Here is a 115,343-nt window from a genome sequence, read left to right as displayed (position 1 = left end):
AGGGCGAGCAGGGCGAAAAGGCCCAGCAGGGCCATGGTGGCGAGGGCTATGCATATGACGATGGCGCGGCGTATGGGAATCTGCCTGTGGTCCCGCTCGGCGCTCGACGTCCGACGGTCCGGCGCGATGGTGCGCTTGGACGGCGTCGGGCGGGCGCCCTGCGGGTGCGGCCGTCGCGGGCTCGTGCGCCGGCGCAGGTCGCCCAGGGTGAACCTCCCCTCGCGCCCCGTCGGGCGTCGGGTGCCTCTCTGCCTTGCCATGCCGATCAGGTCCCGAAGCCCAGGAACTTGACGTCAGGCGCAAGGTCAAGCCCAAAGCGGTCGAGGACGGCGTCGTGCATGCGTCCCATGAGCGTGATGACGTCCTGCGCAGTGGCGCCTCCCCTGTTGACGATCACGTTTCCCTGCGTCGCGCTCACCTGGGCGCCGCCCGCCGTGGCGCCCCTCAGCCCGCAGCGCCCGATGAGGCGCGCCGCCGACTCGTCAGGCGGGTCCCTGAAGACGGCGCCCCCCGAGGGGGCGCCCAGGGGCAGCGCACGGCGACGCTGCGCGACATACCGGTTCATCTCGGCGGCGATGGCGGCCTTGTCGCCAGCAACGAGCCTCAGGTCTGCCTCCAGGATGATGGTGCCGGACCCGACGTCAGCATAGCGGCGTCCCCACTCGATGTCCGACGCGGCCAGGCGCGCGAGACGCCCGTCACGGTCGGTCACGACGACGCTCTCCACGAGCTGCCCTATCTGACGCTCGCGCGTGCCGGCGTTGAGCGCGACGGCGCCGCCCAGGGTGCCGGGAATGCCCATGCAGAACTCCAGGCCGCCCAGGCAGTGCGTGAGCGTCTCGCGCAGGAGCTTGGGCAGGGGGACGCCGGCGCCGGCCGTGACGAGGCCGTCATCGCGGATGACGACGCGCGACAGCTCGCACCCCAGCTCGATCACGCAGCCCCGGTAGCCCTCGTCCGACACGAGGACGTTGGAGCCCTTGCCAAGGATCACCCATGCCATGCCCTCGCGGCCGAGCACCTCGAGCGTGCGCGTGAGCGCGCGCAGGCTGTGGGCGCGCACGAAGAGGTCGGCGGGTCCCCCGATGCGCCAGGAGGTGCGATGCGCGAGCCGCTCGTCGCGCAGCACCTCGCCGTCAATCGCGCCCGAGAGCGACATGTAGGCGTTGAACAGGCTCACCTAGGAGAGTCCCGCCTCGTCGCGCTCTCCCATGGCCTCGATGAAGGCCGGCCCTATGGCGGTCACGTCGCCCGCGCCCTGCGTGATCACGAGGTCGCCCTCGCGGCACAGGGAGACGAGCCTCGATACAACCTTCTTCGCCGTGGGCTCAAAGCGAACCTCGCCGACGCCGCCCGCAGCGCGGATGTTGCCGGCGAGCACCTTGCCGGAGACGCCGGGGATGGGGGTCTCACCCGCCGAGAAGACCTCGCACACGACGAGGACGTCCGCGTCGTCGAAGGCATGGGCGAACTCGTCGGCGAGCGCCTGCGTCCTGCTATAGCGATGGGGCTGAAACACGCAGACCACGCGACGGTACCCCAAGGCCTTGGCGGCGCCCAACGTGGCCCTGATCTCGGTGGGATGGTGGCCGTAGTCGTCAACGACGGTGATGCCGTCGATGTCGCCCACATGCGTGAAGCGACGGTGGGCCCCCTGGAACGCGGAGAGCGCACGAGCCGCGGCCGCCACGTCCAGGCCGCAGACGTCGGCGGAGGCGATCGCAGCGGTGGCGTTGGCCATGTTGTGCCGGCCCGGGTTGGCCTTGATGGTGACCTCGACCTCGCCGTGCTCGGGCGTGCGGACGCAGAGCGTGCTGACGAGGCTGTGGGGGCTGCTCTTCGCCGTGCAGACGTAGTCGCAGGACGCGTCGAAGCCGTAGGAGACGAAGCGTCTGCCCACGGAACGAGCCAGCTCCACCAGGTGGGGGTCATCCCCGTTGACCACGACGCAGCCGTCCTTTCCCACCAGGTCCATGAACTGGCAGAAGGCCCGCTCGACGTTCTCCAGGGTGCCGTAATGGTCCAGGTGGTCGGCCTCGACGTTGGTCACGATGACGACGTCGGGATCAAGGAAAAGGAAGGAGCCGTCCGACTCGTCCGCCTCGCACACAAAGTAGGGACCCTCCCCGTTCCTGCCGTTGGTGCCATACTCCTCGACGACGCCGCCGATGAGGAACGACGGGTCCTGGCCCAGATGGTCGAGCATGGTGGCGACCATGGACGACGTGGTCGTCTTGCCGTGGGTGCCGGCAACGGCGATGGTCCTCTGGCCCCGCGAGAGCACCGAGAGCATCTTGGCGCGGGGCCAGACGGGAAGGTTGAGCTCGCGCGCCCTGATGACCTCGGGGTTCGTCTCGGGGACGGCCGAGGAGGTCACGACCACGTCGGGGCGGGCCTCGTCAATCGTCGCGGCCCTGTGGCCTATGTAGGCGACGATGCCCACCTCCTCGAGGTCGCGGACGTAGCTTGACTCCTTGAGGTCGGAGCCCGTCACGCGGACGCCCCGCTCATGAAGGACGCGGGCGATGCCGCTCATGCCTGCACCGCCGATGCCGACGAAGTGAACGCTCGAGAACTCCGGAATGATGTCCGTCATGGATGGATGGTCCTCTCAGACAAGGAGGGTGACAGATGACGAGGCGGGCGAGCTCGCCTCCCCTGCCTACTCTAGCGCATGGGCGGCGCTAGGCGTGACGGGCGAGGGGCGTCTGCAGGCTCTCCACTTGGTCGGCGAGGGCGACGGCCGCGCGGTCCTGCCTGAGCGCGCGGGCGGCCGCGCGCATCGCGGCGCGGCGGGCGGGGTCGTCCAGGAGTCCCAGGAGCTCCTGGGAGAAGACGGGATCGTCAATGCGCTCATCCGCAAGGACCACGGCCGCGCCGGCGTCAACCAGATACCGGGCGTTGGTGGTCTGGTGGTCCGCCGTCGCAAAGGGATACGGCACGAGCATGCTGGGCACGGCGAGGGCCGCGATCTCTGCGATGGAGGAGGCGCCGGCCCTGCTGAGGATGAGGTCGGCCGCCGCGAGGGCCTCCCCCATGGCGTCAATGTAGGGAACGATCCTCCAACGCGCCGCCTCGTCGTCGCTCAGCGCCAGACGTCGCACGACGTCGTCATAGTCCTTCGCCCCCGTCGAGTGCAGGATGTGCAGGCCGGGCCGGGCGAGCAGCTCGTCCTTGAGCGCGCAGACCCCCGCGTTGAGATGACGGGCGCCCAGGGAGCCGCCGAAGACGAGCAGGAGCACGTCCGCGTCGGTGACGCCTGCGTGGGCGCGGCCCTCCTCGCGGCTGGCGTCGACGACGCTGCGACGCACGGGGTTGCCCGTGACCACGATCTGCGTGCTCGCGCCAACATGCCCCCGGAACGCGTCGATGGCGACGGGCAGCGAGACGCACACGCAGGAGGCCTTGGACGCCATGGTCTTGTTTGCCAGGCCGGGGACGGAATTCTGCTCATGGAGGAGATAGGGCACGTCATGCGCGGCGCACCATCTGAGGAGCGGCAGCTCGACGTAGGCGCCAAAGCCCACGGCGACGTCCGGCGCGCCCGCCGAGGCGACATGGGCGGCGACGGCGCGCTGGGCTCGGCGCATGTTGACCAGCGCCGTGGCGAGCGTCCAGGGGCGCGCCCGATCGAAGCCCGTCACGTCCAAGGGGACGAACGGAAAGCCGGCCTGGGGCACCAGGGTCCCCTCGAGACGCGAGGGCTGACCGTAGAAGGTGACCTCGTGCCCGCGGGCCTTCAGCTCCTCCGCCAGGGCGAGCGCCGGGTTGATGTGGCCGGCGGTCCCGCCGGCGGCTATGGCTATGCGCGTCATGTCGGACACGGCTATCAGCTCCTTCTTCCGTCGTTGCGCCCGCCTCTGACGCGGGGTCCCGCGTCGTCGCGCCGGAGGCGGTCCGAGGCGCTGGGACCCAGGTCGATGCGACGGCGTCCCGGCAAGGCGCCCGGCTCGCGCGGCGTCGCGGCGCGCGGGGCCCGTCTGTCCACCAGCCTGAGCTGGGGGCCGTCAACGGCCTGTTCGCGCCTCGAGCGAGGCGTCGCCTGACCCACGTGCTCCACCGGCGCGAGGTCGTCTTCCGTCTTGCCGACGACCCTGAGCCCCTGGCGACGCTCATCATACTCCGTCAGGCTGAGCCGGGACTCCTTTGACACCGACAGCATGAGCCCCACCAGCATGGCGCTCGACATGATGGACGACCCGCCGTACGAGAGGAACGGGATGGGCTTGCCCGACAGCGGGAAGACGCCGATGACGCCGCTCACGTTGAGGAGCATCTGGATGACCAGCAGGGAGGTGCAGCCCAGGGAGATGAGCTGGCCTGCCATGTCGGGGGCGTGGCGGGCGATCCTGAGGCCGGCCCAGGCGATGGCGACGAAGCCCGCGATGACGCCCAGGGTTCCCACGAGCCCGCACTCCTCCCCCACGACGGCAAAGATGAAGTCGTTGTATGCCATGGGGAGGTAGCCGTACTTCTGACGACTCATGCCGATGCCGACGCCGGTGAGACCCCCCGAGCCAAAGGCGTAGAAGCCGCGGATGAGCTGGAAGCCCGTCGTGTCGGCGTACTTCCAGGGGTCGAGCAGGGTCAGAATGCGGGCGCGGGAGTACGACTGGACGAGCGACAGCCCGAAGAACCCGACGATGCCGAGCGCGAGCAGGCCCATGACCAGCCTGCCGGAGGCACCCGCCAGATAGGCCATGACCAGAAGCGACGTGACGATGACGAGCGACGACCCCTTGTCGGGCTGGGCGAGGATCAGCAGGACGGGCAGGCCCACGCCCGCGCCCAAGAGCTTGACGAACTCGCGCCCGTCCAGCCTCCCCGTGCCAAAGCGCTCCTCAAAGAGCTGGGCGGCCGTGAGGATGACGGTGATCTTGGCAAACTCGGAGGGTTGGAGCGTGACGGGGCCCAGCTCGACCCAGCGAGACGCCCCAAGGGCGTTCGAGCCCAGCCCCGGCACCCAGATCAGCAGCAGCAGCGCCAACGTGAGGATCCATAGGGGCTTGAGCAGCGCCCCTGAGAGGGTCCGATAGCCGACCTTGACCACGAGGGCGGCGGCGACGAAGCCCACCAGGGCGAAGAGGGCCTGGCGCTTGATGTAGTAGAGGGAGTCCCCCATGCCGGTCAGGGCCTTCACGGAGGAGCTGGAATACACCATGAGCAGGCCAAAGGCGGCAAGCGCGGCGGAGGCCGCCAGCAAGACGAGCCGCGGCCTCATGAAACGAGCGGGCACGCCCAGGATGAGGTCCCGGTCGCGCCGTCCCTGCCGCTCGGCGCGGCGGGCGCGGCGCCCCTGCGGGGTCGACGAGCCTGAGGACGCGGCGCTCATCATAGCCCCCTGCCGGCGGCGAGGGAGCGCACCAGGTCCCTGAAGGCATCCCCGCGCTCCTCCATGTTTTGAAACTCGTCAAAGGACGAGCAGGCCGGCGAGAGGAGCACGACGTCACCCTCAGTCGAGCGCGAGACGGCGGCGCGGAAGGCGTCACGAAGGTGGGAGGCGCGCACGACCTCAAGGCCGCCATGGCGCCCCCGCGCGTCGCGAGCCCCCTCCAACGCCCGGGCCATGCGCTCGCCGGCGACGCCGAAGCACACGGCGGCCTTGCAGCGCGCGACGACGGCGCGAGAGAGAGGTCCCAGGTCGAGACCCTTGTCATGGCCGCCCAGCAGCAGCACGACCCGCCCCTCGTCAAAGGCCGTCAGGGCCTTGGCGACGGCGTCGGGGTTCGTCGCCTTAGAGTCGTTGACGAAGCGCACGCCCGCCACCGTCCCGCAGGGCTCGATGCGATGCCTAAGCGAGCAGAACGAGCGCAGCACCCCGTTGATGACGGCGGCGTCAACCCCGAGCTCGAGGGCGACGCAGGAGGCGGCGAGGGCGTCCTCGACGTTGTGGACGCCCTTGATGCCCATCTCGTCAACGCGCAGCAGCTCCGTCTCGAGCGCCTCCAGGCGCACCACCAGGCGCCCGTCGCGCACGAAGGCGGCGAGGGGCGAGCCGGGGTCCGCTCGGGCGTCCAGCGTGAGCGTGCGTACGCCCCGCGCCATGAGGCGGTCGCGGGCGGCGCGACACCAGGGGTCGTCGGCGGAGACGACGGCAAGGTCGCCGCCTCCCAGGTTGGCAAAGATTTTCTCCTTGGCGGCGGCGTAAGCCTCCATGGAGCCGTGCCACTCAAGATGGTCGGGCGTCACATTAAGCAGGCAGGCGACGCGAGGGTGGAACAGGCGCGTCGTCTCGAGCTGAAAGCTCGAGAGCTCGGCGACGAACCAGGTGTCGGCCCCGCGATCGGCGACGCGCTCGATGACGGGCGTGCCGATGTTGCCCACCGCGAGGGCGCCCGCGAGACCCTCGTCGAGCATGAGCTGGGCAAGCGTCGTGGTGGTCGTCTTGCCGTTGGTGCCCGTGACGGCCACCCAGCGCGCGGGACTCTCCCGCCACGCGAGCTCGGGCTCCCCAATGACCTCGTCGGCATGGGCGAGCGCCGCGGCGAAGAACGCCGAGCGCCTTGGTATGCCCGGCGAGACGACGGCAAGGTCAAACCGACCCTCGATGTCGTCCGTTCCCAGCACGCAGCGGACGCCCGCAGACTCGAGCTCGCAGGTCGCGACCCCCGCCCGCGACTGCGCCCCGCCGTAGACCGTGACAGACCCCACGCGCGCAGCGGCCGGCCCCGTCAGGTAGCGGACGACGTCCCTGCCCGTCGCGCCGAGCCCCAGCACTAGGACGTCACCGAGCTGTTTGCGTGATGGCATGTCGTCCCCCTAGCTCAGCTGGAAGTAGAGGGCAAAGCCCAGGGCGGCGAAGGCGGCCGAGACGATCCAGAAGCGGATGACGACCTTCGTCTCGCTCCAGCCGAGCTTCTCGAAGTGATGATGGACGGGCGCCATGAGGAAGACGCGCCGGCCCGTGGACTTGAAGCTCACGACCTGGACGATGACGGAGAGCGCCTCGCAGATGAAGAGGCCGCCCATGACGAGCGAGGTGACCTCCGTCTTGGTGAGGACCGCCAGCGCGGCGAAGGCCCCGCCCAGAGCCAGCGACCCCGTGTCGCCCATGAAGATTGACGCGGGATAGCAGTTGTGCCAGAGGAAGCCCGTGCAGGCGCCCGCGATGGACGCCGCGAAGACGGCAAGGTCGCTCGACCCGAATCTAAAGGCGACCATGGCCATGGCCAGCATGGTCACGAGCACGCAGCCTCCCGCAAGGCCGTCGAGGCCGTCGGTGAGGTTGACGGCGTTGGAGAGCCCCGCCATGAGCAAGAAGACGAAGGCCACGTAGAGCCACGGCACCAGGACGACGGCGTCGCCCAGGCTCACGACGGTCGTGAGGATGCCCAGGTCAATCGTGAGACCTCCCGGAAACTCGATCGTGGGCGACGTGCCGCAGGCGTTGACGGCGTAGAGGCAGAACGCCACCGACACCGTGACGAGGCCCGCCATCTTCTGGGGCGGCGTGAGTCCGAGTGAGCGCTTGTGGGCCACCGACTCGATGTCGTCCATGAGGCCGAGGGCGCCCGTGGCGAGCATAACGACCAGGGCCAGGACGATCTCGGGCGTCAGGCGGGACTGGATGAGGCAGGTGACGACCACGCCCAGAAGGATGATGACGCCGCCCATGGTGGGGGTTCCCTGCTTCTGGAGGTGACGCTGGGGGCCGTCGGCGCGAATCTGCTGCCCCACCCCCTCGTGACGCATGAGCCGGATGAAGACGGGCATGAGGGCGCCCGTCAAGAACGCCGAGAGCGCGGCGGCGATGAACACCTGATAGGTGGGATAGCTGGGGTTGCCGAGCATCAGGCAAGCACCTCCCGGACAAACGCGTCAAGACCGGCAGAGCGCGAGGCCTTGACCAGGACAAGGTCACCCTCGACGAGGACGGGGGCGATGACGCGAGAGACCTCGTCGACGTCGCCCGCGCGCTCGAGGCGGTCGGGCGAGAACCCCATCGTCAGGGCGGCGTCCGCCATGCGCGAGGCGAGGCGTCCGCCCACGAGGACCAGCAGGTCAGGATTGGCGGCGGCGGCGTAGGCGCCCACATAGTCGTGGAGGCGGTCCGCCTCGTCGCCCAGCTCCGCCATCTCGCCCAGCACCGCGACGCGCCGCCCCGCGCAGTCCATCGAGCGGAGCACGTCAAGGGCGGCTGCCATGGAGTTGGGGCTGGCGTTGTACGAGTCGTCTATGACGCGCGCCTTGCCCGGGCGCGACCGCAGCTCAAGGCGCATGCTCGTCTGGGGCATGCTCGCGATGGCGTCGAGGGCCTCGGCGCGGTCGACCCCGAGCAGGACGACCATGGCCATGGCCATCAGGACGTCAGAGACGACGTGACGCCCCGGCACGCCCAGCGTGACCCTCTGGCGCCATCCGTCAGCGCAGACGAGGTCAAACGTGGCGCGACCCTGGTCGTCCAGGCTCAGGCGCTCCGCGTGGGTCAGGGCGTCGTCCCTGTCGCCCACGTAGGCGACGCGCACGCCGGCGGGACGAGCGTAGTCGCCCTCGATGAGAGCGGCAAAGTCGTTGTCCACGCCCAGGACGAGACGGGAGGGCGCCCGACCTGCGGCGTCGTCGGACGGACGCATCCCCACGAGGATCTCGGCCTTGGCGCGGGCGATGTTCTCGCGCGAGCCAAGCAGGCCGATGTGGCTGGTGCCCACGTTGGTCACCAGGGCGAGGTCGGGCCGGGCGCACGTGGAGAGGCGCGCGAGCTCGCCGGCATGGTTCATGCCCATCTCGCAGACGAGGACCTCGTCCTCGGGCGAGGCGGACAGGATGGTCAGCGGGAGCCCCAGCAGATTGTTGAAGTTGCCCTTGGTGGCATGGACCGCAAAGCGACGGGACAGGGCCCGCGCCAGCATGTCCTTGGTGGTCGTCTTGCCCACCGACCCCGTGACGCCGATGAGCGTCCACTGGGGGTTGCGCGCGCGCCACAGGGCGGCGAGGCGCAGCATGAGCTTTTCGGGGTCGTCTCCCTCGGCGCGCACGAGGGCGCTGCCGGCCGCGAGTGCCCGCCGCCTGAGCGCGTCGGTCGCGGGGCGCGTGAGCACGACCGCGGCGGCGCCGGCGTCGAGGGCGGCGGCGGCAAAGTCGTTGCCGTCAACGCGCTCGCCGGGAAAGCAGACGAAGAGCCCGCCCTCGACCACGGCACGAGAGTCGGTCGTGACGCCGCGCAGGGGGATGGAGGGGCTGCCGCAAAGGAGCGTCGCACCCGTCGCGCGGCACAGCTCGCTGACGGTGGTCTCAAGCATGGTCGTTGGCCTTCCTTTCCTGCCTACGCGTCGGGCGGTATGCCCAGATCGGCAAGTGACGCACCCATGATAGACGAGAAGAGCACGGCGGCGGAGCTCTGCGCGAGGTAGGGCGTGCCGTTGAGCCCCACGTAGACGAGAACCTTGGCGTCAGCGGCGGGGGCGAAGCCTATGAGGGACGAGACGTAGCTCGCCGCCGCGTAGCCGCCCGACTCGTCCGCCTGCTCGCCCGTGCCGGTCTTGCCCGCCACGTCATACCCCTTGACCTGGGCCGAAGTTGCGGTGCCCTCCTGCACGACCGTACGCATCATGTCGGTCACCTGGTCAGCCGTCTCCTTTGACACGGCGGTGCCGGGGCTGTCCCAGGCGACCTTCTCGCCCCCCTTGCTGACGAGGAAGTGAGGCGTCTCGAGCGTCCCGTCGTTGGCGAGGGCGCCGACGGCCTTGACCATCTGCATCATGGGAAAGGCGAGCGACTGGCCGAAGGACATGGCGCCCACGCTCGCCCCGTCATACTCGTCACGCGCCTTCACGATGCCCGCCGCCTCGCCCGGAAAGTCGACGCCGCTTGGCTGCCCTATGCCAAACTTCGAGATGCCGGCGGCAAAGTTGTCGGCCCCGATGGTCCCCTGCGCGATCAGGGAGGTACCCGCGTTGGACGAGCGTCGCAGCACCTCGCGGACGGTCATGTCCATCGTGTAGTCGCGGCCGTCGTCATCCCTGACGTAGTCGTCACCGACCTTGGTCCTGGCCGGCACCGAGTAGCGGGTGTCGGGGGTGATGAGCCCGTCGTCGATGCCGACGGCCATGGTGATCAGCTTGAAGATCGACCCGGGCTCGAAGGAGGACGAGACGGGCTTGAGGCTGAGCGCCCCCTCCTCGATGGTCGAGGTGTCCGTGATCGCAAGCAGGGGCGTCGAGCAGGCCGCCAGGATCTCGCCGGTCGCGGGGTCCGTCACGACCACCGAGCCGGACGCGGCCTTGTACGTGGAGACGCCGCTCCTGATGACCCGCTCGGAGACCTCCTGGATGTCGATGTCGAGCGAGATGACGATGTCGGTGCCGCGCTTGGCCTCAATGACCTGGCTGGCGCCCCCCGCGACGGGCGTGCCGTCCTGGCCCACCTCCATGGTCATCGTGCCGTCGGTGCCCGCGAGCACGTCGTTGTAATAGAGCTCCAGGCCCGAGAGGCCGTCGCCGTCCGTGCCGACGACGCCCAGGACCTGCCCGCCCACGTCGCCGTGGGGATACTGACGCTTGCTGTCGGGAAGGTAGTAGACGCCCCTCACGTTGGCCGCGGACAAGTCCTCCTTGAGCCTCTCGGCCTTGTCCTTGTCAACCTTGCGCCTCACGTAGGAGAAGCTCGCGTCGGCCGAGAGGCTCGCGACGTAGGACGACGCGTCCCCCCCCAAATCAGCCGCCAGGACGCGGGCGGCGGCGGTGACGTCCTCGATCTCGCGGGGGTTGCAGTAGACGGTGGTGCAGTCCACGCTGATGGCGAGGACGTTGCCGTTGCGATCATAGATGGTGCCACGCCTGGCCTCGATGGCCACCTCGTTGGAGCTGAGGCTCGCGGCGGCGGCCCTCAGCGCGGGGGCGTCAACGACCTGGAGCCAGATCAGCTTGGCGCAGACGATTCCGACCACGGCGGCGAGGGCGAAGGCGAGCACGGAGCGACCCGCCTCGAAGCGGGCGTCATCAATGCGGGGGGTCTCATCGTCACCATGGAGCCGAAGAGGGGCCTCGTCAAAGGAAGCCCCCCCTCCACGCGTCCCCGAAAGACCGGAATATGTGCGTCTGCGTCTCACGTGTTGAGAGTGTACGACAACGACCGTGAAAACTAGCCCTGGGAGAGAGTCTGCGCATTTCCTGCAGAGCCCCGGGCCTGCGCCGCGCTCGTCGAGGCCACCATCCCGTAGTTCTCCGTGGCGATGCTCTCGATCCGCGAGGAGGCGCGCAGCTGGGACTGGGCCATGAGAAGGCCCGTGTTGAGCGCCTGCGCGTCGGCGATGGAGCTCTGCGTCTGCGCGTTTGCCTGCATGCTCGAAACCGTCATGATCGAGACGGCCACGCGCCCGCTGCCCACGACGACCACGAAGGCCATGCAGGCGAGAAAGGCCTTGATGCGCGCGAGGAACGCCCGCGACACGCCGCGTCGCGCCTCGGCGTCCAGGCCGCCGCCGCGAAGCACCTCGAACGTGGCGCGCTCGTCATGTCGTGGCTGCGCCTCCAGGACGTCGAGGCGATATGCGGCCGATCCGAGGTAGGCCATCGTAAGCTCTCCTTGCGTCGCGTCCTTGAGAGGCGCGTGGTGGTGTGTGGGTAGTTCGTCTGAGCTGCGGTGTGATGCGGTGGTGCTGCGGTGGTGCTTTACGTCGGGCCGAAACCCGAGGTCATCCGATGCCCTACGTGCTCGTGACGTCCAGCTTGACCGCCACGCGCAGCAGGGCGCTGCGCGACCGTGGGTTGGCCGCGACCTCCTCGTCGCTCGCGACGAGAGGCCTCTTCGTCCTCACCTTGACTATCGGCACGTGACCGCAGGCGCACACGGGCAGGTCGGGAGGGCAGACGCAGCCCTGCGACAGCTCATGGAACACGTGCTTGACGATGCGGTCCTCCAGCGAGTGATACGAGATGACGGCAATCCTGCCGCCCGCGTTCGCCCACCTGACGGCGGCCCTGAGGCCCTGGTCAAGCGCCTCGAGCTCATGGTTGACCTCGATGCGCAGGGCCTGGAAGGTCTTGCGCGCCGGGTGTCCGCCATGACGCCGCCCGGCCGCGGGGATCGCGGACTTCACGATCTGGGCCAACCGTAGCGTCGTCTCGATGGGCCGCCTCTCTCGCTCCCGCACGATGAGGCGAGCGATGCGGGGAGCGAACCTCTCGTCGCCGTACATGCGCAGAATCCGGACGAGGTCTGCTTCGTTGTAGGTGTTCGTGACCTCTGCTGCGGTAAGGGTGCCATTGTCCGGATCCATGCGCATGTCCAACGGGGCATCCTCGTTATATGAGAAGCCCCTCTCCGGGATGTCGAGTTGCGGGGACGAGACGCCGAGGTCAAACAGGAAGCAATCAACCCCTATGACCTCAGCTCCGACGAGGAGCTGGTCAAGCGAGCCGAAGTTTCCCTTGAGGAGGCGCGTGCGCGCCTGGGGGAGCTCCGTCTCAAACCGTGCCGACGCCGCCGTGAGGGCCATGTCATCCTGGTCGATGCCAATGGACAGGCCATCCGGCTGCACGCGCCGCGCGAGCTCGATGGAATGTCCCGCCCCGCCCAGGGTGCAGTCACAGACGACCTCTCCCGGTCGGGGTCCCAGCTCGCGCACGACCTCGTCGATCATCACCGGTTCGTGCCGATATTCCCTTGTCAAGGCACTCCCCCCTAGTCGGTGAACATCAGGTCCTCAAGATCCTCGTCCAGCTCGTCAAGCTGCGCGTCCAAGCTCGGCGCGTCCCAGATCTCAAAGTGGTCGATGTTGCCGACGATGGCCACCTCGCGCTCGATGCCGCACTTCTCGATCGCGGCGGCGTCCACCTTGCCCAGGGCAAGCCTGCCGGCCGAGTCGACGTCGACCGTGACGGTCTTCGAGGCGAGCGCACGGCGCAGCTTGTCGTCCTTCCGGTTGCGCGGGTTGAACCCGCCGGGAAAGAAGCTGTCAATCCACGCCTGATGGCTCTCGGGGGTAAAGCCAAAGAGCGCGCCTCCCACGGGGACCAAGCAGACCTGGTCGCCGACCTGCTTGCGGAAGCTTGCGGGAAGGGTGACCCGAGACTTGGCATCCAGGTTGTGCTTGTAGGTGCCGGTCAGGTACATCCCTCTCCCCCTTCGCTCCTGTCGGGGACTCCCGTTTGAAGGCGTGACTCAACTATACGGTCAAGAGAAACACCTTGCAACACTTTCCGACACTTTGCCCCTCAGACGGTCTATATTTTGCAGACGACGGGCAATGGTGACGAATCTTCCTACCATATCTAGCGAGAACAGGTGTTTGTTGGCACAAACGCCAGGAAGCCTTGGAACAGGCAAGGCGCCTCATATGTGAAGAATGTGTGTTTTAGCAGGTAGAAGTCATAAAAACTGCCGTCAGACGTCAGCGGGGCGTCGTCTGGATGGTGGGAGGTTGTCCCATCGACCCACACGTCCCGGTAGGACGCGGACGCGCCCGGCGCGGCGGGCCTCAGACGGTCAGCTTTGCGCCCGGGGATGCGCCTCCAGGTACACCATCCTCACGTGCGTGCGGTCCACATGCGTGTACAGCTGCGTGGTCGCGACGCTGGCATGGCCCAGCAGCTCCTGCACCACGCGCAGGTCGGCCCCTCCCTCAAGGAGGTGCGTCGCGAAGCTGTGCCTCAAGGCGTGGGGATGCAGGCCCTCCACGCCCACCATGCGGCCGTAGCGCTCGACGATGCGGTGGGTCGCCTGACGCGTGATGCGAGTGCCCCTCTGGCTCAGGAACACCGCCTGGGTCGTCCTGCCGTGCGCCTGGAGCACGGCGCGCCAATCCCCCAGATAGCGGGCGAGGGCCGCCTGTGCCGTGCCCAGCAGGGGAACCAGGCGCTCCTTGGATCCCTTGCCCAGCACGCGGACGAGCTCGTCGTCCAGCGACAGGTCCCTCAGGTCGAGCCCGCACAGCTCGGACACCCGCAGGCCGCAGCCGTACAGCACCTCGAGCATGGCCTTGTCCCGATGGAAGCGGGCCACGTTGTCATAGCCGAGCGTGCCCCCCGCGCGCGGCGTGGGCGCAGGCTCCTGAGAGAATGGCTGGTCAAGCAGGGCAAAGACGCGCTCACGCGAGAGGGTCTCGGGCAGACGCTCGGGCTTCTTGGGCAGCGGGACGTCAGCTGCGGGCTGGGCGTCGGAGACCTGCTCGCTCACCATGAAGCGATGGAAGCCCTTGATGGCCGAAATCGCCCGCTGCACCGACGAGGCGGCGAGCCCGCGCTCGCCCAGTCGGGCGACGTACGCCTCGATCAGCCCCCTCGTGACGTCGTCGGGCAGGCTGACGCCCCTCTCGCCCATAAACGCCAGGTATCGGTCAAGGTCGCGCGCGTAGGCCTCCACCGTGCGCGGCGAGCTCCCCCGCTCGACGCTCAGGTAGTCAAGATACTCCAGACGCGCGGCAGCCAGGTCCAAGCCCTCACCCGGCCAAGGTCGCAGGCACGACCTCGCGGCGGGCGACGCCCTCGTGGCGGGCGATGGCGGCGCGCACGAACTCCCTGAACAGGGGCGCCGGCTTCGTCGGACGGCTCTTGAACTCGGGATGGGCCTGGCTGGCGACGAACCAGGGGTGGACGTCCTCGGGAAGCTCGACCATCTCGACGAGCCGGTCGTCGGGTGACAGGCCGCCAATGACGAGACCCGCCTCGACGAGCTGCTTGCGGTAGGCGTTGTTGACCTCAAAGCGATGCCGATGGCGCTCGTAGACGAGCTCCTTGCCGTAGGCCTCCAGCGCCAGGGGCCCCAGGACCTTGCAGGGATAGGCGCCCAGGCGCATGGTGCCGCCCTTGTCGGTGACGTCCTGCTGGTCGGGCATGAGCCCGATGACCGGATGGGGGCACGCGGGCTCGAACTCGGCGGAGTTGGCATGCGCAAGGCCGCAGACGTTGCGGGCAAACTCGGACACGGCGACCTGCAGCCCCAGGCACACGCCCAGGTACGGGATGCCCCGCGTGCGGGCGAGGCCGGCCGAGAGGATCTTGCCCTCGACGCCGCGTTTGCCAAAGCCGCCCGGCACCAGGATGCCGTCGGCGTCCGCCAGGACCTCGGCGACGTTGGTCGCGTCGAGCTCCTCGCCATCGACGAGCTCGATGTCAACGTTGCGCCCGTAATACACGCCCGAGTGATGTAGCGCCTCGATGACGGAGAGGTAGGCGTCGGGGAGCTGGACGTACTTGCCCACGACCTTGATGCTCACCCGGTCCACGACGGCGCTGGCGCCGTGCATGCGGTCCGTGAAGCTCGTCCAGTCCGCGAGGTCGCCGGGGCGCGCCTCAAGGCCGAGCTTCTCGAGCACCTTTGCGTCAAAGCCCTGGCAGGCGAGGTGGGCGGGCACGTCGTAGATGGACGGGCAGTCGGAGTTCTCAAAGACGCAGTCCTCGTCGACGTCGCAGAAGTGGGCGATCTTGGCACGGATGGCGGCGTCCACCTCGTGGTCCGAGCGACAGACGATGAGGTCGGGCTGGATGCCCATGGAGCGCAGCTCCTTGACGGAGTGCTGCGTGGGCTTGGTCTTGACCTCGTGGGCGGCGGCGATGTAGGGGACGAGGCTCACGTGGATCACGAGCGTGTTGCGCGAGCCCTTCTCCTTGCGAAACTGCCTGATGGCCTCCACGAAGGACTGCCCCTCTATGTCGCCGATCGTGCCGCCCAGCTCGGTGATCACGACGTCGGCCTGGGTCTGCTCCTCGATGCGCAGGAAGCGGTGCTTGATCTCGTCCGTGACGTGAGGAATGACCTGCACCGTGCCGCCCAGGAAGTCGCCGGCGCGCTCGCGGCTGATGAGAGACTGGTAGATGAGGCCCGTGGTGAAGTTGGACTCGCGCGTGAGGTTCTCGTCGATGAAGCGCTCGTAGTGGCCCAGGTCGAGGTCGGTCTCCTTGCCGTCCTCGGTGACGAAGACCTCGCCGTGCTGGAACGGGCTCATGGTGCCCGGATCGACGTTGAGGTAGGGGTCCGCCTTCTGCATCATGACCTTATAGCCCCGCGCCTTGAGAAGGCGGCCCAGTGAGGCCGCCGTGATGCCCTTGCCCAGGGACGAGACCACGCCGCCCGTGACGAAGATGTGCTTGGTCATAGCCGAAGCCTCCCGTAAGAGATGTCCTGACGCTTTTACGGGAGACAATGATAACCCTACGTCAGCCCGAGCAGCTGCCGGGCATGGGCAATCGACACATCGCTCTCATCTCCGGCGAGCATGCGGGCGACCTCGCGGACGCGCTGCTCGCCCTCGACGAGGCGCAGCGTGGTCTGAGGGTGCGCCCCCGCGCTCTTCTCGACCACGTAGTGACGCATCCCCACGACGGCGACCTGCGGCAGGTGCGTGACGACGATGACCTGGTGGGTCCGGGCGAGACGGGCGAGGACCTGCGCCAGGGCGACGGCCGCGGAGCCGCCGACGCCGGCGTCGATCTCGTCGAAGACGAGCGTCTCGACGCCGTCGGCGTCGCCGAGGACCGCCTTGCAGGCCAGCATCACGCGGCTGACCTCGCCTCCCGAGGCGATCTTGCGCAGCGGCCTGGCCAAGAGTCCGGCTGCGGGGCGATAGAGCAGCTCGACCTCGCTGGGACCGTCCTCGGCCCAGAGCCGGCGGGGCCGGCGACTCATGTCCATCTCGACCTGCGCCGTGCCCATCTCGAGGAAGCGCAGCTGCTCGTTGATGGCCGCCATCAGTCGGGGCGCGGCAAGGCCCCGCACGCGGTCGAGCTCGTCGGCCGCCGCGTCGAGCCGCGCCTCCGCCGCGTCGAGCGCCGAGCGCGCCCCCTTCAGGCGACGGCCTCCGTCGCGGGCCGACTCCACGAGCTCAAGGGCGGCACGCCGACGCGCAAGAACGTCGTCCATGCCGGGGCCAAAGCGACGCATGAGGCCCTGGAGCTGGGCCATGCGCTCCTGCATGCGCGCCAGGGCCTCCTCGTCCACGTCCACCCCGTCGCCGTAGCGCCTGAGCTCGCTCGCGACGTCGCCCATGTCGATGAGGGCGCTCTCAAGGGAGGAGGCGAACCCCTCGAGGCGCGCGTCGAAGCCGGCCGCGTCGCGCAGGCCCTGAATGACGTCCGAAAGGGCGTCCTCCACGCCGCCGTCGCCCACAATCGCGTCGTGGGCCCCCGTCGCGGCCCGCAAAAGCGTGTCGGCATGCTCAAAGCGCGGCAGCTCCTCCTCGATCCGCTCGAGCTCCCCCTCAAGCGGGGCGACCTCGTCGATGCGCTCGAGCGTGAAGCTGGCGTCCTCGAGCCGGGCGTCGGCGGCCTGGGTCAGCTCGCGCAGGCGCCTCAGCTCGGCGCGGGCGGCGCGGGCGGCCACAAGGGCCTGGCCGTAGGCGACGCGCGCGGGGCCGACCTCGTCTGCGGCCCAGGCGTCGAGAAGATCGACGTGCGTCTCGCGCCGCATGAGCCGCTGATGCTCGTGCTGGCCGCAGAGGTCGATGGAGGCCCCGACGCCCTCGGCGAGCTCGCGCACCGAGGCCACGCGCCCGTCGATCCGCACACGCCCGCGGCCGTCCGCCCCCACGCCCCTGCTCACCACCACGCCGTCAGGGTCCCCGCCGCGCAAAAAGAGGCGGCCCTCGACCAGCAGCCCCTGCGCGCCCTCGCGCACCGAGCCGGCGTCGGCGCGCTCACCCATGATCAGCTTGACGGCAGTGAGCAGCGCGGTCTTGCCCGTACCGGTCTCGCCGGTCAGAACCGTGAGGCCGGATGCGGGCTCGATCGTCGCCTCGCGGATGAGGGCGACGTCTCGTACGGCAAGCTCGTCAATCATGACCGGCTGTCCCCATAGAACACGCGCGAGACGCTCCGATAGAAGCTCTGGACGCTGCGGTCGAGCAGGATGACGTCACCGGGACCGCGTCTGACGGCGACGCGCTCGCCCCAAAGCCCCTCGCCGATGGGCTGGCCGTCCGCAAAGAAGAGGCGCTCCGACGCGCGCTCCCGCGTGATCTGAATCTCGACGACGTCGTCGGGCGCGGTGATGAACGCGCGCGCCCTGATGGAGTGCGGAGCCACCGGCACGCAGATCATCCCCGTGCATTCCGGCGTCACGATGGGGCCGCCCGCGGCGAGGGCATAGCCCGTCGAGCCGGTGGCGGTGGACACCACGAAGCCGTCGCCGCGAAGGCGGTCGATGTGGTGGCCCGAGACGGACACGTCAAACGCGATCATGTCGCCCTTGACGCCGTGGGTGAGCGCCAGGTCGTTGAGGGCGAAGCGCCGTTCCACGAACTCGGAGCCGTCAGGCTTGGTGAAGGTCGCCCGTATGTCGAGCGTGGCGCGATGCGACGCGTGCATCGTGCCGTCGAGCGCCGACTGCACGACCTCGACGAGCTCGTCCGGCCCGCCGCAGGTCAAGAAGCCCAGATGGCCGTACGAGAGCCCCACGATGGGAATCTCGGCGTACTCCACGATGCGCGCCGCACGCAGCAGGGTGCCGTCCCCGCCCAAGGACACCACGAGGCCGACGCCCTCTAGGTCGACGACGCGGTCGGGAAACAGCTTCTTGTCATGGGCCCAGCGCACCTCGACGCCCTCACCCTCGAGCCAGGCGGCAAGGCGGCTGGCGCCCCCGACGGCCTCGGGGCGCGAGTAGTTGGGAACGAGAAGAACCCTCATGTCGCCGCCTTTCCCTAAACTGATGGACCTGGCCATGGGCCACCTGCAGTGTAGCATCCCCATGGCATGGCTGCGGCGCGTGCGACCCGTCCGTGCGCGCTAGGCAACGACGCAGGCGCCCCGCAGCACGACCGCCTCAAGGTCAAGGTCGCCCTCGGCGTCGGCGCTCCGCCCCGCCGCCCGAGCCAGCAGCAGGAACTCCCGGTTTCCCTTGTGCCCGCGCAGGGGGCTCGGACAGGCCGCGCGGGGCGAGAGCCCCCGCTCGACGCAGGCGGCCGCCACGCTCCTGAGGGCCCCGACCTGCACGTCCGCGTCACGCACGACCCCGCCCTCGCCCACGTCGGCGCGAGCTGCCTCGAACTGGGGCTTCACCAGCGTCAGGAACGACCCGTCCGAAGCCAGCAGATGCGCCACGGCAGGCAGCACCGTCCTGACCGAGGTGAAGGAGACGTCGCAGACCGCCAGGTCGATGCTCCCCGCCCGCTCGGGCGTGGGCAGGTCAACCACGTTGGTGCGCTCAAGCAGCTCCACCCGGGCGTCGCATCGAAGCGACCAGGCAAACTGTGCATAGCCGACGTCGACGGCAAGGACGCTGCGCGCCCCATGCCTGAGCAGGCAGTCGGTGAAGCCGCCCGTCGAGCAGCCCACGTCAAGGCAGGCGAGCCCCGTGGGGTCCACCCCGAACGCCTCGAGGCCCCGCTCGAGCTTGAGGCCGCCGCGACCCACGTAGGCGCTGCCGCCGCGCACGTGGACGTCGAGGTCCTCGCGGACGCGCTCCCCCGCAAAGCTCAGGCGCCTGCCCGCGGCCGAGACGTCGCCGGCCATGATGGCCCGCAGCGCCTCGTCCGTCGTGGAAAACAACGAGCGCCTGACGAGCAGCTCGTCCAGGCGCAGCTTGGAAACCTTGTCCCGTCCGGCGGCCACGGGCGCCTCACCCCTCGGAGGCGTCCGTGACGTGGCCGGAGCGTCCCTCGGCGGGACGCGCGGCCTCGCCCGCCGCGAGGGTCGCGGCCTCGCGGGACGAGAGCTCGGTCATGTCAACCAGGTCGACGGCCTTGGATCCCAGGGCGACCGCCTCCTCGAACAGGTCGAGGGAGCGCTCGAGCGAGGCGTCCTTGTCCCGCACGGCGGCGATGATCTCGTCAAGGCGGCCCTGAATCGTCTCGATGTCGTGATAGCCGGCGGCATCCGGGCGCGTCATGCCAGGGCCTCCCCGTCGTGCGGGGCCGCAAGGGCCGTCCGGGCGCCCTCGGCCGGCGTGGCTGCTGCCGGCCTCTCGTCGGCGCCGTCGCCGTCAGACGTGCCCCCCTCGCATGCCGCCTGCTCGGCCATGGCGCGCTCCACGGCGAGGCGGGCCTGGCCGATGACGTCGTCGCCCTGCTCGATGCGGTCGGCGACCCTGCCGAGAACCCCGTTCACGAAGCGCGAGGAGTCATCGGTGCCGTATGCCTTTGCCAGCTCGACGCCCTCGTCGATGGCCACGGAGACGTCAACCGCGTCGACGGCGAGCATCTCGAAGAGGGCGAGCCTGAGCAGGTTGCGGTCAAGCGAGGGCATGCGCGAGACGCCCCAGTTGGGAGAGGTCTCGTCCAGGATGTGGTCGAGCGGGACCCTGAGCGCGTCGCAGCCGCAGGCGAGCTCCCGGGCATAGTCATCGACGATGCCCGACGCCTCGACGACCTCGTAGGAACCGCCGTGCCCGTCCGCGACGAAGCAGCCGGCCGGGCCCATGTCAAAGGCGAGGGGCTCCTCCCTGCGGGAGAGGGCGCACACGTAGCCCTCGCGGGCGTCATCCCAGACCAGCAGCTTGAAGCCGTGCGCACGCACGGCGAGCAGACCCTGGTCGCCCACGGCGCGCAGGCGCACGCGGACGAAGTCGCCGGCGGCCTCGCCGTCGGTCCGGCTTCCCGCGAACTCGCTCCACACCCAAACCTTGCCGTCGTCGGGGTCCTCGAGCACGTTGGGCCTGCCGGGGCGGACGCGGGCGATGACGTAGTCGCCGGGCACGGCGCCCGAGACCACGTACGAGCACGACAGGACGTCCCTGACGCTCCTGCGTGAGAACTCGGCCTGGTACAGCAGCTGGACGGCCTGGCTGCGGGCGAGGGTGCGCCCGCGGAAGCAAGTCTCTGACACGTCCTTACTCCTTGGGAAAGACAAGGCTGTCGATGCAGACGTCAACGGCCTTGGGCTCGACGCCCACCTGCTCGCGGATGGCCGCGGCGACGGCCTGGCGCACGTTTGAGGCGAGCGCGACGAACGGGTAGCCGTAGAAGACCGCCAGATGTACGGTCACGCGCAAATCACCGCCCTCGACGACGGATTCCACGGCCGCCTCGGGAGAGGTGCTCTTGCTGGTGAACACCGAGATGAGGCTGGAGGCGATGTCGTTTCCCCCCACGCGCACCACTCCCTCGACCCTCTCGGCGGCGAGGGTCACGATGGTGGTGAGGACGTCCCTCGACACGCCTATGCCGGCAACGAGGAGTTCGGATTCGCTCATCTTGTTCCTTTCGACGTGGGGCGCACGCGGGCGCCGTCTCGACCTTGTAGTATACCCGCACACGGGTCGATAGGGCCCCTAGGGCAGGGGACCCGCGTGCCGCCGCGGCACGCAGGTCCCGTCGTGAGTCATGGGCGAAGGACGCTAGACACGCGAGACGAACTTGCCGTCTCGGGTGTCCACCTTGATGCGCTCGCCCTGGTTGAGGTACATGGGAACCTGGATGGTGGCGCCGGTCTCGATGACGGCGGGCTTGGTGCCGCCTTGGACGGTGTCACCCTTGAAGCCCGGGTCGGTCTGCGTGATCTCCACCTCCACGAAGGTGGGGGGCTGGACGGCGTAGAGCACGTCGTTGGCGTATTGCAGCAGGCAGACGTCGTTCTCCTTGAGGAACTTCACGTTGTCGCCCACCAGGTCCTTCTCGACGGGAATCTGCTCAAAGGACTCCATGTCCATGAACCAGAAGGTGTCGCCGTCGCTGTAGAGGTACTGCATCTCGCGCGTCTGCATGTTGACGCTGTCAAACTTGGCGGACTGCTGGAAGTTCTCCTCGTTCACGCGGCCCGTGCGGATGTCACGATACTTGGTGCGCACGTAGGTGTTGCCCTTGCCCGGCTTGACGTGCTGGGCTTCGAGAATGACGCAGTCCTTGCCCTTGATGTTGACGCCGAGGCCCACCTTGAGGTCATTGATGCTGAGAGTTGCCACAAAAAGCTCGCTTTCTCGATGCGTCCAGCCCCGCGAAGGTCCAGACATCACTCAACGTTCGTCGCAAGTATACCGCCCCACCCCGCCGCTCGCACAAACGGGCGGGCGGCTCCACAGACAACGCAGGCCCCCAGGGGAGGCCTGCCCGTCATGCGGCCTGAGCGCTGGCCTGGCGAAGGGAGGCGTGGAGCTCGGCCAGGGCGAACTGCGCCCCCAGGGCGAGGCCGATCATACCTCCCGTGGAGGCGTTGAAGGCGATACTCGCCCCGATGCCCACCAGAACGGCCAACACGGCCACCAGGGGCGCGATCACCATCATGCGCCACAGGCTGTCCGTGATGAGACGCGCCGTGGCGCCCGGGGTCACGAGCAGGGCGACAGACAGGATGATGCCCACGGCCTGGAGCGAGATGACCACGGTCACGGCGAGGGCGACGAGCAGCAGCCTGCCGAGCCGGCGAGGCCGCAGGCCCAGGGCCTGGGCGTGGTCAGGATCAAATGCGAGGAGCGCCAGATCCCTCCTGCGGACCGCCACCCAGAGCAGGACGATCGCCCCCAGGACGAGCAGCTGCGCCTGATCCTGGGGCGTGACGCCCAAAAGATTCCCAAAGAGGATGTGGGTGAGGTTCACCTGGCTGGGCACCTTGGACACGAGCACGGTCCCCAGGGAGAAGAGCGTCGTGAAGACGATGCCCATGGAGGTGTCCGAGGAAAGAGCGCGCCCCTCCCCCACGCGCTCCATGAGGGCCACAGCCACCAGGGCAGCCGCCAGGGCGCCAAAAAGGTACGGCACCCCCAGCACATAGGAGAGGACCACGCCGGGGAGAACGGCGTGCGAGACGGCGTCGCCCATGAGCGACCAGCCCAGATGTATCACAAGGCAGCTGATGGTGCCACAGACGAGCGCGATGGCGATGCCCGCGACGAGGGCGCGCTGGATGAAGCCGAGGCTGAGGAGCTCCGCGATTCCCAGGGCCCCCATCTCAGGCCACCATCCCCGTGGCAAAGCGAGCGTCCACGCCGAAGGCGCGCTCGATGGCGGCGGGGCTGAGCGCCTGGCGCGCGGGCCCCTGGCAGATGACCGTCCTGTCCAGGAGCGCCGCCTCGTCGAAGGACGTTGCCGCCATCCGTAGGTCATGCACGGCGGCAAGAACGCACACGCCATCCTGCGCGAGCTCGCGCAGGAGCCCGGCGATCGTCGCCTCCGAGCGCTTGTCAACGCCGGCAAAGGGCTCGTCAAGAAGGAGGTGGCGCGCGCCCTGGGCGATGCCGCGCGCGACGAACATGCGCTTCGCCTGTCCTCCCGAGAGCTCGCCAACCTGACGTTGCCGCAGCTCCCAGAGGTCGCAACGCCTCAGGGCCTCCTCCACGGCGCGACGGTCGGCGTCTCGGGGGGTCCTCGTGAGGCCCATGAGGGCGTAGCGGCCCATCATGGCCACGTCCTCGACGCAGAGGGGAAAGCTCGCGCTTGTGGCGTCCCTCTGGGGGACGTACCCCACGAGTCCCCTCCCCAGGACGGCGTTTACGTCTCGCCCGTCGTAGCTGACCCGGCCCCTCTGGGGCGTCAGCTGGCCGACGAGCAGCTTGAAGAGGGTTGACTTTCCGGCTCCGTTTGCTCCGACGAGGGCGCAGAGGCTCCCCGGGGCAAGCTGGAGGCTCACCCCCCTGAGCGCCCACTCCCTCGATCCCGCATAGCGGTAGCTGACATCATCCACCCCTATGGCAGGGGCGCCACTCAGGACGTCGCTCATCTCGCGCCCCCTTTCGCGAGCCCCTCGATGATGACGTGGGCGTCGTGCCTCAAGAGCTCGAGATACGTGGGTACGGGGCCGTCCGCGGCGGAAAGTGAGTCCACGTAGAGCATGTGGTCGGCATCGGTCCAGAGCGTGGCGCCCGTCTCGTCCGCAACCTGTCGCATGGGCTTGGGGCTCACCGTTGACTCGCAGAAGACCGCGGGCACGGCGGCGGCTCGCACGCCGGCGACGACGGCCGCCACCTGCTGCGGCGTGCCCTCGTTCTCGGCGTTGACCGGCCAGAGGTACAGCTCCCTCAGGCCCGTGTCGCGGCAGAGATACGAGAACGCCCCCTCGCAGGTCACAAGGGTGCGCTGGCCCTCGGGAAGCTGGGAGAGGCCCTCCCTGAGCTCGTCCGACACGCCATCCAACTCGCGCTTGTACGCCTCGCCGTTTTTTCGGTACTCGTCGGCATGGGCACGATCGAGCTCGCAGAAGGCCGTGACGATGTTGTCGACGTATGTCTTCCCGTTGGCGGGAGACATCCACGCGTGGGGGTTGGCGTTGCCGGCGTACTCCCCCTCCGCGATCCTCATCGGCTCGACTCCGTCAGAGAGCGTGACGCGTCGCGCGTGTGAGTCGGTCATGAACCGCTCGAACCACCGCTCGAGGCCCAGTCCGTTGTCAAGCACGAGGTCGGCGTCCGCGGCGCGGGCGATGTCCTCGGGAGTGGGTTCGTAGTCGTGGATCTCGGCCCCCGGCCTGGTGATGGACTGGACGTCCAGGTGGTCGCCGGCTATGGTCTGCGCCATGTCCTGGATGACGGTGAACGTGGTCAGGACCTTGGGCTTGCGGTCGGCGCCCGCCGTGGGCCCCGAGGGGCAGGCGCTCAGGAGGCTGAGGGAAAGGACGACCCCCAGAAGCGCGAGAAGCGCGCCCGCGCAATGTCTTTTCAGGCGTTTGTAGGAAGGGAGGGCTTGGGTGGCTGGCAGTCGCATGACCGCTCCAATCTTGCTTGACTAAAGTTAGCCTTATTTAACTTTTAGGTGATTCTAATCCCCTCCCCTGAAAGTTTCAAGCCCTCCCGTCGCGCGCATCACGCCGTCCTGACCCCCCGGGGCCAGCACCGCGGACGACAGGCGCGGGCGCCCCGAGGGACGCCCGCGCCGCACTCATGCCAGGCCCGCCGCCCCGGACGCGGGGCGGCGCCGACCGTCTAGTGCTGCTTCTTCTCGAAACGCTTGGCGGGGTCGCAGGTGACCTCCTCCATGGAGTCGATGATGGCCTGCGCCATGTCATCGACGTCGCGCTTCTTGTCGCCGGAGAGCGAGGAGGCGATGGAGATGCGCTCGTTCATGACGGTCATGTCTTTCATCTCGTCCTCGAGGAACTCCTGCATGAGGTCGCCCGAGGTGATCGCCCACGAACCGTTCTCGATGATGGCGACGTGACGGTTCTGCATGTTGAGCATGCGCATCTCGTTGAGGAAGTTCTCCATGACGGGATAGATGTTGAGGTTGTAGGTCGGCGAGGCGAGCACCAGGTGCGAGTACTTGAAGACGTCGGCGATGAGGTAGGACACGTGCGTCTCGGAGATGTCGCAGACCTTGACGTTCGTGAAGCCCTTCTCGCAGATCGCGCTCGCGAGCGCCTGGGCGGCGGACTCGGTGTTGCCGTACATGGAGGCGTAGGCGATGAGGACGCCCTTCTCCTCCGGGGTGTAGCTCGACCAGTGGTTGAGCTTGTCGATGTAGGTCATGAGGTCGTCGTCGGCATGGTAGATGAGGCCGTGAAGCGGGCAGACGATCTTGATCTTGTCGAGGATCGTGGCGGCCTTGCCCAGAAGGAGCTGCACGTGAGGGCCGTACTTGCCGACGATGTTGCAGTGGTAGCGACGAATCTCGTCGAGGTTGTTGGCCTTCCAGTCCACGTCCGTGCTCCAGAGCTTGCCGTCGTTGGCGATGAAGCCGCCAAAGGCGTCCGCCGAGAACAGCACGCCCTCGGTGAGGTCGAAGGTGACCATGACCTCGGGCCAGTGGACCATGGGAGCCTCGACGAAGGTGACCGTGTGCTTGCCGAAGGAGAAGGTGTCACCCTCCTTGACCTGGATCTGCTCGTGCGCATCGACGTCAAAGCCAAACTGGTGCATGAGCATGAAGCACTTTTCGGAGGAGATGACCTTGACGTTGGGATACCGGCTGAGGATGAGGCCGGTCGAGGCGGCGTGGTCGGGCTCGAGGTGGTTGACGACCAGGTAGTCAAGGTCCCTGCCGTCGAGCACGTGCTCGAGGTTGGACATCATCTGACGACCCTGGCCCCACTCGATGGTGTCGAACATGGCCGTCTTCTCGTCGAGAAGGACGTAGCAGTTGTAGGAGACGCCCTGCGGGATGGGGTGAATGTTCTCGAACAGGTGCGTCCTGTGGTCATTTGCGCCGATCCAATAAATGTCATCGGTGACGTTGCGTACGCAGTACATGTCTCTCCTTTCGTCGCGGGCCCAAGCCGGTCGCCCGGGCCCGCCAGGCATTGTCGGATACGAGCGCTACAGTCCGAGATGCGTCCTATCGACGAAGTTGTCCTTGGGCTCCGCGCACTCGGGGCAGACCCAGTCGGAGGGCAGCTCGCTGAACAGCGTGCCCGGGACGATCTCGGCCTCGGCGTCGCCAAGCTCGGGCACGTACTCGTAGCCGCAGCCGGAGCAGACCATGGTGGGTCCGATGGGATCGGGCTTGGGCATGTGCGGCCGCTTGATCTTGACCATCTCGCCGGCCGGCTGCTTCTCCTCGGTGCCGAACGCCTTGGTGAGCAGCGGCAGGACCTCGTTCACGTCGCCCACGATGCCGTAGTCGCAGTTCTTGAAGATGGGCGCGCCGGCGTTCATGTTGATGGCGACGATCGTTGAGGCGTCCTTGATGCCCTTGAGGTGCTGCTTGGCGCCGGAGATGCCGCAGGCCACGTAGAGGTTGCCCTTGAACTTCTGGCCCGACATGCCCACATAGCGGTTGAGGGGGACGTACTTGAGGGTCTCGGCCACGGGACGGGAGGAGCCGATGGCGGCGCCGGCGGCCTGGGCGAGGTCCTCGATGAGCTTCATGTTCTCTTTGTCGCCAATGCCCTTGCCGGCCGAGACGACGCGCTCGGCGTCGACGATCGGAGTGTCGGCGGGGATGCCGACGCTGAAGTCATAGCCGTCGGCCTTCAGCGCCGCGACGACGGCGTCGACGTTGGCCTGCTGGTCGGCGTCGTTGAAGATCTTGAGCTTGCGCGGGCCGGTGGCGGGCATGACAGGACCAAAGAGCGCCTTGGCGGCCTTCTTGCCGGTCTCCTTCTTCTTGCCGAGACGGCCCAGCTCGTAGGAGGCAATGACGATGCGCTGTACCTCGTTGGTGCCCTCGTAGATCGTCGTGATCTTGGCGTCACGGTAGGCGCGCTCGACCTCCATGCCCTTGATGAAGCCGCTGCCGCCATGAATCTGGAGGGCGTCGTTGACGACCTCGAGGGCGATGTCAGAGGCGTAGAGCTTGGCCATGGCGGCCTCGCGCCCGTAGCGGGGCACGTGGTTCTGCTTGCACTCGGCCGCGGAATAGACGAGGAAGCGCGCGGCGCGAATCTTGGTGGCCATGTCGGCGAGCTTGAACGAGATGCCCTGGTTCGTGCCGATGGGGCTGTTGAACTGGATGCGCTCGCGGGCGTAGGCGAGAGCCTTCTCATAGGCGCCCTGGGCGATGCCGAGCGCCTGCGCGGCGATGCCGATGCGGCCGCCGTCGAGGGTCGCCATGGCGATCTTGAAGCCCTTGCCCTCCTCGCCCAGGAGGTTCTCCTTGGGGACCTTCACGTTGTTGAAGATGAGCTCGGCGGTCGAGGAGGAGCGAATGCCCATCTTGTCATAGTGCTCGCCGAAGGTGAAGCCGTCCCAGCCCTTCTCGACGATGAACGCGGAGATGCCATGGTTGCCCAGCTCGGGCGCCGTGGAGGCGAAAACGACGTAGGTGTCGGCCTTGGGGGCGTTGGTGATGAAGATCTTGGATCCGTTGAGCAGCCAGTGGTCACCCTTGTCAACGGCGGTCGTCTGGGTGCCCGAGGCGTCGGAGCCGGCGTTCTCCTCGGTGAGGCCGAAGGCGCCGATGTGCTCGCCGGTGCAGAGGGGCACGAGATACTTCCTCTTCTGCTCCTCGTTGCCGAACTCGGCGATCGGGAAGGTGCCCAGCGACGTGTGGGCGGAGAGGATGACGCCGGCACCGCCGTCGACGCGGGAGAGCTCCTCGACGGCGATGGCATAGCTCAGCACGTCAAGGCCGGCGCCGCTGTACTCCTTGGGATACGGGATGCCCATCCAGCCATGGCTCCCGTAGCCCTTGACCGCCTCGGTCGGGAACTCGTTCTGCTGGTCGAGCTGGAACGCGATGGGCGCAATCTCGCTCTCGGCAAATGCCCTGACCTCTGCACGAAGCTTTTCGTGGGCCTCCGTGGTCTGATACAACATGCCAAACTCCTCCTTCGTCTCTTTCTGACTTGCGTTCTGCACGGGCGTCGGCGCGGGCGCGGCAGGCTCCTCGACCCGCTGGGGTGCGTCCTCAGCGGCGAACGCGGCCGCCTCTGCCTTGAGGTGCGCGGGCGCCTTTGCGATGTCCTCGCCCTCGTGGGCCGCAGGCGCGGGCTCACGGTCGGGCTCGACGGGCTTCACGGGACGCGCTGCGCCCTTGTCTGAGGGAGGTGCGCTCTTCTTCTGCTTCTTGCTGGACCAAAACCCGGTCATAGGCCTCACCATCACTCTCTCTCCTGGCTGCTGGCAACGGGGCTCCCCCGCTCTCCACACACATATGTTATATTTCATGTCGCATTTGAGAGATTCAAGCTTGCGGTAAGTGAGGGCTATTGAGACGTGAGCGGCACCCGCCAGACGCCATGTCTGACGGGTGCCGCAATACCGGCGTCGGGCCCTGCCCGACGCCTCGGGACGAATAACGCCTACAGGCCCTGGGCCCGCATGACGCCGATCTGCTTGATGAGCTCGGGAACGATCTTGAACAGGTCGCCCGCGATGCCCAGGTCGGCGATCTCGAAGATGGGGGCGTCGGGGTTCGAGTTGATCGACACGATGTAGGCGGAGTCCTGCATGCCGGCGACGTGCTGGATGGCGCCGGAGATGCCGAGCGTCACGTACAGCTGCGGGCGGACGGTGCGACCCGTCTGCCCCACCTGATGCGCCGCGTCGATCCAGCCCGCGTCAACGACGGCGCGCGAGGCGCCCACGACGCCGCCGAGCGTGTCGGCGAGTTCCTTGGCGAGCTTGAGGCCGCCCTCGACGTCCCTGGAGATGCCGCGGCCCACCGAGACGACCACGTCGGCGCCCGTGAGGTCGACGAGCTCCTTGGCCGCCTTCTCCACGCTGACGACCTTCGTGTGCAGGTCGGCCTCGGAGAGCTCGAAGTCCTCGAGCTCCAGCTTGACGGCGTCTGCCTTGGCCTGGTCAAAGGCCGCCCTCTTCATGACGCCCGGGCGGACCGTCGCCATCTGGGGGCGGAAGCGCGGGCAGACGATGGTCGCCATGAGGTGTCCGCCAAAGGCGGGGCGCGTCATCTTGAGGTTCTTGTCCTCGTAGTCGAACTTCTGCCTCGAGAGGTCGATCGTGGACGACGTGCGCAGGAACTCGACGTACTTCTCGGTGTCGATGTCCAGGTGGGTCGTGTCTGCGGTGAGGCCGGTGTGCAGGCGAGCCGCGCAGCGCGGCGCGAGATCGCGACCGATGGTCGTGGCCCCGATGAGCACCACGCTGGGCTTGTACTCGTTGACCTTGTCACACAGGACCTTCGTGTAGGCGTCCGTCGTGTAGGTGGCGAGCAGCGGCCCCTCGCAGACCTTCACGACGTCGGCGCCGTAGCCGCCAAGCTCCTTGGCGACCTTGCTGACGCCCGTGCCGCCCAGGAGCAGGGCGACCACGTCCTGCCCGAGGTCGTCGGCGAGCTTGCGGGCCTCGCTCACGAGCTCGAAGTTGGTGGGCATGAGCTTGCCCCCGCGCTGCTCGCAGAACACCCAGACGCCCTTGTACTCAGCATAGTCAGTCATGTCCCCCTCCTCCCTTAGATGAGGTGCTTGGCGGCAAGGCGAGCCGCAAGCTGTTCGGCGACGTCCACGCCCTCGAGCATCGTGCCCGCGCCCTTCTGGGGAGGCGTGAAGCTCTTCCAGACGTTGGTCGGGCTGCCCTTGAGGCCGATGGTGTCCAGCTCGATGAGCGGGTCGTCCTTGAGGGTCTCGAAGTTGAAGACCTCGAGCGGCTTGTCGTAGGCGCACCAGATGTCGGGAATGTTCATGTACCGAGGCTCGTTGAGCTCCTTGATGCAGGTCAGCAGGCAGGGAGTCTCAACCTCGATGACCATGAAGCCGTCCTCGAGCTGGCGCTTGAGCGTGAGCTTGTCGCCGTCCTTCTGGATGTCGGTGACATAGGAGACCTGCGGGATGCCCAGCTTCTCGGCGATCTGGGGACCAACCTGAGCCGTGTCGCCGTCGATGGCCTGGCGGCCGCAGAAGACCACGTCACCCTTCTCGACGCCAATCTTGTTGACGCCGGCGGCGATGATCTGGCTCGTCGCAAAGGTGTCCGAGCCGCCGAACTCGCGGGCGGAGATTAGCACGGCACGGTCGGCGCCGCGGGCCAGAAGCTCGCGCAGCATGCCCTCGGCCGGCGGGGGCCCCATGGAAACGACGACGACCTCGCAGCCGGTCTCGTCCTTGAGCTTGAGGGCCGCCTCGAGGGCGTTGAGGTCGTCGGGGTTGGTGATGGCCGCCATGGAGGCGCGGTCGAGCTGACCGTTCTCCTTGACGGCGACGTTGCCGGAGGTGTCCGGCACCTGCTTGACGCAAACAATCGCTTTCATCGTGTGTGTGCCCTCCTATCGAAGCAGCGCGCCGGCGATGACCATCATCTGGACCTCACTGGTGCCCTCGTAGATCTCGGTGATCTTGGCGTCGCGCATCATGCGCTCGATCGGGTAGTCGCGGGTGTAGCCATAGCCGCCGTAGAGCTGCAGGCAGCGACGGGTGACGTCGGAGGCCGTTCGAGCGGCGATGAGCTTTGCCTCCGCCGCCTCGACGCTGTAGCGGCCCTTGCCGCCGTCGAGGACCTCCTGCTTCTTGAGGGCGGCGTTGTACACCAGGAGCTTGGCGGCGTCCGTGCGCGCCTTCATCTCGGCGAGCTCAAACTGGGTGTTCTGGAAGGCGGCGATGGAGCGGCCGAACTGCTTGCGCTCCTTGACGTAGGCGACGGTCTCGTCGATGGCGCCCTCGGCGATGCCCAGGGCCTGGGCGGCGATGCCGATGCGGCCGCCGTCCAGGGTAGCCATGGCCAGCTGGAAGCCGCGGCCCTTGGCGCCCAGGAGGTTCTCCTTGGGGACGATGCAGTCCTGCATGATGAGCTCGCAGGTGGAGGAGCCGCGAATGCCCATCTTCTCCTCGGGCTTGCCGACGGAGAATCCCGGGAAGTCGCGCTCCACGATGAAGGCGGAGATCTCCTTCTGCTTGCGGCCCCGCTTGTTGGTGTACTCGCCCGTCACGGCGATGATGATGAACAGGTCGGCGTAGCCCGCGTTGGTGATGAAGATCTTGGTGCCGTTGAGGACCCAGTGGTCGCCGTCGAGGACGGCATGGGTCTGCTGGCCCTGCGCGTCGGTGCCGGCGCCGGGCTCGGTCAGGCCGAAGGCGCCGAGCCACTCGCCGCTGCAGAGCTTGGGCAGGTACTTCCGCTTCTGTTCCTCGGTGCCGCTCTCAAAGATCGGCGCGGCGCACAGGCTCGTGTGCGCGGACAGGATGACGCCCGTGGTGGCGCACTTCTTGGAGAGCTCCTCGATGGCCATGACGTAGGTGAGGACGTCAGCGCCCGCGCCGCCGTACTCCTTGGGAAAGTAGATGCCCATCATGCCGAGCTTGGCCATGAGCCTGACGTTGTCCTGCGGGAAGATCTCCTCGGCGTCGACGTCCTTGGCGAGGGGCTTGACCTTCTCCTCAGCAAGCTGCTCGAACATGCTTCGAGCCATCGCCTGCTCTTTGCTCAGAGTGAAGTCCATGGAATGTTCCTCCCCTTGTACTTAGAGCTGGTCGATGGGGGTCTTGGTGCGGTCGGCGTTGTAGGCGTAGAAGCCATGGCCGCTCTTGACGCCCAGGTTGCCGCCGCGGACCATCTTGCGCAGCAGGGGGCAGGCGCGGTACTTGGGGTCACCGGTCTCGTCATACAGCACGTCCATGATGGCGAGGCAGATGTCCAGGCCGATGAAGTCGCCCAGCTCGAGCGGGCCCATGGGATGGTTGGCGCCGAGCTTCATGGCGGTGTCGATGCCCTCGATGTCCGAGACGCCCTCCATCTTGATGAAGGCGGCCTCGTTGATCAGCGGGATGAGAATGCGGTTGACGACGAAGCCGGCGGCCTCGTTGACCTGCACCGGCGTCTTGCCGATGGCCTTGGAGAACTCGACGATCCTGTCAACGGTCTTCTGCGGGGTGTTGACGCCGGCGATGACCTCGATGAGCTTCATACGGTCGGCGGGGTTGAAGAAGTGCATGCCAATGAGGGGGCGGCTGAGGCCGTTGCCGATCTCGGTGATGGAGAGGCTGGAGGTGTTGGAGGCGAAGACGGCCTCGGGCTTGCAGATGTCGTCCAGCTGGGCGAAGGTGTCCTTCTTGACCTTCATGTCCTCGAAGGCGGCCTCGACGATGAGGTCGCAGTCGGCGCAGAGGTCCTCCTTGAGGCCGGCCGTGATGGACGCCAGGCGCTTGTCGACCTCGGCCTGGTCGAGCTTGCCCTTCTGGACGAGACGGTCATAGCCCTTGGCGATCTTGTCCTTGCCCCCGTCAGCCCACTCCTGCTTGATGTCGCAGAGCGCGACCTCCCACCCGGACTGCGCGAACGCCTTCGCTATGCCCTGGCCCATGGTGCCGGCGCCGATGATGCCAACCTTCATACGTACCCCTTTCCTAAGGTGCCCGGTCGGCATCGGTGCCGACCGGGCCACACGAATGACTGTCGCTAGTTGTTGGTGAAGACGGCCTTTGGCTTGGGCTTGTCGCGGCTCAAAAAGCACGTCATGCCCTCCCTCTGGTCGTGCGTCTCGAAGCAGTCGCCAAAGAGGCGCTCCTCGACCGCGACCGCCTCCGCGATGGGCAGGCTGATGCCGCGGTTCATGGCCTCCTTGCAGTGGCGCACCGCGATGGGGGCGTTGCGGGCGATCCTGCCTGCCAGCTTGAGGGCGGCGGCCATGAGCTCCTCCTGCGGATAGACCGCGTTCACGAGCCCGATGCGCAGCGCCTCGTCCGCCGGTATGTTGAGGGCGGAGTAGACGAGCTGCTTGGCCATGCCCATGCCCACGAGGCGCGCGAGGCGCTGCGTGCCGCCGAAGCCGGGCGTGATGCCCAGCCCCACCTCGGGCTGTCCGAAGAGGGCGTTCTCGGAGGCCAGGCGGATGTCGCAGCTCATGGCCAGCTCGTTGCCGCCGCCCAGCGCGAATCCGTTGACGGCCGCGATGGTGGGCACCGGGAAGTCCTCGATCATGAGGAAGACGTCGTTGCCCAGCTTGCCGAAGGCCTCGCCCTCGGCCTTGGTCATCGTCGACATGGCGGCGATGTCGGCGCCGGCGACGAAGCTCCTCTCGCCCGCGCCCGTCAGGACGACGCAACGCACGACGTCCTGATCGATGGCGTCGAAGGCGGCCTTGAGGTCGGCGAGGACGTCGGGGTTGAGGGCGTTGAGGGCCTTGGGGCGGTCGATCGTGACGACCGCCACGGCATCGTGCAGCTCGCAGGTGACGAAGCTCACGCGATCACCTACATCTCGACGACGGTGGCGCAGCCCATACCGCCGCCGATGCACAGCGTGGCCAGGCCCTTGTGGGCGCCGCGATGCTTCATGGCATAGAGCAGCGTGACGAGGATGCGCGCGCCAGAGGCCCCCACGGGGTGGCCGATGGCAATGGCGCCGCCGTTGACGTTGGTCTTCTCGATGTCGAGGCCGAGGTCATGGACGACGGCGAGCGACTGGGCGGCGAACGCCTCGTTGGCCTCGACGAGGTCGATGTCCTTGACCTCCAGGCCGGCCTTCGCGAGGGCCTTGCGGCTCGCGGGGATGGGGCCCGTGCCCATGATCTTGGGGTCAACGCCGGCAAGCGCGCCGGAGACGAAGGTCGCGAGCGGGGTGACGCCCAGCTCCTTGGCCTTGTCCTCGCTCATGATGACGAGCGCGGCGGCGCCGTCGTTGATGGCGGAGGAGTTGCCGGCCGTCACGATGCCGTCGGGCTTGAAGGCGGGGCGCAGCTTGCCCAGAAGCTCCATGGAGGTCTCGCGCGGACCCTCGTCCGTGTCAAAGACGACCTCCTTCTTGCGCATCTTGACGGTGACGGGGACGATCTCGTCCTTGAAGGCGCCGTCGGCGATGGCGGCGAGGGCACGCTGCTGGCTCCTGAGGGCAAACTCGTCAAGCTGCTCGCGGGTGATGCCCCACTGCTCGGCCACGTTCTCGGCCGTGATGCCCATGTGGTAGTCGTTGAACGCGTCCCACAGGGCGTCGTTGACCATGGTGTCCACGAGCTCGGACTTGCCCATGGGGTAGCCCATGCGGTAGCCGTAGCGCCCCTTCATCATCGCGAAGGGGGCCATGTCCATGTTCTCGGTGCCGCCCGCGATGACGACGTCGGCCTCGCCGGCCATGATCTTCTCGGCGGCGGCGTTGACGGCGTAGAGGCCGGAGCCGCAGACGACGTTGAGGGTCACGGCAGGGGTCTCGATGGGCAGGCCGGCGTCAAGGGAGGCCTGGCGGGCGACGTTCTGGCCCTGGCCGGCCTGGATGACGCAACCGAGGTACACATGCTCGACGTCCGTCGGCTTGATGCCCGCGCGGCTGATGGCCTCCTTGATGACCGTGGCACCGAGCGTGCGCGGGGGCACGGACGAAAGCGTGCCGCCGAACTTGCCCACGGCGGTGCGGCATGCACTTGCGATTACGACCTTCTTGCTCATGTGACTGACCTCCCTGACGTATACCTGCCTATGCTGCAAAGCGGTGGTGCACCTGCCTAGAACACTGGTCTTAGACCCGGTTGGACCTGCGCCAGATATTCATCTTCTGGGCCTGGGCGATGAGGCCGTCGCGGAAGTCGGGATGGGCGATGGAGATGAGCGCCTCGGCACGCTGCCAGCCGGAGAGCCCCTTGAGGTTGACGCAGCCGAACTCCGTCACGACGTACATGGCGTTGGCGCGCGTGTCGGTGACGATCGAGCCGGCTGCGAGCGTCGGACGAATGCGGCTCGCCACCTCGCCGGTCTTCTTGTTCACGAAGGTCGAGCTGAGGCAGATGAAGCTCTTGCCGCCCTTGGCGTGATAGGCGCCCATGACGAAGTCGAGCTGGCCGCCGGCGCCCGAGATGGCCTTGGTACCCGCGCTCTCGGCGTTGATCTGGCCAAAGAGGTCGATGTCAACCGCGTTGTTGATGGAGACGAAGTTGTCGAGCTGCGCCACGGTGCGAATGTCGTTGACGTAGTCGACCGGCGCCGCCACACACTCGGGGTTGTCGTCGATGAAGTCATAGAGCTTCTGCGTGCCCGCCGCGAAGGAGTAGACCTGCCTGCCGCGGTCGATTGCCTTGCGGTTGCCCGTGATCTTGCCGGCGAGCGAGAGGTCCACGAAGGCGTCGACGTACATCTCGGTGTGAACGCCCAGGTTGGTAAGGTCGCTCTGGGCGATGCCCGCGCCGATGGTGGTGGGCATGGTGCCGATGCCCAGCTGCAGGCAGGCGCCGTCGGGAATCATGGGCACGACGATGTCCGTCACGGCGCGGTCAACGTCCGTGGACGCGCCGCCGCCGCCCAGAAGGTCGATGCCGGGGTTGTCGCCCTCGATGATCATGTCCACGCGCGTGACGTTGATGAAGGTCTCGGGCCCCCCGAAGGCGCGGGGCATGTTCTTGTTGACCTCCACGATGATGACGTCCGCCTTGTCGAACACGGCGTTGATGTGGCTGGCGCAGAGCCCGTAGCCAAAGTTGCCGTAGGCGTCCATTGGCGCGACCTGGACGCAGACCACGTTGACGCGCTCGGCCATGTCGCGATAGTAGCGCGGGAGCTCGGAGTAGCGGATGGGCGCATAGAAGCCGAAGCCCTTGGTGCAGGCGCGACGCTCGAACCCGCCCATGTGCCAGCTGTTCCAGGTGAAGTGCTCCTCGGGGGCGTCGATCTTGAAGATGGCGGGCTCGTGGGCCAGCACGCCGCCGCGCACGTTGACGTCCGTGAGCTCGCCCATGCGCGCGGCGAGGGCCTCGTCAAACGCGACGGGCGTGATGGAGCTCCACCCATAGTCAACCCAGTCGCCGCTCTTGACGACGGCTGCCGCGTCTGCGGCCGAAACGAGCTTGGAGTTGTACATGTCTGAAAAGTCCACAATGATCACGCTCCCCGAACTCATGATACCAATACCGGTATTACCTTGACAATTGTCAAAACAACAATTAAAGCAAAAAGTTATGCCATAATTGCAACTTAACTTATATCATTTACCGGACGATGCGTTCGCGTCGCGTTCCCAGAAGGCGCCCCGCGCCGAGTGAGCGGCGGCCGTCACCTGGCCGAGCGGGGCAGGTTCCTCAGCAGGCCCCTCAGAAGGGTCCCCACGGAGCTTCGCAGGCTCGTCTCGCGCACGAGCGCGTCGTCCCCCACGTAGGGACGCATGGCCCTGAGCACCCGCTTGTTGTCGCGCGTGGAGAAGGCGAGGGAGCCGTCGCGCCTCGTGTGCACGGTGAAGCGCGGAAGATACCTGCCCTTGAGCATGACGGGCGCCGAGACGCGCGTGACCTCCCCCCAGGGAATCTGGACGTAGTCCTGCTCGTTCGCGTCGGACTGGTACTCGATGCCGTGCGACCCCAGGCTGATCGTGCCATACGACCCCAACCCAAGATAGGACTGCGCCTTGATGGTGAGGTCGACGTTCTCGTCTAGCGGGCGTGGGCGTGCGGGGCGCGCGCCTCTCGACCATGATGTCATGCGCTAAGACTCCCCTCGATGCTCCACGAGAGGCGTGGCGGCGCCTCTCGCTAGGCGGGGCACCCCGCACGTCACCGTATGACGAGACGCGGGATGCCCCCGTAGCCGTTTTACGTTTCTCGGGACAGGTTGGCTGCGACGCGGCCTACATGAACCCGAGGAGACGCCCGACGACGCCGAACGCGAAGAGCGCCAGGATGATCGTGATGGGCGAGACGTTCTTCTTGAGCAGCCAGCAGCAGAGCAGCGTCAGGCCGACGGCCGCGAGTCCGGGAATGAGCTGGTCGAGGTTCTGCTGGAGCGTGGTCACCTTGTTGGCGTCAAGGCCGTTGGCGCCCAGGGCGGCATACTGCGTGAGCGCGGCCTTGATGCCCTCGGCCCCCGCAGGCAGGCTCGCCCAGTCGATGTAGGCGCCCTCCTGCTGCGGGATCGTGGCGACGACCGGCGTGAACGAGATGGACACCCAGCGCTCGACGAGCGCACCGATGATGAACATGCCGAGGATGGAGGCTCCCTCGGTGACCTGGCCCAGCATGCCGCCGGAGAGGTCCTGCGAGATGGACGAGCCGGCGCGGTAGCCAAACTCCTGCGTGTACCACTCGAAGGCGAGGCGGATGACGTTCCAGGCGACGAAGAACAGGATGGGGCCGAGAATGGAGCCGCCGAGCGCCAAAGATGCGCCGAGCGCGCCGAGGATGGGGCGCACGGTGAACCAGAACACGGGGTCGCCCACGCCGGCCAGCGGACCCATCATGCCGATCTTGACGCCCTGGATCGTGACGTCATCGACGGGCTCGCCGTTGGCGCGCCCCTCCTCGAGGGCGAGGGTGACGCCCATGACCGGGGACGAGACGTACGGATGGGTGTTGTAGAACTCGAGGTGACGCCTCAGGGCGGCCTTCTGGTCCTCCTCGCTCGCGTACAGCTTCTTGATCGCGGGGATGATCGAATAGCACCAGCCGCCGTTCTGCATGCGCTCGTAGTTCCAGGAGCCCTGCAGGAACTGGTGACGCCACCAGACGCTCAGCCGGTCGTTCTTTGAGAGCTCGATCTTTTCGTTTGCCATGTTATTCACGCTCCCTTACGGCCTAGTAGTTGTTGAGGATGTCGCCGAGCGGGTCGCCGGACCCGCCGCTGCCGCCACCCTGCTTGGCGAGGTTCTTGAGGGCGAGGTAGATAAGGGCGAGGCAGACGCCGATGGCGCCCAGGGCGATAAGCGTGAGCGAATTGATGGCCGCGAGGACGAAGCCGAGGACGAAGAACGGCCAGACCTCCTTGGACGCCATCATGTTGATGACCATGGCGTAGCCGACGGCCGCGACCATGCCGCCGCCCACGGCCATGCCGCCGGCGAGCCAGGAGGGCATGGCGTTGAGCGCGGACGTGACGGCCTCGGCGGGGATGAAGCACAGGGCGGCCGCGGGAATGGCGATGCGCAGGCCCTGCATGACGATGCCGGCCACCTGCCACCGCTCGATGGCGGCGGCGTCGTTGGTCTCGGCGGCGGCGTCCATGGCGTGAACCATGCCGGTCGCCAGCGTGCGGCAGATCATCGTGAGGAAGAGTCCGGCGACTGACAGGGGGATGGCCAGCGCGATGGACGTAGTGATGGCGCTGGACGCGTCGGCCGTGCCGCCGGAGAGGGCCAGGACCATGATGATCGTGGACGCCACGGACGCGAGGGCCGCGTCAGGGGCGACGGCGGCGCCGATGTTGGCCCAGCCGAGGGCGATCATCTGAAGCGAGCCTCCCAGGGCGATGCCCTCTGCGGGGTGACCGGTGACGATGCCGATGAGCGTGCAGGCGACGAGGGGCTGATGGAACTGCCACTGGTCGAGAATGCCCTCCATGCCCGCAAGGAATGCGACGATGATGACAAGTACGAGTGAGATTGGCGACATTGCTACCTCCTTCTGTGGTTACTTGGAAGCCAGCTCGTTCTTTGCCTTCTTGAGCATGGCGTCGAAGTTCTCGGGCGCGTCGGCCGGCACCTTGCGGACGTCGAACTCGACGCCCTTGGCCTTGATCGCCTCGAGCGTCTTGACGTCGTCCTCGCCCATGGCGACGGCGTTGCTCACGACGACCTTGCCGGCGGAGTGGGCCATGGAGCCGAGGTTGACCTTCTTGACGTCGACGCCGCCCTCGATGGCACGAAGCAGGTCCTGGGGCGTCTCAAACAGGAGCATGGCCTTGGTGGCGCCAAAGCGCGGGTCCTTGGAGACCTCGATGATCTTGGAGACGGGCACGACGTGAGCCTTGACTCCCGGAGGCGCCGCCTGCTCGATCATGGACTTGCGCAGCTCGTCGCGCGCGACGGCGTCGGAGCAGACGATGATGCGGTCGGGGCCGGTCATCTTGGTCCAGGTGGTGGCAACCTGACCGTGGAGCAGGCGCGTGTCAATGCGGCAGAGCACGATCTTGATGTGCCCGTCTCCCAGGACCGTCCCCTCGGGGATGGTGCCGACGGGGGCGGCTGCGGGCGCGGGGGCACCCGTCGCGGGGGCGGGGACGAGGCTCTCGGGCTTGGCCTTGATGCCGCCGATGGCCTCGGCGTAGACCTCCCTGGCGACCTCAGAGGCCGTCTGCTTGTCCATGCGGGCGCCATACGCGGCGACCAGCATGGGAAGGTTGAGACCCGTGAGCGCCACCCAGTCGTCGTGCCCCTCCTCCTCGAGGATGCGCGACACCTGGTTGAAGGGCGTGCCCCCCCACAGGTCAACCAGGAACAGCACGTGTTCCGGGTCGGAGAACGACGTGGCAGCGTCAAGCAGCTTCGTGTGCAGGTCCTCGGGGCCGATGTCGGGCGTGAGCACGACAGCGGACACGTCGTCCTGCGCGCCAAAGATCATCTGTCCGGACTCCTTGATGCCTTCGGAGAGAGACCCATGGCTAGCTAAGACAATTCCGACCATCCAACTTCCTCCTTTACTCCTTGCTTCTCTTGCCGACAGAAACGATGCGAGGCCCGAGGCACGGCGCGAGGCGCACGTGCCCCAGGAGGCTTCACGAGGAGGAATTATAGAGTAAATCGGTAAGAACTGTGGTCTTTTTTGGAAGACACCCGTTTACGTGTGTTTATATACCATCTGTCAGTTTGCGCCCGAGAACTCGTCTTCGTATGATAGGGAGCTTTAAGGTTGCTAGCCCACAATCACGAGGTCGTGCGTGGACGCCGTGAAGGCATGGTAGCCGTCGTGACGCATGACGCCAAAGTCCTCAAGACGCACGCCAAACTGCCCGGGCAGGTAGATGCCCGGCTCGATGGTCACCACCGACCCCTCGGGCACCGGCTTGTCCCAGCTTCTGCCAAAGTTGGGCTGCTCGTGAATCTGAAGCCCCACCCCATGTCCCAGGCCGTGTTTGAAATAGTCGCCATAGCCCGCCTCGCTGATGACCTCCACGGCGCGCCGATGGACGTCGCTGCCAAGGCAGCCCGGGCGCGCCTCGCGGGCGCAGGTCTCGTGGGCGCGACGCACCACGTCGTAGACCTCGCGCTGCAGGGCTCCGCACGCGCCCACGCAGACCGTCCTCGTCATGTCCGAATGATAGTCGCCGAGCGCCGCGCCATAGTCCATGACCACCATGTCGCCCTTCTGGATGACGTAGGCGCTGGGACGGGCGTGGGGGTTGGCGCCGTTGGCGCCCGCCGCGACGATCGTCTCGAACGAGAGGGCGTCCGCGCCGTGGGAGAGCATGAAGGACTCCAGCTCGGCGCGAACCGCAAGCTCGGTCATGCCGGCCTTGATGTGGCCGCAGATGTGCTCGAAGGCCGCGTCCGTGATGGCCTGGGCCTCCCTCATGCGCGCGATCTCCTCCTCGTCCTTGACCATGCGCAGGGCCATGATGTCCTCGTGCAGGCGCGGAAGCAGGCAGGCGACGCCCAGCTCCGCGCAGCAGGCCTGCAGGGCGTCCACGAACGACACGCTCACGCTGTCCTCGACGGCCACGACGCGGGCGCGGGCCTGAAGGATGCGTCGGGCGGCCCACCGGGGAGCCTCCTCGCCGTCCATGTCGATTGACCAGGGGCCGTCGGCGCCCATCCGCTCCCTGAGGCCGTTGAAGTAGCGCGAGTCGGTATGCAGCCAGAGACCGTCGGGCGTGACGAGGGCGACGTGGGCCACCTCGTCGTCAAAGCAGCGCTCCGCGCCCGTCAGCCAGCGCAGGTCGGGGTTGTTGCGCAGGACGACGGCGTCATAGCCGCGCTCCCCCATGAGGCCGCGGAGCTTGGCAAGGCGACGTTCGAGCGTAATGGTACTGGTCATGGGTCTCTGATCCTTCCTTCTTGCGTTGACATGTGCGCGAGCGCGCCGCAGGCCCGACGCTCAGGCGTGCCGAGAGGCGCAGAACGCCTCGACGTGCTCCCTGAGGAGCTCGCGGGTGACGTTTGACATCCTCACGCGCCCGAGGCTCCTGGGGAGCGCGAGCTGCATGCGATTGGACCTTGCGAGGCACCCCCCTATCAGGCGCTCGAGCAGCGCGGCGGCGTCAAGGGACTGTCCGAGGCACGACAGCCCCAGGCGTTCGAGCAGCTCGTCTTGGGCCAGGACGTCGTCCACCGAGAGCTCCCCCTGCGCCGCGCTCAGCCGCGCCGAGAAGCGCATCCCCTCGGCGAGCAGCGTCCCCTCGGCGGCGTCGCACATCCCCCGCAGCGCCTCGGCCAGCTCCGTGCCGTAGCGCAGCGACTGGCGCGTGACGATGGCCGTCGAGGACATGAGCCTGCCCCTCGTCTTGAGGGCGTCGGCCACCTGCTCCTCGAGGACGGCGGCGCCCTGCTCACCCGTCATCTGGAGGCTGGCGTCCCAGAGCCTCGAAAAGCTCTGCTCGGAGTCGGCGACGGCCGAGGCCACCATGAGCGCAAGGGCCGAGCGCGTGGCGTCGGCGGCAAGGTCATGGTCCAGATGGTCAAAGTCGACGATGAGGATGCGACACCAGGGCGCGCCCCGCAACGCCTGCCGCCGCTCGCCCACGTCGATGCCGCGCGGCGTGACGGCGCATTCGATGGCGCAGCTGAGGTCGTCGGCCACGACGGCGAGCGGCGTCCCCGCGCACCAGACGCCCGCCACGGCGGAGGCGAGCGAGGCGAGGTCGGTGCCCCCCACGACGACGACCAGGTCGTCGGAGGTGATGCCGTTGGCGGCGAGGGCGCGCGCGAGGCTCTCGTATCCCTCCAGGCTGCGCGTCCGTCGGCCGGCGCCCGGCACGTGGGCCCGCACGTCGAAGCCGGCGGAGCTGAGCTCGCGGCGCGTGAGCTCGACCAGCTCGCCGTCATCGTCCTCGCAGCTCAGAAGCAGCGCGCGGCGGGGTTTGCCCACGGCGGTCCTGAAGATCGCCGCGCCCTCGCCGAGGGCGCCGTGACCGATGCGCGCGTCGCAGGCGCCGCCGGGCGAGGCGACCCACTGACGCATGACGCTCGGCCTCACATCGTCGCTCATAGCAGACCCTCCTCCCAGAGCAGCTCGGCGGCGCCTGCGCAGACCTGCTCGAACGTCTTGTCATGGATGTCAAGGACCAGGTCGGCCTCTCGCTGGTAGAGCGGCCGACGCTTGCGATAGAGCTTGACGGCGTCGCGCTCGCTCACGAAATCCGGCCTCAGCTCGGGATGACGGATCTGCCTCAGCGAGTCCTGGAACGACCCGTCAAGGTAGACGACGGTGCCCATCCGATGCATCAGTCCGCAGGCCTCGTCGCCCTCGACGATGCCTCCGCCGCAGCTCACCAGCAGCGACTTGCGCCGGGCCAGGGCCCTCAGGGCGTCCGCCTCGCCGTGGCGAAAGCTCTCCTGGCCGTCCTCGGCGAAGATGTCGCAAACGCTCTTGCCCCGGGCCCGCTCCACGAGGCGGTCGGTGTCGACGAACTCCCTCTTGAAGAGGGCCCCGAGGTTGCGGGCGAGGGTGGACTTGCCCGCGCCCAGAAAGCCGATGAAGAAGATGTGGTCGCAGCCCGCATGGACCACGTAGCCTGGTTCCTGTCGTTGCATGTGCTCCCTCATGCTCGCATGTGTTCGAGAGCGATTCTAGCATCGAGCGCGGCGAGGGATGGACGGGGACACGGCGCCGGCGCAGCTCACTCCCCCTCAAAGTCCCTGTCGCCGATGACGTGCCGCTCAAGGCGACGGAGCACCTTCGTGTACCAGAGGTCCTCGGCGGACTGGGGCCGCACCAGGATGGTGCGGACGCCGGCGAGGTGGCCGGCGAGCACGTCGGTGTAGACCTGGTCGCCCACGAGCACCGCCTGCTCCCGCGTGGCGCCCATGAGCGCGAGCGCGCGCCAGACGGCGAAGGGAAGGGGCTTCATGGCGTGGTGCACCACCTGCGTGCCCAGCTCGCGGGCGCTGCGCTCGACGGCGGCCGAGTGAATGTTGTTCGACACCATGCACGCGCTCAGGCCCGCGGTCCTCACCCGGTCAAACCAGGCGACGACCTTTGGGGGCGCCGTGGTCGCGTCGCGCGGCACGCAGGTATTGTCACGGTCGAAGAGGACGCACGAGACGCCCGACTTCACGAGCCCATCGACGTCGATGAGGTCGATGGACGAGACGTAGCGCCAGGCCGTGAGCGCGCCCGTCACGAGTCGGCCCCCTCGCCGCCCGTCGCGGCGGCGATGGCCTTTTGGTGCTGCTCGTACGTCTCTGAGAAGACGTGCTCGCTGTCGGTGATCCAAAAGTAGAGGTAGTTGGTGTCATCGGGGTTCAGGGCGGCCTTGATCGAGGCGAGGCTGGGCGCGCAGATGGGGGTCGGGGGAAAGCCGGGGTGCAGGTAGGTGTTGTAGGGGCTCTCGCGCTTGAGCACCTCCGCCGTCACCGGACCGTCCGTCACGTACCCCATGGTGGCGTCGCTCTGCAGGTACATGCCCTGCCTGAGCCGGTTGTACATGACCGAGGCGATCTTGGTCCGGTCATCGTCGGTGAGCGCCTCCCTCTCGATGATGGAGGCGAGCCTGATCACGTCATAGTCGCTCACCGTGACGCCGTAGCGAGCCGCAAGCTGTGACTCGGCCGCGGCAAAGTCCAGTGACCCCACCTCGCTGGCGTACTGATCGAGCATGGCGCGAATCACGCTGTCGGCCGTCGGAGTCGTTCCGCCAAAGTCGTAGGTCTTGGGATAGAGGTAGCCTTCGAGCGAGTCATCTTGGGCAGACGAGAGGAACGGGTAGTCGGACGCGTAACGCGACGCCTTCGCCTGCGCGAGGAAGTCGTCCGCCGGGATGCCCAGGGAGGCCTGGACGACCTCGGCCGTCTTGCGCACCGTGAGGCCCTCGGCGATGGCGAGCCGCTTGGCCGTCGAGTTGGGCCCCTGTACGAGCTGGGCCACGATGGAGGCGACGTCGGCGCCGGCGACAAGGTCATAGTCGCCGCTCTTCATGGTGGTGCCGGCGTTCTGGTCGCTCACGGCCCGCTTGAACGAGACCTCGTCCGCGATGACGCCGGCGTCGCAAAGGATCCTGGCGATGTCGGCGGTCGAGGCCCCCGACGGGATGGTCACGCTGACCGTCTGACCGGCGTTTTGCAGGCCCGTGGGCTGCGGGGGGCCTTGCAGGACGTGACGGGCGCCAATCAGGACGCCGGCGCCGACGACGAGCAGGAGCAGCAGCGTCACCACGGGCGCCAGCCGGGAGCCGCGCCGCCGGGAGGCACCGTCATGGGGACGACGCCCCTGCGTCCGCCCGACGCGGCGCGCAGGCCCCGCAGGCCTCGTCGTGCCGGCGGCGGCGCCGACGTCGATGCGCCTTGCCGGGCCCGCACCGCCGGGACGGGCGGCGTGCCTTCCGGAGCGTCGTCCTTGCGCGTCAGCCATCTCGTCCACCCTCCGTGCCGTTGGCGTCAATCCAAGTTTGCAGTATCAGCGAAGCGGCGACCATGTCAACGCGACCACGCATGGCGCGCTCGCTGAGGCCCTGTCGCCTCAGGATACGCTTGGCCTCGGCGGAGCTCAGCCTCTCGTCCTCAAACTCCAGGGGAAGAGCGCAGGAGGCGGCGATGTCGCGGGCCTGCGCCATGACGCGGAGCGCCTGCGGGCCCTCCTCGCCCGAAAGGGTCAGGGGGCGCCCGCAGACGAGCACCTCGGGCTCATAGTCATCGAGGACGCGCCTGAAGCTCACGGCGTGCGAGAGGACCTCGCGGGCCGGCAGCACCTTCACGGGAACGGCAACGGCACCCGAGGCGTCCGTCGCCGCGATGCCGATGCGCACCTCGCCGATGTCGAGCGCGAGGGCCCTCATGCCCCGCCCGGGCACGACCTAGGCACCCAGCAGCGTCTTGGCCGCCGCGAGCGCCTCGTCGATGCCTGCGGGGTCGGAGCCGCCGGCCTGGGCCATGGTGGGCCTGCCGCCGCCGCGACCTCCCACGTGCCCCACGATCTGCTTGATGACGCCGCCCGCGTCGAAGCCCGCCTTGACGGCGGCGTCGGTGCCCGCCGCGAGCAGCGCGACCTTGCCGTCGGAGGTCTTCGAGGCCACGACGCAGGCGGAGGGGCCCGCGCCAAGCGAGTCGCGCACGCTGTCCCACACGCGACGCAGCTCCTTGCCGTCGGCGCCCTCGAGGCGGGCGAACACGCAGCGGTAGCCCGCCAGGCTCACGGCGTCGTCGATGGCGGCGGAAAGCCCGCTCGACGATGCGCCGAACGACGCCTCGTCGAGCTGCCTCCTTAGGTCACGCAGCTCCTCCTCGAGCGAGGTCAGCCGTGCCGTGAGGTCCCGGGGACGGCACTTGAGCGCGCGAGCGGCGTCGTCGAGCGTCTGGAGGCGCTCGTCAACGTACTCGATGGCGCCTGCGGACGTGACCGCCTCGAGGCGACGGGCGTTGGAGCCCACCGACCCCTCGGAGACGATCTTGAACAGGCCGAGCTCCGCCGTGTTGCGCGCATGGGTGCCGCCGCAGAGCTCGCGCGAGAAGGCGCGCTCGCCCTCGCCCGTGGATACGACGCGCACCACGTCGCCGTACTTCTCGCCAAACAGCGCGACGGCGCCGGACGCCTTGGCGTCCTCGATGCCCATGACTGCGGTGACGATGGGCTCGGCCGCAAAGATCTCCGCGTTCACCAGGCCCTCGACACGCGCGAGCTCCTCGGCGGTCATGGCCTCGAAGTGCGTGAAGTCAAAGCGGAGCCTGTCGGGGGCGACGAGGGACCCCGCCTGGCTCACATGGTCGCCCAGCACCTGCTTGAGCGCGGCGTCAAGCAGGTGGGTCGCGGTGTGGTTGCGTCGGATGAGCTCGCGCCTGCCGTGGTCGACGACGGCGTCCACGACGTCGCCGGGCCTGACCTCGCCGGCCTCGACGTCGGCGACGTGGGCCACGAGGCCGCCGTCGTGATGGCGGGTGTCGCCGATCAGAAGGCGCACGCCCTGCCCTTCGAGCCTGCCCGTGTCGCCCACCTGGCCGCCCATCTCGCCATAGAAGCTCGTGCGGTCAAGCACGACCTCGACGGCGTCGCCGACGCGGGCGACGTCCAGAAGGTCGCCGTCGGTGGACACCAGCGCCAGCACCTTGGCCCCGCGACAGACGTCGTCGTCGTACCCCGTGAAGACGGTCTGGGGCAGGCGGTCCGAGAGGCCCACCCACACGCTCGCGGCCTGGCCCCAGGCGTCGCGGTTGGCGCTCTGCCGCGCACGCTCCTTCTGTGCGGACATCTCGCGGTCGAAGGCCGCCATGTCCACCCCGTGCCCGGCCGCCTCGGCGATCTCGCGCGTGAGGTCGATGGGAAAGCCGTAGGTGTCATGCAGCTTGAAGGCGACCTCGCCCGCAAGGGCCTGTCCCTCGGCAAGGCCGGCGAGCTCGGCGGAGAGGCTCGCCTCGCCGGCGTCGAGCGTCTGGCCAAAGCGCTCCTCCTCGGCGGAGATGATGCCGTCGATGAGGGCGCGATTCTCCTCGAGCTGCGGGTAGACGTCCGCCATGAGGCGCATGACCTCGTGGGCGTAGGTGACGAGGAAGCGCTCCCTGACGCCCAGCAGGCGGCCGTGGTAGACGGCGCGGCGCAGCAGGCGGCGCAGCACGTAGCCACGCCCCTCGTTGGAGGGGAGGATGCCGTCGCCGATCATGAACGTGACGGCGCGGGCGTGGTCGGCCAGGATGCGCAGGCTCTTGTCGATCGAGCGACTCTGGTGATAGTTGAGGCCGGAGAGCCCCTCTCCCACGCCGATGAGCGTGCGCAGCACGTCGCCCTCGTAGTTGGAGCCTTCGTGCTGCATGATGGCGGCGATGCGCTCGAGGCCCATGCCCGTGTCGATGTTGCGATGGGGCAGCTCGGGCATGGAGCCGTCCTCCTGACGGTCGTACTGCGTGAAGACGAGGTTCCAGAACTCCAGGAAACGATCGCCGTCATCCCCCGGCCGCTCGCCCTCAAACTCGGGTCCCTGGTCAAAGTAGATCTCGGAGCAGGGGCCGCAGGGTCCCGTCGGCCCGGCCGCCCAGAAGTTGTCCTCCTCGCCCAGGCGCGAGATGTGGTCGGGGGCGACGCCCTGGGCCCGCCAGAGGTCGATGGCCTCCTCGTCGTCCTCGAAGACCGTCATGTACAGACGGTCCTGAGGCAGCCCCAGATGGTCCACGGAGGTGATGAACTCCCAGGCCCAGGCGATGGCGTCGGCCTTGGAGTAGCCGCCGAAGGAGAAGTTGCCCAGCATCTCGAAGAACGACAGGTGGCGCGAGTCGCCGATGTTCTCTATGTCGTTGGTGCGCAGGCACTTCTGGCAGGAGCAGGCCCCTATCTCCCTCATGGTCTTGAGACCCTGATAGTACTCCTTGAACTGGTTCATGCCCGCGTTGGCGAGGAGCAGCGAGGGGTCCTCGGGGACGAGGGAGGACGAGGGGTAGAGCCTGCAGCCCTTGCCCTCGAAGAACGCCAGGAAGTCACTGCGAATCTCCGCCGTGGTCATGGTCTTGTAGTCGGTGCCGCTCATGCTTCTCCTCGCAGTCAGACGTCAGGGGCTCTCGGACGCCATGGATTCTCAAACGTCATTAAGAATACCCCCCGGGCCTGGTGCCGGAGGGATGTTTCTGCCCGCGGGCGACGACCTGCGCGGAATTCCCACGCCTGCCGGGCGGGCGCCTCGCGGGCGACGGGCGCGCCGCGGGCTAGGGCAGGTCGTTGGGGCCGATCTTGTCCTGGAGCTTCTTGAGGGTCCGACGCAGCAGCCTGGACACCTGGACCTGCGATATGCCCAGCTTGCCGGCGATCTCCACCTGCGTGAGCCCCTCCAAAAAGCGCATGCGGATGATGTCCTGCTCGCGGGAGGAGAAGTCGCGTATCGCCTCCTCGATGGACAGGCGGTCGTCGGCGGAGACCAGGCCCTGGTCGTCCTCGCCGCGCCGGTCGAGGACCGAGGGCGCCTCCTCGTCGTCATCCGTGGTGGCGCCCCCCTCCAGCGAGATGGTGCTGTAGGCGCTCGACGACTCCATGGCCTCGAGGACCTCGTCGACGGACACCTCGAGGGCCTGTGCGACCTCCTCCACCGACGGCTCGCGGTGGAGGTCCTTCGTAAGCAGCTCCTTCGTTTGGTTGACCTTGGCGGAGAGCTCCTGCAGGCGACGGGGCACGCGGACCGACCATCCCTTGTCGCGAAAGTGACGACGGATCTCGCCGAGGATCGTGGGCGTCGCGAACGTGGTGAACTCCAGGCCGCGCGAAGGGTCAAAGCGGTCCACGGCCTTGATGAGGCCGATGGTGCCCACCTGAATGAGGTCGTCGAGCGGCTCGCCGCGGTTCTTGAACTTGGAGGCGAGGAAGCGCACCAGGTTGAGGTGGCTCACCACCAGCTGCTGGCGGGCGTCCTCGTCGCCCTCGTCCTTATAGCGTCGGAAGAGCTCGCGCGTTCGCTCCTTGTCCCAGGCGAGCTTGCCCTTGGGGACACGGCGCGAAAGCCGGCGGGAGGGGGCGTCCGTCGCGGTCGCGGTGCGGGAGGAGGGGCGGGGGCGCGCGGCGTCTGCGCTAGGCATGGGCACCGTCCGCGGTCGGCGCCCGCTTGACGACGTGAAGCACGTTGCCCTGGGTGAGGGCGAAGTCGTCGGTCACGGCCGCAAGCAGCAGCTCGGCCAACGACAGGTCGACGCCGCTGGCCTCGATCTCCTCGTCGCGCGCCTGCCCCAGCGCGAAGTCGATGGTGATGGCGCCCTCTTCCAGCGCGAAGGAGACGTCACAACGCTGCGGCGCCGTGGCGCAGCAGTACACGAAGCCCTCCTCCGCCGCCATGCGGACGTCCTCGACGTCATCGATGCCCATGCCGCAGACGACGGCGAGGTTTGACGCCATCATGCGCACCGAGCGCGCGAAGGCGGGCTCGGCGGGGACGGTCAGATTGACGCTGCCCAGATTGGTAGGTGACTCCGTGCTCATAGATCCGTGCTCCTTACTTGCTCTCTGCGTCGCCCTGCGCGGAAGCGTCCTCATGCGCGGCGGCATCTGCACCGGCGTCGTGGTCATAGGTGATGTAGCCCGCCTGTCGCCGCGAGGGCGCCTCAAAATCGGCGGCGGGGGCCGCGTCGGCGCCGTCGGTCCCGCCCGCGATGCGGCCCGCGTCGGCGGGGGCCTTTCCCGTGATCCGGTTGATGACACCGTTGACGCTCGAGGCCGCATTGTTCGCGACCTGGTTCACAACGCCCGTCACGTCGGCGGCGGTGCCCGAGACGTGCGAGACGTCGTCGAGGATGACGTTGACCTTGCCCACGGACTGCGTCGCCTCGACGACGGCGACGCCGATCTTCTCCACTAGGGGATCGACCTGCTTGATGGCGGGCTGGAGGTCGTCCATCGTGCCGTCCAGCTTGGCTATGACGGGCTGGACCTGCTCGATGGTGTCGTTGGCGGAGCGCCCGAGCACCTCGACGGTCCCACGCGCCTTGCGGATGGTGAGGGCCAGCTCGACGAGCGCCCAGATGCCTGCCACGACCAGCACGATGAGCCCAAGCTGCAGCAGATCCATGGTGTTCAACCTCTTCCTTGCCCCGAGGGGCGTCTACGGACGTGTCTGGCTCATTCTACCCGAACGTGCGCCGGCGGCCGCTGCCGCGGGCGCGGGCGGGCCGGGAGGGGCCGTCCACAGGGACGTCATGACGAGCCGCCCGACGGCGGGACGGGCGTCGGGGGCGCGCCCGCGCCCGGCGTGCGGTCCCGTGCCGTGGCGTCGATGCGCCAGCCCTCCCACCCCCGGTCGCCGGGATGAAAGAAGCTGCCGCGCTCAAGGCCGTCGGGCAGATAGCGCTGGTCGACCCAGCCTCCCGGGAAGTCATGCGGATACCGGTAGCTGCCGTATTCGTCGGAGCCGGGACGATGCCGGTCGCGCAGGTGGCTGGGCACCTCGCGGCGCGGCCCCTCCCGCACCTCCCTGAGGGCGGCGTCAATGCCCGCCTCGGCGGCGTTGGACTTGGGCGCGAGCGCCATGTAGAGGGCCGCCTGCGCCAAGTTGATCCGACACTCCGGGTAGCCGATGACCTCCGCGGCCCTGAATGCGGCATCGGCGACGAGGAGCGCCTGTGGGTCGGCGTTGCCGACGTCCTCGGAGGCGAGGATGAAGATGCGGCGGGCGATGAACTTGGGGTCCTCCCCCGCGTCGATCATGCGCGCGAGCCAGTACAGGGCGGCGTCGGGATCGCTGCCGCGCATGGACTTGATGAAGGCGGAGATGACGTCGTAGTGCATGTCGCCGGCCTTGTCGTAGCTCAGGCCGCGGCGGGGGTTGGCCTCGAGCACGTGGCGCGCCTCGATGAGCAGGGGGTCGCGCGCCTCTGCGACCTCGCCTGCCGAGGGGGGCGTCGCCATCTGGCTCGCAAGCTCGAGCGAGGTGAGGGCGGCTCGCGCGTCCCCGCCGGCCAGGGTGACGATCTCGTCAAGCGCCTCGTCCGTCAGCGCGAAGGACCCGGCAAGGCCGTCGGGGTCAGACAGCGCGCGGCGCACGAGCGTGCGCAGCGCCTCGTCGCCCAGCGGCCCAAGCTCCACGACCCGCGAGCGGCTCAGGAGGGCGGCGTTGACCTCAAAGTAGGGGTTCTCCGTCGTGGCCCCCACGAGGACGACCGTGCGATCCTCGACGGCATGGAGCAGGGCGTCCTGCTGCGAGCGGTTGAAGCGATGGATCTCGTCGACGAAGAGGATGGTGCGCCGTCCCTGGAGCAGCAGGCGACGGCTCGCCTCGTCAACCTCCCTCCTCAGGTCCTTGACCGTGCCCATGACGGCTGACACCTCGACGAACTCGGCATGGGTGGTGTTGGCTATGATTCGGGCCAGGGTGGTCTTGCCCGTGCCCGCGGGACCGTAGAGGATGACGGAGGAGAGCGTGTCATGCTCGATGGCGCGCCGCAGCCAGGACCCCGCCCCCACCGCCCGGTCCTGCCCCACGTACCCTTCGAGGGTCGAGGGGCGCATGCGCACGGCGAGCGGCGCGTTGGCGGCGCGCATCTTGCGCTCCGCATGTGAGAACAGCGTGTCCATGGGAGCCATTGTACCCGTCGTCGCGCAGGACGGCCCAAACGAGGGTCACCGGGCGTCGCGATGTTCTCTCTGCGTGGGATGTGGCGACGCCCGGGCCCGGCGCTTCGCTCACGCGCGGCGCGGGAAGAGCGCCCTCGCGTCCGGGAACAGCCGCGTCGTGAGCGAGACGAAGTAGTCGTCCGTCATGGAGCTGATGAAGTCGCAGACGACCTGGTCGGGGTCCCCCTCCCACGCATAATCCCTCCCGTAGTGGGAGAGATGGCGCTCGAGCGGAAGGATGTGGTCTAAGAAGATGGGGTCCGCTCTATCGTGTGTCGCGAGGGCCAGAAGCTCGCGCTCGTACAGGCGCCAAAACAGCTCGCCGACGGCATGAGGCACATCGCCGCTGACCTCCGACGAGCTGTAGATCTTGTCGTAGTTTTCGCGCTTTGCCCTCCTGAGCTCGGCAAAGCCCGCCTCGCTCATCATGATGCGCGACGTGCCCACGCTGCTCTCGACGATGTCGGCGACGAACGCCCTCAGGGCCCAGGCGTTGTAGGCGCCGCCCAGACCGTCGTCGAAGCCGTCCTCCCCCACCAGCCCCGCCCTGATGGCGTCCTGGCGGTCCTTGCCGACGTACGCGATGATGTCAGAGACGCGCACCACGCAGCCCTCGAGCGTCATGGGCCTCAGATGGCCTATGACCCGTGCGCCCTTGCGCCAGCAGGAGGCCACCACGCGATCGAAGGCGTCAAAGTCCGCGAGGCCGCTCGTCTCGAAGACCTGCTGCTCGAACTCACCGTTATGGCAGATCACGCCGTCAAGAACCTGCAGCGAGACGTTGCGCCCGTACAGCACGTCGAGGACGCGTGCGCTCTGCACGTTATGGAAGAACCAGCGGCCCGTGCGCGCGTGATACACCTCGTTGAGGAAGCGCTCGCCCGCGTGGCCAAAGGGCGTGTGACCCACGTCATGGCCGAGCGAGATGGCCTCGATGAGGTCGAGGTTGAGCCCGAGCGCGCGTCCGATGTCGCGGGCGACGCGACAAACGAGCTGCTCATGAAGGTTGCGCCGGGTTATGTCGTCATTTGCGGCAAACGAGAACACCTGGGTCTTGCCGTTGAGGCGGTTGTAGGCAGGAATGTGCATGATCTTCTCGCAGTCGCGCACGAAGGCGGGGCGCAGCAGCGTCGGGCGGTCTGCCGAGGCGTCGCGCCGCAGGCAGGCGGCGTCCGGCGTGGCGGCGGGTGACAGCCCTCCTTGCGAGCGCAGGTCACGCACGGCCGCGGCGGCGCGGGCGGAGAGCGCGCCCGTGAGCTCGGGCGCGAGGACGTTGTGAAGCGTTGTCATGGTTCCTCCCTGTGTCTGGGCACATGGTAGCAAAGGGCTCGGACACAAACGGCATGACGAGTCAGCTCAGGCGGCTCACGTAGCAGGTCTCGTTGGCGGGCAGCACGCGCAGGCCCAGGCTGCGCACGAGCGCGAGCGACGCGGCGTTGTCGGGGTAGACCTCCGCCCAGGGAACCCATCCTTTCGCAAGCTGCTCATTGATCTTTGCGCAGAGCAGGGCGCGCGCCCAGCCCCTACGTCTGAACGGGACGAACACCTCGAGCATGCCCAGGGACCCGCACGGGTGCTCACCGATGAAGCCTGTGAGGACGCCGTCCGCAAAGCCTCCCAGGATGCGCCCCTCGCCCAGCAGCGCGCGCAGCGCGGCCTCGCTCGTGTATTCGGGGTGGGCATAGCCGGCCAGCACCTTCGGCAGGTGGCTCTCGTCCAGGGGCCGCACCTCAAGGCCGCGCGGCGGCGTCAGCGCTCGGGTGCGCTCATAGCTGCACAGATGGAAGGGCGCGACGTCGGTGAGGCCCGCCACGAGCCCCGCGTCGCGGACGAGGCAGGGCTCGAGGAGCACGGCGAGAGGGGCGTCCACGACCATGGCGAGGGCGTCTCGCCCCAGCTGCGCGTCGTCGGCCCAGATGGTCTGAATGCCGTCAGGCGTCCGCGCCACCACGCATCCCCGCTCGGCGAGCTCGATTGTCGCGAGGCTCCTCTGGATCATCTGGGCCAAGGGGAGACAGCGGCGCGGGGCGTCCTTCATGAGCGCGGCGGCGCGACGACGGCGCGAGGGCTCGTCCGTTCGCTGCGTCGCGAAGACGAGCGAGAGCCTCCGGGCGATCTGCCGCGACCCCTCCGCGTTGGGATGCTCGAAGCCGTCGGCCATGAGCGAGCTGCGATGGTCGATGAGGCGGCTCCCCTCGACGTGACGCATCTGCCCGTGGCGCGCGACCTGCGTGGCAATGAGGCGGGGCACCTCACGCCAGCAGCTGCGCGGATGGGAGGGCCAGCGTCCCTCGTCATGCCAGAGGGGGTCGGCCACGAGGCAGAGGACGTCGGGCCACAGGCGCGACAGCTCGTCAAGGTAGAGCTGGACGTCACGCATGACACGGCGCGCGTCACAGGGCTCGTAGCGATAGTTTGCCCCCAGCGCCACGACGATGCAGGCCACGTCGACGCCGGCCTTGAGGCCAAACAGGCTGCCGGGCTGAAAGACCTGGCCGCCCAGCCCCTGGTTTACCACGTCAAGGCCTAGCTCTCGTGCGAGAAGGACCGGCCAGCTGCGGCTCGGGTCGTCGCAGACGAAGCCCTGCGCGATGGAGTCGCCCAGCACGAGCAGCTGACGCCGGGCGGCGACGGGCTCGATGAGGGTGCCGTTGCCCCTGAGCGCGCGAATCTGGCAGCCCCGCAGGCAGGGCAGCCAGACGCGCACCTGATGCGTCCGACCGAGGCCGGGCAGCTGGACGGCGCCGTCCGCAGACTCCTGCCGTCCCTGGACCCAGAAGTCGACGGTCGAGCGTTGACGCGTGAGCGGCAGCAGATCGGCCGGCCCGCCGTCAACCTCGACGGCGATACCGTCATGGGACGAGGGCGCCGGCTCGCCGGGCCGCTTTGGCACATAGTCAAGGACGGCGCGCGTGGCGGGCGGCTCGCCGTCCGGCGCAAGCTCGAGGGACATCTGGCTCGCGTCCGTCACGAACTCCAGGCAGATGCCCGCCGTGGTGCGCGCCATCGCCCGGTAGAGCCCCGGATGCCAGGCACGGACGCTTCCCAAGGCCCTGAGCTGCGACGCGGAAAAGCGCAGGGGCCAAAGCCAGCCGTCCGCCCCCTCCTCGACGCTCACGCAGCCATGAAGGAGCGAGCGCGCGGCGACGCAGGTCATGCCGGACAGGTCTCTGCGGGCGGCGGCGTCGATGGCGGCGCTCTCACGCACGGGCCCGCCCCCCTTCCTCGACGGCTTGGCGCACGGGCTCGTAGGCGGCGACGAGCCGCTCGAGCGACCAGCTGGCGTTGGCGGGGCTCGTCGAGGGCAGGCGGGTGCACGCCATGCCGATCGTCGGCTCGATGTGGCGCGCGTACAGCCGAGCGGCGACGCTACCGGTGCAGAAGACGCGCGTGATCTGGGAGGCGGCGAGCAGCGGAGCGAGGTCGTTGGGAACCGGGTCCTCTATGCTCGCGTCCGCCGCGCCCCGTATGCGAGCGCTGTGCAGCACGTCATGGAGGGCGAGGTGATGGCGCGTCAGAAACAGGCGGCACGCGTCACCGCCCCGGGGGACCGGCTCGTCCCAGAGGGCGGCGAGCACGCGCCAGAAGCGATTGTGGGGGTTGGCGTAGTGGTAGCCAAGCTCACGAGACGCGGGGCTGGGAAGCGACCCCAGCAGCAGCACGCGGCTCTCCGCGTCAAACGCGGCCGGCAAGGGCGAGCGCACGACCGCCCGGGGTGCGCGAAGGGGCGTAGGCACGCTACTCCCCCTCCGCGATACGCTCGTAGAACTCGGCACCGTCATCAAGGCGCAGCAGGGACACCTGGCCAAAGCCCGCGCCGCCGGCGGCGCCCGCGTCAATGTCCCAGCGGTCCCAGACCCCGCCCGTCTGAGGCTGGCCGCCCACGCGAACCTGCCGGCAGAGGCCGTCGGCGTCCACGGGCTCGCGCTCAAGGTGGTCGGCCATGCGCGTGAGATAGACGGCGGGCGTATGCCCGGCGATGACGACGGCGCCCCTGCCCTGCTCGTCCACCAGGCCCGTCGGACGGGACCAGAACTCCTCCCGTATCCACATGAGATCCTCGGCGTCCTGGTCGTCGAGAAGGCGCGCCAGCGTCTCGGGCGTAAGGGACGCCGGGACGACCGTGGCGGGGGCAAGGGGGCGGATGCCGGCGTGCACCAGCACGAAGAGGCGGCCCTCCAGCTCGCACACCCCGCACAGGGGGAGGTTGAAGACCCAGTCGAGCAGGTCGAGACGGTCGGGCTCGCCCAACGCCTCCAGACCCGCGAGCGTCGTGTGGGAGCCGTTGATCTCCCAGTTGAGCTGGGCGACCGCCGATCCGCCCGATGTGACGTAGGACATCATGAGGTCCTCGTGGTTGCCCATGAGCACCTGGGCTCCCTTGAGGGATCGACACAGACGCATGACGCCCACCGGGTCGGGACCGCGGTCCACCATGTCTCCCAGCATGAAGATAGTGTCGTCGTCGGAGGGTGCGACACGCTCCAGCAGGCGCTCGAGGGGCGCGCGATGACCGTGCACGTCAGAGAACGCATACGTTGCCATGGGACCTCCCTCTCGCCGCGCCCGTCATCTCGCGCGACTCCTCGCGCCGCGGCCCTGTAAGGATAGCAAGCTTTTGCGAGACCTGCACGCCGACGCGGGCCAACCGAGGGGCCCTCGGCCAGGCGACGGCTACCTGCGGCGCGCCCGGGCAAGACGCTCGTACGTCACGCGCAGCCGCCAGGGCCTCATCGATCCGATCTCAACGAAGCGCCCGAACTGACGGGTCGTCTCACAGGAGCGCACCAGCGCGACGAGCTCCTCCATGGCGCGCGGGCGCAGCTCCTCCCTAAGGCGGCATTCCCATACGACGGCCACGGTCCATCCCTCCCTGACGAGCCGGCCCTGGTTGGATGCGTCACGGGCGCGATTGCGGGCGAACTTTGCCTCCCAGAACTCGACGTTGGTGCGCGGTCGCGAGGGGCCGCAGTGGGGGCAGCGGTGCCAAAAGCAGCCGTTGACGAAGATGGCCAGGCGCCTGCCCGGGTAGCAGATGTCGGGGCTGCCGGCGGCCTTGCGCCAATGAAGGCGATAACCCCCCAGCCCCGCCGTGCGCAGCGCCTCGCGAACCATCAGCTCGGGCCGCGTGTTCTTGCTCCTGTTCGCCTGCATCACGTGGCGCGTGGCCTCAGAGACCTCGCTCACCGCCCGCACGCCCGCCCCGGCAGGACCTCGGGCTCGCCCAGCGTGACGCCCGGACGAGGCTCGGCGGGGTCGTCCAGCGCGTCGGGATCGACGGGCTGACCCGAGAAGTTGAGGTCTCCCGTGAGCTCGCGCGCAGCGGCAAGGTCAAATCCCGCGGCGAGGAAGGTGTCAAGCGCGCCGGGAAGCGTGGCGAGGGCGCCCTCGTAGCGGTCCCAGAAACTCTCGCTGCTGAGCGCGCCGGTAAAGGGGTCGATCCATGCCTCGTGACCGGAGTTGGCGAAGGGCGACGCATCGGCCTTGCGCGCCCGATGCGCCATAGCCCCGACGAGCGAGTAGCGCCTATGCCCCAGACGCCGCTCGAGCGCGCAGAGGACGCGGCCCCTGCCGCCGCGCGACGCGAAGAGCGCGCGCTGCGCCAGCCTGAACGCCTTGACGCCCCGGGTGTAGCAGTCGAGCGAGAGGGTCCTGCTGAAGGTCCAGAGGTTCATGTAAAAGAAGAGCTTGTCAATCACGCGCAGCGTGTCCGCGTCGGCGGCGAGGACGTGACGGTGGGGCTGGTAGCCCTCGACCGTCTGCCCCGTCTTGGCAAAGAGGACCATCTCGTCCAGGTCGCGCTCGATCTCGGCGTGGACGACGGTGCCGCAGGAGCGGTCAAGCCCCTCGACGCCCACGTCGCAGATGCCGTACTCCTGCGAGAACACCAGGGGGTGAACGCTGCGGTCCAGCAGATAGTGGCAGAGGAACCCGGCGGCGTAGGCGACGCCGACGCCCCGCTCGGGACGGGACAGCATGCTCAGCGCGTCATGCAGCGACGCCAGCAGCAGCGCGGGCCGCTGGTGGTGCATCTGGCCCCCCGCAAGGTCCCGCGCCTTGACGCGAGGCACGACCCGTAGGTAAAAGAGCGGATCGGGACCCTGGCTGCCCAGCATGAAGGCGTCGTGCTGGGCAAGCGAGAGGAGCCCCAAGGCGTCGGCGGCCAGAGGATAGGCGTCCCTCCCAAAGAAATCGTGCGTCAAGACGGCGGGCATGCTTGCTCCTTCGCGTAGGCGACCAGTATCATGTTCTTGTTTTGGGACTCGTGATGCAAGCGGCAAATCCGGCCGCGTGCAGGCGCCGCCCGACGACGGCGCGACGGACGAGCCTTTGCACGCTCACCGAAGACGACGTCGTCCTCATGAAAGGCGCACCCATGACTACCACCAAGCTCACCCGGGCCGAGAAGAGCTGGATCATGTATGACGTGGGCAACTCCGCCCTCGTGCTGCTTGCCACGACGCTCATCCCCATCTACTTCAACCAGCTCGTGAAGGCCGCCGACCCGGCGGCGCAGGGCACGGCACTCGTGGCCTGGAGCTACGGCGAGACGGTGGCGTCCCTCGTGATCGCGCTGCTCATGCCCGTCCTAGGCTCGATCGCCGACCAGCAGGGCATGAAGAAGAGGTTCATCGTGGGCACCGTGGGAATCGGCGTCGTCGCCACCGTCGCTCTCGGCTTTCCCACGCTCCCGATGGCCTTCCTCGTGGTCTACGTGCTGTCGTCGGTCATGCTCAACTCGTCCATGGTCTTCTATGACGCCCTGCTGGTGGACACCACCTCCGACGAGCGCATGGATGACGTGTCGAGCCAGGGCTATGCCTGGGGCTACATCGGCTCGGTCATCCCCTTCATACTCTGCCTGCTCGTCGTCCTCATGAGGCCCTTCGGCATGGAGCTGCAGCGGGCCATGCAGATCACCTTCGTGATCACCGCCGCCTGGTGGGTCGCCTTTACCATCCCTTTGCTCAAGAACGTGGAGCAGCGGCACTTCAAGCCGCGCATGAACGGCTCCCTCGCCAGGGCGGCCAGGGGCGTCATAGGCACGCTGAGGGACATCTGGGCCAATCGCGAGCTGCGCTTTTACATCATCGCGTACTTCTTCTACATCGACGGCGTCCACACCATCATCAAGCTCGCCACGAGCTATGGCGCCAACCTGGGGATTGACTCGACCCAGCTGCTCCTCGCCCTGCTCGTGACCCAGTTCGTGGCCTTTCCCTCCGCCATCGCCTACGGCAAGCTCGGCGGCAGGCTCGGCACGCGCACGATGCTGCTCGTGGGCATAGCCGGCTACACCTTCATCACCTGCTTCGCGGCGTTCTTTCTCAAGAGCGCCCTGGAGTTCTGGTTCCTCGCCATCATGGTCGGCCTCTTCCAGGGCGGCATCCAGGCGCTCAGCCGCTCGGAGTTTGGCAAGCTCGCCCCCAAGGAGCACGCCAACGAGTACTTTGGCTTCTTTGACATCTTCGGCAAGTACGCGGCCATCATGGGGACGTTCATCGTGGGCTTCATGACCCAGCTCACCGGCAACAGCAACCTGGGCGTCTTCTCCATCGTCGTGCTCTTCGTCATCGGCTTCGTCATGATGCTCAAGGTGCCCGCAGGCGACGCCTCCGCATCCTAGGCCCCATGCCCCATGCCCACTCGGCCGGGCGACGAGCATGGGGCAAGACGTTCGGGACGCCTCGCCTACGCCATCCTTCCCAGGGCGTCGTCGTCGAGCGCGTCGAGGTCAAGCCTGCCGTCGGCGCGCGCGATGGCCTCGACGACCTTGGCGACGGCGTCGTCCGCGGCGTCGCCGATGACGTGACGCGCGGCCGCCTTCGCCTCGTCCGTGCCGTTTGCCACGACGAAGGAGTTGGGGACCCTGCCCAGCATGGCGAGGTCGTTCTCGGCGTCCCCAAAGAAGACGACCTCCTCCGGGGCGATGGAGCATGCCTCGCACAGGCGGTCGAAGGCGTTCGCCTTGGACCACCCCCGGGGCAGGACGTCAAAGAACAGGGAGGTCGGCCTCAGGAAGTCCGCCTGGGGGCACGCCTCGCTCAGCAGCGGTCGCATGCGCAACGCCTGCTCCTCGGCGGTCTCGCGCCCGTTGCCCAAGCAGAGGAACCCCGCTGACATGATGGGCACATCGGGCACGGCGTCGATGAGGTCCCCCGGCGGCAGCATGCCCGTCAGCGCGACGGCCCGACGTATGTCGGCGTCGTTCAGGCCCAGATAGCAGGGACGCGAGAGGGAGAACGTCTCGCCCTCACGGGGCTGTCGAGGAACATAGACGTTGAGGGCGCAGCCCTCCTCCTCACGGGCGATGTCGGCGAGCGTGTCGAGAATCGCATGGTCAAGGTAGATTGTGGACAGGTGCCGCCCGCGCCATTGGATGATCTTGCCGTTGGACATGATGCCCGAGTCAAGGTACCGCTCGTCACCCCTGAAGAAGCGCAGCAGGTCAACGGGCTCCCGTCCCGTCGCGACGCCAAACGCGACGCCGGTCTTCTCCAGGGAGCGCAGCGCCCGGAGCGTTCGGTCGGACGGCGAGCTGGCGCCGAAGGGCACCAGCGTCCCGTCCATGTCGCAGAGCACGAGCCGTATCACGGATATGCCTCCCGACGGTCGGCGACGGCCATTTGTCACAGCAGTTCTCACTATGCCATAGTTACGCAGTGAGGGGAGGGCGCATGGACCAGCCCGACAAGAATCTCTCGCGCCTCCGCGCGCTGAGGCAGGCGCTGGCATCGCGTGACGTCGAGCGCCTGCGCGGCCTGCTCGCCGAGGCGCCCGGCCCCGCCGACCTGAGCGCCCTCGAGGCGGTGGACCTCCTGGAGCGGGCCTGCGCCTTTGGGCCCAGGGCCGCCGCACAGCTGGTCTGGGAGCACGTCCGCGGGGACTTCGCCTACACCGGCTGGGCGCTCGCGCTCGCGCTGCGCTGCGCCCAGGGCGACGTGGCGCGCTGGCTTCTGAAAGATGAGCGCCAGGACCTGCTGGGCGGCGTCCGGCGTCCGCGCGCGGCGCGCGGGCTGCTTCCCCACGAGGCGACCTTCACCCGCTTTAACTTGACGCGCGAGAGCCCCACCCTCTTCGTCAACAACATGGACCCCACCGTCTCGACCGAGGTCTTCGAGGACTTCACGGGCACCGAGCAGCTCGCGGGAGCGCCCTGGGGCGCCGCGGTCTCTCTGGAGCGCACCTGCGAGCTGGTGCTACAGCTGGCCCGGGAGGGGCTCTTTGACCCCGTCGTCTTCGACGACCTGCTGCGTGCCTGCCTCGTCAAGGCCTGGCACGCCCTACGACACGCCGGACGTCACCAGCCCGAGGCGGCGCGAACCTGCCTTGGGCTCGCGCGCGAGCTTCTCAGGCTGCACCGGGACTGCGGCATGGGCGACGCGAACGTCGAGCTCATCATGGGCAACCTTATCGTTCCCAAGGCCAACCCCGCCATCGTGGCCTTTGTGTGCCAAGAGGGGCCCTCCGTCTTCCTGGGACGCCTGCGGACCCTCTCATGGCTTCAGGATGACGTCGAGCTGCTGCGCGCCATGGTGCCTCGGCTGTCGCCCGCGGACGCCCGGGGCAACGAGGCGCTGCTCATGGCGCTGGCGCGCCATGGGCTCATCGACGAGCTCACGACCATCGCCGCCTGGCCTGACACCTTCACGCCGCGCAGCCTCCCGTCGGCCGTCCAGGTTGCCTCCTCGGCGGGCCACGCGGAAGTCGCCGCCTGGCTTCTGGCCCGGCTCGAGGGCCTTGGCCGCACGAGGGCGACGGCGCGCGCCGGCGAGGGCCCGCGCGCCCGGACGAAGGCGCCCACGTCCCGACACCCGCCTGCGGCGCGGGCGAACGTGTCCGACGGGGCGGCGCCGTCCGCCACGCCGCACAGGGAGGAAGGCGCTCAGGGCGTGGCCCCCTCCGACAAGACCGCGGCGGCCGGAGCCGACCCGGAGGCAGACGCGCTCGCCCGCCAGATCCTTGAGCTGGCCCGCTGCGAGGTCGTGGCGCGCAACCCCTTCCTGGCGAGCTCCCTCTCGCTGCTGACGCCCGTCGCCGGCCACGAGTCATCCAGCCTGTTTCGCGTGGACGGGCGCAGCCTCGGCTATGACGTGGAGCGTGTGATGGATGACTTCGTGGAGCATCGCCGAGCGCCGACCCATGACCTCGTCCACGCGCTCGCCCACTGCCTGCTGCTCCACCCCTTCGTGGGGGGAAGCCTGCGCAGGCGGCACTGGAACCTCGCCGCCGACATCGCCGCCGAGGCGGTCGTCGCCGAGCTCATGGGGCCACGAGACGGCCTGCGAGGCAGCCGGGAGCAGGCCGTGCTCGACCAGCTGGGCACCGCCCTCGCGGGACGCCTCGGTGCCGAGCGCATCTATCGCGCGCTGGGAGAGGGGCGCTTTGAGAACGCGGTCGAGCAGTGGGAGCGGCTCTTCGTCTCCGACGACCACGGGCTCTGGTATCCCGAGCCGCAAGACGCGCCTGCGGACGACGGGAAGGGGGACGAGGGCGGCCCCCGACAGGGCGAGCGGCCTGACCGAGCCTCAGACCCCAACGAGGGGGAGGGCGCCTCCGAGGGTCTCGGCGCCCCCCGTGACGGCGACCAGGCACGCGACCTGCCGGGAGCTGACGACGACGCGCCCCACGACGGCCCGCCGCCCGCGAGCGGGGGCGCACAGGCCGCCTGCGAGGACGCGCGCGCGCAGGAGCGCTGGGCCAAGGCCGCAAAGTCCCTGCGCGTGGACCTCGAGACGCTCTCACGGTCCTACGGCTCCCAGACGAAGGGGCTCGTGCGCGAGCTTGCCGTCAGCACGCACGAGCAGGTGGACTATCGCGAGTTTCTCCGCCAGTTTGCCGTGTCCAGCGAGGAGATGCACCTCTCTGACTCCGAGTTCGACTACGTCTTCTATACCTACGGACTCCAGCTGTACGGCGACACGCCCCTCATAGAGCCCCTGGAATACAGGGACGAGAAGCGCATCAGGGACTTTGCCATCGTCATCGACACGTCGAGCTCGGTGACGGCGACGGTGGTCCAGCAGTTCGTGGACGCCACCTTTGACGTGCTCACGAGCGCGTCAAGCTTCTTTGAGCGCACGAACATCCACATCATCCAGGCCGACGCCCGCGTGCAGGGCGACACCAAGATCAGCTCGCTCGCCGACCTCGACCGCTGGCGCCGGTCCATTCGTCTCAAGGGATTCGGGGGCACGGACTTTCGACCGGCCTTCCGCTACGTGCGCGAGCTCAGGGAGCGAGGGGAGTTCGATGACTTTCAGGGGCTCATCTACTTCACCGACGGCTGGGGCATCTATCCCGAGCAGATGCCCCCCTATAAGACCACCTTCGTCTTCTACGACGAGGACCACCGACCCGAGCTCGTGCCCGCCTGGGCGCTGCAGATCACGCTGCATCCCGGCGAGTTCGAGAGCATGTCCGTCTACTGAGCCGCTCCAGGCGACCCGGACGGAGAGGAGCGTCACATGAACATAGCCGAGGCCACCGAGCAGATCGAGGGTGCCGTGAGGGCCTACCTCGCCAAGGATGACGACGGGCTGGACATGGTGCCGCCCCCGATGCAGCGCCCCATCATCCTGATGGGCCCCCCGGGCATCGGCAAGACGGCCGTCGTGAGCCAGGTGGCCGAGCGTCTGGGCATCAACTTCGTGTCCTACTCGATCACCCATCACACCCGACAGAGCGCCCTGGGCCTCCCCTACATCGGCGAGGCGCGCTTTGGCGAGCGTGACTATCGCGTCAGCCGCTACACCATGAGCGAGATCATCGCCGCCGCCTACGACGCCGTCGAGCGGTCCGGCACGAGGGAGGGCATCCTCTTCTTGGACGAGGTCAACTGCGCCTCAGAGACGCTCATGCCTTCCATGCTGCAGTTTCTGCAGTACAAGACCTTCGGGCAGCACCGCCTGCCTGCCGACTGGGTCATCGTCTGCGCCGGCAACCCCCCCGAGTACAACCGGGCGGCGCGCGAGTTTGACCCCGCCATGATGGACCGTCTCAAGCGCATTGACATCGAGCCCGACCTCGACGTGTGGATGGACTACGCCACGACGCATGGCGTCCATCCCGCCGTCACGAGCTACCTGGCAAGCAAGCCCGCGTACTTCTATCGCCTGCGGGCGGGCGTCAGGGGGACGCGCATCGTGACGGCCCGCGGATGGGAGGACCTCTCCCGCATGATAGGCGCGTACCGCCGCGAGGGCATGGGCGTCTCGCTCGCGCTCGTCTCGCAGTACCTGCAGGACCGTGAGGTCGCGGAGGACTTCTCGCTGTACCTCGAGCTCTTCTCGAAATATGAGGACGACTACAAGGTCCAGGACATCCTGGACGGCACCGCCGCGCCCGGCATCGCCGATCGCGCCCGGGACGCCGCCCTGGACGAGCGCATCGCCCTCGTCAACCTGCTGCTGGGCGCCGTCCTGGCTGACGTCCATGCGCTCGATCAGGCACGCGGCGCCCTCGAACTGACGCGGCGTGCCCTTGACGGTCGTGACGCCCACGCGGGCGACACCCTGCCGCCATGGCTTAAGGCGCAGGAGCAGTCGTGCCGAACGACGGTGGCCCAGGCGCGCGCCAAGGGTACGACCGGCGAGGGGCGCCTCAAGACCCTCCTGGCCCAGGCGTCGCTTCTCGCGCGACTGCGCAGGGAGCTGCTCAGGGCCCGGACGTTGGGCGACGACGACGAGGGCGGCGCCTGCGCGCAGGCCCTGGCAAGGCGCGCGAGCGAGCTTGACGAGCGCGCGAGGACGGTCATGGGGCGGGTGGACAACGCCCTTGACTTTTTGGACGCCTGCTGCGGCGACGGGCAGGAACTGCTCGTGTTCGTGACGCATCTCGCGGTGGACGAGCCCTTCATGCGGCTGGCGAGCGAAGGCGGCGCAGAGGCCTTCGTCAGGCACAGCCAGGCCCTCATGCTCCATGAGCGGGGCATCGACCTCTTGAGCCAGGCGGAGCGCGTCGCGGCACGCACGGCCGGCACGAGCGGCAGCTAGGACCGGCCCATGGACGCGCCGCCGCCCCCGTACCCTGGTTGGGGGGCGGCGGCGCGGGACGAGACCATGGACGGCAGGACGAAGGCTAGCGCGCGAGGTCCTCGACGATGGCGTCCGCGAGGGCGTCGAGCTGCTCGACGTCATCCTCGGTCACGCTCGACTTGATCTTGACCATGGGGTCAAGGATCTGGACGTTGGACATGCGTCCCAGACGCTGCTTGAGGAGCGCGCCGGCCTGGGGCGACCAGCTGCCGTTCTCGATGATGGCGACCGTGCGGTTGCGCATGTTGTGCTTCACGAGGTCCTGCACGAAGTGGTCCATGCCGTCAAAGATGTCCAGGTTGTAGGTGGAGGAGGCAAACACGAGCGTGGAGTACTGAAAGGCCCTGGACACGAGCTCCGAGACGTCGGTCTTGGACGAGTCGTAGACGCGGACGTTCTTGAGGCCGCGCTCGGCGAGCTTGGCAGCGAGGATGTCGGCAGCGTTGGCCGTGTGACCGTAGACCGACCCGTAGAAGATGCAGACGCTGTCGTACTCCGGGGTGTAGCTCGCCCACTTCTGATAGCGCAGGAGGATGCGGTCAAAGTCCTGGCGCCAGAGGTGACCGTGCAGGGGGAAGATGTACTTGAGGTCGAACTTGGCCGCCTTGGCCAGGACCGCCAGGGTCTGCGGACCGTACTTGCCCACGATGTTGGCGTAGTAGCGCCGCGCCTCGCGGGCGTAGGTGCGCGTCCACTTGACCTCGTCGGCAAAGAGGTTGCCGCCCAGGGCGCCAAACTCGCCAAAGGCGTCGGCCGAGAAGAGCGCGCCGGTGTGCACATCAAAGCTCATGATGACCTCGGGCCAGTGGACCATGGGCGCCGTGATGAAGCGGAGCGTGTGACGCCCCAGCTCGAGCGTGTCGCCCTCCTTGACGACGATCTTGCGCGACTCGACGTCAAGGTCGGGATAGAACTGCCCCATGATCCTGAAGCCCTGCATGCTCGCGACGAGCTTGAGCTCGGGGTAGCGCCGCACCAGGTCGGGAATGGCGGCGCAGTGGTCGGGCTCCATGTGGTCAACGACCAGGTAGTCAAGGGGACGGCCCCCCAGGACGTGCGCGAGGTTCTCAAAGAGCTGGTCGCGCACGGCGTTGTCGATGCCGTCGAGGAGGCAGGTCTTCTCGTCCATGATCACGAAGCTGTTGTAGGACATGCCCTCGGGCGTGGGGTAGTTGTTCTCAAAGAGCTCAAGGCGGCGATCAGAGGCGCCCACCCACCACGTGTCCTCGCAAATCTGGCGAACGTTATGCATAAGCCACTCCTCACATTATCGAACTACAAAAATGGCCAGACACGACGAGGTGCCTGGCCTACCGTTTCAATGGTGGGTCGTGAGGGGGTCGAACCCTCGACCTTGGGATTAAGAGTCCCCTGCTCTACCATCTGAGCTAACGACCCATCGACGTGAAATGGGGTGGGTAGAGGGGCTCGAACCCTCGACCTACGGAGCCACGGTCCGTCGCTCTGCCAACTGAGCTACACCCACCATGCCCCACCTCGTATCGCGCTTGACTATCATGCCCAAAGTCAGTTCCCTTTGCAAGGGTCTTTTCCAAAAAATCTCAGCGGGTGCCCCTGGCGCGGCGCGGTGCGGGCGGTACGACATGTTCCGCGCGGCGGACATGCCAGGACGGGCGCGAGGTGACGGGCGCGCCAGCAGCCGACAAGACGCCGGCAACAAAGCCGCAAGCCTGCGGCAAGTAGCTTGCGGCGGCAGGCAGAGGGCCCCTCTTTCCCTTGATAAGCTCCGTGATTCCCTTTCGTGACCCGTGCGGCGACCCAAAACTTGAGAGTGCCGACATCGGATGACGCGTCACGTGCGAAGGGAGCGATCATGAGCAGCTGTCCGCAGCGTTCTGCCAACCTGACGATGGGAGGCCTTGGAGGTGGTCCTTCCGTGCGCGAGGGGCCCCGTCAGGACCCGCGGGCCCAAGCCCGCGCGCGTCTGGCGCAAAGCCCGCGCACCTGGCAGGCGCTCATCGCCGTGCTCGTCGCCGCCCTCGCGCTCCTCACGGCCCTGAGCGTGCCCGAGGGGCTCCAGAGCCTGCCCGTGGCCCGTTCCGCGCGCGGGGCGGCGACCGGTGACGCCTGCGGCGTGCGCCCGCTGCCTGCACGGGTCGTGCGGGAGGCCATGACGCTCGTCGGCTCCGGCGGCAGGTGCGCCCGGGGAGGCGATGCGCTATGAGACCCCTCCTGCGCCGGGCGCTCATGGCCTGCGCCTGCCTCGCCTGCGCTCTTGTGGCGATCCTTTACGTCGCCCCCCGAGCGGCGAGGGGCGCCGAGCCGCATCAGACGATCGACGTGGTCAAGACCTCCTTTGCGACCTTTTCCACGAGCCAGCCGCATACCACGGCCTTCTGCTGCGAATATGGGGTGTCCCTCGGCACAACGACGAGCTTCGAGCGGCGCGAGCGCGTCACGGGGGCGCTGGGCTACGTGCTCTATCACGGTCATCCGGCATCTCAGCACGTCAAAGGACTCTCGGGCAAAGACGCCCGCCTCGCCACCCAGTGGGCCGTCTGGCGCTGCACCGACGACCTGGGCTGGAACCACTTCCCCGGCGACATGGGCATGGAGGGCTACGTCGTGCTGACCGATGACGTCGCGCGCGGCATGACCAAGACCGTGCGCGACGCGGGCGACGCCCTGTACCAGGAGGCCAAGGCCTGGGCGGCCTCAACGGCAAACGTTGACGCCGCCGCCGAGAACAACTGCTCGTGGCGCTACGAGAACGCGCGCAACCCCACGTCGCAGGCCCTGGTCGTCACCAACCTCGAGCATGAGGGATGGCTCAGGCTCACAAAGGCGAGCGCGGCGTCGTCCATCACCCAGGACAACGGCTGCTACTCCCTCGAGGGGGCGCGCTTCGTCGCCTACGCCGACAGCGCATGCACGCACGAGGCCGGGACCCTCACGACCAAGGCGGACGGCACGGCGAACGTCCTCTCGCTCCAGCCAGGCAGATACTGGGTGAGGGAAGTGGAGGCGCCGAGAGGCTACGCGCTCTCCCAGGAGACGAGGGAGATAGACGTCGCCTCGGGCCGGGAGGCCGTCGTGAGCTTTGCCGACGAGCCGGCGGTGGATGACGGCTGGGCCCTCCTCAAGAAGGAGGACGAGGACACCAAGGGCGTGCCGCAGGGCGACGCCGCCCTGGGAGGGGCGCGCTTTCGCGTGAGCTTCTACGACAACGTGGACGGAACCACCACGGGCGCCCCAAGGCGCAGCTGGGTCTTTGCGACCAACGAGGACGGGTGGGTGGACTTTGGCAACGCCTCAAACCTCGTGGGCGGAGACGCGCCCTTCACCACCGCCGAGGGCAGGATCGTGATGCCGCTTGGCAGCTACCTCATACAGGAGGTCTGCGCCCCTGCGGGCTACGCCCTCCCCTCCCCTCCTCCCGCCTTCACGGCCGTCGTGAGCCAGGACGGCTCGACGAGGCGCGCCGTATGGCACGCCCAGACAGGGCCCACGACGACGGTTCCCAATGAACCTGATGTCGTCGGCGTGGCAGCGGAGCGGCCCCAGAGAACGGGAGAGGTCTCGGGCACGAAGGTCGACGCCGAGCGCGACGCCGGCGTTCCCCAGGGGGACGCCTCTCTCGCCGGCGCCGTGCTCTCCGTCCTCAACGCGTCAGACCACCCCGTGTCGTTCGGCGGCAGGATGGTCGACGTCGGGGCGGAGGTCACCACCGCCGTCACCGACGACGCCGGGGCCTGGCGCGTGGGAGGCCTTCCCTACGGCACCTACGCCGTGGTGGAGAAGTGCCCCTCGCCGGGCTACCTGCCCAACTCGACGTGGAGGCTCACGCTGAGGGCGCATGAGGGCGACGGTCGAAGCTACCGCCTACAGGCCCTCCCCGAACAGGTGGTGCGCGGTGACGTCCGCGTCGCCAAGGTCTCCTGCGAGAACGGCGAGGGCAAGGCGGAGGGAGCGGCGACCCTCGAGGGCGCACAGCTCGTCATAACCAACCGCTCGACCGTCTCGGTGCTGGCTGACTCGGGCGAGCTGAGGGAGTGCCAGCCGGGCGCCTTCGTCCTCACCGTCACGACCAACGAGGGCGGCGTGGCGCAGACCGAGGGCAAGGCGCTGCCCTTTGGCAGCTACGAGGTCATGGAGAAGACGGCCCCCGAGGGCTACCTCGTCAACAAGGGGTGGAAGAAGCAGTTCTGCATCAGAGAGGACGGTCAGAAAGTCGAGCTCGAAGGCCCCGACGCGACCGTGGCAGACCAGGTCAAGCGCGAAGGCTTCCACTTCTCGAAGAAGGACGCGCCCTCCATGGGCGCGCTGCCCCGCACCGCCTTCCTCGTCATCGCCCAGTCCGACCAGGACGGCGACGGGCGCAACGAGGCGCACGTGATCGTGACGGACGAGAACGGCGCGTTCGACAGCGACAACTTTGACGAGGGCCGCCTTGACAACGCGAACGACGCGGCCGTGGGCGACCTCGTCTTTACGCATGACGACTCTGGCAGGGTCATCGCCGACCTCGATGCGCTCAAGCTGTCAGACGAGGCGCTCGACCCCGAGAGAGGCGTCTGGTTCACGGGCCGCACCGACCTGACGACGCGGCCCAAGCCGGGCAGGAAGGCCTTTCCCTTTGACCGCTACACCGTGCAGGAGCTCCCCTGCAAGGCCAACGAGGGACGTCAGCTCGTCACGTTCGAGGTCGAGCTCAAGCCGGCTGACAGGAACGACGGCGCCACCGTGGACCTCGGCACCATCGACGACCACCCAGGCCCTCAGCTGAGGACGAGCGCCCAGGGTCCAGACGGCTCAAAGGTGCTGGAGGCGCAGGACGAGCTGAGCGTCAAGGACGCGGTCCACTACACCGGCCTCGAGCCCGGGGTGACCTACGAGCTGGAGGGCAGCCTGCACCTGCGCGACGTTGCAGGGACGGACCGTGGCCCCCTCTCGGACGCAGGCAAAACGGTGCGCGCCTCGCGCACCTTTACGCCCCAAGGCAGCTCGGGCACCGAGGAGCTCACCTTCGCGTTTGGCGGGGCGTCACTGCAGGAGGGCACCCAAATCGTGGCCTTTGAGACGCTGAGCAGGGACGGGTCCGTCGTGACGCGGCACGAGGACATAGCGGACGCGGCGCAGACGGTTGTGGTGAGGGCGAGCGGGCAGACGAGGGCGACGGCCGCGGGGACGGGCAAGGGCCTCATGGGCGCCTCCGCCAACCAAATCATCAAGGACACGGTGACCTACCGGGGGCTCACGCCCGGCAAGACCTATGACGTGCTGGGCACCCTGCATCTGCGCGGATCGGACGGCGGCGACGGCGGCCAGCTCACGACGCCCGACGGGACGCCCGTCGAGGCGCGCACGTCCTTCACCCCAAGCGCGCCGACCGGTTCGGTGGAGCTGAGCTTCTCGGTGGACGCCTCCTCGCTCGAGGGGAGCACCCTCGTCGCCTTCGAGACGGTGCGCGCGGACGGCGCCGAGGTGTTCGTCCATGCCGACATCGCCGACGAGGCGCAGTCTGTCCACATCCCCGCCATCCGCACCACGGCGCGCGGCGAGGCGACCGAGGACGGCGGCATCGAGGCCGCCAGCGCGCAGCGCGTCGTTGACACGGTGCGCTACGAGAATCTCGTTCCCGGACAGCCGTGCCGCATGACGGGGACCCTCCACCGACGCGGGGATGACGGGTCCGACCAAGGGCCCATCAAGGACGCCTCGGGCGCGGACCTCTCCTCGTCGGTGGAGTTCACGCCCAATGAGCCCTCGGGCTCCGTCGACGTCATCTTCCAGGTGGACGGCTCAAACCTCAGGGGCGCGCGCCTCGTCGCCTTCGAGGAGCTGAGCGTGGACGGCACCACCGTCGCCTCCCATGCCGACATCGACGACGAGGGGCAGACCGTGAGCGTCGCGGCCCTCTCGACGAGCGCGAGGGGGGCGGCGAGCGGGACGCACGAGGAGGAGGGACGCGGCACCACCAAGATCGTCGACACCGTCTCGTACGCGGGGCTCACGCCCAAAAAGGGCTATACCCTGACGGGGACGCTGCACGTGCGGGCCGACGACGGCTCCGACGCGGGCGTCCTCATGCAGGACGGCAGCGTCATGGACCCCGCGCGGGCAGACCTCTCCCAGGCGGTGAGCGTCTCGTTGGACCTGACGCCAGAGGCGTCGCAGGGAACGGTGGACCTCGAGTTCACCTTTGACGGGACGCTTTTGCTGGGCAAGACCGTCGTCGCGTTCGAGAAGCTCTCCCACGAGGGGAGGACCGTCGCCGCTCACGCGGACGTCAGCGACGACGAGCAGGCGGTGAGCATACCCAAGATCCTGACGAGCGCAGAGACGGAGGGCAAGAAGACGGCCCCTGCGGCCGAGGTGAGCGTCACCGACCGCGTCAGCTACGAAAACGTGACCCCCGGCCAGACCTATCGCGTCGTGGGGCGCATGGTGGACCAGACGGGCGAGGCGCTCTCGGACGAGAGGAGCGTCGAGTTCAAGGCCGAGGCGAGCGCGGGGTCCGTGGACGTTCCCCTGCAGGTTGACCTCTCCCGGCAGGCCGGCAGGAAGGTCGTCGCCTTCGAGCGTCTGGAGCGCGTCTGTGACGAGGGCGCCGATACGGTCGTCGCCCGTCACGAGGACCTCACCGACGAGGCGCAGACCATCGCGGTGGAAGCGCCCCCGAATGGCGGCGGTCCCAACGGAGGCTCCCCGCGTGGGGGCGCCGGCGTGGGCAAGGCCCTGCGCAGCCTGGCCCAGACGGGCTCGGGGCCCCTCGCCTGGGCGCTCGGCGCGGCAGGGTCCGCCCTCCTTGGGTCTGCCCTCTGGCGGGCGCGCGGCCTCAGGGGCCCACGGCTGGGACGCACGGCCCGACGCGCGCTCAGGGGCCGTCGGCGCGCCCATAAGCTCCCATGAGAAGGAGACCAGCGCCGCGCTGGGGCCTGCGCGCCGCGCTGGCGCTGGTCGCGGCCCTGGGGGCGGGCGGCATCGCGGGGGGGTGCCGCCTGCTTCTGGGGGAGCTTTCCTCCATACGGCAGGTAGAGGCCGTGGCCGTGGCGGCCCGCCAGGAGGCGGGCCCGCCCTCCCTCGCGCGGGCGCGGCAGGAGGCCCCCTGCTGCCAGGCCTGGCTCGAGGTGCCCGGCGCCCAGATTGACCTGCCCCTGGCGCAGGCAGACGCGTCGGACCCGGACTTCTTCCTCGGGCACGCCCTGGACGGGAGGCCCTCCTCGGCAGGCACGCCCTATGTGGACGCCCGCAGCCCCCTGGGGTCGCGCCACGTCATCGTCTACGGCCACCACCTGACGAGCGTCGGGGGGATGTTCTCGGCCCTGTTTTGCTGCCATCAGCAGCGCGAGTTTGACGAGCGCTGCCGCCCGGGAGCCATCCTCACCACGCCCGCCCAGGGACGCGTGAGGCTGTCGGCGCTCTGCGCCCTTTCCGTTGACAAGTCAAACCAGGACGTCCAACGGTTTGCGTGGAGGGACGCCGCCTCGTTCAGGACATGGCTCGAGGGGCTCTGCCACGACGCCACGGCCCGCGCCCCCGACGCGGAGGCGCTCGTCGCTCGGGCGACCGGCGCCGTCTCGCTTGTGACCTGCAGCTCGATATGGTCGGGCCGCAGGGGGCGCACCGTCGTCGTGTTCGTGCGCACGCAGGGAAGTAAAGCCAGGCTGCCACCTCGATGAGCGCGGGGGGCGGTGCGGCCCCTCGCCTGCGGCCCGTCGTCAGGCAGATTGTGTCAGGTTGATAAAGGCCCCTTGCGAAGAGGGCGCGTCGCCCATATGCTTTACTCAGATAAAGTACTCCCGTCGAACGAGCCTGTCCGCCTCGATCACGCACGAGCAATCGTCGCACGCCAAGGAGACCGCCATGCCCAGCATCCGCCCCGCGCTCTCGCGCCGCCAGTTCCTGAACGCCCTGTTTCTGACCACCGCGACGGGCGCCCTCAGCGCCTGCGCAAACGGCGGCGCCTCGTCGTCCGGCTCCACAGGCGCGGCGGGCTCCGCCAGCTCGATACCCGGCTTTGACGGCACGTTCATCGTGGGCTTTGACGAGGACTTTCCACCCTACGGCTACAAGGGGGACGACGGCGAGTACACGGGCTTTGACCTCGACCTTGCCCAAAAGGTCTGCGAGAGGGAGCACTGGATCTACACCCCCATGCCCATCTCCTGGGACGCCAAGGACGCGCTGCTCGGCTCGGGGCAGATCACCTGCATCTGGAACGGCTTCACCATCGAGGGCCGCGAGGACAAGTACTACTTCGTGGACCCCTACATGGAAAACAAGCAGGTCGTCGTCGTGCTCGCCGGCTCGGGAATCACGGCGCTCTCGGACCTTTCCGGCAAGAACGTCATCACCCAGACCGACTCCGCCGCCTATGACCTGCTCAAGACCGACGGCGCGCAGGCGGAGCTCGGTGCGTCGTTTGCCCAGCTTAAGACCATCGGCGACTACAACACCGCCTTCATGATGCTCGAGAGCGGGTCCGTGGACGCCATCGCCTGCGACTACCCCGTGGCGGCGTTCAACGGTACGGGCAAGGAGGGCACGTTCTCCATCCTTTCGGAGGCGCTCAACACGGAGCACTTTGGCGTGGGCTTTGACAAGACCGACACGGGCAAGGCGCTCGCCGCCCAGGTCGAGAAGGACCTCCAGGCCCTGGACGCGGACGGCACCGTCAAGGAGCTGTGCGCAAAGTACGCGTCGCAGGGAGTGTCGTATGATTTGTGGTGTCTCCCCAAGGCAAACTAGCCCCCGGGAAACAGGCAGGTGTCCCAGGCCGCCCTCCAGGCGGCCTTTCCCTGGCCGGAACCAGGTCCAATCTGCAGGTCCCGCAACATGCGTAGGTCCAATCTGTCGTCCCAAGTTAGGCGGTAGCAGCTCGTGGAACTCTCCACCATGGTCGGCGTGCTCCTTGGGGGATACGCCACCTCTCTCCAGATCTTCGCCGTCACGCTCGTGGGGTCGCTCCCCCTGGGCGTGCTCGTCGCCGTAGGACGTCTGTCTCGCCTCGGACCCCTGCGACTCATCTGCCAGCTCTTCATCTCCGTCATGCGGGGCACGCCCCTCATGCTCCAGATGTTCGCGGTGTTCTTCACGCCGTACTTCGTGTTTGGCATCAAGACGGGCCCGAGCTTCATGCTCGCGGCGGTGCTCATCGCCTTCGTCATCAACTACGCGGCCTACTTTGCCGAGATCTACCGCTCGGGCATCCAGTCAATCCCCCGGGGGCAGTACGAGGCGGCGGAGGTGCTCGGCTACGGCAAGCGTCAGACCTTCTTTCGCATCATCCTGCCCCAGGTGGTGAAAAGGGTGCTGCCCGCCATGGGAAACGAGATCGTCACGCTGGTCAAGGACACCTCGCTCGCCTTCTCCATCGGCATCGCCGAGATGTTCACCGAGGGACGCGCGCTCGTCTCGTCCCAGCGCAGCATGACCCCCTTCATCATCGCGGCGCTCATCTACTGGGTGACCTGCCTCGTCATTGAGTTCGTCCTGCGTCGCGTCGAGAGGAAGCTGGGCTATTACCATGACTAAGCATGCGGCGTCCACGCTCAAGCTCCCGCGCCCTGACCAAAGTTACGCCAGCTACCTGGGCCTTCCCGCCGTCTACGTGAAGGGGGCGCGCAAGTCGTTTGGCGAGAGGGAGGTGCTCGGCGGCGTTGACCTCCTCATCAACAAGGGTGAGGTCGTCTCCATCATCGGGCCCTCGGGCGCAGGCAAGTCCACGCTCCTGCGCTGCCTCACCCTGCTCGACCGCTTTGACGAGGGGAGCCTCGCCTATGGGAGCGTGATGGTCGCCAAGGCGGGCAACGACGGCAGCGCCGTCTACCATGAGGAGGCCATGCAGCTGGCGCACATGCGCTTTGGCATCGTCTTTCAGAGCTTTAACCTCTTTCCCCACCTCACGGTCATGCAGAACGTCACCGACGCCCCCATCGTCGTGCAGGGGCGCGACCGCGAGGAGGTGTCACAGGAGGCCCGCGAGCTCTTGCGCAGGCTCGATCTGACGGAGCATGCCGACAAGGTGCCCTGTGAGCTCTCGGGCGGCCAGCAGCAGCGTGCCGCCATCGCACGCGCCCTGTGCATGAGGCCCCAAATCATCTACTTTGACGAGGCGACCTCGGCCCTGGACCCCAAGCTCACGGCAGACATGCACGCGCTCATCCGCGAGCTCGCCCAAGACGGCATGGCCGTGGGCATCGTGACGCACGAGATGGGCTTTGCCCGCGAGGTCTCCGACCGCGTCGCCTTTCTCTTTGAGGGAGCGATTGTCGAGGAGGGCGCGCCCGAGGAGGTCATAGGCAGTCCCAAGGACGAGCGCACGCGGGCGTTTCTTGCCAACTCGCTGGACTGACGACGGCCGTTCACGCCGATCCCCGCATCCTTTCTGCGCCTGCCAGCTGGGAACGTGCGGGCTGACGTAGGGATCCCATCCGTTCCGGCCCCTGATGAGACGGATGCCGGTCGGTCGCCGTTCGTCCGCGTTGCGCCACCCGAAGCCCCGGGGGCGTCCCAGTCCGTGCCGGGCATTGTCTCCGCGGACTTGAACCCCGCCTGAGAAGGCGCGCGCCTTGCGCGGCGCTCGCGATAGCTGACAAGCAGCCCACGAAGGCGCGCCTCCGCGACAGGCCGGCGCTCACCCGCGCGGACGAAGCCCCCTGCCACAGGCGGCCGCCAGAAACTGTTGGAAGAGCGTGCCCGCCATGACCGGGAACAAGGCTCCGGCAGGCATGGCCGTCATCGCCACGACCGCACCCGCCGAGATGTTCTTCATGGCGCCCGCAAACGCGAGCGCCGCCGCCTGGGGTCGCCTCAGACGGCACAGCCGCCCCGCGAGCAGGGCCGCCCCAAAGGCGCCTGCGCAGAAGACGCCCGTGAACGCAAGCACGCCCACGAGCTCGGCCGTCAGGCGCAGCATGGGCTCGCTGATGCCCGTGGAGTTGGCGATCACCAGAAGAACGAGCATGATGCGGGCAAGCGGCGCGAGCGCGGGCGAGAGGACCCTCGAGCCCCACCCCTGGCTTTTCTCGTTGAGCGCGGTCGCCGCCACGGCCGGCAGCGCCACCATGATGAGAAGCTCGCCCATCATGGCGGGCACGTCGATTGACACCGCCTCCCCCACGAGCAGCCCCATGGCGGCGGGCAGCGTGAAGGGGCAGATGACGGCGGAGATCAGCACCGCCGAGAGGCAGAGCGAGACGTCTCCCGCGCACATGCTCACCCACAGGAGGCTCGACGTAGCCACCGGCACCGAGTATTCCAGCACGAACCCCGCGACGATGACGGGGCTCTCCCCAAACAGGGGGCGTGCGAGCGCGAAGGCCGCCAGGGGCATGAGCAGGTGCGAGAAGGCGAGGATGCCCAGAAGGGGCAGCGGATGCGCGAAGGTGTCCCTGACGTCGGAGAGCCTGATGCAGAGCGCCCCCTGAAACGCCATCACCATGAACAGGGGGACCACCACGGCGTTGAGCGCCGAGAAGACCTGGGGAAGGAAGATGCCCAAGGCCAGGCAGACCGGAATCACCGCGACCATGTGTTCCGAGAGAAAGCCGCCCAGGCGCTCCCAAGCCTCCATCGTCCTGCCCCTCCCCGGCGCGCGCCGGAAGTCTCGTGGCACCCCAAGGCACCCCCAGGGCGCATCCGCGGCGACCCAGGGAGCGCTCATGGCAAACGACCGCATTTTTGCACACCGGCGTCCTGCGCGCGACCGTCGGGAGGTATTCTTGACGACGAGGAATTACGAACGAAACATCCCGCGCGGCACATCCTGCATGACGCGACCACGCCGCCTTAAGGAGGCAACCATGAACGACACGGGCTATCGCATCGTCGCCAGCGACATGGACGAGACGCTCCTCGCCCACGACCATCACCTGCCTGCCGCCAACGTCGAGGCCATCCGCAAGCTGCGCGCGGTCGGCTGCCTCTTTGTCCCCGCCTCGGGAAGGGCCTACGGGTCGGTCATGGCGTCCTTGGCCGAGCTGCCCGCCGAGCTCATGGAGGGGTCCTACGTCATCTCCTACAACGGCGGCTGCATCACGCGCTTTGGCGAGGACGCCCCGCTCGTCTCCCACACGATGGGCCGCGACAGGATCCGCGCCCTCTTTGACCACGGAAAGTCCCTGGGCATCTGCATGCACGTGTACGGCCTGGACGGCACCGTCTGGGGCTTTGACATGGTGCCAGCCGAGATCGACTACCTCAAGGGCCACATGGACTACATAAACTGCGGCCACGGCGACCTTGACCTCGTGGGGGACGCGCCTTTGGCCAAGCTGCTGATGGTGCTGCCCGGCGCCCTCGACAAGCTGCATCGCCTGCGCGACGACATGGACCCCAGGCTCCTCGAGGGCGTGGACACGACCTTCTCGAGCGGCAGGTACCTGGAGTTCAACCCCAAGGGGGTCAACAAGGGGCGGGGGCTTGCCGCCGTGGCCCAACTTGAGGGCGTTGACCTAGGGCGCACAATCGCCTGCGGCGACGCCGAGAACGACCTCGACATGATCGAGGTCGCCGGTGTGGGCGTGGCCGTCTCCAACGCCAGCGCGGACGTCAGGCGCAGGGCCAACCTGGTCACGACCGCCAGCTGCGATGACGGCGTCCTCGCCGAGGTGTGGCATCACCTCTTTGAGGCCTGAGCCGGCGAGGCCGCGCGCAGGTCCGCGGCTCTCAGGCCACGGCGCCAGCCCGGGCGCGACGAGCGCACGTCGCGCCCCCATGGACATGGACGTTGAATGAATCGCCCCCTTGGGGGTAAAATCCCTCCACGTGAGTAGGATTTAATCGGCGCCCGCATCTGCCGCGGGCGCCCCTTGCGAGGAGAGACACCATGCCCAACACGTTGCTAGACATCTCGGGACTCTCGGCCGGCACCGAGGACAAGCCCATCCTTTCCGACATCAACCTGAGCGTCGGGGCCGGCGAGTGTCACGTCCTCATGGGCCCCAACGGCGCCGGCAAGTCCACCTTGGGCCACGTCATCATGGGTGATCCCGCCTATCGCGTGAGCGCCGGCTCCATCACCTTCGACGGCGTCGACATCACCGGCCTGGGGGCCGACAGGCGCTCACTCGCAGGCGTCTTTCTCTCCTATCAGGTCCCCGTCGAGGTGCCGGGCGTGCCCCTCTACAGCTTCCTGCGCACCATCTGCCAGATGCGTCCCGAGCTCAAGATGAACGCCCGCGGCTTCCGCGCGCGCGTCGCCCAGATCTCCGAGCAGCTCGACATCCCCGACGGCTTCCTCACGCGCGAGCTCAACGTGGGCTTCTCGGGCGGCGAGAAGAAGAAGGTCGAGATGCTGCAGCTGCTGCTGCTTCGCCCCAAGCTGGCCATCCTCGACGAGACCGACTCCGGTCTGGACGTTGACGCGCTCACTGTGGTCTCGCGCGCCATCGAGGCCTACCGTCAGGACGTACAGGGCGCCCTGTTCATGATCACCCACAACACGCGCATTCTCGAGAGGCTCTCCGTCGATCGCACGCACGTCATGGTCAGGGGCCGCCTTGTGGCCGAAGGGCCCGCCTCCCTCATCGACGACATCGACGCCAATGGCTTCGCGCGCTTTGAGGACCGGCAAGAGGCGCAGGATAGCGAGGCCCTGCGATGAGCGACGTCACTCCACCCACGCTCGACGAGAGGGGCCGCTCCAAGGTAGCCGACGTCGACCGCTCCCTCTACGACTTCAAGATGAGCGAGGAGGGCTACGAGCGCTACGCCGACGGCCTGACCCCCGACATCGTCCGCGCCATCAGCAGGAAGAAGGGCGAGCCCGCCTGGATGCTCGAGCTGCGCCTGAAGGCCCTTGACGTCTACCATCGGCGTGACATGGCCCCCAACTGGGGCCCTGACATCTCGGGGCTGGACCTTGACCACATCTCCACGTACGTGAGCGCCGGCGCCGCGCAGGCGCGCGACTGGGACGACGTCCCCACGGACATCAAGGACACCTTCGAGCGCCTGGGCATCCCTGAGGCGGAGCGCAAGAGCCTTGCGGGCGTGGGGGCCCAGTACGACTCCGAGATCGTGTACCACAACATGCGCGAGGAGGTCGCCAAGAACGGCGTCGTCTACACGACCATCGAGGACGCCCTGCGCGACCCCCAGTGGGAGGGGGTCGTCCGCGCGTACTTTGGCAAGCTTATCCCCATGGACGACCACAAGTTCGCGGCCCTGCACTATGCCGTGTGGTCGGGCGGCTCCTTCGTCTTCGTGCCCGCAGGCGTCCGCGTGGACTACCCCCTGCAGAGCTACTTCCGCCTCAACGCGTCGGGAGCCGGGCAGTTCGAGCACACGCTCATCATCGTCGAGGAGGGCGCCGACCTCCACTTCATCGAGGGCTGCTCGGCGCCCAAGTACTACGAGGCCAACCTCCACGCCGGCGCCGTGGAGCTCTACGTGAAGGACGGCGCGCGCCTGCGCTACTCCACGATCGAGAACTGGTCAAAGAACATGTACAACCTCAACACCAAGCGCGCCACGGTGGGCGCGGACGCAAAGATGGAGTGGGTCTCGGGCTCCTTCGGCAGTCACGTGAGCTACCTCTATCCCACCACCATCCTGGCCGGCGCCAACTCCACCTGCGAGTTCACGGGCATCACCTTCGCCGGCGCGGGCCAGGACCTCGACACGGGCTGCAAGGTCGTCCTGGGCGGCGCGAACACGGCCGCCTCGGTGGACACCAAGTCCATCTCCAAGGACGGCGGCGTCAACACCTTCCGCAGCGCCGTCGTGGTGGGCAGAAAGGCCGACCACGCGCGGGCGAGCGTGAGCTGCCAGTCGCTCATGCTCGACGACATCAGCCGCTCCGACACCATCCCCGCCATGGACGTGCGCAACAACACGGCCTCCGTGGGTCACGAGGCCTCCATCGGCCGCATCTCCAACGACACGATCCTCTACCTCATGAGCCGCGGCTGCTCCGAGCAGGAGGCGCGCTCGATGGTCGTGAACGGCTTTGCCAACCCGGTCTCCAAGGAGCTGCCGCTCGAGTATGCCGTCGAGATGAACAACCTGATCAAACTCGAGATGGAAGGGGCGATCGGATGATGGACGCAGGCTCCTGCACCACGCTCGAGCACGTCAACGTGCCACCCGCCCAAACCTGGAACTACCTCAAGATCAACGAGGCCACGCTCAGGATGCCCACCCCCCCGGCGAAGGGCGAGGTGACCTCCCGCCTGCCGCGCCTCTTTCGTGCCGTCGAGGACGGCATCGGCGAGGCGGCCACCCGCTGGGTGGAGGACTTTGCCGGCGACGCCCGCTACATCGAGGTCCCTCGCCACGCGCGGCGCAAGGATCCCATCCTCGTCGAGGTCGACGCCGACGAGGGGCAGGTCGCGGACACGGGCGTCCTCGTGCGCGAGGGGGCTGAGGCCATCGTCGCGCTCGTGAGCCACGCGACCGGTGACGGGCGGACCCACTCCGCCAACCTCGTTCGCATCATCTGCGAGCGGGGGGCAAGGCTCACGGTGAGCGAGGTCGTGGCCCTGGGCGACGCCCACACGCACCTCGAGGGGCTGGGCATACAGGTGGGCGAGGACGCCACGGTCACGCTGCGCCAGTACGCCCTCGGGGGCCGCGAGGTCGCCCTGGGCATGGCCGTCGACCTGGTGGGCGACCGCTCCCGCCTTGAGCTGGAGACGCGCTACTTCGCCAACGGCAAGGGGCTGCTCGACGTCAACCACATCGTTCGCCAGCGCGGACGCGACACCCGCGCCGACCTCCATGCCCATGGCCTTTTGGACGACGCCGCCCGGAAGACCCTGCGCGAGACCATCGACCTCGTCCACGGCGCCAGGGGATCCAGGGGCAACGAGTCCGAGACGGTCCTCGTGGTTGGCGAGGGCGTCACCAACAAGACCCTCCCCGTCATCCTCTGCGACGAGGACGACGTCCAGGGCAACCACGGCGCGTCCATCGGCTCGGTGGGCGCCGACCAGCTGGCGTACCTGGCGACCCGCGGGCTCTCCGAGGAGGCCGCCTTCGCCCTCTTTGCCCGCGCCGTCTTTGACGACGCGATAATCCATGCCGCGGTGAGCGAGGCGCGCGCGGCCGCGCTCGCACGTGCCACGGAGGTTCTCGGCGCGAAGGTCGCCCGGGACCTCTCCGAGGCGCTCGAGCTTGCGCAGGACAGCCCTGCCGAAAGGGATGATGCCACGTGCTAACGCCACATCAGCTCGCAGACATTGGGCGCAACCCCTACAAGGGGGACTTTCCCCTGCTTGCGGCCAACGAGGACATGGCCTTCCTTGACAGCGCGGCCACCTCGCAGCGCCCCGCCTGCGTGCTCGACGCCCAGCGCACCTTCTACGAGACCATGAACGCCAACCCCCTGCGCGGCCTCTACCGCCTGTCCGTGGCGGCCACCGCCGCCATCGACGGCGCCCGCGCCCACGTTGCCCGCTTCATCGGCGCCGTGGACGCGCAGGGGACGCCCCAGGCAGACCAGATCGTCTTCACTCGCAACACGAGCGAGTCGCTCAACCTCGTGGCCAGCTCGCTGGGACGCGGCGTGCTCGGGCCTGGCGACGAGGTGGTCGTCTCCATCATGGAGCACCATTCCAACCTCATCCCCTGGCAGCAGGTCTGCGCCGCGACGGGAGCCAGACTCGTGTACCTGCGCCTCTCGGACGACTACCGCATCACGCCCGAGGAGGTCGAGGCCAAGGTCGGCCCCAGGGCCAAGATCGTCTCGGTGACGCAGGTGTCCAACGTGCTCGGCGTGCAGAACGACGTGAGCGCCATCGCGCGGCGCGCCCACGAGACGGGGGCCTATCTGGTGGTGGACGGCGCGCAGGGAGCCCCTCACGTGGCCACCGACGTGCGCGAGCTCGGTTGCGACCTCTACGCGCTCAGCGCCCACAAGATGATGGGCCCCATGGGCGTCGGCGTGCTGTGGGGCACGCGCGAGGTTCTTGACCTCATGCCCCCCTTCCTCACCGGCGGCGAGATGATCGACTCCGTCACGGAGCAGGGCGCCGTGTGGGCGTCCGTCCCCCAGAAGTTCGAGGCGGGAACCCAGGACGCCGCCGGCATCTACGCCTTTGACGCGGCCCTCTCCTACCTCGAGGGGCTTGGGGTGGACCTGGTGGAGGCGCGCGAGCGCGCTCTCGTCACCTACCTCACCGACCAGCTGGCCGCCCTCGACTTCGTGGACGTCGTCGGCCCCGCAGATGGCAGCCGTCACGTGGGCGCCGTCTCCTTCAACGTCCGCGGCGTCCATCCTCACGACGTGGCCTCCATCCTGGACGGGTCGGACGTCTGCATCCGCGCCGGCCACCACTGCGCCCAGCCGCTCCTCTCCTACCTGGGCGTCCAGATGGGCAGCACCTGCCGCGCGAGCGTCGCCCTCTACAACGACAGGACGGACATCGACCGCCTCGTGAGCGGCCTCACCAACGTTTGGAGCATCTTCAATGGATAGCCCTGCCGCCGGCGTGACCGGCCTCTACAATCCCGAGTTCATGGATCACGTCCAGCACCCGGACTACAAGTACCCCATGAAGGACGCCACCCACGTCCTTGAGGGCGTGAACCCCTCCTGCGGCGACGAGCTCACGTTCTTTGTGCGCATGGCAGCCGACGGCACGATCGAGGAGGCCTCGTACCAGGGGCACGGCTGCGCCATCAGCCAGGCTTCCGCCGACATGATGAGCGATCTCATGGTGGGCAAGACCCCCCAGGAGGCCGTCGAGCGCTGCCGCCTGTTTGGGCAGATGCTGCGCGGCGAGCAGACCGACGAGGCCCTGCTCGACGAGAAGCTCGAGGACGCCTGTATGCTCAAGGACATCTCGCACATGCCCGCGCGCGTCAAGTGCGCCGAGCTCGCCTGGCGCACGCTCGAGGAGATGCTGGACGGCGACGGGAGGGCGGGCGCGGACGAGGACCCGTCTGCCACGGAGGGGGCGTAGGCGCCATGGCTGGGATGTTCTCCACGAAGGGCCGCTACGCCCTGCGCGTTATGGGAGATCTGGCGACGCATGAGGGATGGGTGTCCCTGGGTGACGTCGCCAAGCGTCAGGGCATCTCGCGCAAGTATCTTGACCAGGTGGTCTCTCTCATGCACAAGGCGGGCTACGTCGAGAGCATGCGCGGCAAGGGAGGCGGCTACCGCCTGACGCGCCGGCCCGACCAGATCACCCTGGGGCAGATCCTGCGCGCGGCCGAGGGGTCGCTCGCGCCGGTGGCCTGCCTGGACTGCACCAACGACGAGATCTGCCCCCAGGTGAGCAGGTGTCCCACGGTGGGCATGTGGCGCGACCTGGGCGCCATGACGGCGGAGTTCCTTGACGGGCGCACGCTCGCGGACATCATCAGACGTGAGCAGACGTAGGACGACGAGGGCTAGCGGCAGGGCGGCATTCGGACGGCAGCGCGGCGTCCGCGGGACCCGCGGAGCCAAACGGCTTGGGAAGGGACGTTCATGAACGGAACCATGCTTCAGGGCTTCTCCTGGTATCTGCCCGCCGACGGCAAGCACTGGGAGCGCCTGCGCACCAACGCCAAGGCCTTTGCCGAGGCCGGTATCACGAGCGTGTGGCTGCCGCCGGCCTACAAGGGACAGGCCGGCGCCGATGACGTGGGCTATGGCGTGTACGACCTGTACGACCTGGGCGAGTTTGACCAGAAGGGCAGCGTGGCCACCAAGTACGGCACCAAGGACGAGTATCTCGCCGCCATCAGGGAGCTCAAGGCCCAGGGCATTCAGGTGCTGGCCGACGTCGTGCTCAACCACCGCATGGGCGCTGACGAGTGCGAGCAGGTGGAGGCCGTGGAGGTCAATGCCGACGACCGCACCCAGGACTCCTCGGGCACGCAGACCATCACGGCCTGGAGCCGCTACACCTTCCCCGGGCGCAAGGGCGCCTACTCTGACTTCGTCTGGGATCACAGCTGCTTTCATGGCTGCGACTACGACGAGGCCACCCAGCGCAAGGCCATCTTCCGCTTTGCCGACAAGCAGTGGGACCCTAACGTCACGCACGAGAACGGCAACTATGACTATCTCATGGGAGACGACGTGGACGTCACGCACCCACCCGTCTACGACGAGCTCGTGTCCTGGGGCGCGTGGTATGTTGACGCCTGCGACCTGGACGGCTTTCGCCTTGACGCCGTCAAACACATCGAGCGCGACTTCTACCGCCGCTGGCTCGGCGAGCTGCGCGAGCGCACGGGCAAGGAGCTCTTCACCGTGGGCGAGTACTGGTCAAGCGACCTCGACGAGCTCAGGGGCTACCTTGGCGACGACGCTCCCATGAGCCTCTTTGACGTGCCTCTGCACTTCAAGCTCTTCCAGGCGTCCACCTCGGACGGCCAGATGGACCTCTCAAGGCTCTTTGAGGGGACGCTCGTCGCAAGCGATCCCGCCCATGCGGTCACCTTCGTGGAAAATCACGACACCCAGCCCGGGCAGGCGCTCCAGTCGTTCATCGAGCCATGGTTCAAGCCAAGCGCCTACGCGTGCATCCTGCTGCGCGAGGCGGGCTACCCCTGCGTCTTCTATGGCGACCTCTTTGGCATGCCCAACGGCGGCGACATCCCCGCCGTGGAGGAGCTTCCCCTGCTCATGGAGGTCAGGCGCCGCTTCGCCTATGGCCCGCAGCACGACTTCCTTGACAGCCCCGACCTCATCGGCTGGACTCGCGAGGGTGACGACGAGCATGAGGCCTCCGGCGTCGCCGTGCTCCTGACCGACGGGGAGCAGTCGCAGGCCCAGATGAACGTGGGCGCCTCCCATGCGGGCGAGACCTGGCACTGCGTCATCGGCGACGAGGCGTCGGTGACCATAGGCGACGACGGCTCGGCCACGTTCAGCGTCGGGGGCGGACGGCTGTCGATCTACCTGTCCGATACGGCCATCCCCACGCTGCGGAGCGACCGTCGTCGTCTGAGGCGCGCCGAGGCCAAGGGGACCGACCCCTCCCCCGCCGCCTAGGCAGACCGTCTGACGGCGCCGCCAGATCATGGGCTTTCGCATCATCATATCCCCCGCCAAGCGCATGGTCGCAAGCGACGATGAGCCGAGACCCGCGCAGGCGCCTCGGCTCATCGAGGACGCTCGGACCCTGACCGCCGCCCTCCTTGCCCTGGGCCGCGAGGACGCCCAGAGGCTATGGCGCTGCTCGGACGCCCTGGCCGGCGCCGCCTGGGCTCAGACCCTCGCGCTCGACGAGGCGCTACGTCAGGATCCCACGTCCCTGACCGCAGCCGTGACCTGCTATAACGGCATCCAGTACACCCATTTGGCCGCCGCTGTCATGAGCACGGAGGAGCTCGCCTGGCTCGAGGGGCATCTGCGCATCGTGTCCGGCATGTATGGGGTGCTCCGCCCTCTGGACGGCGTGGCTCCCTACCGACTTGAGATGCAGGCGCGCCTGGCGCCGAAGGGCGCGCGCAACCTCTACGAGTTCTGGGGCGATCGCATCTGTAAGGAGGCCATCCGTGGTGCAGGCGATGCCGACGGCGGCGCGGACGGCGCGGGCGACGGCGCGACCGCCATCGTGAACGTCGCGTCGGCAGAGTACGCCCGCGCCGTCCTCCCCGCAGTCCGTGCGGCGGGAGTGCGGGTGATCACCTGCGGTTTCTTCGCGCCGCGCCCGCGGGACGGCAAGCTCGTGCAGGCCGCCACGGAGGCCAAGGCAACGCGGGGCGGCTTCGTGCGCTGGGCGGCGGAGCGCCGGATAGGCAACGTGGAGGACCTGCGACGCTTTGACGAGCGAGGGTACGTCCTTGACCAGGGACGCTCCTCCAAGGATGACTGGGTCTTCATACGGCGCTAACGCGGCGAGCGGCAGGGCATGGGGCAAACCTGGCGCACATCCACTCGCAGTGCCGCCTAATATGCATAAGTAAGTCATTCATATTCGTGTCCTACTTTGAGGATTGTCCAAAAGTCGGCATTACTCGATGAAAAACGACCGATTTAGGTAAAAAATGGCGAGTAATGCCGACTCTGGGACACATCACGCCACAAGAGATGCATAGGGGCGCCACACATACGCAACCGCTCGCTCATGAGCCCGGTCGGGCGACTCGTCACGCGGGGTCGTGATGGCGTGAAGACGCCCGGCAGGCGATGACGTCGTCACGTCACCGCGCCGCAGGCTTTCAGTCCGCACCTACTTATTTTCGATTCGTCCCACGTTCTTGATGAGGATGGACACTCGCCCCTCGTCATCTGCCGTGAACTCGATGAAGTTGGCGTCCGCCGCGTACTCGCTGGGGAAGCTGATCTCGATGCCGGTGTCGGTCTTGATGCGGTGGTTCTTGGCGATCCTGTTGGCCGCCGTGCGCCGCATGGGCACCTCGTCGGGCAGGCTCGCCTCGCCCAAGGCGCTCTCATAGCGCTCCTGCAGCTCGGGACGGCGCTCAAAGACCTGCCTTCCCACCTCTGCCGGCGAGAACGCCTCCTCCCGCTCGGCGCTGGCCGCCACGGCATGCTTGGCCTGGGCGACCGCGCGCGGCGCATGTTCGCCGTACTGCTGGGCCACCTCCTCGACGATGCGCTCGACTGTCTGCATCGCCTGCCTGGCCGAAGCCTGCGCACTGCACGCGAGCAGATGGTTGGCGATGAGGTCCACCTCGCTGCCGGCCTGGCTTCGCGGCTTGTCATGGAAGTCAATCGCACCGGTCGCCAGGTTCACCAGCAGATAGCTGTCAAGTTTCTGCGTGGGATTGGGAAGCGCGCAGTCCTGCCGCAGGATCTCGTTGGAGGGGGCGCCCGAGCCATCGGACCTCAGGTCATGGACGAAGGACCGCCTGCGCGGCAGCAGCGCCGCGCCAAAGAAACGCTCGGAGAGGTCTTCGCCGCCCAAGGAGGGCGCAGGGACCCTTGCGACCTTGACAGGTGTCGTGGCCGTCGTGGGCGCGACGGTCGCCTGAGCCGTCGCCGCAGGTCCTGAACCCAGGTCGCGCGTGTCCGTGAAGTCGACGACCAAAAGGTCGCACTGCTCCAGGTCATCGCAGCGCCGCAGCTCCTCCCACAGGAACGCGGCCAGCTGCTGCGACAGCTCCACGAAGCCCAGCGAGCCGCCGCGCGCATACCGCTCGAGCGCGCCGCCAAACGAGCTCTCCCGCGAGAAGGTCCCGTGCCGGCTCTCGACCGACGAGGCCAGCTTGCGCATGCAACGCTGCACGTACGACTTGACCGGACGGCTTCCCAGGTCGAGCTCGCGCTCGCTGGGGTACGAGGCGCCCCCCTCAAAGTCAAAGGCGTGAAGTATGGCATGCGTGATGCGCATCATGACGGTCACCGCGTTTCTCTGAATCAATGGGACATACAGCATAGCTCAGACTGGATATCCAATACAGAAGCGAGGCCGGGACACGCGGGGTGGAAAGCCAGCCAGGCACGACCAGGGGCCAACCAGACGGAGCCAGCCACCCAACCGACCCGCTCCCACCTGGGACAGGACGGTATGGCTAGAGCCTGCGCGCCAGCAGCGACACCGTTCGCCTGCCGGAATCCCCCGCAGCGCCACGCCGGCTCTCCACGACGCTCAACCCGTGCTTGCGCATGAACTCGCTGTCAAAGTCATCGTCCACCACGCCAAAGCAGCCCTGTGCGCCGGCGTCCACAAAGGCGGCGAGCATCGCGTCAAAGAGCGTCTGGCCGATGCCCTGACGCTGAAAGAGGGGGTGCACCACCAGCAGGTTGAACTCCGCCTGCGAGTTGGTGAACCCGCGCGAGATGAACACGTCAGCCACCGTGAACATGCGCAGCTTGCTGAACAGGCGCTCCTCCACGGCAATGCCGCCCAGCTTGGCGCGCTTGCGGGCGATGGCCATCGTGTCCTCGAAGCTCCTCTTCCACTTGTCGTTCTTCTCGAGGACGCCGTCCAGGCAGACGCCGCCAAAGCAGGCACCCACGACGCGGTCGCCCTTGGTGGCGACCTGCATGATGCTCGAACGGCGCAACGCGCCCGCCGTCAGCACGCGACCAAAGATGATGCGGTCATACACGCCCTCGACGCTCTTGTACCAGGCGCGCGCGCACATGTCCGTCACGGCGTCAAAGTCCCCGCCCTCAAAGGGACGGTAGCCAAACGGTTGCGAGCTGTCTGCGAGAGCGGGCATGGATTTCCTTCCGAAACGTTTCGTATAGTCTATCGCACCCGGGGATGCTCGTCTATTTATCCAATAACAGATGGGTTATTTTAAACGGTGGATGGTATCTTGCTCACAAAAGAATCAATTTTTTTAGTAAAAAATGCGTTATTGATTGCAGGTGGCAGCACAGCCGTCACCGGCGGCGACACGCCGGCGAGCTCGACCATCAAAAGAGCCCGCCAACGCATAGCCGCGCGCATGCTCACGTGTGGCGGGTTCGTGACGGGCTCGCGACGAGTGACGATGAGCGAGGCCGGGTGCGCGACAAGGCCGCGACGGCCACCCCGGGCGCGTCAGAACAGGCATTCCTCGATGGTCCCCTTGCCCCTCAGGCGATCCATCCAGGCGGCGGGAATCGTGGCGGCGCCGTAGATCACGCCCGCGAGCGCGCCGGCGACGGCAGCGGTGCTGTCGCTGTCGTCGCCCAGGTTCACGGCGGCAAGAACGCACTCCCGGTAGCTTCTCGTGGTGCCGACGCTCCAGAGCGCCGCGTCAAAGGTGTCGCGCACAAAGCCCGTGGAGCGCACGCGGCGGCGCGGACGCCCGCCCTGCTCGAGCGCCAGGCGCTCCCAGAGCGCCACCGGGTCCCTGGCCGCCTCGCGCAGCAGGTGGACAAAGTCGACGCAGGTCTCGTAGCTCACGTGATGCGCGTGCGTGACGCCGCTCACGTCGCGCACGTCGTCGTCGCTGGCGTCGCAGAAGGCGAGAGGGCAGATGCGCATGAGGGACCCGTTGCCATTGTCCCATTCGCCCCTGAGCCCGTGGCCGGACGTCAGCGCCGCGCGGGTGGTCCTGCCCACCGAGAAGCAGCCGTCCACGGTGTAGGCGCCCGTGAGCATCCACGACTCAAAGCGCAGGCGCAGGTCATAGATGTCGGCCCTTCCGCAGGTCTTGATGGAGTCGCAGGTGGCGATCGTCATGGCGGTGTCATCGGACCAGGTGCCCGCCGGCCGTTGATGCCTGCCTCCGTCCACCATGTCCGTGCAGGTGAAGCTGTCACGAGCGAGCCCCTCAAAGGGAACGCCGAGCGCGTCTCCCACCGCCTCGCCCCAGACGGCGTCCGCGAGGCCGCGAGCGGTGGTAAGGTCGATGGGTGGAGTGAGCCGGGACATAGGAGGCCCTTCGGTTGTCTGTTCGGCATCTGTCATGCCGGTCTTGCTAGGCCGATGCGCATTATATTCCGAGAGAGCTCATGGGACGAGGCGTCATGGGCACGCGGCGTGGCGACTCGCCCTGACGCTGCGTCGCGCCTCGTTCGCCCGGCGCCCACCGGGCATGGTCGCCGCGGCTCACCACCACCTGATAGCCCACGCTCTCCATGCGTCGCGCCATGCAGCGGCAGCACTCCGCCGCCTCGTCGCCCGTGCAGATCTTGCCGTCGTAGAGCAGGTACTTGCCGCGGACGTCCCGGGGCGAGAGGTTGGGCATGACCACGTTGGCGCCGGCGAGCATGCCCAGCTCGCGTCCACGGGGGTCGATGGTGCCCAGCGCCGTCGTGGCGGGCAGCAGCACCTCGGGCAGCATGAGCCGAATCACGGCCAGAAGATGGAGCGTGTCGGCGAGGGTCCCGGCCCTCTTGTGCGCGAAGGGCGTGTCGGCGTGCGGGATGAAGGGGCCTATCCCCACCATGTGCGGCTGAAAGCCCCGCATCCACAGCAGGTCCTCCACCACATGGTCCCAGGTCTGCCACGGCGACCCCACCATGATGCCGCACCCCACCTGGTAGCCTATGTCCTTGAGGTCCCTCAGGCAGCGCTTGCGCCCCTCGACAGACAGCTCGCTCGGATGCAGCAGGGCGTAGTGGGCGGGGTTGGACGTCTCCTGCCGCAGCAGGTAGCGGTCGGCGCCGGCGTCAAAGAAGGCCTCGTAGCTCGAGCGTGGGCGCTCGCCTATGGACAGGGTCACGGCGCAGTCGGGGTGCGCGGCGCGTATGGAGCGCACGAGGTCGCACACGAGCTCGTCCCCAAAGCCCGCGTCCTCCCCGCCCTGGAGCACGAAGGTCCTGAACCCAAGGTCATACCCCGTGTCGCAGCAGGCGAGGATCCGCTCGCTGCTCAGACGGTAGCGCTGGGCGCGGCCGTTGCTGCGCCTGAGGCCGCAGTAGAGGCAGTCGTTGCGGCAGTAGCTGGTGAACTCCACCAGACCGCGCAGATACACGTCTTTGCCATAGACCGCCTCGCGCACGGCGCGCGCCTGGGCATAGAGGAGCTCCTCCTCTGAGGGCGTGAGAGAGGCGAGAAGCTCCGCCAGCGCGGCGGCGTCCAGGGTCCTCCGTTCCCGCAGCTGGGCTATGCGTCGCTCGTTCGCGGTCATGGGCGCCCCCTCACGATGGTGCCATCCCCTCGCCCGCCAGGCTTCGGACCGTCAGGCTCTTGACCGTCCTCCTCCAGCAGGCGCACGAGGTCGGGAAAGAGCGAGAGGCTCCTGGCAAGGATGCCCTTCATGTGCGCGATGGCCGTGCCGTAGTTGGTCAGGGGCACCTCCTGCGCGGCGCAGGCGGCCGCGCGCCGCGCCAGCTCGCGCCCGTTGAGCATGCAGCCGCCGCAGTGCAGGACGAGGCGATAGGGCGTGAGGTCGTCAGGAAAGCCGTGGCCGGACGTGGCGTCCACCATGAGCCTCTTGCCCGTGCGCTCCCGGAGCCAGGCGGGAATTTTCACCGTGCCTATGTCGCCGCACTGCCGATGGTGCGTGCATCCCTCGGCGACGAGCACGCGATCGCCGTCGCGCAGTCGGTCGATGGCGGCGACGCCCCGGACGGCACCGGCCAGAAGCCCCTTGCGACGGGCCATGAGGATGGAGAAGGACGTGAGGGGCACGTCCGCGGGGACGATGGCCGCCACCTGCGAAAACGCCTGACTGTCGGTGATGACCAGGGTAGGGCGCGCGGGGGGCGGCATCCGCCCCAGCACGGCGGCCAGCTCGCTGTCCCGCACCACCATCGACACGGCGCCGGCTTCGAGCACGTCCCGTATCATCATCTGCTCGGGCAGGATGAGGCGGCCCTTGGGCGCGGCCTTGTCAAGGGGGATCACGAGCACCACGAGGTCGCCCGGGGCTATGAGGTCGCGCACGAGGGGCCGCTCCCGGGCGCCGGCGGAGCCGAGACGTGCGACACGCTCCCTCAGCGCGCCCACGCCCTCCCCCGTGAGGCCGCTCACGTACACCCTCGCGTCGTCATCGGCGGGCACACGTGGCAGGAGGTCTCGCTTGGTGAGCGCGACGAGATAGGGCACGTCATGCGAGCGGAAGAGCTCCTGGAGCCGGCGCTCGCAGTCGCCCATGCCCGCGGTGGCATCCACCACAAGCACCGCCACGTCCGTCTGGTCCAGGGTCCGACGGGCCGCGCGCACGCGTCTCTCGCCCAGGGGACCCTCGTCGTCAAAGCCCGGCGTGTCGATGATGACGACCGGTCCCAGCGGCAGGATCTCCATGGACTTGCGCACGGGGTCGGTGGTGGTGCCGCGCTCTGGGGAGACCACGGATAAATCCTGGCCCGTCACGGCGTTGACCAGGCTCGACTTGCCGGCGTTCCTGCGCCCGAAGAAGCCGATGTGAACCCGCTCGGCAGACGGAGCGTCGTTGAGTCCCATGTCGTCACGCTTCCTTTCGCATAGCGTCGCCGACGAGCGCCACGGGGTCGATGCTCATGAGGTCGGGTATCTCGCGCAGCCACTGCCGGCCCGAGAGCGCCAGGTGCGGCAGGCGACAGAGGCGCTGGTCGCGCGCACAGACGTGGGAGAAAAACGGGTCGCCCACGACGATTGCCGCCTCCCGAAGGGCGCGCGTCACGCCCTCCTCACCCCTGACGCAGACGTCGCCCAGCCGCGAATCCACAAGGCGGCGCGCGTCCTCGACGGGACTCACGAGACGCGCCGTCACATCCCTGCCCCCCAGCGCCGCCGCCATGGACCCCATCGCGACGGGCTCGCCCACCAGGGCGAGCGCGGCGGAAGCCGGGGTGCGAGGGGCCTCGATGTCCCCGTTGAGCAGGTCGTTGTCACGGCTCTGCGCAAGACGCAGCTCAAGATAGGCATTACGGCTCCTGCGCTCGTCACGGGCGCGGGCGAGCGCCTGGGCGAGCGCGGGCCCAAAGCCCCTCACGGGCAGCCCCACCACATAGGGCTGCCCCAGCCTGCGCTCAAGCTCGCGGGCGGCGTCAAGGCCGCAGGCCGACACCACCAGGTTCACGTCCGCCTGGGAGGCGCGCATGACGTCATCCAGCGTGCAGCCCAGCGACCAGAGCGACGTGAGCGCAAAGCCCTCGCCCTCCAGCCAGCCCACGAGGCTCTCCCTCGACGTGGGAGCCGCGAAGTCGAGTGGCGTCATCCCCAGCACGTTGACGCGGGCGCGCGGCGGGCGCGCGGCGCGGACCCCCTCGCGCGCGTCGGTCACGAACGCGCGCGCGAGAAGCGCAAAGGCCAGGCCCGCCCCGCGCACGTAGTCATGCATGCCGTTCGTGGGCACGTGACGGCAGACGACGCCCGTGCGGGTCTCCCCCAGCCGCGCCAGCGCCGCCAAGTCCGTCCCCACCTGAAAGGGCACGGGCGAGCCCGCCAGGACCACGAAGCGCGGTCGCGTCTGTTCCACGGCCTCGACTACGTCGGCGACGAGCCGCTCGTCGTTGCCCATGAGGGCGTCCGCGTGGCGCAGGCCCGAGATGAAGACGAGGCTGTCCTGGTCATACCAACGCAGCTCGTCATGGGTGTTGTACGTGGAGTTGCAGCCCGAGGGGTCGTGGATGACCACCATGCCGCCCAGCTCGAAGAGGGCCGAGCAGGCGCCCGAGACGTCGCCTGCGTAGACGGGCAGGATGCGCTGTGACTGTCTCACGTCTCTCTCCCTACCACGACATCTGACAGGCGCACGGCAGTCCCAGCCCCTTGCGCGGCACGAGCGAGCGAATGTCGGCGCTGGTAGCCCAGGCCCTCTCCATGAGCCCGACAAGGTGCAGGATGGCCTCATAGCCCCAGTGGCCGTCCGTCTCGATGACGTTGACCACATGCGAGGTCCCCACGAACCAGGCCGCCTTGGGGCCGACGGCAAGCCAGCCGTCCCCGTCGGCGCGGGGCCGCTGGCGCAGCGTGGGATGAACGGTGCTCCAAAGCTCAAGGTCAGGGGCCTGGGAGCGAAGCCACGCCAGGGCGCCGCGCTCCTCGTCGCTCACGACGTCCAGATACACGCGACGCACGTCCAACCCATGCTCCAGCAGCAGGCGCGCGAGCTCGAGCGGGTGGTTGACCGCCAGAGCGTCGATCGCCACGGGCACGCCCGCAAGCCGGCGCGCGAGAGCATCCAGGGCGGCGTCGCAGACGCGGCGCTGCGCGCACGTGTCCGGCGTCGGGACGCCCAGCGCCTGGGCCAGACGCCCCAGGGAGGCGTCGATGGCCTCATAGTCCAGCGCGGGGGGCAGGTACAGGTACGGCCTTTCCAGCCGGCGCGCCACCTTGGCAAGGCCCCACGCGGCCACGGCCGTCCTCGTCACCAGAAGTGAGCTGGCCCCCAGCGACAGGTAGTCGTCAAGGCGCGCGCAGTCATGGAGCTGCATGAGCCTGCGGCCCGAGGAGCGCACGAGGCGGGCCAGGTCGGAGTCATCGGGCAGGCGCAGGTCGTCGGAGAGCACCCCCACCAGGTTCTCGTCTTGAGGCACAGGGTCAAGGAGCTCGGCCATGGCGCGGCGCTGCCGCTGCTCGGGCGTGATGCCCGTCTTCTGCATGATGGGATCCATCCAGCAGCGCAGGAAGCGCACGCGCGGAAAGCGCCGCTCTAGCTCCGCGTACACGTAGCGCACGTCGGTCCCCACAAAGTGGTGCAGGCACACCAGAAACACCATCACGGCGCGAGGGTGGTAGGTGAGCTTACGCAGCACGTCGCTCACGCCCTCGATCGTGACGGACTCGAGGTTGTCCCGCAGCAGGTCCGCCTCCTCGATGACGACGGACGAGAGGCGCTCTGACGCCCCCATCTCGGCCGCCGTGAGCACGACGCCCCTGAGGCAGTTGTCCGCGCACACGTAGATCTGATGACACTCGGGCATGAGCATGCCCGTGTGGACGATGTTCCAGTTCTCGTGCACGGGCGCGTTGAACTCCAGCACGTTGGGAACGGGACGGGGAAAGGACGCGTCGGCCACCCGCACCCACGCGGGCGTCCTTTGGTCGCCCGCCTCAGGGACCAAGGAGGAACGCAGCCGTCTGAGCATGGCGCACCTCCCTAGCAGATGCGGGGCAGCAGCTCGTTGCCGGGCTCCGGCAGGATGGTCTGCGTGCCTATCTCGGTCTGCATGACCACGAGGCCGGGGTCCTCTCGCGTGACGCTGCCGATGACGCAGGACCCCTCGGCGTGCGTGCTCGCGCGCAGGGCGGCAAGGACCGCGTCCACGGCGTCCGGCGGGCACACCACCACCAGGCGTCCCTCGCAGGCAAGGTAGAGCGGCTCGAGACCCAGCATGCCGCACACCCCGGCCACCTCAGGCGCCACCGGGACCTTGGTGGCGTCCAGGCGCACGCCCACGCCGCTCTGGTGGGCGATCTCGTAGAGCACCGTCCCCACGCCGCCGCGCGTGGCGTCGCGGATGGTGTGGATGTCGTCGCAGGCGTCAAGGGCCGAGCGGATGGCGGCGGCAAGCGGGGCGCAGTCGCTCGTCACGTCCGCCTCGATGCCAAAGTCGTCGCGCGAAAGCAGGATGGCACAGCCATGGCGCCCCACGTCGCCCGTCACGATGACGGCGTCGCCCGGCCTCGCCGCCCCGCCGCGGGGACGCGCGCCCCTTCCCAGGACGCCCACGCCCGTCGTGGTGATGAACACGCCGTCGACCTGGCCCCGGCCCGCCACCTTGGTGTCACCGGCGACCACGCTCACGCCCGCCTCCCGCGCGGCGGCGGCCATGGAGGCCACGATCGTCTCGAGTTGGGCCAGCGGATAGCCCTCCTCGATCTGGAAGGCGCAGGTCAGATACAGCGGCGTGGCGCCCATGCAGGCCACGTCGTTGACGGTGCCGCAGACGGCGAGCTTGCCCACGTCGCCGCCCGGGAAGAACGCCGGCGACACGATGAAGCCGTCGGTGGAGAGCGCCAGGCGGCCGGCCGGCACGTCCACGACGGCGGCGTCGTCCTCCGTGAGAAGCGGGTTGGCCAGGTGCGCCTTGAAGACGCGCTCGATGAGCTCGGAGGTCTGCTTGCCGCCCGCGCCCTGGGCCAAGGTCACAACGTCATTCATAAGCTATCCTTCCTCGTCGCCCTCGGGGGCGTGAGCATGCGCGGTCAGATCGCGAGCCGCCCTGTGAACGTCGGCGCCGTAGAGGTAATAGGCCGAGCAGGCGCCCTCGCTTGAGACCATGCAGGCGCCCACGGGGTGCTCCGGCGTGCAGGCGCGGCCAAAGACGGGGCACGCGCCGGGGGCGCAGCGTCCCTGCAGGACCTCGCCGCAGCGGCAGGCCGGGTTCTCGCGGCCCTCCGAGGGGGCGACGTCAAACTTGACGCGGGCGTCCCAGGCCGCATGGCGCTCGCGCAGGCGCAGGCCCGACCCCTCGATGGTGCCGATGCCCCGCCAGCGGGCGTCGCAGGGCTCCATCATCTCGTCCACGATGCGACGGGCCGCGGGCGACCCCTCGGGCCGCACCACGCGCGGGTAGCAGTTGACGAAGAAGGGCTCCCCCTCGGCGAACCTGGTGACGCCCACGGCGAGCGCCGTGACGAGCTCGCGCGCCGTGAAGCCGGCGACCACGCCGCTCACGCCCGCGCGGGCCAAATCCTCGCAGACCGCGGTGCCCGTGACGGCGTGGACGTGACCTGGATACAAGAAGAGGTCCGTGGACCCCCGCATGGCCTCATAGGCCCCGGGCATGGTCTTGTTGGCCGTGAGCAGCGAGAAGTTGCAGACGCCCTGCTCTTTGGCCTGACGAACGGCGAGGCAGCACGAGGGCGTGGTGGTCTCGAAGCCCACGGAGAGGAAGACGACCTCCTCCTTGGGGTGCGCGGCGGCGTAGGCCTGCGCGTCCTGGGGCGACCAGACCACCCGCACGCGCGCGCCTCTCGCCCGGGCGTCCGCCAGAGACAGCCTGCTGCCGGGCACGCGCACGAGGTCCCCGAAGGTGGCGATCGTGCAGCCGCGCTCAAGGGCCAGGAAGAGCGCCTCGTCTATGAAGCCGACCGGCGTCACGCAGACGGGACATCCCGGACCCGAGATGAGCTCCACCTGGGCGGGAAGCAGGCGGCGGATGCCCTGCCGAAAGATCTCGTGGGTGTGCGTGCCGCAGACCTCCATGATGCGCACGCGTGGCCCGTCATAGCCCTCCAAAGCCGCGCGGGCGACAGATCCGGCCGCCGACGTGCCGCTCACAAAAGCTCCCTCTCAAGGTCGCCGGTCTCCGCGTCGTCATCGTCCGTGATGCGGGCGATGGCGGAGCCGGCGTGCACCATCACGTACTCACCCGGCTCGAGCCCCTCAAGAAGCTGGGCGGACACCTCGCGGCGGGCGCCCGTCGCCTCGACGAGGGCGGTGCCTGCCGCAGAAACCCTGATCACCCGTGCGGGCAGTCCCACGCACATGTCGTGCTCCCTTCTCATCCGGCGCCGCGCACGCGCGTCGGCGCCACCTGCGTTTGCCGTTTTCCGCCTAGAAGGACGTGCCGGAAACGACCCTCCCGTCCTGCAGCGCCTGGGCCGCGACCACCGCCTGCCCCAGGCAGATGCCACCGTCGTTGGGCGGTATGAGGCGATGGGTGAGCACTCGCAGGCCCGCCGCCTCAAGGTCGTCCTTTACCAGGGCCAACAGGAGCGTGTTCTGAAAGCATCCCCCACTCAGGGCCACGGTGGTGAGCTTGCGCCGTCGGGCGACCCACCGCGCCGCCTCAGCCGCCTGCCGCGCGAGGCCCACGTGAAAGGCGTAGGCCAGGCGCCCCGCGTCGTCTCCCGCCAATCGGCGCGCGACGAGCCAACCCACGAGGCGGTCGGTGGGAAGCGTCATGAGCCCCTCGTCGCCGAGCGTCCAGGCGGCGGGCGCGCCCGGCATCGGCAGTCCGGCGGCAGAGGCAGTCGAGCCTTGCTCGGCCGCCCAGCACTCGGCGCGGCGCTGGAGCAGCACGGCGGACTCCCCCTCGAAGCTCGACGCGCGGCTGACGCCCAGAAGGGCGCTCACGGCGTCAAAGAGCCTGCCCGCGGAGGTCGAGGTCACGGCGTTGACGCGCCGGCGCGTCATGGCCAGCTGCGCGCGCGCCTCCTGGGGCGAGCAGAGCCCCAGGCGTCGGACGAGCGAGAGCGTCTCGTCCAACGCATCGTCCGCCAGGCCCGTAAGCCCCCCCAGCAGCGACACGGCGACGCGCCAGCCCTCCAGCGCGGCGGCGTCTCCCCCCGCTTGACAGAAGGGCGCGATGCGCCCCACGCGCTCGAAGCCATGGAAGTCGCAGACCATGAGCTCCCCGCCCCAGACGCTGCCGTCCTCGCCATAGCCCGTGCCGTCAAACGAGACGCCCACGACGGGCTCGGCGACGTCGTTCTCGGCCATGCACGAGACGACGTGCGCAAAGTGATGCTGCACCCGCACGAGGGGGACGCCCGCGTCTTGGGCCATCCTCTGCGCGACGCTCGTCGCGTGGTAGCGGGGATGCAGGTCGCAGGCGACGACCTCGGGGGCCACCTCAAGCAGCGCCTCCATCCGCCCCACGGACGCCTCGAGCGCGTGCACGGCGCGCAGGTCGGCAAGGTCTCCCACGTAGGCCGAGGGATAGAAGAGGCCGCCCGTGCCGACGCAGAACGTGTTCTTGAGCTCGCCGCCCACGGCGAGGACGCGCACGTTGGAGGTGTCCTCGTCCGTCCCTGTTCGCCCGTCGTGCCGAAACGGCGTCGAGAGCACCACGGGCAGCGGCGCGTAGCCGCGCGAGCGCCGCACCATGTAGGGGCGCTCCTCAAACCAGTCCATGACGGAGTCGTCGGCGCGCGTGCGTATCGTCCGGTCATGCGAGAGCACGAGGTCCGCGATGCCCCCCAGCTGCTCGCGGACGTCGTCATCATCCTTGCAGATGGGAGCGCCCGACACGTTCGCGCTGGTCATGACCAGGACGTCGGGCGTCATGACGTCGTCGTCATAGGCAAAGAGCAGCAGCTGCACGGGCGCGTACGGGAGCATGACGCCCAGGCTGGGGGCCTGGGGCGCCACGCAGGGCGCCACCCGCCCGCCCGAGCGGCGCCGCAGCAGCAGGATGGGCCTCTGGTGACCCGTGAGGACCTCGCGCTGGGCGTCCGAGAGCTCGCACTCGCGACGCACGACCCCCTCGTCGGCCATCATCACGGCAAGGGGCTTGCTCGGCCGGCGCTTGCGCCGGCGCAGCCGGCTCACCACGTCCTCGTTCGTGGCGTCGCAGCACAAATGGAAGCCCCCGATGCCCTTGACGGCCACGATGCCGCCCGCGGCCAGGCAGCGGCGCGTGGCCGTGATGGCCTCGGCGCCCCGCTCGTCGCGGCCCAGGAGGTAGACCGCAGGGCCGCAGTCGTTGCAGCAGACCGGCTGGGCGTCATAGCGGCGGGAGGCGGGGTCATGGTATTCGCGCGCGCAGTCGGGACAGAGGGGGAACGCCCGCATGCTCGTGCGCTCTCGGTCGTACGGAAGCGCATCCAGGATGGTCAGGCGCGGTCCGCAGCAGGTGCAGTTGATGAAGGGGTGCAGGTAGCGACGGTTCGTGGGGTCAAAGAGCTCGCGCCTGCAGTCGTCGCAGATGGCGATGTCGGGCGAGACGAAGACCTCGCCCGCGGTCTTCTCGCTCACGACGATCCTGAAGCCCTCGAGGCGCCCGACCTGTGCGGTGGGCACCTCCTGGGACTCCAGACGGACGATGTCGGCGCGTCGCGGCGGCTCCGTGCACACGAGACGCTCGAACTCCCGCACCTGGTCGGCCGTCCCCTGGGCGTAGATCTCGACGTAGGGGCCCTTGTTGCAGACGCTGCCGCAGACGCCCGCAGTCGCGGCATGACGGTCCACCGTGGGCCTGAAGCCCACGCCCTGGACGATGCCGTGGACGCGCAGGCGGTGGGTCACCGGCCGTGCGCCGTCATGCCCCGCCTCCGTCGCGGCGCCTATGAGCGTCCTCTCGCTCATGTCCCCGACACCGCCGCGAGCCGCGTCAGGTGCCCTGACAGGGCAAAGTGGGTCTCGTCGAAGAAGTCGCCGTCGTAGCCGGCGAGCAGGGGCCTGAGCACGGCGTCGGCGAGCACCACGTCGGCGCCCATGTCATCGACCGCGCGGCGAAGGTCCGCTTCCTCGCGCAGGGCGACGTCGCCAGGTTGCGTGACCTCGTCGGGTCGCATGAAGAAGCTCGCGCAACGCACGTCGGCGCAGCCGCGAGACAAGAGCTCGCGGCGCAGGGCGTCGGCGGCCACCTGCTGATGCACCACCAGAACGCGCCTCCCCTCCCAGCCGATGGGGGGAATGAGAGCGCTCACCAGGGGAAAGTCAATGTCATAGGGCGTGCCGAAGCGCTCCTTGAGGAGCTTTGCCGCCGCGAGGCCCGAGGGTGCCACCACCAGGTTACGCTCGGCGGCGCCCGCGCTCATCACGTCGTCAAGCGAGGCGCCCATGCCAAAGCAGGTCACGCGCCGCCAGCCCGCCGCGCACAGCGCCTCCGCGAGCGCCCGTGCCGCGCCGGGGTCCGAGAGGTCCATGGGCGTGGCGCCCAGGACGCCCAGCCGTCCGGGCTCCCTGGCGGGACGCTCCCCGCGATCCGCGCGGATGCCGTCGGCAAAGGTCAGGAAGAGCTCGCGATAGGCCCGCTCGGCCCCCGCGTCGTAGAGGCGCATGCCGTTGGCGTCGACGGCCACGGCGGGCAGGCCCGTGGCTCGCTCGCTCATGCGGCGCAGGGCGGTGAGGTCCGTGCCTATGACCGCCGGGACGGGCGTGCCCACGAGGGCGACAAAGCGAGCGTCGATCTTGCCCGCGGCGTCGGCGAGCTTCTTCACGAGCAGGTCGTCCCTGCCCATGATGGCGTCCATGTCGCGCAGGCCGGCACTGAAGACGGCGTCCGCGCCCGCAAACCAGCGCGGCTCGTCAAAGCCGCAGACGTTGCCGGTGCAGCCGCCCGCGTCGACGATGACCGAGAGGCCCCCCAAGCCGAAGAGCACCGAGACGGCGCCGGACTGGTCCGGCGCGAAGGGGGTGAGCACCCGGCGCAGCCCCTTGACCTCAAGAGAGGGCTGTCGCAGGACAGTCCGCCCCGCGGCCCTGACCGGACGCGGGCCCGGACGGGACGACCGGCCGGCCGCAAGGTCCTGCGCGCGCTCGTCTCTCAGCGAGATGGCGCCGCGACGCTCGGCCTTTCCCGACAGCACGCGCTCGAAAGACGCAAAGAGGCCTATGACCGCCGTGTAGCCAAAGGGCTGGACGTCGTCGTTCCAGGCCAGGTTGGGGCGGTCGGGATGATAGTGACCGGCGTCGCGGCCGACGGTCAGCGTGACTGCGGCGTCGGGCTCGTAGCCGATCATCGTGGGCTCGAGGTTGGAGTAGACGCGCGTCTGGGGGGAGAGCTCGGCCAGGCGGGCAAGATGGCTGAAGCGCTCGGGTGCGAGGGTCCCAAAGACCTCCGCCACCCCAAACCCGTAGCGCACGAGGGCGAGCGCCAGCTCGAAGGGGTCGGCGTTGCAGCACTCGCCCACCGCGAAGACCTCGCGCGCATGGCGGGCCCCAAACGCGCGCACGGCGTCTTGGGCCCTCTCGCGCCAAGGAGCCTGATCGAGGCGCACGCCCAGGGCGCTCCCGAGCGCCTCGTACTGGCTGTGGATGCGATCAACCTGATAGAGGCGCGAGAGCTCGATCCAGGGGATGCCCAGCCGCTCGCTCAGGTCCTGGGCCGCGGGCGCGGCCTCGGGGTTGAGCACCAGGTTGAAGTTGGCGCGGGCCATGTCACGAAAGTCCTCGAACGTCGCGCAGGAGCCCACCTCGCGCACGTGGCGCACCCCGGCGCGCTCGAGGAGTCCCTTGAGGTCGGAGTCCTGCTCCACCGGTGCAAAGTGACCCAGGAGGTTGCAGGAGCGCGGGTCCCTGCGGGCGGGCTCCAGCAGCGAGTAGATGGACTGACGCACGTTGACCATGGGCGGCCGGCGGCCCTCGCGGGTGAGCGCGTACATGTAGCAGGGACGCACGCGAACGCCGGCGAGGTCCTCCGCCGCGCGGCAGACGCGCTCCATGTCCGTGCCCAGAAGGGCGTCCACGCAGGTGATGCACACCATGACCACGGACGGCGGGTCGGGCAGGCTTTCGCAGACGGCCTTGACCGCCCGGGGTATGCGCGCCAGATGGCGGGCGGTGATGAGGTCCGTCTCGCTCATGAGCAGGTAGAAGAAGCGATGCTCATAGCCTGGCAGCTCCGACACGGAGCTGGTGTTGCGGCCGCAGCAGCCGGGCGCCACGACGAGCATCACCGAGCCGGGAACGGAGAGGCCGGCCCGCTTGACGCCAAAGCCCTCGGCGCCCGGCGAGTTGAAGGCGAGGGCCGCCGGGGAGCTGTAGATGAGATGCGTGGACGAGACGAGCTCGGCGGGGATGTCGTCGGGGCCGCGCCGCCAGAGCTCCGCGGCCGTGTACGAGGCGACACGGGCGCGCGGTCGCAGGCTCATAGGAGCGCCTCGCGAGGGCGCGCCGGGGCGTCATCGGCGAGGAGCCTCTGGGCCAGGTCGATGAAAACCCGGGAGACGGGCAGGCTCGCGTCGCCCTCGATGACGGTCTTGCCCTCGTCCTCGAAGCGGTTGACGTCGTCGGAGCGGGGAATGTCGCCCACCACGTCCAGGCCGGCCAAGACGGCGAAGTCCCTCACCTTCCGCTCCTCGTCCGGGATGTTGCGCCGGTTGAGGATGATGCCGCCCAGCTGGGCGTAGCCGCGCTCCTCAAAGTTGCGCACGGCGGTGCTGATGTTGCCGGCGGCGTAGAGGGCCATCTTCTCGCCGCTGGTCACGATGAGGACCTTCTGGGCGTAGCCCTCGCGGATGGGGGCCGCAAACCCGCCGCAGACGACGTCGCCCAGGACGTCAAAGAGGACCACGTCGGGCTCGTAGGTCTCAAAGAGCCGCAGTTCTTCGAGGAGGTTGAACGTGGCGATGATACCGCGGCCGGCGCAGCCCAGGCCCGGCGTGGGCCCGCCCGTCTCGATGCAGAGCACCCCGCCGAAGCCCACGCGCGATATGTCCGCGAGGGACGGGGGCTCCTCGTCCTCGCCGCGCAGATAGTCCATCACGGGACGCAGGGCCTTGCCCCCGAGGAGGTTGATCGTGGAGTCCGCCTTGGGGTCGCAACCGATCTGGATGGTGCGCCGGCCCAGCGTCGCGAACGCCGCCGCCAGGTTGCTGGTGACGGTGGACTTGCCGATGCCGCCCTTGCCATAGACCGCGATTCTGAGCATGCGCACCCCTCGCCCGTAGGGGCACGCCGACGAAGAGGCCCGCGCCACAAGTGGCGCCGTCTGCTGGTGCGACATGGCCGTCTTTCGAATCGAGCTGGCTCTCTTCGTCAGATACCCCTTGCCAGAACATGTCATTTGACCTTCCGGGCCGAGTCACCTCTCCCCGTCAGGCCGATTCAGTTTACCATAGGTGCCAATGCGACCCCGCCGCGACGGCACGTCCGCCTGCGGCGAGGACCCCCTATCACCAGCCTCGGAGGGCCCATGGACACCGGTTTTGACAACGACCTCTACATTCGCACCCAGGCCTCGCGCATCCGCGAGCGCATAGGGCAGTTTGGGGGCAAGCTCTACCTTGAGTTTGGGGGCAAGCTCTTTGACGACTACCACGCCAGCCGCGTGCTGCCGGGCTTTCAGCCCGACTCAAAGGCGCGCATGCTCTCCGAGCTCGCGCCCGACGCCGAGGTGGTCTTTGCCATCTGCGCCTCGGACATCGAGTCGGGCAAGCGCCGCAGCGACGTCGGCGTGACCTACGACGAGGACGTGCTGCGACTGATGGACGTCTTTCGCGGCATGGGGATGGCGGTGGGCGGCGTGGTGATCACGCGCTTCTCGGGCCAGCCCAAGGCCGAGGCCTACCAGCGCCACCTGGAGCAGCTGGGCATCAGGGTCTATCGCCACTATCCCATCGAGGGCTACCCCTCCAACATCAACTTGATCGTCTCGGACGACGGCTTCGGCCGCAACGACTTCGTGCCGACGGAACGCCCCCTCGTGGTGGTGACGGGGCCAGGGCCCGGCTCGGGCAAGCTGGCGGTGTGCCTGTCGCAGCTGTGGGGCGAGCATCGGCGAGGGGTGGAGGCGGGCTACGCCAAGTTCGAGACCTTCCCCGTGTGGAACCTTCCCCTCAAGCACCCCGTCAACGTCGCCTACGAGGCCGCCACCGCCGACCTCGACGACAACAACATCATCGACCCCTACCATCTTGAGGCCCATGGCGAGATCGTCGTCAACTACAACCGCGACGTCGAGACCTTCCCCGTGCTCAAGGCGACGATGGAGCGCATCGGCGGCGTGAGCCCCTATCTCTCGCCCACCGACATGGGCGTCAACATGGTGGGGCTGTGCATCAGCGACGACGAGCTCTGCCAGAGGGCGGCCCGCGAGGAGATCGTGCGCAGGTGGTTCTGGTGCGCCGAGAAGATCGCGCGCACGGGCGAGGGCCGGGAGGAGCTCGCCAAGATCGGCCTCCTCATGAAGGAGGTGGGCGTTGACGAGGGCCTCTCCCCCGCCCGCGCCGCGGCGCTGCTCAAGGAGGAGGTCACGGGAGGGCCTGCGGGCGCCCTCGTCCTGCCCGACGGCTCGGTGGTCACGGGACGCACGAGCAAGCTGTTGGGGGCCGCCTCGTCGCTTCTGCTCAACGCCCTCAAGCGGACGGCGGGTGTGGACAAGGACCACTGGGTGGTGTCCGACACGGCGCTCGCGCCCATCTCGCGCCTCAAGACGGAGCACCTCAGGAGCGTCAACCCGCGCCTGCACAGCGACGAGACGCTCATCGCGCTCTCCATCTCAAGCGTCACTAACCCCGAGGCCCAGCGCGTCATCGACGCCACCAGGCAGCTCAAGGGCTGCACGGCGTACTTCTCGGTCATCATCTCGAGCACGGACGAGCTGGTGTACCGTCGGCTGGGCATCAACGTCTGCTGCGAGCCTAAGTTTGAGCGGCACACCTTCTATCACGCCTAACCACGCGGGGCGCCGGGGCGCGCCCCGCCCGAGCGGCCGGAGACGCTCCCGACGAGTGCCATGAGGAGGCTCGCGCCAGCCAGCCGGACGACAGCCTGCCGATCGGCCGGTCGCCGGCCTACCGGTTGCCGAAGAACGCGATGATGATGGTCCCGGGGCCGGTGTGCGTGCCGATGGTCGCACCGCAGGACACGCGAGGAATCTGGTCCTCATGACCCTGGAGGATCTCGGCGCCGTCGCGCACGTACTTGTCGAGCAGCTCGCTTCCCAGGCCTGCGTAGCCCATGCACACGGGCAGCGAGAAGTCGATGCCGCCCGCGGAGGAGACGAGCTGGTTCAGAAGGTTGCGCCCGTTCTTGGAGCCGCGCGCCTTGCCCAGGACCTGCACCGTGCCGTCCACGATGGAGATGACGGGCTTGATGGCGAGCATGGTGCCCAGCGCGCCGGCGACGTTGGATATGCGCCCGCCTCGACGCAGGTACTCGAGGGTGTCCAGCAGCGCCACGAGCTTGACGTTGCCGCGACGGTCCTCAAGGTCGCGAGCCACCTCCTCCTTGTCGAGCCCCTCTGCCACGAGCCTGCGGGCGCGCTCCACCATGATGCGCTCGCCCACGCTGGCGTTGAGGGTGTCGACGACGCGGACGCGATCCTTGTACTCCTGCGCCGCGAGGCAGGCCGACTGGTAGGTGCCCGAGAGCTTTGACGAGATGGTCAGGATGAGCGCCTCGTCCTCGTCGTTCTCGAGGGCCCGGGCGAGCACTTCCGAGAAGCCGAAGGGCGTCACCTGGCTCGTGGAGGGCAGCTCGTCCGACTCAATGAGCAGCTCATAGAAGCGCTGGTGGGAGAGGTCCACGCCGTCCTCGTACGAGGTCGATCCAAAGCAGATGGTCAGGGGCGCCACGAGCACGTCAGCGAACTCCCCCTGCTTGATGTCGGACGCCGAGTCGCAGATGATTCTCAGTGCCATGGTGATTCCCCTTTGCCGTTCGTGCGGACATGACCTGCATGGCACCCGTCACGAGACGCGACTTCCCCACATGCGGGACACCGTGGCACCATTACAATCAAACAGTAGCATAGACCTGACGCCCGACCGGCGAGTCCCTGCCGCCCGGGCGCCGCACCCGACAGATTGGCATATCAGGCATGAGCGACCGCCCCGAAGCAACTACGGCCGTACCCACCGTGACCGCCGCGCCCGCGCGACCGGCGCAGGGGGAGAATCCATTCCGCCCACCCGAGCCCGCAGGCGGCCTGAGGCGGCTCCTGCTGCCGTTGGGCATCGCCGTGGCGCTTCTCTGCGGCGCCTACGGCGTCGGGTGCCACCACTTTTCGACCCACTTCGTGCCGGGAACGACCGTTGATGGCATGGACGCGTCCGGGCTCACGCAGGCGGAGCTCGCGCAGGCCGTCACCAGCCATGCGGAGCACTGGACGACGACGGTCAGCGGGGACGGCATCGACCTCACCCTAAGCGCCGGCGACATAGGCCTGAGCATTGACGGCCCCCTCAGGGCGCGCCGCGCCCGCCAGCAGGCGGATCCGGCGCGCTGGGTGCTGGACCTCGTCAGTCCCAACCACATTGACACCGGCGTCGACGCGAGCGTGAGCCAGGAGGCGGTGCTGGCGGCGGCGCAGGCGGCGGCCGACCAGGTCAACGCCACGGCCACGGCGCCCGTCAACGCATTCGTGAGCTATGACGAGGGTCAGCATGCCTTTACCATCACCAGCGAGGTCGCCGGGACGCAGGTGGACGCGGCTGCTGTCGCCAGGGCCATCACGGAGGCGAGCCTCGCCCTCTCCCCGAGCGTCACGCTCGGCGACGGGGAGCTCGTGCAGGCGGCGGTAAGGGCGGACGACGCCCGCCTGGCGGCCGCCCGTGACGAGGCTAATCGCATCATTGGCGTCGAGCTGCCGCTCACGAGGGGCTCCGAGGAGCTCGCACGCGTCACGAGGGACCTCTCGGCCGCCTGGGTCGCCATCGATGACGACTACGCCGTGAGCGTCAGCCAGGACGCCATCAGGGACTGGGCCGCCGGGGAGCTCGGCGCGCGGGCCGCCACGTCTGACGAGGTGCATGACTACGGCCTTGACGCCGACGCCCTCGCCGAGACCCTCGCCTCCCAGCTCGATCGCGGTGACGGCACCGCCATCGAGCTTCCCCTCGTCGTCACGGCGACACGGCCGGAGGAGTCGCAGGGGGCCCACGAGCGCGGGCGACACGTTGACCTCAACCTCTCCACGCAGTACGCGCGTCTCTACGACAGCGACGGCGGCGTCCTGTGGCGCAGCTACTTCGTGTCCGGCAACACGAGCGAGCGTCGCTCCACGCCCACCGGTCGCTATGCGATCCTCGCCAAGCGCACGAACGAGACGCTCATCGGGGCCGACGAGGACAAGGACGGCAAGCCCGACTATAAGAGCCACGTCAACTACTGGATGCCCTTCATCGGGAACACGGTCGGCATGCACGACGCCGGCTGGCGTCGGAAGTTCGGGGGGAGCATCTATCAGTACAACGGCAGCCATGGCTGCGTGAACCTCCCAAGCGACGCCGCGCAGGAGCTCTATGCGCTCGTCAACGTCGGCGACGCGGTCTATGTCCATTGGTAGGCTGGCGAGACGCGCGCCGTGATGACGCCGACCGACGCCGGCAGAGAGGCCGCCGGTCCTCTCTCTCCAACCGTCAGCTCGACGGGAGGAAGGCCCCGCGATAGGTCTTCAGCCTGCCCAGGCGGCGGGCCGCCTTGACGGCGACGGGCAGATACAGGACGATGAGCACGGCGTAGAGGATGATGGTCGTGGTCGCCGACCCATCCGTGCTCACGTAGCTCGTCTCGGTCATGGGACTCAGCAGCGCGTCGGACAAAAGCAGGGTGACAAAGTCGTCAAGCCCGTGAAAGAGCGCAAGTCCCAACAGACCGCCCTCCTCGCACTCGATGACGCAGCCTGACAGCGCAAACCCATAGACCCCCGTCTGTGCGATCTTGAGGCAGGCCTGCGCGACCTGGGTCGCGTCCCGAAGATCGAGGCTTCCCCACTCGATGTGGACGGCGCCAAACAGGAGGGACGCGATCGTGACGCAGACGAGGACGCCCCGCGTGGTCCCGCCAAAGCGAGCCAGGAGCCCCTGGAGCAGCACGCCTCTGAAGAGCCCCTCCTCGAAAAGGCCCACGAGCGCCATCAGGCCAACGAGATACAGCAGGTTGAGGGCCCAGTTGGGGTCAAGGGGCGTCCCGTCGAACAGATCGCCCGCAAGCTCGATCGCAAAGAGCGCGAAGGTCACGACGAGAAGCCAGGCAAGACGGCGAAACACCGCGCGAATGGCGGCAGGACGAAAGACCCACTGCCGCCATCCCCCCAAGGCGGCGCAGCCGGCAAGCGCCAGCGTGGCACCCGACAGCTCAAAGGCGAGGTTCTCCTCCAAGCCGACGATATACAAGAGATCGCTCAGCGGATACATGAGAAAGTAGATGGCGAGGCCGACGAGAACCGACAGCGCGAGCACGCCGCCCCCCGAGCGTCCTCGTGAGGACGAGGTGGACGTGCCATCGCCAAACGACCCTCCCTGGGCGGGGACGGACAAGGCGACGGGCGGCACAACGGTGGCGGGCGAGGCTGCGGACGGCGGGACAGGGCCGCGTGCGGGGACGGGCGCGGCGACCAATCCCGAGGGCGCGGGCGGACCCCCGGCCTGCCCCCCGGGCGGCAACAGGCCCTCCCCGTCGGTGCGGTCGCTCTGCTGAAGGGGCATGATGAGTCCTCTCTGCTAGGCCGTGCGAAGTTCGCCCCCAGGAACCCTGGGGCGCGACGATGCCACCCAAGAGGATACCCGTTGCCCCGGCGCTTGGCACGCCCCGCCCTCGCCTACCAAAAATGCCGACGGCGGCAGGGCGGCGTCTTCGCCCGTCATAGAGGTATCAGGGGTCACGGTCGGGCGGCGCGGCGGCGCCCAAGATGCCTACAGGTCCATCGACAGGTAGCGCTCGCCCGTGTCGGGAAGGACCGCCACAATGACCTTGCCGGCAAGCGCGACTCGGCCCGCCAGCTCGACGGCCGCCGCCACGGCGGCGCCGGAGCTGATGCCCACAAGCAGGCCCAGCTCGCTTGAGAGGCGCCTCTTGGTCGCGATGGCGAGCTCGGAGTCAACGTGCACGACCTCGTCCACGACGTCGGCGTCGTAGGTCTTGGGCACGAAGCCGGCGCCGATGCCCTGGATGCGGTGGCTGCCGGGCTGGCCGCCCGTAAGGACGGGACTCTCGCTCGGCTCAACCGCGACGACCTTGACCTCAGAGTTTCTCTCCTTGAGGTACGCGCCGGCGCCGCTCACGGTGCCGCCCGTGCCCACGCCCGCCACGAAGGCCCCGACCGTGCCGTCCGTGTCGGCCCAGACCTCCGGGCCCGTGGTCTCGTAGTGCGCGCGGGGGTTGGCCGGGTTCACGAACTGCCCCGCCACGATGGCGCCGGGCGTCTGGGCCTTGATCTGGTCGGCACGCTCTACGGCCCCCTTCATGCCGTCCTTGCCGGGCGTGAGCTCGATCCGCGCGCCGTAGCTGGCGGCAAGCTTGCGACGCTCGACGGACATGGTCTCGGGCATGACCAGTATCATCTTGTAGCCCCGGGCCGCAGCGAGCATGGCCAGGCCCACGCCCGTGTTGCCGCTGGTGGGCTCGATGATGGTGCCGCCCGGCCTCAGGGACCCGTCCCTCTCCGCCGCGTCTATCATGGCCCGGGCGATTCGGTCCTTGATGGAGCCGCCGGGGTTTGTCGCCTCGTACTTGCCCAGGATCGTGGCCCTGCCGCCCGCGAGAGACGAGAGGTCGATGAGGGGGGTCGATCCAATGACGGACTCAATCTTGTCTGCGTACTTCATGTGCCTCTCCCTTGTGTGCACGCCCGTGCGGGCATGATGTTCGTGACGTCTGCGGACGGCGCGCGGGCGACCTTCCGAAAATGGCCTCTCGGGATGTCGGCTCAGGACGGCCTCTCGCACTGCGAAAATCCAGAAAAAAGGGCGCCGCGGCGCCTCCTGCCCTGCCTCTGCGTCTGGTGGGTGCCAAACGGCATGGCGCTCAGGCCACGGGTCGGGCACCCTCGCCACAGGTCGAGGGAGGCAGAGGACAAGCGCGACAGCAGGCGCGGCCCCACGACGATGACAGGACGCTCATAGCCCCTCCCCTCTCATAACGAACGTCAGACTGTCTGACGTGACAAGAGAAGCGTACGCAGGGCGACGGATAATGTCAAGTAAAACACTAGGAATTAGTCTCGCTCGCTACGGGACGCCCCATGACCACCGCAGGACGCCGGCGGCGGGACCACGCACGGTCGAGCAGGACCGCTGACGACTCACGTCCCTAAGCTAGTCTCCATCTTCCTTCAAATATGCAAGAATCAAGGGCGGTACCCATACCCCACCTTAGCGCCGCGGTGCCGGCGCACGAGAGGACGCACCATGCTCAGGATTGGATTGCTCACCAGCGGCGGAGACTGCCAGGCGCTCAATGCCACCATGCGCGGCATCGTGAAGACCGTCCTCAACAACGCGCAGGAATCCGTGAAGATCTACGGCTTCGAGGACGGATACCAGGGGCTCATCTACGGGCGCTACCGAACCATGGCCTGGGACGACTTCTCGGGCGTCCTCACGCAGGGCGGCACCATCCTCGGCACGAGCCGCACGCCCTTCAAGCTTCTTGACACGCCCGAGGAGGACGGCGTCAAGAAGGTTCCCTCCATGATCAAGACCTACCGCGAACTCAAGCTCGACTGCCTGTTCATGCTGGGCGGCAACGGGTCCACCAAGACGGCCGACCGCCTGTCCAGCGAGGGCCTCAACGTCATCGCCCTGCCCAAGACCATCGACAACGACACCTGGGGCACGGACATCACCTTTGGCTTCACGAGCGCCATCGACGTGGCCACCACCTTCATCGACGAGATCAAGACCACGGCCAGCTCGCACGGTCGCGTCTTCGTCATCGAGATCATGGGGCACAAGGTGGGGTGGATTCCCCTGTATGCCGGCGTGGCGGGCGGCGCCGACGTGATCCTTCTCCCCGAGATCCCCTACGACATGCGCAACGTGGTGAAGGCCATCGAGAAGCGCGATGCCGACGGCGGCAGGTTTGCCATAGTGGCCGTGGCCGAGGGGGCCATCTCCAAAAAGGAGGCGGCGCTGTCCAAGAAGGAGTACAAGCGCAAGGTCGCCGCACGCAAGTATTCCGTGGCCTACGAGATCGCCGAGCAGGTGGCCGCCCTGACCGGCCGCGAGGTGCGCGTGGGCATCCCGGGCCACACGCAGCGCGGCGGCGCTCCCGACGCGCAGGACCGCATCCTGGCCACGCAGTGCGGCGTCGAGGCGGCGCGGGGATGCCTGGAGGGCCAGTACGGCTTCATGGTCGCCAAGGTGCGCAACCGGATGTGTCGCGTGCCCCTCAAGGACGTGGCCGGCAAGCTCAAGTACGTCGACCCCCAAAGCGACCTGGTGTGCGAGGCAAAGCTCATGGGCATCAGCTTTGGCGACGAATAGGCCGGGCAGACCAACTGAATAGGTTTCCCGAACAGGCCTCCCGGCCTGCGCCCCCTGGCGCCGGTTCGAACCCTTGACCGCCTGGCCCCGTGCCATGCGGTAGGCCGGGAGATGGTTAATTTTTACGCATGGGCGCGCTCACCGCCGTACAATGGCCGGAAGGGAGGAAGCGCATGTGCGAGCTATTTGCCATCAACGGGCGCAGGGATGTTCGCGCCAATGGATATCTGACGGAGTTCTTTGGCCATGGCGTCCAAAATCCTCACGGCTGGGGCGTCGCGCTGCGCGCGGATTGTCTTGCGGACGCGCCTGACGTCCGCGGTCGCGAGACCATCGCCAACGACGAGCACGGCCTGCTTCTGCGCTGGCGCGAGCCCGTGGAGGCGTCGTCGTCCGCCCTCGCTCGCGAGCTTGTCTCGAGCCCTCTGACGGCGCGGCACCTTCTGGCCCACATCCGCAAGGCAACCTGCGCGACCCTCTCGAGAGAGAACTGCCATCCCTTTGTTGGCATGGACGTCACGGGACGCACCTGGGCCATGGTTCACAACGGGGTCCTGCTCAACGAGGGCATGCTCTGGGGTTATGAGCGTCGTACCACAGGCCAGACGGACTCGGAGCGGACGCTGCTGTTTCTTTTGGACGTGCTTGACGAGGCGTCGCTGCGCAACGAGGGGTCCCTGGGCTTTGAGAAGACCTTTGACGCCCTGAGCGAGGCCATAGGCCAGCTGGGCAACCTCAACAAGCTCAACCTCATCCTGGATGACGGACAGTTCACCTTCGTCCACACCAACACCGACGAGCCCACCCTGCACTATCGCGAGGTCGCAGGCGTTGACGGCAGGACATCCGCAACGATGTTCGCCACGACGCCACTTGGCGGCGAGGGCGAGCGCAACGCCTGGAAACCCGTTCCCCGCAACCGGCTTCTTGCCTACCGGGACGGTCGACTCGTGCGGGCCTCGGTCCCCCATGGCAACGTGTTTTGCGACGCCATCCTGGCGGCACAGCGCGCGCTCGGCGGCATCTGGGAACCGCAGTCAGGGCCGCTGACGAGCCGTTCAAGCTAGTGCGGACGTAGGCGCGCCCCTAGCCAGTCGCGCCGCGCCGCGTCGCCCAGCCCAATCGGCGCACGCCGGACGCGGTGTTCCGAGCTGACGGGGCTTCGTTGCATGTTTTTGGGAAGTTTATTCCTTCGCTATGTGATGGCCTCAGAAAAAGTCAGCACAACTCGGCCTTTTTTGGCCAAAAATGGCTCAAAAGACAGAGTAATGCTGACTGGATGCGTATCCAAGACGCAACGGATGAATACACGCGCGCAGTTCACGCAACGTTCTGCCGTGCGCCTCGAATCTCTCGTTTAGGCCGTCCCGATGCGTCGCACGTTACTGACCGACAGTGCTCGATGTTGGCATTATTTTTTTGCATCCTGGGAAAACGTAAGAATAATGACAAGAAACCCACTTGCCGGTCATTGATAACCTCCGGGCTGATGCTCGCCGGGCTGAACTTCAAGATGCTCCTCGGGCCGGCGCCAAGATTGTCGCTGACCCACCATGGGCGATTTCCGCCAGTCGTGCCGCCCCAAACGCCCTACACTGGAGTATCTGGTACCCAGCAGGCGGGCGTAAGGGCCGAAATCCCTCTTGCCCACCGACGCGCAAGCAAAGGCAGGAACATGAACCTTTCCCAGGCAATCGAGCACGCGAGCGCTTTCGTCTTTCCCGGCTTCCTCACCGATGACGAGACCCTCATCGCCGAGCGCGAGCGCAATGAGGAGGCCATCGGTCTTCTCATGTCTGCCTGGATGGCGGCCCCCTCCGGACAGGAGACCTTCTCGTTTGACCTCGTCCGTAACCTCGCGGACCGCAATCGTGCGAGCTGCGACAGCTTTGGCATCGAGCGGCTGCGCGACGTGGCGCCCGCGACGCTTGCGCGCAAGCTCTCCGACGACGATCTCGTGCGCGGCGTGGCGGCCCTGCAGCACCGCAGCGCGGACGAGGTGCGTCGCTCCGCTGGGGTGGCCTGCGCCGACCTGGGCATCGCCTACACCGAGCGGCCCGTCTCGGGCACGGTCTGCGGCATCGACATCGAGACCACCGACCGCGACCCCGCGCGCGGCTACATCATCAACGTGGGCCTGGAGTTCATGGACCTCTCGCCCAAGGCCAAGCCCGAGCACCCCTTCAGCGGCTACTGCGGCATCCCCGACATCTATGCCGACAAGGGCGTGCCCCTGGCCTTCGTGCATCACATCAGCTGGGAGGACCTTGAGGGCAAGAGGCCCCTGCGCCAGAACAAGAAGATGCAGCGGGCCATCCTCGCGGCCTTGGAGATGTACCCCTACATGGCCCACAACGCAAGCTTCGAGGACTCGTGGTTCATGCTGCAGATAGACGGCTACGCCGAGGCGCGCAAGGCGGGGCGCGTCGTGCCCATTGACACCCGCGACATCTGCCGGCGCATTGACCCCGAGTACAAGACCCTCCCCCACGACTCGCGTCCTGCGGCCCTGGAAAGCTGGGCGCTCAGGCGCGGAACCCTCAAGAGGCACCAGAAGGAGACCCACCTTGGCCTTGAGGACGTGGACCTCATGTTCCGGACGGTCCAGGCTGAGTTTTCCGAGAGAAACATGTTCACGGCCTAACCTGCGCGCCCTGCCCGCGCGTTTCGCGAGCCCTGACCTGGCCCGCGCATGCTCTGGTCAATGTCCGCAAACGCAGGACCGCCAGCTTCAGCTGGCGGTCCAAGCGTCGTGCGTCGATGAGGCCGTGTCGGCTGCTACGCCTCGAAGGCGGCCGCCTCGTCCTTGGTGACGGGCTTGAGGTCCTGAGCGGGATAGGGCGAGTCAGGCCCGCCGACGCCCACGACGAAGTACAGGCCCTGCTTGGTCTGATACAGCGTCTCCTCGTAGCCCGCAGGATCGCCAAACTGGCCAAAGCTGCGCCTGGCAAGCTCAGTGGACTTGTCCGTGTCGAAGGTGCGACGCTTGCCCTCAAAAGTCTTGACCTTACGCATGTTCCCATCCAATCACTCGGTCTGTCACGTCCAAGCTCGTGCGAAAATGGTGTGACCTTATGAAAAATGTAGCTGAAAGCCCTGTGCGCTGACGGCACGAAACCAAGTTTTCACACGCAACTTGCCAAGACATGACACGCGCTACATCAGCTTGGTGACGTTCTTGGCGAACTCGATGGGATCCTCGATCGGCAGGCCCTCCACCAGCAGCGCCTGATCGTACAGGATGGACCCTAACAGCTTGAGACGATCGGCGTCGCCCGCGTCCTTGGCGGCGACGAGCTTGCCGAACACCGGGTGCGCGGCATTGAGCTGCAGGACGCGCTTGGCCTTGGGAGCCTGGTCGGCGTCGGGCCCCTGGCTGATGACGCGCTCCATCTCGAGCGACACGGGCCCCTCGGCGGCGATGGTGGCGGGGGCGTCCCCCAGACCCGCGGCGATGCGCACCGAGCTCACGCGCTCGCCCAGGTCCTCCTTGAGCTCGTCGAACAGTTCCTGATGCTCGCTTGTGGCCTTCTTGGCCTCGGCCTTCTCGTCCTCGGTGGCAAAGTCCAGGTCGGCGTTGGCGACGTTGGCCAGCTCAAGGTCGCGCTCGTCCGTGCCCGCGTGCTCGGAGTCGCCGGCGACGGCGTCCTGATGGTAGCTGCGCATGGCCTGGAACATGAACTCGTCCACGTCCTGCGTGCAGAGGAGCACGTCATGCCCATGGGCCAGCGCCGAGGTGACGGCCGGCACCTTCTCGAGGCGCTCGCGTGAGTCGCCGGCGGCGAAGTAGATCTTGTCCTGACCCTCGGGCATGGCGGCGGCGTACTCCTTGAGGGTCACGAGCCTGCCCTCCTTGGCCGACCAGAAGAGCAAAAGGTCAGCGAGCTCGGACGCCTTGGAGCCGTAGGAGCTGTAGATACCAAACTTGAGGCTGCGCCCAAAGTTGTCGAAGAACTTCTCATAGGCCTCGCGGTCGTCGTCGCGCAGGGCGGCAAGCTCCGAGCCGATCTTCTTCTCGATGCGCCGGGCGATGGCCCTGAGCTGCGAGTTCTGCTGGAGGGTCTCACGCGAGATGTTGAGCGTCACGTCAGGGCTGTCAACGACGCCGCGCACGAAGTTGTAGTGATCCGGCACAAGGTCGGCGCACTTCTCCTGAATGAGGACGTTGGAGCTGTAGAGCGCCAGCCCCTTCTCGAAGTCCTTGCTGTAGAGGTCAAAGGGGCGCTGGCTGGGAATGAAGAGCAGCGCGTCGTACGACAGGGCGCCCTCGGCGTGAAAGCTGATGGTGCGCGCGGGGTCGGCCCAGTCATGGAAGCTCGTCTGGTAGAACTCGTCGTAGTCCTCCTGCTTGACCTCGCTCTGGCGCCTCTTCCAGATGGGCGTCATGGAGTTAAGCGTTTCGAGCTCCTCGTACTGCTCGTACTCGGGCTTCCAGTCGTCACCGGCGTCCTCGGGCTTGGGCTTCTGCCGACTCTTGGTGACCATCATCCGGATGGGGTGGCGCACATAGTTGGAGTAGCGGCGCACCAGGTCGCGCAGGCCCCACTCCGAGAGGAAGCGGTCGGTGTCGTCGCCCTCGGTAGACGGGCGCAGGACGAGCGTCACGTCGGTGCCATGGTCGTCGGCGCCGGGACGCTCGTCGTCCCGCGCGGCGGCGACGGTATAGCCCTTGACGCCGTCAGACTCCCAGGCGCTGGCAGACGACGCCCCCAGGGCGCGACTCACCACGCGGACCCTCTCGGCTACCATGAAGCTGGAGTAGAAGCCCACGCCAAACTGGCCGATGATGTCGATGGCGTCGCCCTGGTGTTCGGCGTTGGCCTCCTTGAACGCCTCGGATCCCGAGTGCGCGATCGTGCCGAGGTTCTTCTCCAGCTCCTCGGCCGTCATGCCGATGCCGTTGTCGCTGACCGTGACGGTGCGGGCGTCCTTGTCAAACGAGAGGCTGATGGCCAGGCTCGACTGGTCGATGCCCAGGGCGGGGTCCTTGATGGCCTCGAAGCTCAGCTTGTCCAGGGCATCCGAGGCGTTGGAGATGAGCTCGCGCAGGAAGATCTCGCGATTGGTGTAGATGGAGTTGATCATTAGGTCGAGCAACTTCTTGCTCTCGGTCTTGAACTGCTTCATGTGACGCGTGTCCCCTTTCGCCAACGTTCATGGTCCGCCCACTCTGATACCCCAAGCGCCTGTCGACAAAACGTCGCAGGCATAAAATCTTATACAAACGCACTTAGATGTCATCGCTTCGGTGTTGCGCGCGCTGGAATCATGGGCCGGTCGAGCCAGCGGACCCGCCTAGCAAACCCCCTCGACGGCAATCCAGCTGGTTTCCTCCTTCAGGTGCGCGACGGCCGAGGAGAAGCCCGCCGCCAGAAGCAGGTTGCGGTACTCCCAGGGTTCCAGGACCGTAAGGTCGTGCTCCCTGATGTTGGCGAGGGTCTCGTCAGGAAGGTCGTCCCGGCGGTAGACGTCGCAGACCAACAGGAACCGACCGCGCGGCCTGAGAACCCGGCGCACCTCGCGCAGGTCCCGCGCGGGGTCGGGCCAGAAGTAGAAGCTCTCCACCGTGGTCACCACGTCAAAGCTGGCATCGGGAAAGGGCAGCCG

99 protein-coding genes and 2 tRNA genes (2 of these 101 running past the window's edge) are annotated in these 115,343 nt (G+C 68.1%); 23 read left to right on the top strand and 78 right to left on the bottom strand.

Annotated elements, in window-relative coordinates; translation table 11 throughout:
• The 54 genes from HMPREF2826_RS06570 to HMPREF2826_RS06305 form a co-directional block, all read right to left on the bottom strand.
• On the bottom strand, positions 1–260 hold the 5' portion of the coding sequence (locus HMPREF2826_RS06570; protein ID WP_070640375.1) for a cell division protein FtsQ/DivIB. Its footprint begins 802 nt before the window's first position; the window shows 260 of its 1,062 coding nt (coding positions 1–260); it begins with the start codon at positions 258–260; the stop codon falls past the left edge of the window.
• 5 nt (positions 261–265) lie between these two features.
• Positions 266–1,180 carry a UDP-N-acetylmuramate dehydrogenase gene (murB, locus tag HMPREF2826_RS06565; RefSeq protein WP_070640373.1) on the bottom strand — a complete coding sequence of 305 codons (915 nt, stop codon included), beginning with the start codon at positions 1,178–1,180 and terminating at the stop codon, positions 266–268.
• On the bottom strand, positions 1,181–2,596 hold the full coding sequence (murC, locus tag HMPREF2826_RS06560; protein ID WP_210388981.1) for a UDP-N-acetylmuramate--L-alanine ligase: 1,416 nt from the start codon (positions 2,594–2,596) through the stop codon (positions 1,181–1,183).
• 88 nt (positions 2,597–2,684) lie between these two features.
• Positions 2,685–3,824: an undecaprenyldiphospho-muramoylpentapeptide beta-N-acetylglucosaminyltransferase gene (gene murG / locus HMPREF2826_RS06555; protein ID WP_070640370.1), complete on the bottom strand. Its 1,140-nt coding sequence runs from the start codon at positions 3,822–3,824 to the stop codon at positions 2,685–2,687.
• A 5-nt stretch (positions 3,825–3,829) separates the two neighbouring features.
• Positions 3,830–5,332, bottom strand: coding sequence for an FtsW/RodA/SpoVE family cell cycle protein (locus HMPREF2826_RS06550; protein ID WP_070640368.1), 1,503 nt, complete (start codon positions 5,330–5,332; stop codon positions 3,830–3,832).
• Positions 5,332–6,750, bottom strand: a complete 1,419-nt coding sequence (murD, locus tag HMPREF2826_RS06545) for a UDP-N-acetylmuramoyl-L-alanine--D-glutamate ligase (RefSeq protein WP_070640366.1) — start codon at positions 6,748–6,750, stop codon at positions 5,332–5,334. Before murD ends, HMPREF2826_RS06550 begins: the two co-directional genes overlap by 1 nt.
• A 9-nt stretch (positions 6,751–6,759) precedes the next feature.
• Positions 6,760–7,791 (bottom strand): phospho-N-acetylmuramoyl-pentapeptide-transferase, encoded by a 1,032-nt coding sequence (gene mraY / locus HMPREF2826_RS06540; RefSeq protein WP_070640363.1) that lies wholly within the window; start codon positions 7,789–7,791, stop codon positions 6,760–6,762.
• Positions 7,791–9,239: a UDP-N-acetylmuramoyl-tripeptide--D-alanyl-D-alanine ligase gene (gene murF, locus HMPREF2826_RS06535; RefSeq protein WP_070640361.1), complete on the bottom strand. Its 1,449-nt coding sequence runs from the start codon at positions 9,237–9,239 to the stop codon at positions 7,791–7,793. Before murF ends, mraY begins: the two co-directional genes overlap by 1 nt.
• A gap of 23 nt (positions 9,240–9,262) precedes the next feature.
• Positions 9,263–10,909, bottom strand: coding sequence for a peptidoglycan D,D-transpeptidase FtsI family protein (locus HMPREF2826_RS06530; protein WP_246824707.1), 1,647 nt, complete (start codon positions 10,907–10,909; stop codon positions 9,263–9,265).
• A gap of 170 nt (positions 10,910–11,079) precedes the next feature.
• Positions 11,080–11,511: an FtsB/FtsL family cell division protein gene (locus HMPREF2826_RS06525; protein ID WP_070640359.1), complete on the bottom strand. Its 432-nt coding sequence runs from the start codon at positions 11,509–11,511 to the stop codon at positions 11,080–11,082.
• 133 nt (positions 11,512–11,644) lie between these two features.
• On the bottom strand, positions 11,645–12,610 hold the full coding sequence (gene rsmH / locus HMPREF2826_RS06520; protein ID WP_070640357.1) for a 16S rRNA (cytosine(1402)-N(4))-methyltransferase RsmH: 966 nt from the start codon (positions 12,608–12,610) through the stop codon (positions 11,645–11,647).
• An 11-nt stretch (positions 12,611–12,621) separates the two neighbouring features.
• Positions 12,622–13,053: a division/cell wall cluster transcriptional repressor MraZ gene (locus tag HMPREF2826_RS06515; RefSeq protein ID WP_058269965.1), complete on the bottom strand. Its 432-nt coding sequence runs from the start codon at positions 13,051–13,053 to the stop codon at positions 12,622–12,624.
• 372 nt (positions 13,054–13,425) lie between these two features.
• Positions 13,426–14,373 (bottom strand): tyrosine recombinase, encoded by a 948-nt coding sequence (locus HMPREF2826_RS06510; protein ID WP_070640355.1) that lies wholly within the window; start codon positions 14,371–14,373, stop codon positions 13,426–13,428.
• 4 nt (positions 14,374–14,377) lie between these two features.
• The gene (locus tag HMPREF2826_RS06505; RefSeq protein WP_070640354.1) at positions 14,378–16,033 is read right to left on the bottom strand and encodes a CTP synthase; all 1,656 of its coding nucleotides are present in this window, start codon (positions 16,031–16,033) and stop codon (positions 14,378–14,380) included.
• 56 nt (positions 16,034–16,089) lie between these two features.
• A complete protein-coding gene (locus HMPREF2826_RS06500; protein WP_070640352.1) occupies positions 16,090–17,712 on the bottom strand; it encodes a DNA repair protein RecN in 1,623 nt (540 codons plus the stop codon).
• The gene (locus HMPREF2826_RS06495; protein WP_070640350.1) at positions 17,709–18,560 is read right to left on the bottom strand and encodes an NAD(+)/NADH kinase; all 852 of its coding nucleotides are present in this window, start codon (positions 18,558–18,560) and stop codon (positions 17,709–17,711) included. The genes HMPREF2826_RS06500 and HMPREF2826_RS06495 overlap by 4 nt, the downstream gene beginning before the upstream one ends.
• A 99-nt stretch (positions 18,561–18,659) precedes the next feature.
• Entirely contained in the window at positions 18,660–19,484 is an 825-nt protein-coding gene (locus HMPREF2826_RS06490; protein ID WP_148138349.1) for a TlyA family RNA methyltransferase, read from the bottom strand.
• A 7-nt stretch (positions 19,485–19,491) separates the two neighbouring features.
• On the bottom strand, positions 19,492–19,761 hold the full coding sequence (locus HMPREF2826_RS06485) for an exodeoxyribonuclease VII small subunit (RefSeq protein WP_070640348.1): 270 nt from the start codon (positions 19,759–19,761) through the stop codon (positions 19,492–19,494).
• Positions 19,758–20,696, bottom strand: a complete 939-nt coding sequence (gene nusB / locus HMPREF2826_RS09785; RefSeq protein ID WP_070640346.1) for a transcription antitermination factor NusB — start codon at positions 20,694–20,696, stop codon at positions 19,758–19,760. The genes HMPREF2826_RS06485 and nusB overlap by 4 nt, the downstream gene beginning before the upstream one ends.
• 4 nt (positions 20,697–20,700) lie before the next feature.
• Positions 20,701–21,063, bottom strand: coding sequence for an Asp23/Gls24 family envelope stress response protein (locus HMPREF2826_RS06475; protein ID WP_058269971.1), 363 nt, complete (start codon positions 21,061–21,063; stop codon positions 20,701–20,703).
• Between the two features lie 144 nt (positions 21,064–21,207).
• On the bottom strand, positions 21,208–21,771 hold the full coding sequence (efp, locus tag HMPREF2826_RS06470; RefSeq protein ID WP_070640344.1) for an elongation factor P: 564 nt from the start codon (positions 21,769–21,771) through the stop codon (positions 21,208–21,210).
• Between the two features lie 148 nt (positions 21,772–21,919).
• Positions 21,920–22,753, bottom strand: coding sequence for a metal ABC transporter permease (locus tag HMPREF2826_RS06465; protein WP_070640343.1), 834 nt, complete (start codon positions 22,751–22,753; stop codon positions 21,920–21,922).
• Position 22,754: 1 nt separating this feature from the next.
• Entirely contained in the window at positions 22,755–23,522 is a 768-nt protein-coding gene (locus HMPREF2826_RS06460; protein WP_070640341.1) for a metal ABC transporter ATP-binding protein, read from the bottom strand.
• Positions 23,519–24,502, bottom strand: coding sequence for a metal ABC transporter substrate-binding protein (locus HMPREF2826_RS06455; RefSeq protein ID WP_083307316.1), 984 nt, complete (start codon positions 24,500–24,502; stop codon positions 23,519–23,521). Before HMPREF2826_RS06455 ends, HMPREF2826_RS06460 begins: the two co-directional genes overlap by 4 nt.
• Before the next feature lie 218 nt (positions 24,503–24,720).
• Entirely contained in the window at positions 24,721–25,983 is a 1,263-nt protein-coding gene (locus HMPREF2826_RS06450) for an FprA family A-type flavoprotein (RefSeq protein WP_058269975.1), read from the bottom strand.
• A 66-nt stretch (positions 25,984–26,049) separates the two neighbouring features.
• Entirely contained in the window at positions 26,050–28,263 is a 2,214-nt protein-coding gene (locus HMPREF2826_RS09755) for an acyl-CoA dehydrogenase family protein (RefSeq protein WP_210388980.1), read from the bottom strand.
• Between the two features lie 212 nt (positions 28,264–28,475).
• On the bottom strand, positions 28,476–29,573 hold the full coding sequence (acrA, locus tag HMPREF2826_RS06440) for an acryloyl-CoA reductase electron transfer subunit beta (RefSeq protein WP_070640339.1): 1,098 nt from the start codon (positions 29,571–29,573) through the stop codon (positions 28,476–28,478).
• Between the two features lie 14 nt (positions 29,574–29,587).
• On the bottom strand, positions 29,588–30,382 hold the full coding sequence (locus tag HMPREF2826_RS06435) for an electron transfer flavoprotein subunit beta/FixA family protein (protein WP_058269977.1): 795 nt from the start codon (positions 30,380–30,382) through the stop codon (positions 29,588–29,590).
• 15 nt (positions 30,383–30,397) lie between these two features.
• Positions 30,398–31,567, bottom strand: a complete 1,170-nt coding sequence (locus HMPREF2826_RS06430) for an acyl-CoA dehydrogenase family protein (RefSeq protein ID WP_058269978.1) — start codon at positions 31,565–31,567, stop codon at positions 30,398–30,400.
• Between the two features lie 21 nt (positions 31,568–31,588).
• Entirely contained in the window at positions 31,589–32,458 is an 870-nt protein-coding gene (locus HMPREF2826_RS06425) for a 3-hydroxyacyl-CoA dehydrogenase family protein (RefSeq protein ID WP_070640336.1), read from the bottom strand.
• A gap of 65 nt (positions 32,459–32,523) precedes the next feature.
• The gene (locus HMPREF2826_RS06420; protein WP_070640333.1) at positions 32,524–33,309 is read right to left on the bottom strand and encodes an enoyl-CoA hydratase-related protein; all 786 of its coding nucleotides are present in this window, start codon (positions 33,307–33,309) and stop codon (positions 32,524–32,526) included.
• Between the two features lie 8 nt (positions 33,310–33,317).
• Positions 33,318–34,505 carry an acetyl-CoA C-acetyltransferase gene (locus HMPREF2826_RS06415; protein WP_070640331.1) on the bottom strand — a complete coding sequence of 396 codons (1,188 nt, stop codon included), beginning with the start codon at positions 34,503–34,505 and terminating at the stop codon, positions 33,318–33,320.
• 70 nt (positions 34,506–34,575) lie between these two features.
• A complete protein-coding gene (locus HMPREF2826_RS06410) occupies positions 34,576–35,922 on the bottom strand; it encodes a butyryl-CoA:acetate CoA-transferase (protein ID WP_070641219.1) in 1,347 nt (448 codons plus the stop codon).
• A 176-nt stretch (positions 35,923–36,098) separates the two neighbouring features.
• The gene (locus HMPREF2826_RS06405) at positions 36,099–36,521 is read right to left on the bottom strand and encodes a DUF956 family protein (protein WP_070640328.1); all 423 of its coding nucleotides are present in this window, start codon (positions 36,519–36,521) and stop codon (positions 36,099–36,101) included.
• 145 nt (positions 36,522–36,666) lie between these two features.
• Entirely contained in the window at positions 36,667–37,587 is a 921-nt protein-coding gene (locus HMPREF2826_RS06400; RefSeq protein WP_070640325.1) for a PTS system mannose/fructose/sorbose family transporter subunit IID, read from the bottom strand.
• 22 nt (positions 37,588–37,609) lie between these two features.
• Complete coding sequence (locus tag HMPREF2826_RS06395; protein ID WP_070640322.1) at positions 37,610–38,422, bottom strand: PTS mannose/fructose/sorbose transporter subunit IIC; 813 nt, start codon at positions 38,420–38,422, stop codon at positions 37,610–37,612.
• A gap of 18 nt (positions 38,423–38,440) precedes the next feature.
• Complete coding sequence (locus tag HMPREF2826_RS06390; RefSeq protein ID WP_058269985.1) at positions 38,441–39,433, bottom strand: PTS sugar transporter subunit IIB; 993 nt, start codon at positions 39,431–39,433, stop codon at positions 38,441–38,443.
• A gap of 228 nt (positions 39,434–39,661) precedes the next feature.
• On the bottom strand, positions 39,662–40,783 hold the full coding sequence (locus HMPREF2826_RS06385) for a M24 family metallopeptidase (protein WP_070640319.1): 1,122 nt from the start codon (positions 40,781–40,783) through the stop codon (positions 39,662–39,664).
• A gap of 60 nt (positions 40,784–40,843) precedes the next feature.
• Positions 40,844–41,953: a dehydroquinate synthase/iron-containing alcohol dehydrogenase family protein gene (locus HMPREF2826_RS06380; protein WP_070640316.1), complete on the bottom strand. Its 1,110-nt coding sequence runs from the start codon at positions 41,951–41,953 to the stop codon at positions 40,844–40,846.
• Positions 41,950–42,498: a shikimate kinase gene (locus HMPREF2826_RS06375; RefSeq protein ID WP_070640313.1), complete on the bottom strand. Its 549-nt coding sequence runs from the start codon at positions 42,496–42,498 to the stop codon at positions 41,950–41,952. The genes HMPREF2826_RS06380 and HMPREF2826_RS06375 overlap by 4 nt, the downstream gene beginning before the upstream one ends.
• Positions 42,499–42,584: 86 nt before the next feature.
• Positions 42,585–43,088 carry a YqeG family HAD IIIA-type phosphatase gene (locus HMPREF2826_RS06370; RefSeq protein WP_070640310.1) on the bottom strand — a complete coding sequence of 168 codons (504 nt, stop codon included), beginning with the start codon at positions 43,086–43,088 and terminating at the stop codon, positions 42,585–42,587.
• Positions 43,085–44,314, bottom strand: a complete 1,230-nt coding sequence (gene mltG, locus HMPREF2826_RS06365) for an endolytic transglycosylase MltG (protein ID WP_083307315.1) — start codon at positions 44,312–44,314, stop codon at positions 43,085–43,087. Before mltG ends, HMPREF2826_RS06370 begins: the two co-directional genes overlap by 4 nt.
• Positions 44,307–44,738, bottom strand: a complete 432-nt coding sequence (gene ruvX, locus HMPREF2826_RS06360) for a Holliday junction resolvase RuvX (protein WP_070640307.1) — start codon at positions 44,736–44,738, stop codon at positions 44,307–44,309. The genes mltG and ruvX overlap by 8 nt, the downstream gene beginning before the upstream one ends.
• 18 nt (positions 44,739–44,756) lie before the next feature.
• Positions 44,757–47,411: an alanine--tRNA ligase gene (gene alaS, locus HMPREF2826_RS06355; protein WP_070640304.1), complete on the bottom strand. Its 2,655-nt coding sequence runs from the start codon at positions 47,409–47,411 to the stop codon at positions 44,757–44,759.
• Positions 47,412–47,586: 175 nt separating this feature from the next.
• The gene (locus HMPREF2826_RS06350) at positions 47,587–48,447 is read right to left on the bottom strand and encodes a SigB/SigF/SigG family RNA polymerase sigma factor (RefSeq protein ID WP_070640301.1); all 861 of its coding nucleotides are present in this window, start codon (positions 48,445–48,447) and stop codon (positions 47,587–47,589) included.
• Complete coding sequence (locus HMPREF2826_RS06345) at positions 48,440–48,844, bottom strand: hypothetical protein (RefSeq protein ID WP_070640298.1); 405 nt, start codon at positions 48,842–48,844, stop codon at positions 48,440–48,442. The genes HMPREF2826_RS06350 and HMPREF2826_RS06345 overlap by 8 nt, the downstream gene beginning before the upstream one ends.
• Before the next feature lie 13 nt (positions 48,845–48,857).
• The gene (locus HMPREF2826_RS06340) at positions 48,858–49,430 is read right to left on the bottom strand and encodes a DUF948 domain-containing protein (RefSeq protein ID WP_148138348.1); all 573 of its coding nucleotides are present in this window, start codon (positions 49,428–49,430) and stop codon (positions 48,858–48,860) included.
• A 125-nt stretch (positions 49,431–49,555) separates the two neighbouring features.
• Entirely contained in the window at positions 49,556–50,932 is a 1,377-nt protein-coding gene (locus HMPREF2826_RS06335) for a replication-associated recombination protein A (RefSeq protein WP_070641215.1), read from the bottom strand.
• 108 nt (positions 50,933–51,040) lie between these two features.
• Positions 51,041–52,261, bottom strand: coding sequence for a deoxyguanosinetriphosphate triphosphohydrolase family protein (locus HMPREF2826_RS06330; RefSeq protein ID WP_070640295.1), 1,221 nt, complete (start codon positions 52,259–52,261; stop codon positions 51,041–51,043).
• A 61-nt stretch (positions 52,262–52,322) separates the two neighbouring features.
• On the bottom strand, positions 52,323–54,179 hold the full coding sequence (locus tag HMPREF2826_RS06325) for a GDSL-type esterase/lipase family protein (RefSeq protein ID WP_148138347.1): 1,857 nt from the start codon (positions 54,177–54,179) through the stop codon (positions 52,323–52,325).
• Complete coding sequence (locus HMPREF2826_RS06320; protein ID WP_246824706.1) at positions 54,172–54,708, bottom strand: DNA-deoxyinosine glycosylase; 537 nt, start codon at positions 54,706–54,708, stop codon at positions 54,172–54,174. The genes HMPREF2826_RS06325 and HMPREF2826_RS06320 overlap by 8 nt, the downstream gene beginning before the upstream one ends.
• Position 54,709: 1 nt before the next feature.
• The gene (locus tag HMPREF2826_RS06315; RefSeq protein ID WP_070640292.1) at positions 54,710–55,516 is read right to left on the bottom strand and encodes a metallophosphoesterase family protein; all 807 of its coding nucleotides are present in this window, start codon (positions 55,514–55,516) and stop codon (positions 54,710–54,712) included.
• A 129-nt stretch (positions 55,517–55,645) separates the two neighbouring features.
• Positions 55,646–56,158, bottom strand: a complete 513-nt coding sequence (locus tag HMPREF2826_RS06310; protein ID WP_246824705.1) for a very short patch repair endonuclease — start codon at positions 56,156–56,158, stop codon at positions 55,646–55,648.
• Positions 56,155–57,186, bottom strand: a complete 1,032-nt coding sequence (locus HMPREF2826_RS06305; protein WP_070640285.1) for a hypothetical protein — start codon at positions 57,184–57,186, stop codon at positions 56,155–56,157. The genes HMPREF2826_RS06310 and HMPREF2826_RS06305 overlap by 4 nt, the downstream gene beginning before the upstream one ends.
• 161 nt (positions 57,187–57,347) lie before the next feature.
• Here HMPREF2826_RS06305 and HMPREF2826_RS06300 point away from each other — a divergent pair, with 161 nt between their 5' ends.
• The gene (locus HMPREF2826_RS06300) at positions 57,348–58,598 is read left to right on the top strand and encodes an MFS transporter (protein ID WP_070640282.1); all 1,251 of its coding nucleotides are present in this window, start codon (positions 57,348–57,350) and stop codon (positions 58,596–58,598) included.
• A 65-nt stretch (positions 58,599–58,663) separates the two neighbouring features.
• On the opposite strand, the gene HMPREF2826_RS06295 is transcribed toward HMPREF2826_RS06300, so the two are convergent.
• Complete coding sequence (locus tag HMPREF2826_RS06295) at positions 58,664–59,566, bottom strand: HAD hydrolase family protein (RefSeq protein WP_070640279.1); 903 nt, start codon at positions 59,564–59,566, stop codon at positions 58,664–58,666.
• A gap of 83 nt (positions 59,567–59,649) precedes the next feature.
• Between HMPREF2826_RS06295 and HMPREF2826_RS06290 the strand changes: the two genes are divergently transcribed.
• On the top strand, positions 59,650–62,403 hold the full coding sequence (locus HMPREF2826_RS06290) for a VWA-like domain-containing protein (RefSeq protein WP_070640276.1): 2,754 nt from the start codon (positions 59,650–59,652) through the stop codon (positions 62,401–62,403).
• A gap of 36 nt (positions 62,404–62,439) precedes the next feature.
• On the top strand, positions 62,440–63,966 hold the full coding sequence (locus tag HMPREF2826_RS06285; protein WP_070640273.1) for an ATP-binding protein: 1,527 nt from the start codon (positions 62,440–62,442) through the stop codon (positions 63,964–63,966).
• Positions 63,967–64,051: 85 nt separating this feature from the next.
• Here the strand turns inward: HMPREF2826_RS06285 and HMPREF2826_RS06280 are convergent, their stop codons facing one another.
• The 3 genes from HMPREF2826_RS06280 to HMPREF2826_RS06270 form a co-directional block, all read right to left on the bottom strand.
• Positions 64,052–65,260, bottom strand: coding sequence for an FprA family A-type flavoprotein (locus HMPREF2826_RS06280; RefSeq protein ID WP_070640271.1), 1,209 nt, complete (start codon positions 65,258–65,260; stop codon positions 64,052–64,054).
• A gap of 70 nt (positions 65,261–65,330) precedes the next feature.
• A tRNA-Lys gene (locus HMPREF2826_RS06275) sits at positions 65,331–65,406 on the bottom strand.
• A gap of 12 nt (positions 65,407–65,418) precedes the next feature.
• Positions 65,419–65,494 (bottom strand) — tRNA-His (locus HMPREF2826_RS06270).
• Between the two features lie 348 nt (positions 65,495–65,842).
• On the opposite strand from HMPREF2826_RS06270, the gene HMPREF2826_RS06265 reads away from it, so the two are divergent.
• The 6 genes from HMPREF2826_RS06265 (at position 65,843) to HMPREF2826_RS06240 (ending at position 74,326) form a co-directional block, all read left to right on the top strand.
• Positions 65,843–66,193 carry a hypothetical protein gene (locus tag HMPREF2826_RS06265; RefSeq protein WP_070640269.1) on the top strand — a complete coding sequence of 117 codons (351 nt, stop codon included), beginning with the start codon at positions 65,843–65,845 and terminating at the stop codon, positions 66,191–66,193.
• Positions 66,190–70,881: a VaFE repeat-containing surface-anchored protein gene (locus tag HMPREF2826_RS06260; protein ID WP_070640265.1), complete on the top strand. Its 4,692-nt coding sequence runs from the start codon at positions 66,190–66,192 to the stop codon at positions 70,879–70,881. The genes HMPREF2826_RS06265 and HMPREF2826_RS06260 overlap by 4 nt, the downstream gene beginning before the upstream one ends.
• A complete protein-coding gene (locus HMPREF2826_RS06255) occupies positions 70,878–71,651 on the top strand; it encodes a class B sortase (RefSeq protein WP_070640262.1) in 774 nt (257 codons plus the stop codon). The genes HMPREF2826_RS06260 and HMPREF2826_RS06255 overlap by 4 nt, the downstream gene beginning before the upstream one ends.
• A gap of 184 nt (positions 71,652–71,835) precedes the next feature.
• Positions 71,836–72,720: a transporter substrate-binding domain-containing protein gene (locus tag HMPREF2826_RS06250; protein ID WP_070640258.1), complete on the top strand. Its 885-nt coding sequence runs from the start codon at positions 71,836–71,838 to the stop codon at positions 72,718–72,720.
• A 132-nt stretch (positions 72,721–72,852) separates the two neighbouring features.
• Entirely contained in the window at positions 72,853–73,506 is a 654-nt protein-coding gene (locus HMPREF2826_RS06245; protein WP_070640255.1) for an amino acid ABC transporter permease, read from the top strand.
• Positions 73,499–74,326: an amino acid ABC transporter ATP-binding protein gene (locus HMPREF2826_RS06240; RefSeq protein WP_083307311.1), complete on the top strand. Its 828-nt coding sequence runs from the start codon at positions 73,499–73,501 to the stop codon at positions 74,324–74,326. The genes HMPREF2826_RS06245 and HMPREF2826_RS06240 overlap by 8 nt, the downstream gene beginning before the upstream one ends.
• Before the next feature lie 282 nt (positions 74,327–74,608).
• Here the strand turns inward: HMPREF2826_RS06240 and HMPREF2826_RS06235 are convergent, their stop codons facing one another.
• The gene (locus HMPREF2826_RS06235) at positions 74,609–75,547 is read right to left on the bottom strand and encodes a bile acid:sodium symporter family protein (RefSeq protein WP_070640252.1); all 939 of its coding nucleotides are present in this window, start codon (positions 75,545–75,547) and stop codon (positions 74,609–74,611) included.
• A gap of 229 nt (positions 75,548–75,776) precedes the next feature.
• Here HMPREF2826_RS06235 and HMPREF2826_RS06230 point away from each other — a divergent pair, with 229 nt between their 5' ends.
• From HMPREF2826_RS06230 to HMPREF2826_RS06190, 9 genes are all read left to right on the top strand, one after another.
• The gene (locus HMPREF2826_RS06230; RefSeq protein ID WP_070640249.1) at positions 75,777–76,610 is read left to right on the top strand and encodes a Cof-type HAD-IIB family hydrolase; all 834 of its coding nucleotides are present in this window, start codon (positions 75,777–75,779) and stop codon (positions 76,608–76,610) included.
• Positions 76,611–76,801: 191 nt separating this feature from the next.
• Positions 76,802–77,578, top strand: a complete 777-nt coding sequence (gene sufC / locus HMPREF2826_RS06225) for a Fe-S cluster assembly ATPase SufC (protein ID WP_070640247.1) — start codon at positions 76,802–76,804, stop codon at positions 77,576–77,578.
• A complete protein-coding gene (gene sufB / locus HMPREF2826_RS06220) occupies positions 77,575–79,017 on the top strand; it encodes a Fe-S cluster assembly protein SufB (RefSeq protein ID WP_070640244.1) in 1,443 nt (480 codons plus the stop codon). Before sufC ends, sufB begins: the two co-directional genes overlap by 4 nt.
• A complete protein-coding gene (locus tag HMPREF2826_RS06215) occupies positions 79,014–80,135 on the top strand; it encodes a SufB/SufD family protein (protein WP_070640241.1) in 1,122 nt (373 codons plus the stop codon). The genes sufB and HMPREF2826_RS06215 overlap by 4 nt, the downstream gene beginning before the upstream one ends.
• Positions 80,129–81,394, top strand: a complete 1,266-nt coding sequence (locus HMPREF2826_RS06210; protein ID WP_070640238.1) for an aminotransferase class V-fold PLP-dependent enzyme — start codon at positions 80,129–80,131, stop codon at positions 81,392–81,394. The genes HMPREF2826_RS06215 and HMPREF2826_RS06210 overlap by 7 nt, the downstream gene beginning before the upstream one ends.
• Positions 81,387–81,881, top strand: coding sequence for a Fe-S cluster assembly sulfur transfer protein SufU (sufU, locus tag HMPREF2826_RS06205; protein ID WP_070640235.1), 495 nt, complete (start codon positions 81,387–81,389; stop codon positions 81,879–81,881). Before HMPREF2826_RS06210 ends, sufU begins: the two co-directional genes overlap by 8 nt.
• 5 nt (positions 81,882–81,886) lie before the next feature.
• Positions 81,887–82,303, top strand: a complete 417-nt coding sequence (locus HMPREF2826_RS06200; protein WP_070640232.1) for an RrF2 family transcriptional regulator — start codon at positions 81,887–81,889, stop codon at positions 82,301–82,303.
• Positions 82,304–82,393: 90 nt separating this feature from the next.
• Positions 82,394–83,908 (top strand): alpha-amylase, encoded by a 1,515-nt coding sequence (locus HMPREF2826_RS06195; protein WP_070640229.1) that lies wholly within the window; start codon positions 82,394–82,396, stop codon positions 83,906–83,908.
• A gap of 28 nt (positions 83,909–83,936) precedes the next feature.
• Complete coding sequence (locus HMPREF2826_RS06190) at positions 83,937–84,752, top strand: YaaA family protein (protein ID WP_070640223.1); 816 nt, start codon at positions 83,937–83,939, stop codon at positions 84,750–84,752.
• 339 nt (positions 84,753–85,091) lie between these two features.
• Here HMPREF2826_RS06190 and HMPREF2826_RS06185 read toward each other — a convergent pair whose 3' ends face one another.
• The 13 genes from HMPREF2826_RS06185 to HMPREF2826_RS06125 form a co-directional block, all read right to left on the bottom strand.
• Positions 85,092–86,216, bottom strand: a complete 1,125-nt coding sequence (locus HMPREF2826_RS06185; RefSeq protein ID WP_070641209.1) for a nucleoid-associated protein — start codon at positions 86,214–86,216, stop codon at positions 85,092–85,094.
• Between the two features lie 178 nt (positions 86,217–86,394).
• Positions 86,395–87,048, bottom strand: coding sequence for a GNAT family N-acetyltransferase (locus HMPREF2826_RS06180; protein WP_070640220.1), 654 nt, complete (start codon positions 87,046–87,048; stop codon positions 86,395–86,397).
• Positions 87,049–87,374: 326 nt separating this feature from the next.
• Positions 87,375–88,193: an ADP-ribosylglycohydrolase family protein gene (locus HMPREF2826_RS06175; RefSeq protein WP_070640217.1), complete on the bottom strand. Its 819-nt coding sequence runs from the start codon at positions 88,191–88,193 to the stop codon at positions 87,375–87,377.
• Between the two features lie 61 nt (positions 88,194–88,254).
• A complete protein-coding gene (gene hydE, locus HMPREF2826_RS06170; RefSeq protein ID WP_070640215.1) occupies positions 88,255–89,394 on the bottom strand; it encodes a [FeFe] hydrogenase H-cluster radical SAM maturase HydE in 1,140 nt (379 codons plus the stop codon).
• Positions 89,391–90,671 carry a [FeFe] hydrogenase H-cluster maturation GTPase HydF gene (gene hydF, locus HMPREF2826_RS06165; RefSeq protein WP_070640212.1) on the bottom strand — a complete coding sequence of 427 codons (1,281 nt, stop codon included), beginning with the start codon at positions 90,669–90,671 and terminating at the stop codon, positions 89,391–89,393. The genes hydE and hydF overlap by 4 nt, the downstream gene beginning before the upstream one ends.
• Positions 90,672–90,675: 4 nt before the next feature.
• Complete coding sequence (locus HMPREF2826_RS06160; RefSeq protein ID WP_070640209.1) at positions 90,676–91,911, bottom strand: nitrogenase component 1; 1,236 nt, start codon at positions 91,909–91,911, stop codon at positions 90,676–90,678.
• Positions 91,912–91,921: 10 nt separating this feature from the next.
• Positions 91,922–93,280 (bottom strand): nitrogenase component 1, encoded by a 1,359-nt coding sequence (locus HMPREF2826_RS06155; RefSeq protein ID WP_070640206.1) that lies wholly within the window; start codon positions 93,278–93,280, stop codon positions 91,922–91,924.
• A gap of 11 nt (positions 93,281–93,291) precedes the next feature.
• A complete protein-coding gene (gene hypE / locus HMPREF2826_RS06150; protein WP_058269922.1) occupies positions 93,292–94,296 on the bottom strand; it encodes a hydrogenase expression/formation protein HypE in 1,005 nt (334 codons plus the stop codon).
• Between the two features lie 3 nt (positions 94,297–94,299).
• Positions 94,300–95,418 carry a hydrogenase formation protein HypD gene (hypD, locus tag HMPREF2826_RS06145; protein WP_210388979.1) on the bottom strand — a complete coding sequence of 373 codons (1,119 nt, stop codon included), beginning with the start codon at positions 95,416–95,418 and terminating at the stop codon, positions 94,300–94,302.
• A complete protein-coding gene (locus HMPREF2826_RS06140; protein ID WP_058269923.1) occupies positions 95,415–95,627 on the bottom strand; it encodes a HypC/HybG/HupF family hydrogenase formation chaperone in 213 nt (70 codons plus the stop codon). Before HMPREF2826_RS06140 ends, hypD begins: the two co-directional genes overlap by 4 nt.
• Positions 95,628–95,694: 67 nt before the next feature.
• Positions 95,695–98,169 carry a carbamoyltransferase HypF gene (gene hypF / locus HMPREF2826_RS06135; RefSeq protein WP_070640203.1) on the bottom strand — a complete coding sequence of 825 codons (2,475 nt, stop codon included), beginning with the start codon at positions 98,167–98,169 and terminating at the stop codon, positions 95,695–95,697.
• Positions 98,166–100,679 (bottom strand): nitrogenase component 1, encoded by a 2,514-nt coding sequence (locus HMPREF2826_RS09585; protein WP_070640199.1) that lies wholly within the window; start codon positions 100,677–100,679, stop codon positions 98,166–98,168. The genes hypF and HMPREF2826_RS09585 overlap by 4 nt, the downstream gene beginning before the upstream one ends.
• Positions 100,676–101,458: a nucleotide-binding protein gene (locus tag HMPREF2826_RS06125; RefSeq protein WP_070640196.1), complete on the bottom strand. Its 783-nt coding sequence runs from the start codon at positions 101,456–101,458 to the stop codon at positions 100,676–100,678. The genes HMPREF2826_RS09585 and HMPREF2826_RS06125 overlap by 4 nt, the downstream gene beginning before the upstream one ends.
• 264 nt (positions 101,459–101,722) lie before the next feature.
• On the opposite strand from HMPREF2826_RS06125, the gene HMPREF2826_RS06120 reads away from it, so the two are divergent.
• Positions 101,723–103,204: a DUF1846 domain-containing protein gene (locus HMPREF2826_RS06120; protein WP_058269926.1), complete on the top strand. Its 1,482-nt coding sequence runs from the start codon at positions 101,723–101,725 to the stop codon at positions 103,202–103,204.
• Positions 103,205–103,322: 118 nt separating this feature from the next.
• Here the strand turns inward: HMPREF2826_RS06120 and HMPREF2826_RS06115 are convergent, their stop codons facing one another.
• A complete protein-coding gene (locus HMPREF2826_RS06115) occupies positions 103,323–104,171 on the bottom strand; it encodes a DegV family protein (RefSeq protein ID WP_070640193.1) in 849 nt (282 codons plus the stop codon).
• 179 nt (positions 104,172–104,350) lie between these two features.
• On the opposite strand from HMPREF2826_RS06115, the gene HMPREF2826_RS06110 reads away from it, so the two are divergent.
• Positions 104,351–105,817 (top strand): L,D-transpeptidase, encoded by a 1,467-nt coding sequence (locus HMPREF2826_RS06110; protein ID WP_083307309.1) that lies wholly within the window; start codon positions 104,351–104,353, stop codon positions 105,815–105,817.
• 73 nt (positions 105,818–105,890) lie between these two features.
• Here HMPREF2826_RS06110 and HMPREF2826_RS06105 read toward each other — a convergent pair whose 3' ends face one another.
• On the bottom strand, positions 105,891–106,958 hold the full coding sequence (locus tag HMPREF2826_RS06105) for a CPBP family intramembrane glutamic endopeptidase (protein WP_070640188.1): 1,068 nt from the start codon (positions 106,956–106,958) through the stop codon (positions 105,891–105,893).
• Between the two features lie 207 nt (positions 106,959–107,165).
• A complete protein-coding gene (gene cysK / locus HMPREF2826_RS06100) occupies positions 107,166–108,077 on the bottom strand; it encodes a cysteine synthase A (protein WP_070640185.1) in 912 nt (303 codons plus the stop codon).
• A gap of 582 nt (positions 108,078–108,659) precedes the next feature.
• Between cysK and HMPREF2826_RS06095 the strand changes: the two genes are divergently transcribed.
• The 3 genes from HMPREF2826_RS06095 (at position 108,660) to HMPREF2826_RS06085 (ending at position 112,380) form a co-directional block, all read left to right on the top strand.
• Positions 108,660–109,736 carry a 6-phosphofructokinase gene (locus HMPREF2826_RS06095; protein ID WP_070640182.1) on the top strand — a complete coding sequence of 359 codons (1,077 nt, stop codon included), beginning with the start codon at positions 108,660–108,662 and terminating at the stop codon, positions 109,734–109,736.
• Between the two features lie 173 nt (positions 109,737–109,909).
• A complete protein-coding gene (locus HMPREF2826_RS06090; RefSeq protein ID WP_070640179.1) occupies positions 109,910–110,803 on the top strand; it encodes a class II glutamine amidotransferase in 894 nt (297 codons plus the stop codon).
• 608 nt (positions 110,804–111,411) lie between these two features.
• Positions 111,412–112,380 (top strand): 3'-5' exonuclease, encoded by a 969-nt coding sequence (locus HMPREF2826_RS06085; RefSeq protein ID WP_070640176.1) that lies wholly within the window; start codon positions 111,412–111,414, stop codon positions 112,378–112,380.
• A 134-nt stretch (positions 112,381–112,514) separates the two neighbouring features.
• On the opposite strand, the gene HMPREF2826_RS06080 is transcribed toward HMPREF2826_RS06085, so the two are convergent.
• The 3 genes from HMPREF2826_RS06080 to HMPREF2826_RS06070 all read right to left on the bottom strand — a co-directional run.
• On the bottom strand, positions 112,515–112,751 hold the full coding sequence (locus HMPREF2826_RS06080) for a hypothetical protein (RefSeq protein WP_058269934.1): 237 nt from the start codon (positions 112,749–112,751) through the stop codon (positions 112,515–112,517).
• Positions 112,752–112,892: 141 nt separating this feature from the next.
• Positions 112,893–114,863, bottom strand: coding sequence for a molecular chaperone HtpG (htpG, locus tag HMPREF2826_RS06075; protein WP_070640173.1), 1,971 nt, complete (start codon positions 114,861–114,863; stop codon positions 112,893–112,895).
• Positions 114,864–115,031: 168 nt separating this feature from the next.
• Positions 115,032–115,343, bottom strand: partial view of a class I SAM-dependent methyltransferase gene (locus HMPREF2826_RS06070; RefSeq protein WP_070640170.1) — the final stretch only. 360 nt of this gene lie beyond the right edge of the window; the window shows 312 of its 672 coding nt (coding positions 361–672); its start codon lies beyond the right edge, outside the window; its stop codon occupies positions 115,032–115,034.

It is taken from the genome of Olsenella sp. HMSC062G07, assembly GCF_001811895.1.
Lineage (GTDB): Bacteria > Actinomycetota > Coriobacteriia > Coriobacteriales > Atopobiaceae > Olsenella_F > Olsenella_F massiliensis.
The sequence above is the reverse complement of the archived record's forward strand: the minus strand, read 5'-3'. Positions and strand labels throughout refer to the sequence as shown.

Bases quoted from the DNA above. Each gene is read 5' to 3' on its own strand.
- hypF (WP_070640203.1), bottom strand. From the start codon at position 98,169: ATGAGCGAGAGGACGCTCATAGGCGCCGCGACGGAGGCGGGGCATGAC.
- HMPREF2826_RS06415 (WP_070640331.1), bottom strand. From the start codon at position 34,505: ATGAGCAAGAAGGTCGTAATCGCAAGTGCATGCCGCACCGCCGTGGGC.
- HMPREF2826_RS06380 (WP_070640316.1), bottom strand. From the start codon at position 41,953: ATGAGCGACGATGTGAGGCCGAGCGTCATGCGTCAGTGGGTCGCCTCG.
- HMPREF2826_RS06085 (WP_070640176.1), top strand. From the start codon at position 111,412: ATGAACCTTTCCCAGGCAATCGAGCACGCGAGCGCTTTCGTCTTTCCC.
- HMPREF2826_RS06525 (WP_070640359.1), bottom strand. From the start codon at position 11,511: ATGGCCTACCTCGGATCGGCCGCATATCGCCTCGACGTCCTGGAGGCG.
- HMPREF2826_RS06405 (WP_070640328.1), bottom strand. From the start codon at position 36,521: ATGACATCATGGTCGAGAGGCGCGCGCCCCGCACGCCCACGCCCGCTA.
- HMPREF2826_RS06175 (WP_070640217.1), bottom strand. From the start codon at position 88,193: ATGTCCCGGCTCACTCCACCCATCGACCTTACCACCGCTCGCGGCCTC.
- HMPREF2826_RS06515 (WP_058269965.1), bottom strand. From the start codon at position 13,053: ATGTACCTGACCGGCACCTACAAGCACAACCTGGATGCCAAGTCTCGG.
- HMPREF2826_RS06080 (WP_058269934.1), bottom strand. From the start codon at position 112,751: ATGCGTAAGGTCAAGACTTTTGAGGGCAAGCGTCGCACCTTCGACACG.
- HMPREF2826_RS06120 (WP_058269926.1), top strand. From the start codon at position 101,723: ATGGACACCGGTTTTGACAACGACCTCTACATTCGCACCCAGGCCTCG.
- HMPREF2826_RS06140 (WP_058269923.1), bottom strand. From the start codon at position 95,627: ATGTGCGTGGGACTGCCCGCACGGGTGATCAGGGTTTCTGCGGCAGGC.
- HMPREF2826_RS06180 (WP_070640220.1), bottom strand. From the start codon at position 87,048: ATGCCCGCTCTCGCAGACAGCTCGCAACCGTTTGGCTACCGTCCCTTT.
- HMPREF2826_RS06200 (WP_070640232.1), top strand. From the start codon at position 81,887: ATGGCTGGGATGTTCTCCACGAAGGGCCGCTACGCCCTGCGCGTTATG.
- HMPREF2826_RS06465 (WP_070640343.1), bottom strand. From the start codon at position 22,753: ATGGGGGCCCTGGGAATCGCGGAGCTCCTCAGCCTCGGCTTCATCCAG.
- HMPREF2826_RS06265 (WP_070640269.1), top strand. From the start codon at position 65,843: ATGAGCAGCTGTCCGCAGCGTTCTGCCAACCTGACGATGGGAGGCCTT.
- HMPREF2826_RS06475 (WP_058269971.1), bottom strand. From the start codon at position 21,063: ATGAGCGAATCCGAACTCCTCGTTGCCGGCATAGGCGTGTCGAGGGAC.
- hydE (WP_070640215.1), bottom strand. From the start codon at position 89,394: ATGACCGCGAACGAGCGACGCATAGCCCAGCTGCGGGAACGGAGGACC.
- HMPREF2826_RS06195 (WP_070640229.1), top strand. From the start codon at position 82,394: ATGAACGGAACCATGCTTCAGGGCTTCTCCTGGTATCTGCCCGCCGAC.
- HMPREF2826_RS06340 (WP_148138348.1), bottom strand. From the start codon at position 49,430: ATGGATCTGCTGCAGCTTGGGCTCATCGTGCTGGTCGTGGCAGGCATC.
- htpG (WP_070640173.1), bottom strand. From the start codon at position 114,863: ATGAAGCAGTTCAAGACCGAGAGCAAGAAGTTGCTCGACCTAATGATC.
- HMPREF2826_RS09585 (WP_070640199.1), bottom strand. From the start codon at position 100,679: ATGAGCCTGCGACCGCGCGCCCGTGTCGCCTCGTACACGGCCGCGGAG.
- ruvX (WP_070640307.1), bottom strand. From the start codon at position 44,738: ATGAGGGCCCTCGCGCTCGACATCGGCGAGGTGCGCATCGGCATCGCG.
- HMPREF2826_RS09755 (WP_210388980.1), bottom strand. From the start codon at position 28,263: ATGACCGGGTTTTGGTCCAGCAAGAAGCAGAAGAAGAGCGCACCTCCC.
- HMPREF2826_RS06235 (WP_070640252.1), bottom strand. From the start codon at position 75,547: ATGGAGGCTTGGGAGCGCCTGGGCGGCTTTCTCTCGGAACACATGGTC.
- HMPREF2826_RS06335 (WP_070641215.1), bottom strand. From the start codon at position 50,932: ATGGACACGCTGTTCTCACATGCGGAGCGCAAGATGCGCGCCGCCAAC.
- hypE (WP_058269922.1), bottom strand. From the start codon at position 94,296: ATGAATGACGTTGTGACCTTGGCCCAGGGCGCGGGCGGCAAGCAGACC.
- HMPREF2826_RS06375 (WP_070640313.1), bottom strand. From the start codon at position 42,498: ATGCAACGACAGGAACCAGGCTACGTGGTCCATGCGGGCTGCGACCAC.
- HMPREF2826_RS06185 (WP_070641209.1), bottom strand. From the start codon at position 86,216: ATGATGCGCATCACGCATGCCATACTTCACGCCTTTGACTTTGAGGGG.
- HMPREF2826_RS06190 (WP_070640223.1), top strand. From the start codon at position 83,937: ATGGGCTTTCGCATCATCATATCCCCCGCCAAGCGCATGGTCGCAAGC.
- HMPREF2826_RS06390 (WP_058269985.1), bottom strand. From the start codon at position 39,433: ATGGTCGGAATTGTCTTAGCTAGCCATGGGTCTCTCTCCGAAGGCATC.
- sufU (WP_070640235.1), top strand. From the start codon at position 81,387: ATGGATAGCCCTGCCGCCGGCGTGACCGGCCTCTACAATCCCGAGTTC.
- HMPREF2826_RS06095 (WP_070640182.1), top strand. From the start codon at position 108,660: ATGCTCAGGATTGGATTGCTCACCAGCGGCGGAGACTGCCAGGCGCTC.
- HMPREF2826_RS06400 (WP_070640325.1), bottom strand. From the start codon at position 37,587: ATGGCAAACGAAAAGATCGAGCTCTCAAAGAACGACCGGCTGAGCGTC.
- murC (WP_210388981.1), bottom strand. From the start codon at position 2,596: ATGACGGACATCATTCCGGAGTTCTCGAGCGTTCACTTCGTCGGCATC.
- HMPREF2826_RS06460 (WP_070640341.1), bottom strand. From the start codon at position 23,522: ATGAGCGACGTCCTGAGTGGCGCCCCTGCCATAGGGGTGGATGATGTC.
- HMPREF2826_RS06255 (WP_070640262.1), top strand. From the start codon at position 70,878: ATGAGAAGGAGACCAGCGCCGCGCTGGGGCCTGCGCGCCGCGCTGGCG.
- HMPREF2826_RS06230 (WP_070640249.1), top strand. From the start codon at position 75,777: ATGAACGACACGGGCTATCGCATCGTCGCCAGCGACATGGACGAGACG.
- mraY (WP_070640363.1), bottom strand. From the start codon at position 7,791: ATGCTCGGCAACCCCAGCTATCCCACCTATCAGGTGTTCATCGCCGCC.
- murD (WP_070640366.1), bottom strand. From the start codon at position 6,750: ATGCCATCACGCAAACAGCTCGGTGACGTCCTAGTGCTGGGGCTCGGC.
- HMPREF2826_RS06215 (WP_070640241.1), top strand. From the start codon at position 79,014: ATGATGGACGCAGGCTCCTGCACCACGCTCGAGCACGTCAACGTGCCA.
- HMPREF2826_RS06495 (WP_070640350.1), bottom strand. From the start codon at position 18,560: ATGAGGGTTCTTCTCGTTCCCAACTACTCGCGCCCCGAGGCCGTCGGG.
- cysK (WP_070640185.1), bottom strand. From the start codon at position 108,077: ATGAAGTACGCAGACAAGATTGAGTCCGTCATTGGATCGACCCCCCTC.
- HMPREF2826_RS06330 (WP_070640295.1), bottom strand. From the start codon at position 52,261: ATGACAACGCTTCACAACGTCCTCGCGCCCGAGCTCACGGGCGCGCTC.
- alaS (WP_070640304.1), bottom strand. From the start codon at position 47,411: ATGAGCGGCACCGACTACAAGACCATGACCACGGCGGAGATTCGCAGT.
- HMPREF2826_RS06350 (WP_070640301.1), bottom strand. From the start codon at position 48,447: ATGCCTAGCGCAGACGCCGCGCGCCCCCGCCCCTCCTCCCGCACCGCG.
- HMPREF2826_RS06260 (WP_070640265.1), top strand. From the start codon at position 66,190: ATGAGACCCCTCCTGCGCCGGGCGCTCATGGCCTGCGCCTGCCTCGCC.
- HMPREF2826_RS06155 (WP_070640206.1), bottom strand. From the start codon at position 93,280: ATGCTCAGACGGCTGCGTTCCTCCTTGGTCCCTGAGGCGGGCGACCAA.
- hydF (WP_070640212.1), bottom strand. From the start codon at position 90,671: ATGGGACTCAACGACGCTCCGTCTGCCGAGCGGGTTCACATCGGCTTC.
- HMPREF2826_RS06430 (WP_058269978.1), bottom strand. From the start codon at position 31,567: ATGGACTTCACTCTGAGCAAAGAGCAGGCGATGGCTCGAAGCATGTTC.
- HMPREF2826_RS06435 (WP_058269977.1), bottom strand. From the start codon at position 30,382: ATGAAAGCGATTGTTTGCGTCAAGCAGGTGCCGGACACCTCCGGCAAC.
- HMPREF2826_RS06395 (WP_070640322.1), bottom strand. From the start codon at position 38,422: ATGTCGCCAATCTCACTCGTACTTGTCATCATCGTCGCATTCCTTGCG.
- sufC (WP_070640247.1), top strand. From the start codon at position 76,802: ATGCCCAACACGTTGCTAGACATCTCGGGACTCTCGGCCGGCACCGAG.
- HMPREF2826_RS06110 (WP_083307309.1), top strand. From the start codon at position 104,351: ATGAGCGACCGCCCCGAAGCAACTACGGCCGTACCCACCGTGACCGCC.
- HMPREF2826_RS06285 (WP_070640273.1), top strand. From the start codon at position 62,440: ATGAACATAGCCGAGGCCACCGAGCAGATCGAGGGTGCCGTGAGGGCC.
- HMPREF2826_RS06125 (WP_070640196.1), bottom strand. From the start codon at position 101,458: ATGCTCAGAATCGCGGTCTATGGCAAGGGCGGCATCGGCAAGTCCACC.
- HMPREF2826_RS06290 (WP_070640276.1), top strand. From the start codon at position 59,650: ATGGACCAGCCCGACAAGAATCTCTCGCGCCTCCGCGCGCTGAGGCAG.
- HMPREF2826_RS06250 (WP_070640258.1), top strand. From the start codon at position 71,836: ATGCCCAGCATCCGCCCCGCGCTCTCGCGCCGCCAGTTCCTGAACGCC.
- HMPREF2826_RS06115 (WP_070640193.1), bottom strand. From the start codon at position 104,171: ATGGCACTGAGAATCATCTGCGACTCGGCGTCCGACATCAAGCAGGGG.
- HMPREF2826_RS06485 (WP_070640348.1), bottom strand. From the start codon at position 19,761: ATGACGCGCCCGGATGCCGCCGGCTATCACGACATCGAGACGATTCAG.
- murF (WP_070640361.1), bottom strand. From the start codon at position 9,239: ATGCTTGAGACCACCGTCAGCGAGCTGTGCCGCGCGACGGGTGCGACG.
- sufB (WP_070640244.1), top strand. From the start codon at position 77,575: ATGAGCGACGTCACTCCACCCACGCTCGACGAGAGGGGCCGCTCCAAG.
- HMPREF2826_RS06505 (WP_070640354.1), bottom strand. From the start codon at position 16,033: ATGACCAAGCACATCTTCGTCACGGGCGGCGTGGTCTCGTCCCTGGGC.
- HMPREF2826_RS06300 (WP_070640282.1), top strand. From the start codon at position 57,348: ATGACTACCACCAAGCTCACCCGGGCCGAGAAGAGCTGGATCATGTAT.
- HMPREF2826_RS06315 (WP_070640292.1), bottom strand. From the start codon at position 55,516: ATGGCAACGTATGCGTTCTCTGACGTGCACGGTCATCGCGCGCCCCTC.
- HMPREF2826_RS06305 (WP_070640285.1), bottom strand. From the start codon at position 57,186: ATGCCCGCCGTCTTGACGCACGATTTCTTTGGGAGGGACGCCTATCCT.
- HMPREF2826_RS06425 (WP_070640336.1), bottom strand. From the start codon at position 32,458: ATGAAGGTTGGCATCATCGGCGCCGGCACCATGGGCCAGGGCATAGCG.
- HMPREF2826_RS06500 (WP_070640352.1), bottom strand. From the start codon at position 17,712: ATGATTGACGAGCTTGCCGTACGAGACGTCGCCCTCATCCGCGAGGCG.
- mltG (WP_083307315.1), bottom strand. From the start codon at position 44,314: ATGGCTGACGCGCAAGGACGACGCTCCGGAAGGCACGCCGCCCGTCCC.
- HMPREF2826_RS06450 (WP_058269975.1), bottom strand. From the start codon at position 25,983: ATGTACTGCGTACGCAACGTCACCGATGACATTTATTGGATCGGCGCA.
- HMPREF2826_RS06090 (WP_070640179.1), top strand. From the start codon at position 109,910: ATGTGCGAGCTATTTGCCATCAACGGGCGCAGGGATGTTCGCGCCAAT.
- HMPREF2826_RS06105 (WP_070640188.1), bottom strand. From the start codon at position 106,958: ATGCCCCTTCAGCAGAGCGACCGCACCGACGGGGAGGGCCTGTTGCCG.
- HMPREF2826_RS06385 (WP_070640319.1), bottom strand. From the start codon at position 40,783: ATGACCAGTACCATTACGCTCGAACGTCGCCTTGCCAAGCTCCGCGGC.
- acrA (WP_070640339.1), bottom strand. From the start codon at position 29,573: ATGACTGACTATGCTGAGTACAAGGGCGTCTGGGTGTTCTGCGAGCAG.
- HMPREF2826_RS06455 (WP_083307316.1), bottom strand. From the start codon at position 24,502: ATGCGACTGCCAGCCACCCAAGCCCTCCCTTCCTACAAACGCCTGAAA.
- HMPREF2826_RS06345 (WP_070640298.1), bottom strand. From the start codon at position 48,844: ATGAGCACGGAGTCACCTACCAATCTGGGCAGCGTCAATCTGACCGTC.
- HMPREF2826_RS06280 (WP_070640271.1), bottom strand. From the start codon at position 65,260: ATGCATAACGTTCGCCAGATTTGCGAGGACACGTGGTGGGTGGGCGCC.
- HMPREF2826_RS06550 (WP_070640368.1), bottom strand. From the start codon at position 5,332: ATGAGCGCCGCGTCCTCAGGCTCGTCGACCCCGCAGGGGCGCCGCGCC.
- HMPREF2826_RS06240 (WP_083307311.1), top strand. From the start codon at position 73,499: ATGACTAAGCATGCGGCGTCCACGCTCAAGCTCCCGCGCCCTGACCAA.